Raw genomic sequence first — 114,975 nt, 5'->3', positions numbered from 1 at the left:
ACCGAGGCACACGGGCCCACCCGCGAACAATCCATCGCCACCCAGCGCTTCCTCGACGAATGGCACGACCCCGGCTCCCGCGAGTACGCCGCGAGCCAACTCGCCGACTGGCTGATCGGCGACGACGACTGGTACCGCGACATCTGGACCCGCCGCTGGGTCGCCGACGCCCACAACGGCCTCGACGCCGCCGTGGGCTGCCTGCTGGGGCGTGACTCGGTACTCGACCGGCTGCACGAGATCACCTGCCCGGCGCTGATCATCCACGCCACCCACAGCGGCATCGCCGCTGCCCGGGCCCGCACGCTGGCCGACGGGCTCACCGGCTCCACCTTCGCGCAGGTCGACGGCGCCCGCCTGGCCGTCACGATGACCCACCCGGAACCGGTCAACACCGCGATCAGCCGGTTCCTACGCGAGCGGGTCTCCCTCGCGCACGTGCGTTAGCGGACGCTGAGCCCGACCTTCTGGAATTCCTTGAGGTCGGAGTAGCCGGCCTTGGCCATCGACCGGCGCAGGCCGCCGACCAGGTTGAGCGAACCGAACGGGTCGTCGGACGGGCCGTAGAGCACCCGCTCGAGGCTGGGACGGCTGGTGGCGCCGTCGGGGCCGTCGAGCCAGGACTCGTCGACCGGCAGGAACGACCCGCGCGGCACCGAGGGGTGCGCGGTGGCCGAGGGCCAGTACCAGCCACGACCCGGCGCCTCGGCCGCCGCCGACAGCGGCACACCGAGCATCACGGCATCGGCGCCACAGGCGATGGCCTTGGCGAACTGACCGGAGGTGGCCACGTCGCCGTCGGCGATGACGTGCACGTAGCGGCCGCCGGTCTCGTCGAGGTAGTCGCGGCGCGCGGCGGCGGCATCGGCGATCGCGGTCGCCATCGGCACCCCGATGCCGAGCACCTCACCGGTGGTGGTGGCGCCGGGGAAGGAGCCGTAGCCCACGATGACGCCGGCCGCACCGGTGCGCATCAGGTGCAGCGCGGTGCGGTGATCGCTCACGCCACCGGCCACGACCGGCACGTCGAGTTCGGCGATGAAGGTCTTCAGGTTGAGTGGTTCGCCGCCACCGACGTGCTCGGCGGAGATGATGGTGCCCTGCACCACCAGCAGGTCCACGCCGGCCTGCACCAGCGCGGGAGTGAGCGCGCGGGCGTTCTGCGGGCTCACCCGCACCGAGGTGGTGACGCCGGCCGCCCGCACCTGCGCCACGGCCGCGGCCAGCAGATCGGGCTGCATCGGCGCGGCGTGCAGTTCCTGCAGCAGGGAGATCGCGCGTTCGTAACCCCCCTTGTCGACCAGATCGATCAGCTGATCGATCTTGGCCTGCACATCGGCGTGCCGAGCCCACAGCCCTTCACCGTTGATCACTCCGAGGCCGCCACGGCGACCCAGCTCGATCGCGAACTCCGGCGAGACCAGCGCGTCGGTGGGGTGGGCGAGCACCGGGATCTCGAAACGGTAGGCATCGAGCTGCCAGGCCAGCGACACCTCTTTCGACGACCGCGTCCGCCGCGAGGGGACGATGTCGACGTCGTCGAGTTCGTAGGTACGCCGGGCCACCCGGCCCATCCCGATTTCCACCATGTCACGCACGTTCGCTCTGCTTTCTGAGCGCTGGTGCGCTCGAGTTCGCGGCCCGGTCGGACCGCCGGTCAGGTACCGCGGCTTGCTCCTTCGTCGCCTACGCCGCGGCACCGGCGACCCGGCCGCGAACCGGCCACTTCGTGGGCCGCCGCTCCTCGGGGTCGCGGGTGCGTGGCGCGTCGGTGACGATGGTGGCGTGCTGCGAGCCACTGGGTCTTGCACGCGAGTGCGCCGGGAGTGTATCCCCCGGCGCACAAACGTCCCTATTGTACTCAGCCGCGCCCGGTGTAGTTCGGAGCCTCGACGGTCATCGTGATGTCGTGCGGGTGGCTTTCCTTGAGGCCCGCCGCGGTGATCTGCACGAACTGCGCGTTCTGCAGGTGTTCGATGTTCTGCGAACCCGTGTAGCCCATCGCGGCGCGCAGACCACCGACGAGCTGGTGGATCACCTGGTTGACCGGCCCACGGAACGGCACGCGGCCTTCGATGCCCTCGGGGACGAGCTTGTCCTCGGCGAGCACGTCGTCCTGGAAGTAGCGGTCCTTGGAGTAGGACTTGGCCTGACCACGACCCTGCATGGCGCCGAGGGAACCCATGCCGCGGTAGCTCTTGAACTGCTTGCCGTTGACCAGGATCAGCTCGCCCGGCGACTCGGCGGTGCCCGCGAGCAGCGAGCCCAGCATCACCGTCGAAGCGCCCGCTGCGATGGCCTTGGCGACGTCACCGGAGTACTGCACGCCACCGTCGGCGATCACCGGCACACCCGCGGACTTGCAGGCGGCGACGGCCTCGAGGATGGCGGTGATCTGCGGCGCGCCGACACCGGCGACCACGCGGGTGGTGCAGATGGAGCCGGGGCCCACGCCCACCTTCACCGCGTCCACGCCCGCCTCGACCAGCGCGGCGGCCCCCGCGCGGGTGGCGACATTGCCGCCGACGATCTGGATACGGTCGCCCACCTCGGCCTTGACCTTGGTGACCATCTGCAGCACCTGCGCCTGGTGCCCGTGCGCGGTGTCGACGATCAGCACGTCGACGCCGGCGTCGGCCAGCGACATGGCCCGCGACCAGGAGTCGTCGCCGACCCCGATCGCGGCGCCGACCAGCAGGCGGCCGTCGCGGTCCTTGGTGGCGTCGGGGTACTGGTCGGTCTTGACGAAGTCCTTGACCGTGATCAGCCCGCGCAGCCGGCCGTTGCCGTCCACGATGGGCAGCTTCTCGATCTTGTGGCGGCGCAGCAGCCCGAGGGCGGCCTCGGCGGTGACGCCCTCCTTGGCGGTGATCAGCGGCGCGGGGGTCATCACCTCGTCCACGCGGCGGTCCTGGTCCACCTCGAAGCGCATGTCACGGTTGGTGATGATGCCCACCAGCGCACCGGTCTCGTCCACCACGGGCAGACCCGAGATACGGAACCGGGCGCACATCGCGTCGACCTCGGCGAGCGTGTCGGTGGGGCGGCAGGTCACCGGATCGGTCACCATGCCCGCCTCCGACCGCTTCACCGTCTCGACCTGGGCGGCCTGATCGGCACCCGACAGGTTGCGGTGCAGCACGCCCATACCGCCGGCCCGGGCCATGGCGATGGCCATGCGCGCCTCGGTGACGGTGTCCATCGCCGAGCTCACCAGCGGCGTGCGCAGGGTGATGTCCCTGGTCAGCTTGCTGGAGGTCTCAACGGAGCTGGGGATGAGATCCGAGGCGGCAGGCAGCAACAGCACGTCGTCGAACGTGAGGCCGAGCATGGCGATCTTGGTCGGATCGTCGCCACCCGTAGGAGGGCGCACCGCGATTCGTTCGCCCGACACGGGATTACTCATTCGGATCGACCCCTCCTGGTCGTCGGAGCTACCGACGCCGGAGATACATCGCGTCGGTGCTGAGCGGAATGCTTGGATGGTCGGTGAGAACGTGCTCGCCGACGCCTGAGTTCCATGGTATCGGTCGGGCGAGTGCGGCTGTGCAGTGAGCCCTTCGGCAAAACTTGCCCGGTGCATCGCTGGCGCAGACCGCCTAGTACTGCGTACCGTGGGGTTGTGCGTGACCATCTACCACCTGGCCTGCCGCCGGATCCCTTCGCCGGAGACCCCTCCGACCCGTCTGCCGCGCTCGATGCCATCGAGCCCGGTGAGCCGCTGGATCCTCATGAGCGCCTCGCGGTCGAGGAAGATCTCGCCGACCTCGCCGTCTACGAAGCCCTGCTGGCCCATCGCGGAATCCGCGGGCTCGTCGTCAGCTGTGAGGATTGTCGGCAAGATCACTACCACGACTGGGACATGCTGCGGGCAAACCTACTGCAGCTACTCGTCGACGGCACCGTCCGCCCGCACGAGCCCGCCTACGACCCGACGCCCGAGGCGTACGTCACCTGGGACTACTGCCGCGGCTACGCGGATGCCTCGATGAACGAGGCTTTCCACGGCGACGGATTCGACGGCTTCGACAACTGACCGGCTCCCCCGCGCCCGGTCACGCAGGCGCGGCGATGCGCCAGGCCCGATGACAGCGCGAAAGGCCCCGGACCATTGCGGTTCGGGGCCTTCGTTCGAGACGGTGCGATCAGTTGCTCGGCGCGGGGAGGATCGTGATCGTGTTGGTGGACGGCACCGTCGGAGGCACCGTGGGTGGTAACTGCGCCGACGTCGGAACCACCGTCGGCGCGGTGGTCGGCGGTGGATCGGCGATGGTGGATGTCGGCGGCTTGGTCGGATCACCGGTGGCCGGCGGCGGAGTCGTCGGCGGCGCGGTGGTCTCCGGCGGTGTCGTCGGCTCCACCGGCTCGGTCTCCGGGCCGGGGGTCATCATGATCACCGGCGGCTCGGTCGGCTCGACGGTGCCCGGCGCGGTCGGATCCACCGGGGCCGTGGTGGCCGGGTCGCTCGTCGGCGGCACCGGCGCGGGAGCGTTCGGCTTCGTCGGTTCGGGCGAGGTGGACGTCGAGGGCGGAAGCTTCTCGGCGAGTTGCGGCGCGACCTTCAGCAGTTGATCACGCAGCAGATTCCAGCGGGCGATCAGATCATTGCGCTTGTTCTGGTCGTCGACCTGGTTGGCGCTGGCCGAAGCCTTCTCCAACCGGGCTCGTGCCTGTTCCGGATCACCGGCGGTGAGCAGGTTCTGGGCCGCGACCAGATCGTCGTCGGCGCTGGCCACGACGGTGGACTGGGCCTGTTCGCTGAACACGACCTCCTTGACCCGCCACAGCGGATCGCCGGGGGCGGCGCTGTAGGAGAACGCCGTGACACCGCCGAACACCACGGCCAGTGCCGCGGCGGAGCCCAGTAGCGGCCGGACCAACCGGAGACGTCCGCGCGAGGAAGCACCGACTCGAACCTGCCGGGCGCCTATTTCCTGATTGACCGCCGCGAACACGGTGTCCAGATCAGGACCCGCGGGCATCGGCTCGGCCAACAGATCGGCCCGCCAATCCGCGAGCAGTGACGCCAGCTGGAACTCCTCGGGGCTGTCGGTACGCACCGGCCCGTCGCTCGCGATCGCGTCGATGAGCGCGTCGTCGCCGCGCACCGCCGCAATGTCGATCGGTCCAGAGTCGCCCGCATCCTCGGCGGCGTAGGGACCGCTGTCGTTCGACCCACGCCAGACCTTCCGGTCGCCTCGACCGCGCTCGCCATCCCTAGCCATACATTTCACCTGCCCTCGCCACTTGTGACTTCAGTTTTGCGAGCGCCCTGTGCTGGGCTACCCGTATCGCCCCCGCCGTGCTGCCCACGGCGACTGCGGTTTCCTCTGCTGACAGACCCATGACCAAACGCAAGACCAGGATTTCCCGATGTTTCTCGGGGAGCGTGGCCAGCAGACTGTTCATCTGCCTGCTCGTCTCCGAGTCGAGAGCTCGCTGTTCCGGTCCTTGGTCGGTGGATATGACATCTGGTACTTCGGCCATCGCGTCCGCCTTGTTACGGGCGGCATTGCGGTGGGCGTCGGCGACCTTGTGCGAAGCGATCCCGTATACGAAGGCCATGAAGGGCCGCCCCTGATCCTGATAGCGGGGCAGGGCGGTCATCACGGCCATACAGACCTCTTGTGCAACGTCGTCCGCGGAGAGCTGTCCGCGCTCCGCGGCACCGATCCGAGCCCTGCAGTAGCGAACCACCAAGGGCCGGACCAATTCCAGTACCCGGGCTAAAGCGGTCCTGTCGCCCTGCGCAGCCGCAGCGACGGCGAGGTCCAACTCTTCGCCCATATGCGTCATCGTCAGAGATTTTCCTGGCGTTACGAGTGGCGCGGTCGAATGTGACCGAGCTTCCGCGGATATGGCGGAACGGCACTAACAATAGCGACCCTCCGATCGGCCGCCCGGTGGCCCTGGTGCGTTCTCACAGTCCTCTCAGCAAGATCACCGGCGGGCGTCGGCACCCCAGGCCCGCAGACTCGCGCCATGATCAGCGGCTTTGTCCGCGGCCACCCGCGCGTCGGCGGGTTCGGCGATGCCCGCGCGCAGCATCGCGGTGGCCCATCGCAGCGGCAGCAGGCCGTGCTCGGCGCAGTCGGCGTCAACCCGGGTGGCAAGTTTTCTCGCGGCGGGAAGGTCACCGGTGGCGGCGGTGGCGGCCGCGCGCAGCAGGGCCGATTTCACCTGGTGGCGTACCGAGGACAGGGCCGCGGCACGTTCGACGGCGGTGTCGGCATCGAGTAGCGCCGCGGCGGCTTCGCCCCCGGCGAGTGCGGTCTCGGCGCGGACCCAGTGCCAGCGCACCGCGCACCGGGCCGGTGCGTCGACGAGCAGCGGTTCCACCCGGGAGAGCAGCTTGTGGGCCAGGGTGAGCCGGCCGGTGCCGAGCGCGTCGGCGGCCAGTCCGGTGTAGGCGTCGGCCAGTGCCTCGGACCGCGCGGACCCGGTCGCCGACAGCGCCGTCGTGGCGGCACGGCCGTCGAAGGCCGCGGCGGCGGCGTGTCCGCCCATCTGCCGCAGCAGTGAGCCACGGGTGCTGTCGACGAGGGAGGCCAGGCCCGGGTCCAGCCGGGTGCGGGCCAGTATCCGCAGGTCGGAGCGGGCAGCGGCGTAGCGGCCCTGGCCGCCGAGCGCCACCGCGCGGTGCCACCGCGACCGCGGGTCGGCTGGGGTCGGCAACTCCGCAGCGGCCAGGCCCGGCGTCGGCCCGAAAGCTGTCGAAACGAGTATTTCGGAACCGATATCCGCCGATGAGGCCGTTGTCTGCACGTCGAGACTCTAGCCGCCACCGGTTCCGGCGAGTTCTCGTGATATGCCCCGAGGGCACCATCGCAGCAACCGGCCAGCTTTTCTTTCGGGCCCCGATGTTGCCATCAGGTAAATCTCCGCCACCGGCCACTCCGGCCGCAAAGTCTCGAATTCATATGTGTTTCTCGCAATTAACCTGAGGGCCCTGTTTGCGCCCGGAGAGCACCACCCGCGCGAGCGATCCATTGTGACCCAGCACACTCCGACAGGGAGGTGACATGTCACCGAACCCCGCCGCGACCGGCGCTACCAGCGCAAACATCCCATGCTTCGAGCAGCACGCGGCGCTCGATCCATAGCCAACCGAACAGTATGGACGGATCGAGTGTGAAATGTAAACAGATCGCAGGTTAAATTTCAGCGTTGCCGATTTACTGAACGAATGCGTCGAAGTATTGACGTCAATTCCCGCCTGCACCTAACGTAACTCATCGCCGGGGACACCGCTGTGCGAAATCGCAGCGATCATCCGCCCGGCACCGTCAGGCACCGTCGAGCCGGCCACCTCCTGTGAGGTGACACGTTGACCTGCCGCACCACTCGCTCGACAACGCTGACGAGCTCGCACCACAAGGAGTTCACCATGCCCATGCCCACCCACCTCCCCGGACCGAACGCCGATGTCTGGGATTGGCAGATGCGTGGCTCGTGCCGCGGTCAGGACTCCGCCGTCTTCTTCCACCCCGACGGCGAGCGCGGCCGTGCCCGTACCGCGCGCGAGATGCGCGCCAAAGAGATCTGCCGAGCCTGCCCCGTGCTGATGCAGTGCCGGACCCACGCCCTCAAGGTGAGCGAACCGTACGGCATCTGGGGCGGAATGTCGGAGACCGAACGCGAGATGCACGCCCGCCGTAACCGGCGGCGTATGGCCGTCTGACCAGCTCGGCAAATCCGTTCCCATCCGCCCGGCGTGGCGCGCCGAATCTCTAGCAAACAGCTGGCACCCGACAAAGCCACCCCCCGGAAGGCGGGAGGCCATAGCCGCGGGCTACATTCGTGACTGATGACACAGAATGGGTTCCGAAGCGAAGCCTTCCCACCGAGCGTGGATTCTGCGGTTACCGCACGCGCGGCCGAAGGAGTCGAGCTGGCTGCACTGTTACAACGATGCGGCCTTGCCGACCAGCAAGCCTTTGCCGAACTGTACGACCGGACCTCGGCCCGGGTCTTCGGCCTGATCCTGCGGGTTCTCCACGACCCCGGGTACGCGGAGGAGACCACTCAGGAGGTCTATCTCCAGATCTGGCGCACCGCAACGAGTTTCGACCCCGCCAAGGGGTCGGCGGTGACCTGGCTGATGACGCTGGCACACCGGCGGGCGGTCGACCGGGTTCGTGCCGAGCAAGCCCATACCCAGCGCGAAGTCGCGTACGGAATCAGGGTGCTCGGCAACGAATTCGACGAGGTCACCGAGGAGGTGGAACGCAGACTCGAACAGCAGGCCGTCCGGCGCGGACTCTCGACCTTGACCGAGACCCAGCGCGAGGCGATCTCGCTCGCCTACTACGGCGGGCGCACCTACGCGGAGGTAGCTCAGCACCTCGGCATAGGATTACCGACCGTTAAGTCCCGAATTCGGGACGGTTTGACACGACTGAAGAAAAGTTTGGGGGTGCCGTGAGATGAACGAATCCCAGATCGATCTCGCGCACGCCGTCGCGCTCGGATTGATCGACGACGAAGACCATCACACGATCCAGACCATCATCGATACCGAAGACCCCACCCTGTGCACCGAGCTGCGGCGCGAACTGCGCACCACCCGCGCCACCCTCGCACTGCTCTCGGAGATCACCGCCACGCCACCACCCCCATCCCTGCGCACCCGCCTCTTAGCCGCGATAGAAGCCGAAGATCCCCCGGTAGCCAGCTGAAAGACAGGTAGCCGGCCAAGACACAAAGAAGGGCCCCTGACCGCAATCGCGGTCAGGGGCCTTCCCTATGTCACCTACCAGCCCAACTCAATGCGCGTGGCCGTGGCCGTGGTCGTCTTCTTCTTCGACCGGCTTCTCCACGATGGCGCTCTCGGTGGTCAGGATCATCCGCGCGACCGAGGCGGCGTTCACCACGGCGGAGCGGGTCACCTTGACCGGGTCGACGACGCCTTCGGCGAGCAGGTCACCGTAGGTGAGGGTGGCGGCGTTGAAGCCTTCCTTGCCCTCGGCGACCTTGCTGACCACCACAGCGCCGTCGAGGCCCGCGTTGGTGGCGATCCAGAACAGCGGCGCCTCGAGGCCCTTGCGGACCACGTCGACGCCGACGGCCTTGTCGCCGGTCAGCGAGTCACGCAGCTCGATGAGCGCGGCGGCGGCCTGGACCAGTGCCGAACCGCCACCGGGGACGATGCCCTCCTCGACCGCGGCCTTGGCGGCGGCGACCGCGTCGTCGACGCGGTACTTGCGCTCCTTGAGCGCGGTCTCGGTGGCCGCGCCGACCTTGATCACCGCGACGCCACCGGCCAGCTTGGCCAGGCGCTCTTCGAGCTTCTCGCGGTCCCAGTCGGAGTCGCTGGCTTCGATCTCGCGACGCAGCTGCGCACCGCGGGCGGCGATGTCGGCGTCGGTGCCCGCACCGTCGATCAGGACGGTCTCGTCCTTGGTGACGACGACGCGACGCGCCTGACCGAGCTGCTCGATGGTCGCCTCACGCAGGTTGACGCCGAGATCAGGGTTGATCACGGTGCCACCGGTGACCACGGCGAGGTCGTCGAGGAACGCCTTGCGGCGGTCACCGAAGAACGGCGCCTTCACCGCGACGGCCTTGATGGTCTTGCGGATCGAGTTGACCACCAGGGTCGACAGCGCTTCGCCGTCGACGTCCTCGGCCACGATCAGCACGCTCTTGCCGGATTCGGCGATCTTCTCCAGCAGCGGCAGCAGATCGGGCAGCGAGCTGATCTTGTCGCGGTGCAGCAGGACGTAGGCGTCCTCGAGCACGGCCTGCTGGGTTTCGGGGTCGGTCTGGAAGTAGGGCGAGAGGTAGCCCTTGTCGAACTGCACACCTTCGGTGATGACCAGTTCGGTCTGGGTGGTCGAGGATTCCTCGACGGTGACCACGCCGTCCTTGCCGACGGTGGTGAGGGCCTTGCCGACCATCTCACCGATCTCGGCGTCACGCGAGGAGACGGTGGCGACCTGGGCGATGGCCTGGGCGCCCTCGACCGGGGTGGCCGCGGCCAGCAGCACCTCCGAGACCTTCTCCGAGGCCAGCGCGATGCCCTGGCCGAGCGAGATCGGGTTCGCCCCGGCCGCGACGTTCTTCAGGCCCGCGCGCACGAAGGCCTGGGCCAGCACGGTGGCGGTGGTGGTGCCGTCGCCGGCCACGTCGTTGGTCTTGGTGGCGACGCTCTTGACGAGCTGGGCGCCGAGGTTCTCGAAGGGGTCTTCGAGGTCGATGTCACGCGCGATGGTGACACCGTCGTTGGTCACGGTGGGGCCGCCGAAAGCCTTGGCCAGCACCACGTGGCGGCCGCGCGGGCCGAGGGTCACCTTGACGGCGTCGGCCAGCTTGTCGACGCCGCGTTCCAGAGCCCGGCGAGCCTTCTCGTCGAACTCGATCTGCTTGGGCATGTAAAAGCTCCTGAGTCTGATGGCGACATTCCCCGGCCCCTACGTGGTGACGCGAGCTACCGCCACCGGGGCCTGAGCTCATGCCGCGAGTAGTGAACGCGAGCCGCCCCGGGGTCGGATGTACGACGCCGGGGCGGAACGCTGGTGCGGCGTCAGCCTTACTTGGTGACGACGGCCAGGATGTCGCGCGCCGAGAGGATGAGGTATTCCCCACCCTGGTACTTGATCTCGGTGCCGCCGTACTTGCTGTAGATGACGACGTCGCCTTCCTTGACATCGACGGGGATGCGGTCACCCTTTTCGGTGATCCGGCCCTCGCCGACGGCGATGACGGTGCCCTCCTGCGGCTTTTCCTTGGCCGTGTCCGGGATGACCAGGCCGGAGGCCGTCGTCGTCTCGGCCTCGTTGGCCTGGACGAGGATCTTGTCCTCGAGCGGCTTGATGTTCACGCTCGCCACGTTGAGCCCTCCACTTTCAGGGAATTCGGTCGTCCGGAACTGGTTGTTCCGGACCGGGTTCGGTTCAGCATGCGACCCTGCGGCGCAGGCCCCGTCGTCGCGGGTGCCGGGACTCCGAGCCCAGTGGTCGATGGCACAAGCACAGCTACACCGTGCCGACTAGCACTCTATACGTGAGAGTGCCAGCGCTCAAGGCTGGGTTCTGCCAATGTCGCAATTCGACACGCCCGCACGAGGCAATGATCTTCACATCGTGCGACGAAATCTGTAACGTTCGCATAACAGGCTGTGACAGAGTATGCATATCGTTCCATTCGAGATGGTCGACCTGGCGTAGAACCATCCGCTCGAAGGGAGGTGAACATGCGAACATCCCTCGGCATCTCGGCCGGGAACGAGGTGGTGTGCTCAGCACTGGTCGCCACCGGACCCGCCGGTGCGCAGAACTTCGACTACCGGGTCGTCTCCGCCGACGCCGCCCACTCCGATCTCGGTGACCTCGTTTCGTCCTCGATCGAGTTGATGACCACCCAGTTACCCGTCTCCCAGACCGCGGCACTGGCCGGTGAACCACTCGGACGCTACTCCGGCGGCGCCCACCGCCGCACCGAGACGACCCGTTCCCGACCGCCCACCAGCGTGGCCGTCGCCTACCGCGGCAAGGAGCAGGCGCAGGCCATTCGCGCCGCCTGCGCGCACCACCGCGATCTGCGTCTGGTGCCCGAGGGCACCGCCGCCCTCGCCTATCTGCGCGAGACCGGACTGCTCGACCGCTACGCCACCGTGGCGGTGATCGACCTCGGCGCCACCGGGCTCACGGTCAGTGTCGCCGACTACGTCGAGGACACGATCCTGCACTCCGAACGTACGCCGACGCTGAGCGGCAACGCCATCGACGAGCTGATCTATCACCACCTCATCGACCTGCACTACGCCCGCCGCGGTGCCAGGCCCAACCGCACCACCCTCACCAACCGGGGCCGCGCCGCCAAGGAACACCTGTCCATCGCGCCCGCGGTCACCATCGACCACGTCGCCGGGCAACCGCTCAAGCTCACCCGCGCCGATTTCGAGGAGCTGATCAGCGGCCTGCTGCGCAGCATCGCGCTGTTCGCGAAGTCGGTGTTCGACCGGGCGCCGAAGTATCCCGAGGCGGTCGCGGTGATCGGCGGCTGCGCCAACATCCCGTGCGTCATCGACACGCTCGGCGCTCGTCTCGACCTGCCGGTACTCACCGTGCCCGACCCGGAGGCCGTGATCGCCAAGGGCGCGGCGCTGGTCGCCGACGCCGCCGCGCCCTCGGCCCTGCACGGTGCCACGCTCGGTGACGCGCCGAGCGGCACGTTCGCCAAGGTGGTCGGCACCCTGGCCGGTGCGGTGGTGGTGGTCGGCCTGGTCGTCGGTTACGGCGTGCAGGCCGTGACACCCGACGCCACAGACGTCACGCCGGCGGGTACCAGCAGCACCGTGCGCCAGCCGCCGCCCCCGGTGGTGCCCACGCAAGCGCCGACGCCACCGGTGCGCGAGAGCACCGACCGCACCTCGGCCACCTTCGCCCCGCCGCTCACCGAGGCCCCGGCGCCGCCGAGCACTGTCGCCCCCCCCACCGCACCGCCCACCTCGGCACCGACGAGCACGCCTGCCCCGTCCTCGTCCCCCGCGCCGACCTCGCCGACGGCCCCCACGCTGCGCCCGGACCCGAACCTGCCGGAAATCCCGTACCCGGAATCCCCAGTCGGCCCACTGGACAGCGGTTCGGCCGGTGACCGGCAAGCCCGGCCGTCCACCCCGAACACCTCCCCCACCCAGGCTCCGGCCAGCAGCACCCTGCCCATACCGGCAGACCCGGCCGAGCCCACCGAGGAACCCGCTCACGACGGCGTGCCCGAACCAGCCGCCCCGGCGCAGGCACCTGCCCACGGCAGCTTGCCCATCCCCGCACTTACCGAGGATCCGGCACACGCCGAATTCCCCGCAACGGCTGATGCCACCACGACGCCGAACGAGCCACTGCCGAGGTAGCTCCCCGGTATCGTGGGCGGATCCCGCCGACGCGATGCTCCACACTCGGAGCGATCGACGCATCCAGCCAGCACGATATCCAGCGCGCCGCCACCTTGCGCGCCGGCGGCAAACGGACCACAGCGTCACTTCATTCCACGAGATACCGGCGCAATCCGGCCAGCACGATATCCAACCCGGCCAGGAATTCCCGTTCCGGCGACAGCCCGGCCGCATCGGCCGCCGTGCGCGCGAGCAACGGAAACGCGTCGTCGGGGAGTCGTGCGAGTGCCGCGGTACCCGGTCCCGCCAGCGCCGCGTAGTGGTTGTTCTGCAGGAATCCCAGCAGATGACCCATGAGTGTGCGCTGGGCGAGCGCCCGGTCGGTACCGGTGAGGCCGGCGTCGGTGAGCGTGGCGAGCGTGGCCTCCATCAAAGCCAGTGAGCCGCGCGCCGACTGCCGGTGCCGCAGGATCAGAGGTACCGCAGCGGGATGTTCGGCCGCGGCGCGGCGCGTGCGGTCCAGCAGCAACCGGACCCGTTCGAGCCAGTCGGCTGCCGGCGGCAGCGTCAGGTCGATGTCAGCGAAGATCCGTTCCACGACAAGCACTTCGAGCACCGTGCGGTCGGCGACGTAACGGTACAGCGCCATCGTCGACATCCCGAGTTCGGTGGCGACGGCGCGCATCGTCAGTGCCTGCAGTCCGCCGTCGTCGAGCACCGCGAGCGCGGCGTCGGCCAGATCATCGGAGGTCAGCGAACGTGGGCGCGGCACGGGTTGACAGCCTACCGGGAACGCGCATACTGAACGTAAGCGTATGTTGTACACCTACGGAGGCTCCATGGCAGCACCAACCAAGCGGCCGCGGCTCACCCGGGCCGCGGCGCTGCTGTCCAGCGGCCTGCTGGGTGGTTGCTTCCTCTACGGCGGAGCCAATGTGCTCTACGCGTTCCGGGAAGTACCCCTCGATGTCCGGCTCACCTTCCACACCGCACTCATGTCCGCCAACAGCGTTGTCGTGCAGGCACTCATGGCGCTCACCGCCGCCACCTGCCTGCTGCTCGCTGTCCGGGCAGCCGGGGTCGAGCGCCTGCTCGCCGCCGCCGCGACGGTCGCCACGGTCGCGGTGTTCCTGCTCACCCGGCTCGGCAACGTGCCCATCAACCAGGACATCAAGGTATGGGCGGCCACCGGCCCGCCCACCGACTACGCCGAGCTGCTCGCCCGCTGGGAGGCGTTCCATCTCGCCCGCGTGAGCTGCGCCCTACTTGCCTTCGTTTTGATCGTCGCCACCACCGGGTTGTCCACCAAGGAGATTCAGCCATGATCACCGTCGAACTGTTCGTATCCGGGCCCGCGCTCTCCCCCGAAGCCGAGCACGACCTCGCCCAACGACTGCTGATGGCGCTCAGCACCGAAGATGCCGCACCGGCGGAGGTGATGGACGCGGCACGCGAATTCGTCCACGTGGTGATCCAGCAGCCGCAGACCTGGGCTACGGGCGGGCCGGCGCCCGAGTCGGCGCGCCGCTATCTGGCCCGGGTGACAGTGCCGAGCTCCTGGAGCAACGACCGCCGCTTCGGCGCGCACATCGTGCCGCTGGTCACCGATACGATCGCCGCGACCGAACCCGACCCCGACCGGCTGCGACGCGAACCGCACTGCGTGGTGCAGATCGTGGGACTGCGCGAGCACTGCACCGGGCTGCACGGTCGCGCAATCAGTACCACCGACCTCACCAGGCTGATGACGCAGGGTTACCGCGATTCGGGCGTCACGCCCGAGGCGCCAACCGGTGCGGCGATCGACCCGGTCTGCGGCATGCCGGTGGAGCTCGCCGACGCGGAGTTCACCCTCAACGTAGACGGTGTCGACTACGCGTTCTGCGCCCCGTCGTGTCGCAAGGTGTTCGCCGAGGACACCGCGAGCTAGCCGCGCAGGGCGCTCACCGACACCGGCAGACCGGGATCGGTGGCCACCGTCAGCTCGGCGGGCTGCGCCCCGGCCGCGATCACGTGCGCGCCCAGGGCCGCGATCATCACCCCGTTGTCTGTACACAACCGCGGCTTGGGCACGCGCAGAGTCAGTCCCGCTGCGGCGCAACGTTCTTCGGCCAGCGAGCGGATGCGGGTGTTGGCGGTGGCGCCACCGCCGAGCACGATCGTGTCGACGCCGATATCGGTGGCCGCGCGCACCGCTTTCATGGTCAGTACGTCGGCGACCGCCTCCTGGAACGATGCCGCGATATCCGGAATCGGCAACTGCTCGGGCGTGATGCCCTGGCGCTGGGCGGCCTCGACATAGCGGGCGACCGCGGTCTTGAGGCCGGAGAAGGAGAAGTCGTAGCGCGCGTCACGCGGGCCGGTCATGCCGCGCGGGAACGCGATCGCGCGGGGGTCACCGTCGGCGGCGGCCGCGTCGAGGGCGGGGCCACCGGGGTAGCCGAGGCCGAGCAGCCTGGCCACCTTGTCGAAGGCTTCGCCCGCCGCGTCGTCGACGGTGCTGCCGAGCTCGGTGATCGGGGCGCCCAGGTCGGTGACCTGCAGCAGGTGAGTGTGCCCACCGGAGACCAGCAGGGCCACCGCGGGCGGCATCGGCCCGTGCTCGAGGGTGTCCACCGCGACGTGTCCGCCGAGGTGGTTGAGCGCGTAGAACGGCACGTCCCAGGCCGCGGCGTAGGCCTTCGCCGCGGCCACACCCACCAGCAGCGCACCGGCGAGCCCGGGTCCGATGGTGACGGCGAGCGCGTCGGGTTTGCTGATGCCCGCCGCCGCCAGCGCACGGCGCATCGCGGGCACGATCGCCTCCAGATGGGCGCGTGAGGCGATCTCGGGGACCACGCCACCGAAACGGGCGTGCTGGTCGACGCTCGAGGCCACTTCGTCGGCGAGCAGTTCCACCGAACCGTCCGGGTGCCGGCGCACGACGCCGACTCCGGTTTCGTCGCAAGAGCTTTCGATGCCCATGACGATCACGACAATGCCTCGTTCCGCTGGTCGTCGGTGGGTCCGGCGGCGGTCACGGCATCCACCTCGTCGAGCCTGCCACGGGCGGCCCATTCGTCGGCCGCGGCCGTGAGTTCGGGGCGTCGCATCGTGTAGGCGTCGGCACCGCTGGGGTGGTAGTAGTTCTTGCGCAGCCCGATGATGTGGAAGCCGTGCTTGGCGTAGAGCGCGATGGCGGGGGCGTTGTCGGTGCGCACTTCCAGGAACACCGGGCCGCCGCGTTCGGCTGCGGTCGCCAGCAGTGCCTCCAGCAGCAGGGTGCCGATGCCGCCCCGATGACAGGCCGGGTCGACCCCGATCGTGTGCACTTCGGCCTCGGGATGTTCGATGTCGCCGAGCAGCGCGATACCCGCGTACCCCACCATGGCACCGCGCTCGTCGCGGGCGGTGATGTAGCGGTTGTGCGCCCCGGCCAGTTCGGAACGGAACGACACCGCCTGCCACGGGTCGTCTTCGGGGAAGAGCAGGTGTTCGAGTTCTACGCAGCGGTCGATGTCGTGCAACATCATCGGGGCGATGCGGTAGCCGGTCACACTCACACCCCGGTCCGGTCGAGGGTACGGAAACTGTTCTCCACCGCGTCGGGACGGCGCAGGTACAGCGGCACCAGCGCGTCGGGCGCGGCACCCGACAGCAGGGCTCGTGCGGCGACGGTGACCAGGCCGGCGGGCGAAGGGGTTTCACTCGGCAGCACCGGCAGGTCGAAATCGTCGACGTGGGCGGCCGACCCGGCGATCGCCACCGCCTCGCCGACCGGGACGTCGGCGGGCCTGCGCACCTCGGGACCGGCCACGCGCACCCCGTTCAGGTACCGCGCCCAGTACACCTCGCGCCGGCGCGCGTCGGTGACCACGAGCAGCTCACCGGCCTCGCGCTGCTCGCCGGTGGTGTCGGCGGCGATCGCGTCGAGGCTGCACACCCCGTGCACGGGCAGGCCGAGCGCGTCGCCGAACGCGGCGGCGGTGGCCATTCCCACGCGTAGCCCGGTGAACGGGCCCGGCCCGATCCCGACGACGATCGCGTCCAGGTCGGCGCGGTTCACCTCGGCTTCGGCGAGGCATTCCAGGATCTGCGGGGTGAGGACCTCGGCGTGGGCACGGGCGTCGACCTTCACTCGGCTGGCGAGGGTCGCCACAGCGGGCCGGGCGTCCGCATCGGCGGCCGGTGACAGGTGCACCAATCCCGCTGTAACGGCAGGTGTCGCGGTGTCGACTGCTAGTACGAGCATGATTGTCTCAACAATACCGGGTGGTATCGGCGCCCGGCGCGCACCGGTACACCGCGATCGGCGCGTTATCCGATCCATTCCCAGATGGCCGTGCGCACATCGGATTCCGGTTCCCGGGCGAGTTGCACCCGCAGATGCCGCTCGGCGAGGTGTTCCACCACACCCTTGCCCCATTCCACGACCACCACCGCGTGGTGCAGATCGGTGTCGAGGTCGAGCGCGTCGAGTTCGTCCAGGTCGCCGGCGAGGCGGTACGCGTCCACGTGCACCATCGCCACGCCCGGCGAGCCGTCGGGGCGCTGTCCGGCGCGGTGGGCGCGCGCGATGATGAACGTGGGTGAGCTCACCCGCCCCCGCACACCGAGGCCGGCGGCGATTCCCCTGGTCAGCGCGGTTTTTCCGGCGCCGAGCGGGCCGTCGAGGACCACCAGGTCGCCCGCGCGCAGCTGACCCGCGAGTTCCCGGCCGAAGGCCTCGGTGTCCTCGACCGTGTGCAGGATGCGGGTGCGCGACTCAGCCACCGACGGCCTCCCCGCCGCGGGCGTCGAAGCCGGCGCGGGCCAGCAGCCGATCGAGTGCGTCGAGGGTCACCTCGGGGAACTGCAGGTGCGGCATGTGCGCGCCCTCACCCACTTTCACCAGTTCGCTGCCCGGCAGTTCTTCGGCGAGCAGCACCGAATTGTGGAACGGGATCACCATGTCGTGCGCGCCGCCCAGGACCAGCACCGGCAGCGGCGCCAGCACCGGCAACGCGGCCGACTCGTCGTGGAGCTCAATCGTTTTCAGGAACTTCTCGACCGTCGCGACGGGTGTGCGATCGATCATCATGATGGTGAACCGCGCCAGCGTCGGGCTCACCGGCCCGTGGAACGAGCTCACGTGCAGCAACGGTGTCACCAGCTGCTTGCTCGCCGAGCGGCCCATCTGCACCAGCGCCGGCGCCGACCGCACCGCCAACCGGAAGCCGCCCATCGCGGGATGGCGCAACCACTGCAGCAGCCCGGTGGCGGCCACCTCGGCGGCCGCGGTGTTGAGCAGCGCGACCCCGATCACCCGGCGCGCGAACAGTTCGGGGAACTGGGCAGCCGCGGCGAGCACGGCCATCCCACCGAGCGAGTGCCCCACCAGCACCACCGGCCCCTTCGGTACGCACTCGCGCACCACGGTGGCCACATCGCGGCCGAGCTGGGCGACGGTGCAGCTGTCGGTGGCCGGGATGCCGGAGCGGCCGTGCCCGCGCTGGTCGAACAGCACCATCCGCACCCGTGCGCCCCACCGGCGGGCGAGATCGCGGCGCTGGAAATGGAACGACTCCATGCTGTTGCAGAAGCCGTGCACGAACACGATCGTCACCTCGGCGTCGACGTCACCGTAGGTCCGGGTGGCCAGCGACACCCCGTCATCGGTGAGGACCGAACCGGCGTCGTCCTCGTCGATCAGGGCGAAGTTCTCGTCACGGTATTCGTCGCGTTCGGCCGGCCAGCGCACCCGCGCCCCGATCCGGCGCAGCGTGTGCGCCAGCGCGAGCGCGCCCAGCACGCCCGCGGTGGCCAGGCTGCCGCGCATCACCGTGCGCCTGCTCATCGCCCGGTACCCACGTAGCGGCGGACCGCCCGCCCGCGCGGCGAGCACACGATCTCGTAATCGATGGTGTCGAGCAGTCGCGCCCAGTCCAGCGCGTGCGGGTGACCCGCGCCGCCGCCGAACAGCACCGCCCGATCGCCCGCCCGCACGCCGCCCGCGTTGTCGCCTAGGTCAACCATGAACTGGTCCATGCACACACGACCGACATTACGGTGTAATGCCCCGCCCAACCACACTTCGAAACGCCCACTCAGCGAGCGGAACACACCGTCGGCGTAACCCGCGGGCACCAGGGCGACCGTGGTGTCGCGCGGGGCGATCCAACGATGCCCGTAGGACACACCCTCCCCCGCCGACACCCGCTTCACCAGGGTCACCTCGGCCTGCAGCGTCATCGCGGGGCGCAAGCCGAAGTTACCGAGCTCGGGGACGGGTGAGAGCCCGTACACCGAGATGCCCGGACGGACGAGGTCGAAGTGCAGATCGGGCCTGGTCAGCGTGGCCGCCGAGTTCGACAGGTGCACCAGTTCGGGTTCGAGGCCGTACTCCTTGGCCTGCGCGATCGTCTCGAGGAAACGCTCGCGCTGGCGATCGATCACCGGATGCCCCGGCTCGTCGGCATGCGCGAGGTGGGAGAAGATCGCCCGCAATCGCATCCGCCGCTCGTCGACGAGACCGCGCAGCGACCGCAGCACCTGCGGGTATTCCGCCGCCGAGATGCCGTTGCGATTCAGGCCCGTGTCGACCTTGAGCGACACCGTCGCGGCGCGTCCGCCGGCCCGCACCGCCCGCTCCACCATCCGCAACTGCTCGAGCGAGGACACCCCGATCTCCACGTCGGCGGCGATCGCGGCGGCGTAGTCGGCGTCGATGGTGTTGAGCCAGCACAGGATCGGCGCGGTGATTCCCGCGGCGCGCAGCACCAGGGCCTCGGGGACCGTGGTCACTCCGAGTTCACTGGCTCCGGCGTTCAACGCGGCCCTGGCCACCTCGACCGCGCCGTGGTTGTACCCGTCAGCCTTGACCACCACCATCACCGCCGCGCCCCGCGCGAACTCACGCAGAACCCGCACGTTGTGGCTGATGGCATCCAGGTCGATGACGGTTTCCACTTGCGCATTCACCGGTCCGATCCTGCCAGGGCTGCCCGACCCCGCGGAAGCTGGGTCGCGACGCCACGACCTCGGCCGAGCCTGCCTCATCCGCCGCCGAGCTCCCGCAATACCCGCACCGCAGGCCGGATGTGTTCCAGCAACGGCCATGCCGAAACGGGCGCCCCCGCGGCCTGCCCGGCGTGGGCGGCGAGGTCGGCGGCCAGCGCATGCGCCCGTGCCCCCGCAGCCGCGGACCAGGCGGGTGTCCGCCCGGCGGCCAGCAGTGCCGCGATCACCCCCGACAGCACGTCGCCCGAGCCGGCGGTCGCGGCCCACGAACCACCGGCGTCATTGACCAGCGCCGGTCCGCCGGGCGCGGCGACGACGGTGGTGCGGCCCTTCAGCAGCACCGTGACGTTCCATGACGCGGCCAGCTCGCGCACCGCACCCACCCGGTCGGCGCCCACCGGCGTACCGGTGAGCCGGGCGAATTCCCCGGCGTGCGGTGTCAGGACGGTCGGTGCCGCCCGACCGCGTACCAGCTCCGGTTCGTGCGCCAGGATCGTCAGCCCGTCGGCATCGACGAGTACCGGCAGGTCCGTGGCCAACAACATTTCGAGGCGTTCCCGGGCTTGCGCATCGGTCCCGGCGCCCGGCCCGAACACCCACGCCTGCACCCGCCCGGTCTCCGAAATACTCGGTGCGGCCACCACTTCCGGAAACTTCTCCAGCACCTCGGTATCGCTTCCGGCGTAGCGCACCATCCCCGACGTCGCCGCCACCGCCGCACCGGTACACAGCACGCCCGCCCCCGGATACTTCGCGCTGCCCGCGCACACGCCCGTCACGCCCTGGCTGTATTTGTCGTCGAAGGGTCCCGGTACCGGCCACCCGGCCCCCACTTCCGCGGGATCGAGCTGCACCGAACCGGGTTCGGGCAACCGTAATCCGATCGGCACCAGCACGATCCGGCCGCAGCTCGCCGCAGCGAGCGCGTGCACGGGTTTGTACGCTCCGAACGCCACCGTCACCTGCGCCCGCACCGCGGGCCCATCTATGGCGCCGGTGTCCGGGTCCACCCCGCTGGGTAGATCGGCGGCGACGATCGGGGCGTCCACGGCGGCAACCATTTCCGCCGCAGCGGGCCGCAGCGGCCCTTTACCGGAGATTCCGACGATCCCGTCGATCACCACATCCACCGTGCCGAGCCGGTCGACCACCCGACCACCCGCAGCGCGCAGCGCGGCAAGCCCTTCCGCATGCGCCCGTGCGGGATTCAGCAACACGGCGACCACCGCGACACCACGCCGGCGCAGTATCGCCCCCGCCCACAACACATCTCCGCCGTTGTCCCCGGAACCGACGAGCAACCCCACCGTCCGGCCGACGACACCCCCGGTCCGCGAACGCAATTCGTCGACCACCACCGTAGCCAGCCCGAAAGCCGCCCGCCGCATGGGCATTCCCGCAGGCACCCGGGTGAACAGCTCCGCTTCGGCCGCCCGCACCTCATCGGCGGTGTAATAGCCACGCCGACCCGTCATCGTCGCCTCCGCCTCCTCGGCGCGGGCCACGACCGGCCCGCGATCGATGGCAGACTACGCTCCACAACCATGTCGATGGTTCGTCACCGCGCCGCATCCACCCGTGTCGTCGCCGGGCTCGTCGTAACCGCTGCCCTGCTGGCCGCCGGGTGTTCCAGTGGCGAAGACACCGCCACCCCCACCCGCACACCGCGCCCGGTCGCCACGACGACCAGCCCCACCGAGAACAAACCTTCCCAGCTCACAGTCGTCGTCGACGACATGACCTTCTCCCCCGCCGACGCGACCATCAAGGTCGGCGAAACCGTCACCTGGAAGTTCTCCGACAGTGCCCCCCACAACGTGCAGGGCATCGGCGACAAGGCGATGGGCATCAACAGCCCCATCATCGACAAGGGCGAATGGTCATACACCTTCACCCAGCCCGGCACCTACCGCTACCTGTGCTCGCTGCACCCGCAGATGCGCGGCACCGTCACCGTCGAATAGGACAGCGGCCGATCACTCGACCGTGACGGACTTGGCCAGGTTGCGCGGCTTGTCCACGTCGTAGCCGCGCGCCTGGGCCACCTCGGCGGCGAAGATCTGCAACGGCACCGTCGACAGCAGCGGCTGGAACAGCGTCGGCGCGGCCGGGATCTCGATCAGATCGTCGGCGAACGGGCGCACCGTGTCGTCGCCCTCCTCGGCGATGACGATGGTGCGCGCCCCACGCGCCTGGATCTCGCGAATGTTGCTGAGCAACTTGGAATGCAGCACCGCGCGCCCCTTCGGCGACGGCATCACCACGATCACCGGCAGACCCTCTTCGATCAGCGCGATCGGCCCGTGCTTGAGCTCACCGGCGGCGAAACCCTCGGCGTGCATGTAGGCGAGTTCCTTGAGCTTGAGCGCACCTTCGAGCGCCACCGGGTAACCCACGTGGCGTCCCAGGAACAGCACCGTCGGCACGTGCGCCAGCTCGCGCGCGATGGCCCGTACCTGCGGCGCGGTCTCGAGCACGCGCGAGATCAGCTTCGGCATCGCCTCGAGTTCGGCGAACTCGCGCGCCACCTCGTCGGGGTATTTGGTGCCGCGCGCCTGCGCCAGCGCCAGCCCGACCAGGTAGTTGGCCGCCACCTGCGCCAGGAACGCCTTGGTCGAGGCGACACCGATCTCGGGCCCGGTGCGGGTGTAGATCACCGCGTCGGACTCACGCGGGATCTGCGCGCCGTTGGTGTTGCAGATCGCCAGCACCCGCGCCTTCTGATCCTTGGCGTGCCGCACGGCTTCGAGGGTGTCGGCGGTTTCGCCGGACTGCGAGATCGCCACCACCAGCGTGGAACGGTCCAGCACCGGGTCGCGGTAGCGGAACTCGCTGGCCAGCTCCACCTCCACCGGCACCCTGGTCCAGTGCTCGATGGCGTACTTGGCCAGCAGACCCGCGTGATAGGAGCTGCCGCACGCCACCACGAAAACCTTGTCGAACTCGCGCAGTTCCTGGTCGGCGAGGCGTTGCTCGTCGAGCACGATCCGGCCGCCGTTCTCGTCGACCACGAAATGCCCGATCAGGGTGTCGGCGACCGCGGTCGGCTGCTCCTCGATCTCCTTGAGCATGAAGTAGTCGTGGCCGCCCTTCTCGGCGGCGGCGAGGTCCCAGTCGATGGTGAACGGCCGGCTCACCACGCCCTCGGTCTCACCGGCGAAATCGGTGACGGTGTAACCGTCGGCGGTGATCACGACCGCCTGGTTCTGCCCGAGCTCGACCGCCTCCCGGGTGTGCTCGATGAACGCGGTGACATCCGAGGCGATGAACATCTCGCCCTGCCCGACCCCGACGACCAGCGGCGTCGACTGCCGCGCGGCCACGATCGTGCCCGGATGATCGGCATGAGTGAACACCAAGGTGAACGCACCCTCGAGCCGGCGCAGCACGGCCAGCGCGCTGGCGGTGAAGTCGCCCGCGGTGGGCCCGTCGGCGTAGGCGCGCGACACCAGATGCACCGCCACCTCGGTATCGGTGTCGCTGAGCAACTCCACACCCGCGTCCTCGAGCTCGCGGCGCAGCGGCGCGAAGTTCTCGATGATGCCGTTGTGGACCACGGCGAGCTTGCCGGAGATGTCGCGATGAGGGTGCGCGTTGCGGTCGGTCGGGGCGCCGTGTGTGGCCCAGCGGGTGTGCCCCATGCCGGTCGACCCCGCGAAGCGCTGCGCGCCCGTCTCGTCCAGTTCGGCTTCCAGATTGGCCAGCCGACCGGCCTTCCGTTCGACCGCGATGCCGCCGTTCCCGTCGAGGATCGCCACGCCCGCCGAGTCGTATCCGCGATACTCCATGCGTCGCAGCGCGTCGACGACAACGCCGAGCGCATCCCGGTACCCGACGTAGCCCACGATTCCGCACATGGTCCACCACCCTACTGATCGGCTACGCTTCTGGCCGTGTCGGCGTCTGTGAAATCGCTCCTGAGCACCCTGTCCATCCGCGGCCCCCACCGGGTGCTGCGTGGAAACCTGGGCATCGCGGGCCAGCCGGGCGTGGTGTACACGCCCGAATCCGGGTTGAACCTGCCCGCTGTCGCGTTCGCGCACGGCTGGCTGACCAGCGCCGACAACTACAAGGGCCTACTCGAACACGTCGCATCATGGGGTTTCGTGGTCGCCGCCCCCGACACCGAACGCGGCCCGATCCCGTCACATCTGGACCTCGCCGGCGACCTGCTCACCACGCTCGACATCGTCAGCCAGGTACGCCTGGGCGACGGCACCATCAGCGTGCACCCCGACCGCCTCGCCCTGGCCGGTCACGGCATGGGCGCCGGCGCCGCCGTCATCGCCGCAGCTCAACGCCGCGTAGCCGCCGTCACCGCCCTGTTCCCCTCACCCACGTCCCCCTCGGCCGAACAGATCGCCGCCGACCTCGACACGCCCGGACTGATCCTGGCGGGCGATGACCTCGACTCGGTCAACTCCAACGCCCGCCCCCTCGCCGCCGCCTGGTCGGGCCCCGCCCTGCTGCGCCGCGTCGACGGCGCCTCCCTCACCGGCCTCGCCGAAGGCCGCCGCCTCTTCGCCGCCCTCGGCGCCGGCCGCTACGAACACAAAACCGACAAGACCACCCGCGCCCTGGTCACCGGCTACCTCCTCACCACCCTGCTGAACGAGAAGAAGTACGCACCGTTCGCCGACCCGGAAGCCGAAATCCCGCACACCACAGTCATCGACCCGACCGCCGAAGTGGAAGTCGAGGCACCGAAGCTGTCCATCGGCACGGTCGCCAAACTGATCCGCGGCTAGAGCCGCCCCGCACCCCGACGGCTCCCCTCACTCAGCCGGTTGTCGTACTACCGGGGCCACTTCTTCCTTTTGAACAGCGGTAGTAAATCGTCGGGCATCAGCTGCCGAGGAAGAAGCAAACCGTTGTTGCGCACGTTGATGTAGACAGCATGCCGGTACACCTCCACGCTGCGTACGTCCGTGTAGGCCAGTGTGTTCCACGCTGCCGGCGTGTGCACATCCATCGAAGAGTGGCCATACCGGATCGACAGGTGCGCCTCGGGGTACACGGTGGTCTTGCTGGTTTCGTCTCCCCTGATCGCGAGGACGCAACATCCAATGAAAAACCCGACCAGACACGGCACCAAGAGAACCAGATAGGCCCCGAAAACTACCGACCAATCAGTTTCTTCCGATCCTGTGAGTTCCCGGATGATGCCCGAAGCCATGACGAACAGCGGAAAGGCGAGCGTGAACGCCCAAAACGCGCGAGACAGGGCCAATCTGCGGGCGACGGTCCGTCGCAAATTTTTCGCGGTATCAGCCTCGGCGATGAACTCGACATACCGCGGCAGCATCACGTATCGATAGCCGTACTCAGCTGGCGGAAACTGCTGCCATCCCGGCTGCGGACCATGGCCCTGCCAGTACGGCCCTCCTGGATACTGCTGCTGCACCAGTCACCCCCTCCTCAACTCGCCGGGCCGTAGCCCCACCGTGACGGTACTGGCTGCAAACTATATGGAACCAATCGGCGCCTGCCCCCGTCTAATCAACGTGAAGGCCCGCTTGACCCACTACCCAGAGGATCGAATGAGCACACACGACATCGACGGTATGCGCGCCCGCAACGAAGCGCTGCGCGACCAGGTCGATTCGCTGATGAGGAGCTATACGGAGCAGCGGGACAAGCTGGCCGAGGTGCACAGGCAGCAGGCTGCGGAGCGGGTATCCGCGTGGTCCGGCGACAACCTGGTCGAGGTGGTCACCAACGCGGCGGGGATCCCGATCGAAGTGCGTGTCGAGCCCGAGGCTTTCAAGCGGTCGACCCCTGCCAAACTCGCCCAGTCGATGCTGGAGGCATCCCAGATCTGCGCCCGACTGGCCGCCGAACGTTCCCAGCAGACTCTTGCGCCCTTCCTCAACACGGGCTCCGACCTTCCAGACCTGTCCGACCTCGTCCCCGGCGCCCCGAGCATTCGCGGTCTGGTCGAGTCCATGATCCCGAAGCCGCCGGAGCAGGCGCCGCAACCACAAGCGCCGTCAGATGGATCGCATGATGACGAGGAGGAAGACGACTACTTCCGTAACCAGCGGTACCTGGGAGGCCGCTGATGAGCATCAACTTCTATGCCGATCCCGACAAACTGCGCCAGACCATTTTCGGCATGCGCACACCCACCGACAACGCACATCAACTTCTGCAGAACCTGCAAGCATCTGTTGCAGCCGAAGGCGTGTGCTGGGGCACCGATGATCCAGGCACTACATTCGCGAGCAAATACGTTGAACCCGCAGCGGACGCGTCGGAGCTCCTGGCGAAGGTGGGCCCCGTGCTTGATTACATCATGCAGACTGTCGTTCAGGCCGCCGACACCATCGAAGCGCAGGATACAACGTCTAGCGCCGCCATCCGCGGGGTTGAATCAGGTCTCGGGGGGAACTGATGGGAATCGAACTACCGGGGGTACTGAGATGGGTTGCCGACATGGCCCTGGGGCAGGACTGGCCTGAGGGTGATGAAACGGCGATGCGCCGCCTCGGCGACTCATGGACCACCACCAGCACAAATCTCGACGACATCACCGAAGCCGCTGCCAAGATTGTGCACGATGCGTTGACGAGCATCGAAGGAGACACACATGTTGCGTTGGAAGAGTTCTGGCGCCAGATAGAGGACGCGTTCGTTCAGGTCTCCGCATTGGCCACACAGCTCGGGGAGACCCTGGATGCCGATGCCTTGAATATCGAGTACACCAAGCTGAGCATCATCGCCGCACTCATCATTCTGGCTGCGGAGGTTTCAGCCGCTCTTATTGCCTCGTGTGTCACCTTTGGCGCAGCCACTCCAGGAATAGTGCTAGCGCAAGTTGCAACAAAGGCTGCCATAAAGATGTTACTCAGGCAGCTGCTAGCCAAGATATTGCAGGGAGCAATTGTCGGGGCAGCCGAAGGTGTATTGAAGGGATATTTGACCGATCTTGCAGTGCAGTCGATCCAGATCAATCGCGGCGACCGTACCACGATGGACCTCGGCCTGACGCAGACGGCCGTTACCACGGGTGGTGTGGAAGGGTTATTCGCCGGTGCAATCGGCGGGAGCGTTACCGGAAGTGTCGGGAAAGGCGATGGCTTGGCGGGCGCCCTAAACCCTGGAAGTACCGTCTCCCGTGCAGCGGGAGTCGCCGGCATTGTGAACGACGTGGTTCTCGGCCTGGAAGGCCGAAGACTTGGCAATGAGGTCAACGATGCGACAAAGATGAACGAGGCTTTCCTACCGGACGATACAAAAGATGCCCCAGCCAATGGCGCTAAAACTTCCAGCCTCGACCTGCCCTGACTTCTCAGGCCCGTCGGCAGCTTGGATGGCGAGTATGAACCTCATAGTCGTATCTCCGAAACACAACCAGGTGGTGCTCTACGACAACAGTAGTTCCGATAGCGGACAACTGACGGTCGTCAGAATGGCGCAACTGGCCAGCAACCGGATCGCAGGTGGCCGCCAGCGCGTTGACGCGGCAGTGAATGCTGACTGGCCTGGCTCCCCGAAATGTCTCCGTGTCGCCCGACTACATATGCGGGCAGCCCTGGCTGTCATCGCCCTGATCGCGACCACGTTCGCCGCGACAGCGGTGACGTGGCTCGGGCACCTTGATGAGCAGTTGTTCAGGACACTCACGCTGACTGCGGTTCTCGGCGGGGGTCCCCGCCGGGGCCGTGATCATGATCCTGCTGAGCCGAGGCGAGACCTTCGTCCGCGCCGATCTACCGTATGCAGTGGTATGCGCACACCGAACCTTCGCCGCGGCTATGGACGACAGAGCTGTTCAGCCCCGGGAACTTTGACGCCGACCGCACTGGAAACAGCCGCACTGCAACGCCTACCATGTTGCCGAAGCCAGACCGTACAGCGATAGAGGGAGGGGATGCACGGTGGGGAGCCAGGTAAGGGTCGATCCGACGCAGCTACGCAAGCTCGGGGGGAACCTGATCAGTTCCGGGAGCGCGATCAAGACCTTGAACACGGACATCAGTGGTTGGTCGTTCACCGCGGCGCAGGCGGGGCGGGCGTACGGAGACGAGGGTGCGAAGTTCGGTGCTGAGATCGTGAGCATCGGCGCATGGTTGACGCATTGGGAGACTGCAATAGCCAAGTCGGGCAATGCATACACCACCAGCGCGAATACGTATTCAGCGGTAGATGATGCCAACGTAACCAAGATCACGGCCGCTGGAGTGAGTCTCTGATGAGCTGGAAATCGGACGACACGGGCACTGTCACCGACGGTGAAATAAACTCCGACTGGGAGCACGTGGTTTCAGGCTCCGCCGGAAATGCCGACGCGATCCTCGACGAGGGTGCCGAAGGCCTCAAATATTTTGAGTACTATCTCCCCCTGTACCGACAATGCCTCGAAAAGTACGGACACGGCAACGCGGCGATAGCTGGCCGCGAATACTACACCTTATGTGGACTGTATGATGCTGAGCGAGGCATGGATATCGAGGCGCTCGAGCGAATGTCGAAAACGCTGACGAGCACACTTCCCAAACTATCTACCGAATTGCAGACCCAGCAGACGCAACGCACGTCAATACAAAGCGTTTGGCAAGGCGATGCGGGCGATGCGGCATTCACCATGCTGAATGAACAAGTTCGGCGAGCGGACGCCGATTATAATAATGCCATTGTAGCCGGTCGTGAACTGGGCGAGCTGGCGAATGCGCTACGAAACATCATCGCAGAGAAGGCGACCGATGTCAGGGGATACTGGCGCCCCGCTGGTACCGCGGACTTCGAACTGAAAGGCCGCGACGAACCATTCCTGATCGGAACAATTGAGAACTGCATCGAGTACGCAGACACTGTCGATTACCAGATGACCTTCCTTCGAGATGTATTCGCACCACAGGTCGAATCCACGGTCTTACACTTCGAAGAAGTATGCAAGGAAACTTCGAGGGTGGTCAGAGAGGTATTCAACCAAGCAACGACCGCACTAGCCGCCGTCGAAGCGGCCCCATACCCGGCACCGGAGGACGCACCGACACCGGACACTTCCCAGAAGGGCGATCCGACCACGGATACCTCTTCTGGTGGTGGAACTCCATCTAGCGGTGGTACTACCACTGGCGGCGGTGACTCGGCGGGGGAGACTCCCGAAACGGCAGCCGCTGGAGCGACCAAGACGGCGACTACCGACGACGGCTCGTCGACGAACTCGTCGACGGACCTGAGCGGTTTGCTGTCGACCGTTTCGAGCGGGCTGACGACGTTGAGCTCTGTTGTCAGCGAGTTGTCCAGCCTGACTTCGGGTTCCACCTCGTCGGCCGAAAGCATCGCCGCATCCATCGGCACCGGCCTCAGTTCACTCGGAGCGTCGATCACCAACGGTGTCGAACAGTTGAACGGCCTGTTCAGTGGAAACGGTGCCACCGAGGTCACTATCGCGGGCACCACGCTCAGCTTGGCAACCGACGACAACGGTCAGCTCACCCTCACCACGACCGACTCGGCAGGCACCGCACACGAATACGGTCTCACCCTGAACGAGAACGGCATCCCGGTCATCAGCGATAGCGCCGCAACCCCCGAGCCGGCCCCCGCTGCACCTGGTGGTGCCAACGCCGCTCCGGAACCGGACCCTGCTACGCCCAGCGAGTCCACCACCGAAGTAGTGACCGGCGAGGAAACCGTCGCACCCGAGGTCTCCGCCGTTCAGCCTGGAACTCCGGTCACCAACCACAGCCAGACTCCCGACTCCGAGCACCGGCCGACCACTCCTGAACCGGAGGCGCCGAGCGACACCGGTGCGGAGTTGGCGGAAGCAGGTCCGCTGTGACCCACTCCCCCATCGAAGATCTGGTTGCCGACCACCTCCGTAGAGTGCGCATGCTTCGGGTCGAGTTCGAAGACGAGCGAGCTCGGCTGCAAGCCAAAGGTGACGAACTGCTGGCTGCGGCCCGTGCCGCCGAAGAACGTGCTGCTGCGGAACGTGCTGCCGGGCAGCTTGCCGCCGAGCAGCTTGCGGCCGAGCAGCTTGCGGCCGAGCAGCTTGCGGCCGAGCAGCGTGGATCTGCCGCCGGCCCACAACCTTTCGTCGACATCGACGCCGCCCGTCGTGAAGAACAACTGCGCGAAGCGACTACACGTGCAGCGGCCGAGCAGGCTCGCGCGGTGGCTGCGGAAAACGCGCAGTGGGCTGCAGCCCGCGCCGCGGAGCAGCCGCCTGTTGCTGAGCATGCCGTGGCCGGCTGGCGACCTGTCGGTGACCCGACAGCGCTCCAGGAAGATGAACTGCGTGCAGCTCGCGAGGCGATCGCCCGCTCAGCCGCTGCCCGCCGAGCCGCCGAGCGCGTCGAACCAGTCGACTACGACGGCTATGACCAGGAAAGTGAGTACTTTCGCCGCAAGGATTGGTTCAGTTAGCCATAGTCAATCGCTCACTCGCGGCTCGATGTTGGCATGACCTGCTGCTCACGCGGCGTGTAAGTTCCCCGATGGGGCGGGAGCGGACCGGCCTGTTACCGGTACCGGAACTAGGAGTTGATCGATGGAACGCGCGGCAGTCGCACGGATACTGGTTGTCGGCGGGGCGATCTCGACCTTCCTCGGGGGGTGTAGCGCGGGGAGCCAAGGGGAAGCGCAGCCCAGTTCCTCGGCTACGAGTACGGCCGAGGAATCGGTGTTGCCCACCGGGTTCGACGGGTGTGCTCTGCCGCAGTTCGTGATCGACGCGGAGGAGCTGAAAAACCCGGAGAAGGACGACGGGTGGACGGCCGGTCGGAACAAATGGTTGGGATGTGGCTGGATCCAGCCACGCGGCTACGGCGCGACAATTACTGTCTCAACAATTTCGGTTGAACAAGTAAGGACGAACACAGAACACGTGGTTGGCGAGGAGCTGGAAATCTCCGGGCGGGCGGCTATTACTTCCTATCCGTCAGCCCAGGCCGGAAAATGGTGCACTACCAATGTTGAGATGAAGAACGGAAGCATGGAGATCGCGATTAACGTGCAGCCGAAACCGGAGAGGTCGGTCGGGCGGCACCCATGTGATATTTCGAAAGACCTTGCATCCATGCTAGCGCCAACCATTCAGTCTGGAAGCTGACTGGCCTAACATTCGTAGGGGGGCCGAGTGGCAACACCGCTAGAAAATATCATTCAAGAAGCTAAAAATGGCGCACTAAGTGTGTCATTCAGCACCGATGTACGTGTGAATGCCGACGAATTCGTGTACATGGAGCGAGATTGTGAAGCATTCCTCGATGAGATCGAGAGCCTACAGCGGCGGGCTGCCACCGTTGCCGCTCGCGAGAAATGGGGCTTGGGCGAGGGAACCGAAGGTTTGACGTCAGCGTCTACACTGGTGGACTGGTTTCGCAGCAAGGCAGGGAATGCTGGCATAGCTGCAGACTCTGACAATAATCTCCATGACATACTCCAGCAGCACCACGATATCGTTGTCGATATCCGAAACCTACACCGCGAGATCGCGAACCGCTACATGACTCAGGATCAAGAATTCGCCGCTCGCTACAACGAACTGTCGGCGAATGTCCCACCGTCGGCGATCGGGTCCGTGGAGGGGAAAGCTTGATGACTGGTACCGAAGACCCTCGGATCGGCGAACCGGAGAAGCCCAACAGCTGGGAGCATTGGACGATCTTCAACGCGTTCAATCCGCTCGATACCACCGAAGCCAGCAACGCGAAGTCCGAGTACACGAAGCTGGCATCGGATTGGTCAGCTGCTGTCGAGACATTCGCCGCCCGAATCCGTCGCTCGAGCACCTCCGCGTGGGAGGGCCCGGCGGCGACGGCGTCACAGAACGCCATTGCCGACTATGCGACGAGAGCACTGGCCCTGACTCCTGCGTTGAATGCCTTGGCGCAGCGGGTATCCACCACCGTCGACGGCGTGAACAATACCCGGACCGGCGTGGATGAGCCGCAGAACAGACCCGACAGCATGTGGAACCTGGACGGCTACGATTTCTTCTTCGCCGAGCCGGGAAGCCGCTCGATGACCGCCATCAACAATGCCCGCGATGCTGCACGTGAGGCAATGCAGACGCACTATGTCGACAATTTCGTGGCCGCCGAAAAAGAGATTCCCGTACTGCCGCGACCGGAGAACCCGACCTCGCCGCTCACTACTTGGCAGCCGACAGGGGGCGGCCCAGGGACCAATGGCGGGGCCAACGGCGACGGCTCGAATCCGGCAGGCGTGACCAGCGAGCAACCGGGCTCCGAGGACGGGACAGGTCCCGAGGTTTCGGAGGCTACCGAGGAGCCCACCTCAACCGACGGCACCAGTGACGGCGATACCACCGACGACACCAGCCCGTCGTCGACCCCGGAAGAATCGCCCGACTCGACATCACCTGCGTCCACCCCGACGACGGCCCCGGCTGGACTCGGCCCATCAGGGACTCCGGGTGCCGGCTCTCCTGGTGCTGGTGTACCCGGCGGCGGCGGTCCGGGAAGCAACCTCGGTGGCGGTGCCTCCGGTGGCGGAGTGCCCGGTGCCGGCGTGCCGGGCGCTGCCACACCCGGATCGCCGAGTGCGGCGGCGAAACTTCCGACCGGAGGCGCGGCCGCCGCAGCGGGCGGAAGTGGCACTGGTCGAGCGGGAACCCCTGGTATGGGCGGTGGGCGAGGCGGAGGCCAAGCCAATGACGATGAGAATCATCAGATCCCAGACTGGCTGAAGAACATGGAGAACACCGAGGAGCTGCTCGGTGAGATGCCGCGCGTCATTCAGGGTGGCGTGATCGGCGGCGATATCGATGAGTGAATGGACTTGGGAGCCTGATGATTTCGCTGCCCTCTGGTTGAATGACGCGCACGATCGGTTTCCGAGCCCACTCGGCTATACCAGTGCCATCCCCACCATCAGCGAGGAACGAGCACACCGAGCCGCGGTCCACGCGCGCTATGACGATGATGAGATCGAGCTGATCCAACTCGCCTTCCATACCTTGAGCAACTGCGACTTGCAGATCAGGATCGTGGGCGAGTCCACCCGACTGGGCGGTAATCGACGAAGAACGTACCGCCTGCTCGCCGCCCAGACCGCCCACCATGCGGTCCTGCTGTCGCAGACTGTCACCGACAATGTGGAGGAGCGCATCCGGTGCCGGCTGTTCCGGCCGGACAACCTCCCGGGCCGGATCGCCAAGCTGGTGCCCGAGTTCTCAGCAGGTCGTTCATCGAACCAAACGTTCCACCTCGACGACATCGCACCAGCGCGTCGGGGTGGCCACGTCAGCTATGGAGAATCGCCCGGCAAGCAGTTCGAGCGCTTTCTCGCGCAGTCACGCGACGGCATCGGGATAGCCGAACTCCTACCCGGCCCGTTCGGCACCCGTTCCGGACCCTGGTACAGCGCACAGTGGTTCGACTTCAGCGACGATGGCCGCTACGTGCTGCGGCGCAACCGAGAACAGGTACAGGTCCGTCCGGCCACCGGCGACGACCTGCGAACGCTCTTCGCGAACTGGATCGACCGAACCCTCAGCAGACTCCGCGAGAACGCCAACGAACCTGCTTGGTAGTGAGGGCACCAATCAGGCTCCACCGAGGGGGATCAATGGATGAACTGGCCGCAGGCGGCTTGTATTTCCAAGAGCGGCAACACGGATGGCTCACGTGAGCGACCTACCGGGCCATCTTCAAGTGATCGCACAGCTTGAGCTTCGGAGTCGTCGGCTGGCACATTCTGTCCGCCGCCGTTTTCCTCACCGGCCCGAGGTGCTGGTCAGGACCGAGTACGCTCCGCCGACCGGGATTGCTTTCGACCACCGATTCTCGCGATTCGTGATCGCTGATGAGTTGCCGCCGCTGTGTCTGCAGCACGGCCGGCCGGCTATCGGTACCTACGAGGCATCGATCGGCTTCAGCGGGTCGCACCGATACACCACGGCATACAGCCTGGGAGAAAGGTATCTCGGGGAAGATGGCTTGCTGACCAATGGCATTCAATTGCATCGAGCGCGAATGCCCGACCGGGACTCGGTGCTACACGCCGACTTGCCGGTCTGCCGATTGGTGTCGCCTGCGAACTGCGCTCTACACCTACGGTTTCCTTTCGGTGTGTTCACGGCCATCTGCAATGTGATCGCAGTCCTCGCGTTCTCACAAGCCGACAGAATAGACATTGCCAGACCCTTGGTGATCACCATATTCCCCGGGTGGATTCCACTCGGGATCATAAATCTGGTCACGCTGTTCAACCGGGCCCAGCCGATGACAGCTGCCCGACTCACTCGCGATCACCACGTCGCCATTCGCACCCATCGGCGCTTCGCAGATAGGTTCGCTTCAAAGTGAGCTACCAAAGACAATACACCGCCCAAGGTGACGTAAAAGTAGAAGTTCGTCGGTGCAGGAAACCTCTGCCGTTCACTAAACTTCTCTACATTAAAGATGATAGGCGAACGGTTGAGCCTCTGGAGTTGGAGATTGCCGAGAAACTCCCGGACGTCTGCAGCAAACATGGACGTCCAGCGATATCGCGAAAGCCGGTCAGAGTCGTATTCTATGATACGAAACGCCATGCCCGTTCACCTCACGTAACCTCGGAGGGTCGCCCGCCACGTCCCGCGCCGATTTCTACAATCGTTGCCGGCGAGTGGCCCATCTGTGAGCGGTGCGCAATATCGGGCCGAAGGAGTCGTCAGGTCGGCAAATTTCTCCTGATTGCGATGATTGCGAATTTCGCCGTTCTAGCAGTGTTGATCGCAGCCGCTTGGGCAGGATTCAAGGCTGATTTTTCATTGGTGCAACCGATGATATGGGCCTTCTTTCCGGGCTCGCTTCCACTCGGCATGTTACTGACCGCGTGGCTGTATAAACGAACCTCAGAGCCGGTGAAGTTCCGTCCCATCGACAGCGATGCGTTCGCCTTCGCCTATGCCCACCCCGGATTTCATGCAGCTCTGAACACAGTACGAGCTTCGAATTCTGATAGGTGAATAGCGGCGGATCAGCTGAAGCGCACCTCGCGTACGTCGAGCCCTGGTATCCGTTTGAAGTGGCGTGTGTTCGCGGTGGCCACCTCCCAACAGATGCTCATCGCGGTCGCGGCGATGAGCGCATCGTGGGCGCCGATCTCCTGACCTCGATTGGCCCGGTCTGCCCATACCCCCGCGTGAATACGCGCTGCGAGGAGGTCGAATGGTTGCGGTGGGAACGCAGCGATGGCCACCTCTACGAATGCCTCACGTCGGGCACGGAACTCGGGCCTCGCTCGATGGACGCCATGGAGAAGTGCCGATGCTGTGACCGACGACATCGCCACGCCTTCATCGAAACCGAGCTGCGCCCCGAGTTCGTTGGCGGCTCACCCAACCAGTCTTCGTTCAGTATTGAGCGCCCTACTTGTAGGCCCCGGCCCGTTCCCATGGTCAATGTATCCATACCGACCGGCGGTAGTACTCGGATTCCGGATCGACGTCGCCGTCGGATGGGGTGACGGTCGAGTGGGCTCGCCGGGCGGCTCTGGCGCGGGCTACCGCCGCATGGATCTCAGTTTGCTGCGGCGTCCGATTGGGGTCGATCATCAGTGGAGGCGGTGTCGCCTGCGGGCATGGTGCAGGCTCGTGCCAGTTCTCGCGGATCGGTTGTGCTACCGCAGGTTCGGGTTCTTTCGCTTCCTTCTCGGTGTGCTGCTGTTCGGTCGCCTGCCGGAGTAGTAGTTCCGTGTCGGCGGCGAACCGTTCTGCCCGGTAGGCGGTCTGAAGGTTGATCGCTTGGATTTCGTCTATCAGCAATGCCGTGCGTCGGTGCGCTTCGGCGGTGATCTGTTCGATCTCTGCCACGTAGTTCATGATCGGTCACTCTCCTGTGGTCAGGGGCGATCTGGGATCAGAGTGGGCCTGCCTCGGCGAGGATCGCGCCGGAGTCAGCTGGGTCACTCGCCGGATGGTCTTCGGTGGTCGGTGTGTGTTCACCGTCGTGTTCAGGCTTGGATGGACGTGGTCCGGCCGGGATGCGGCCAGTCGGAGTACCGGAGGTCGAGTTACCGGTGTCGGGCCCGCCGGCGAGCGGCGGGGTGGTCGGCTCTTGGGCTGGAGTTGCTGTAGCTGCACCCGGCTCGGCGGCAGCCGGTCCCGGCACGCCGTTCTCGCTCGCGGAGTCCGGACCCAACGCGTTGTCGCGATCTTCGGGTCCGGGACCGGGATCAGCACTGGGACCGGCACCAACGCCGCAACCAGCGTCAGCACCGCAACCAGCGTCAGCACCACAACCAGCGCCACAACCAGCGTCAGCACCACAACCAGCGCCACAACCAGCGTCAGCACCACAACCAGCGCCACAACCAGCGTCAGCACCACAACCAGCGCCGCACCTGGCTTCAGCACCATCACCAGTGCCGACACCAGCACCTATACCGGCATCTGCATCTGCATCGCCCGGCCCGTGCTCGATGACCGGCAAACCGTTCTCGTCCAGGACCAACCGATACACCTGGGTTTCACCGTTGGCATCCGTAGTCGTCAAGGACAGCCCGTGCTCACCGCTCTCGATGCTCACCTCGGTATCACCGAGCTGAAAGGATGCCTCGTGCTCGCCCGACAGCAGACCATCCGCCTGCTCGGTCATCTGCTCGATGCCGTTACCGATGGCGGTACCCACCGATTCGACTGCCGATGTGAGCGCGTCCCCGAGACCACCTGCCAACGCAGTCGCCACGGCGGTGCCGAACCCGTCGAGTGACGTCGAGAGCGAGCTCAATGCGGCGCTGGTGTCGGTGTCTGCTGCGCCGGCGCCGTTGTCGGGGAAGCCGTCCTGCGACCCAGGCTCCACTCTCCCGGGTGCCGTACCTGAATCCGTAAGCTCGCCGTTCCGAGCGCCGGAAGCAGAACTGCCGCCCCCACTGTCTTGCTCCTGGTTGCCGCCACTGCCTTGCACCTGCCCGCCGCTACTCTGCGATCGGTCACCGCTGCCCGGCACCTGGCCACCACTGCCCTGCACATGGTCACCACTGCCCTGCGCATGGCCACAAATCTCCGGCACCTGACCACTACCGCTCTGCGCGTGCTCACCAGTTCCTGGCACCTGGCCACCACTCACCGGCACCTGACCACCGCCCTGCGCGGGCTCACCAATCTCTGGTACCTGGCCAACACTGGCCTGCACGTGCCCGCCAATCCCCGGCACCTGGCCACCAGTGCCCGGCATCTGGCCACCACGCTGCTCCACCTGGCCGCCGCCCGGCATCTGGCCACTGCCCGGCGCCACCTGGCCACCGCCCGGCATCTGGCCACCGCCCGGCACCTGACCATCACTGCCCAGCTGGTAACCACTCACCGCCGCTTCGCCACCGCGCACCGCAGATGGCCCAACCCCCGTCCCCTCGACCAGCACCTCACCCGACATCTGACAACCGGTACTTGTCCCCAGAGCCTTCGCACCGCTGTAGGACGTGTCCCCCACCGCATTCAGAGCACTGACAATCAGGTCGTATTGCCCTTCGATGGCACTGCGCGCAACCGAACACGCGGAGGTGAAGACCGCAAGCATCTCGCCGTACTTGTACGCGAAGGTCTGCTGCAACCATCCTGAGCAAGCGGCCCTGATCTGTTCGGGGCGTGTCTCCGAAAGGAGAGCCCCGGGAATCATTTTCTGCCATACAGCCTCGTCGAGATCTCCCGTGGCTCGGCTGCCGATCACCTGATCGATCTCTTCCGGCGTCAAGCCCGCGACTTCCACTTCGCCATCCACCGTGATGTCGTCGATGGTTCTCACCTTGTCCTGAACCGTTTGCAGGATTGCGGTGCTCGCGGTGTTCAAAGCGTCGAGGACCTGCCGCACAGCGGTGCAATCGGTGGCCGCGCGACTCGCCAGATTCGCCACCGCCTCGATACCGCTGGTCGCCGCAGCCCCCTGCCAGGCCGTCGGCAGCACCTTGCCGATCTGATGTTGCCGGTCGGACTGTGCTTGTGCCGTGGTCAGCACGAGTTGCAGGCCGACCGCGGTCTGCGCGAGTGTCCGCAGGTCGAGTCCGCGCTCGGCGTCGTAGGTGGCGTAGATGGACTGCAGCGTCGGCGTCGGCGCGGTCGGGAAGGCCCGGAGATACCTGGGTGTCAGGTCTGTGAAGAATTTGAGCCCACGTACCGCGCCGTCATCGAGTACAGCGTCGACTGTCTCAGCCATGAGTGGTCTCACCGCGTCGGCAGCTGTGCTGCCAGCTTGTTCTGGTCGTGCGCGGCGCAGTTGTCGATTCCGGCGAGTTCGATGGTGGCGGCACCGATCGACCCGGCGGTGTATTCGGTGGCGGTGGTCCACCGGTTCAGCCAGCCGCTCACCCGTTCGAAGCCGGTGGCGATCCGCTGCCCCCGATCGACGTAGGCGCGCCCGGCCTCGACACCGCCGCCCCACGCATCGACGTTCGCTGCCGCATTGCGCAGTTCGCGGACAGTGTCTTCCAGTTCGTTCACCGACTGGTCGATCGCGGCCTGGTTCACCACGATCCCGTTCGAGACCGTCGTACTCATCCCCCACCTCCAGTGCTCGACGCGCACCACAGCGGCGCGCTATCTACTTCGACGCACCGAAGTGCCCGCCGGTTCCCTCATCGGCGGGCGGAGTTCACTTCTCCAGATTCCCCTGATCGGTTCGCCGCCACTCCGAGGTCCCGTCGGGGAACCGGTGGTACTCCCAGGCGGCGTAATCGCCGTCGTTCTCGATCACGGTGACGTGGTCGGCCAGGCCGTCGGCGTCGTAGTCGGACCAGATGGTGGTCGAGTCGACGTCGTTGTCGGTGATGGAATCGACCACTCCGTTGCCGTCGAGATCTTGGGACGGGTGCTGCAGTTCGACGGGGCCCAGGCCGCCCAGGGATGACTGGGCGTCGATGTCGGGTAGGCCGAGGCCGGGAATCTCGCCCGAAGTGACCATGACTGCTCCTCACACGGAAAACTCGCGGATGACGGCGCGGCGGGTTGACCACCATCCTGTCATCCGCGAGCGGGTGCGGGGAAGTTCGGGGCTTACTTCTTGGGCATGATCAGCCAGAGCACCAAGTAGAGCAGGAACTGGGGACCGGGCAGCAGGCAGGAGACGACGAAGGCCAGACGCACGAGGTTGGCATTCCAACCGAAGTAGTCGGCGATGCCGCCACAGACGCCTGCGATCCATTTGTCGCTGGTCGAGCGGGTGAAGCGGCGGGCGGGGGCAGTCATGGTGTGTTGCCTTCCTGTCGAGCGGTGATAACTCCACTGTGCCGATCCGCGGCGCCGCCCGCATCGGTCCCCAGACCTATCCGCACCCTGATTTGTGCTGGGCCCGATCTCAGGGTCGCACCCCGAGACAGGCAGACTCTTCCAGGTGAGCACGACATTGCACGCCAGCGGCTTGTCCGCCGGGCACGCCGAACGGACCCTGTTCGCCGACCTCGACTTCACCCTCGCCCCGGGTGACGTGATCGGCCTGGTCGGGGTGAACGGCGCGGGCAAGTCGACGCTGCTGCGGATGCTGGCCGACCGTGACCCGGGGGCGGGGACGATCGCGCTGAGCCCGCCGGATGCCACCGTCGGCTATCTGGCGCAGGAACCCGAGCGCGTCGAGGGCGAGACGGTGCTCGACTTCCTGTCGCGCCGGACCGGTGTCGGGCACGCACAGCGGGTGATGGATGCCGCGGCCGAACGGTTGGGTTCCGGCGGCGAGGACGATTACTCACCGGCACTGGAGCATTGGCTGGCGCTTGGTGGCGCCGATCTGGATCAGCGCGCTGAGGAGGTGGCGGCCGACCTCGGGCTCACCGATGGTCTGGCCGGTGGCCTCGACACCCCGATGACGGGCCTGTCGGGCGGGCAGGCCGCGCGCGCCGGTCTGGCGTCGGTGTTGTTGTCGCGCTTCGACATTCTGCTGCTCGACGAGCCGACCAATGACCTCGACCTCGACGGCCTGGCCCGGCTGGAGCGCTTCGTCACCGGCGTGCGGGTGCCGCTGATGGTGATCAGCCATGATCGGGAGTTCCTGGCGCGCACGGTGAATCGGGTGCTGGAACTGGATCTGGCCCAGCAGCAGTTCGCACTCTACGACGGCGGTTACGACGCCTACCTGGCCGAACGCGAGATCGCTCGCAAGCACGCGCGCGAGGCCTTCGACGAGTTCGCCGACACCAAGGCGGGTTTGGAGGCGCGCGCGCAGATGCAGCGCAACTGGCTCGAGCACGGGGTGCGCAATGCCCGCCGCAAGGGCAAGAACGATTCGGACAAGATGGGCCGCAAGACCCGCGCCGAGTCCACCGAGAAGCAGGCGGCGAAGGCCCGCCAGACCCAGCGGCGCATCGAACGCCTCGATGTGGTGGAGGAACCGCGCAAGGAGTGGGAGTTGCGGATGGAGATCGCGGCCGCCCCACGCAGCGGTGCGGTGGTGGCGACGGCGGTGAACGCGGTGGTGCGTCGCGGCGAGTTCACGCTGGGCCCGGTGACCACCCAGATCGACTGGGCGGACCGGATCGTGCTCACCGGCGCCAACGGGTCGGGCAAATCCACGCTGCTGGCCCTGTTGCTCGGCAAGATCGCTGCCGATTCCGGTTCCGCCGCACTGGGTTCGGGGGTCGAGGTCGGTGAGGTGGACCAAGCGCGCGGGTTGTTCCGTGGGGCGGACCGGCTGGTCGACACCTTCGGCGCGGCCATGCCCGACTGGCCCGATGCCGAGGTCCGCACGTTGCTGGCCAAGTTCGGGCTGCGCGGGCCGCACGTGACCCGCGGCTGCGACACTCTCTCCCCCGGTGAACGCACCCGCGCCGCGCTGGCCCTGTTGCAGGCGCGCGGGGTGAACCTGCTGGTCCTGGACGAACCGACCAACCACCTCGACCTGCCCGCCATCGAACAGCTCGAGCAGGCCGTCGAATCGTTCACCGGCACGATGATTCTGGTGACCCACGACCGGCGGATGCTGGATTCTGTTCGGGCCACCCGCCGTTGGCACCTGGCCGGCGGCCTGCTCACCGAAGAATAGGACGACCCATGGATCTCGCACTGGGGATCGACACCCGCGTCACGCTGCTGATCACCGGGCTGATCTTTCTCGGCGCCCTGCTGCTCGGGGTGTGGAAGTACCACGGCATCCGTACCTCGGCCGAGGGCGCCGCCCACGTCTACGTCGACATCGCCCACCGCGCCGCCCTGATGTACGCGTTCGCGGGTGTGCTGCTGGCGGTGTTCACCGAGCTCAGCGCGTGGCCGACGGTCGTGAATCTGGTCGCCGACCTGGTGGTGCTCGCGTTCTTCGTCGGCGCGATCGGCACCTACGCGCTGCACGGTCTGCGCCGCGACACCACCAATCAGTTCGCCGGCCGGATCCCCGCCGAGCTGCGCCTCACGATGTACGCGCTGATCGCGGGCGAAGTGGGTGGATTCCTGGTGTTGTTCAGCGGTTTCGTCGCCGGTCAGTTCTGATCAGAAGCTCTGCTGCGCAACCTGTTCCGCCGCACCGAACAGATCGATATCGGAGCCGAGTTTGGCACCGATGAGCCCGGCCAGCAAGGTAGCGAGCAGCACGGCGACCACCGCGATCAGCCCACGCGAACGCGGTGGTACCTGCGGCACAGCCACCGCTGCGACTCGTCGCCGTTCGGGTTCGTAGCTCTCGGCACGCTGACCGTAGCCTTCGTCGCGGATCGGCACCGTGTGCGAATACCCCTGCGGCACTTCATAGCAGCCCGGCCGGCCACACGCACCACCACAGCGGTGCGGCTGCTCGGGCTCGCCGTACTCGTAGTACTGATCCTGGTAGTTCCGGGCGGGCAACGGCGGCACCATCATCGACCCCCTTCGAATCGTGCTGCGCGCCAACGTATCCGCCTGCGCCGAGCAGCACACGCGCCACGGGCACAGGTCCTTACGGCGTAGGCCGATAGTAGTGGGGCCGAGCCCGGCCCGCCAAGGGAACTAGACCGCGGCGACCTGTTTGGCCAGATCGTCGGCCAGCTCCCGGGCCTGGACGAGATCGGTGGCCTCCACCATCACCCGCACCAACTGCTCGGTTCCGCTGGGCCGCAACAGCACCCGGCCGGATTCGCCCAGCACACGCTCGGCTTCGGCGACGGCTTCGCGCACCTCGGGGGCGGCGGCGACAGCAGCTTTGTCCGACACCGCGACATTGATCAGCACCTGCGGCACCGTGCTCATCACCGCGGCCAGCTCACCCAGTGAGCGCCCGGTCCGGGCCATCCTGGCCATCAGGCGCAGACCCGTGAGCACGCCGTCGCCGGTGGTGCCGAAGCGCGGGAACACCACATGCCCGGACTGCTCGCCGCCGAGGCTGTAACCACCGCGGCGCAGTTCCTCGAGTACGTAACGGTCGCCGACCGCGGCGGTGAGTACCCGGATCCCGGCCGCGCGCATCGCGATGTGCAGGCCGAGGTTGCTCATCACCGTCGCGACCAGGGTGTCGGCGACCAGTTCGCCCGCATCGCGCATGGCCAGTGCGAGCACGGCCATGATCGCGTCACCGTCGACCACCTCGCCCGCGGCATCCACGGCCAGGCAGCGGTCGGCGTCACCGTCGAGGGCCACGCCCAGGTCGGCGCCGTGTTCGAGGACCGCGCGGCGGACCGCGTCCAGATGCGTCGATCCGCAGCCGTCGTTGATGTTGAGACCGTTGGGTTCGGCGTTGATCGCGATCACCGTGGCGCCCGCCTCCCGGTACACCTGCGGGGCCACCTCGGCGGCCGCGCCGTGCGCGCAGTCGACGACAACAGTGAGCCCCGAAAGGTCCTCACCGGTGGATTCGAGCAGGTGCTCGACATAGCGTTCGTGGGTGCCCTCGACGCTGTAGTCGCCGCGCACGCGGCCGATGCCCGCACCGGTCGGACGCACGGTGACGCCCTCGGTGATCAGGGCTTCGATGCGCTGTTCCACCGCGTCGTCGAGCTTGTGCCCGCCGGCGGCGAAGATCTTGATGCCGTTGTCGGGCATCGGGTTGTGCGAGGCGGAGATCATCACGCCGAAGCACGCGTCGTAGAGACCGGTCAGATAGGCCACGGCGGGGGTGGGCAGCACGCCGACGGAGAGCACATCGACACCGGTCGCTGTCAGACCCGCGGTCACCGCCGCTTCCAGCATCTCACCGCTGGCCCGGGGATCTCGGCCGACGACAGCCACCGCGCGCTTCTTCCCGCGACTGAGCACCTGTGCTGCCGCGGCGGCGACCCGCATCGCCAGTTCTGGACTCAAAGACTCGTTGGCGAGCCCGCGAACGCCGTCTGTCCCGAAAAGCCGTCCCATAAAACCCTCTGCCGGTAGTAGGTCCCCGATACAGCACGAGAGCAGGCGACCAGCCGTGCTGGAAGCCTGCTCTCGCACACGTGCTCCGCCGACCGGGCTCAGCCCCGCTCTCGCGGGGAGCATACCCAGTGGATGCGAGAGGTGGTCGACAGAACGTAAATCAGCGCTTCGAGTACTGCGGCGCCTTACGGGCCTTCTTGAGGCCGTACTTCTTACGCTCGGTGGCACGCGGGTCACGAGTCAGGAAGCCGGCACGCTTGAGGGCGGGACGGTCTTCCGGGGTGACCTCGATCAGCGCGCGAGCGATGGCCAGACGCAGTGCGCCGGCCTGACCCGAGGGGCCGCCGCCGTGCAGCAGGGCGACGATGTCGAAGGACTCGGTCCGCTCGACGGTCACCAGCGGGGACTTCACCAGCTGCTGGTGCACCTTGTTCGGGAAGTAATCCTCGATGGTGCGGCCGTTGAGGGTGAAGTTGCCGGAGCCCGGAACCAGTCGCACGCGGACGACGGCTTCCTTACGGCGGCCGACGGTCTGCACGGGACGATCGATCACGATCGCCGCGAACTCGGTCTCTTCGACGTACTCGGGCTCGTAGCCTTCGCCGTCTTCGACGACCTCGACCACGGTCTCGTCGACCGCGTCGAACTCTTCGGGGGTGAACTCTTCAGGAGCGGTCACTGGGCCACCTGCTTGATCTCGAACGGAACCGGCTGCTGCGCGGCGTGGGGGTGGTTCGGGCCTGCGTAGACCTTCAGCTTGCCCGCGATCGCGTTACCCAGCTTGTTCTTCGGGATCATGCCCTTGACGGCCTTCTCCACGAGACGATCGGGACGGGTCGCCAACACCTCGCCGACAGTGCGCGACTTGAGGCCGCCCGGGTGTCCGCTGTGGTGGTGGATGAGCTTGTCCTGCTTCTTGTTGCCGGAGATGGCAACCTTGTCCGCGTTGATGATGATGACGAAGTCGCCACCATCGACGTGCGGTGCGTAGGTCGGCTTGCCCTTGCCGCGCAGCAGGCCAGCGGCCTGCACGGCAAGACGGCCGAGGACTACGTCAGTGGCGTCGATGACGTACCACTTACGGGTTACGTCACCCGCCTTGGGGCTGTACGTAGGCACAGTCGTTCCCTGTCTGTCGTCGGTGTTGCCGGCCAACGGTCTGGATCTCAGTTGTGGGTAGAGATTGTCCCGGCGGCCGGTGGAGACCCGGGACATCGAGGAAACACCGATCCGCGAACGGTTCGACGTTCCATACGCCAGCGGCCCACGATACCAGCCGCACCGGTGTCCACCACCATCGGGCGAGCGGCTAGATCACCACCGGCGGCCCGGGGTCGGTCGCGCGCGTGGCACCCGGGCTCAGGTAGCGCAGGGTGTCGATGCCCGGGGTGACGCAGCCGTGCTCGTCGATCAGCGTGGTGCGCGCGGTCGCGAGGCCCTCGGGCGGGACGGTGTTCGCGTACGGGGTGAACGCGCAGTGCCCCGGCTCGGCCGTCACGACCGCCTCCGAGGACCACCCGGTCGCGGCCAGCGCCAGCGCGCCGACGAGGGCCGGTGCGCCGAAGAAGCCCTTCTTCACCTTGCCGAGCAGTTTGCCGCCACGCTCGTCCTCGGCGTCGTCGCGGTCGAGTGCGTGCCGGCCCGAACCGCCCGTCTGGGCGGGCGGGCCCGCCACGAAACCGGCCGGTCCCGGCGGCTGCGCGGCGGGTGGGGCGGCAGGGGCCGCACCCCAGCCCACCTGGGCGGCGTAGACCTGTCCGGGATGCTGGGCGTCGGGGTAGTCGTCTTCGTCGAGATCGGGTTCGGTGACCAGCAGGTGCGCGGCGCCGAGCACCAGCGCGTGCATCGGGTGATCGGCCACCTGCAGTCGCTGGCCGAGGTGGTTCTGGAACGCGAACCGCAGGGCGTCGTTGAAGCAGACATTGCCCGCCAGCAGCACCGTGGAGGTGTCGGCGCCGATCGAGCGGGCCGCGGCCATCGCCTCGATCACCACATTGTCGGCGGTGCGGGCATCGCGCAGCGCCTCGGCGCTCACCCCTACCTCCACCGATTCGGTCGGCTGTTCATCGTCACCGTGCACCGCGACCACCAGCAACGTGCGGCCGTCGGAGTAGATGCCGGTGGCGCCGATCCCGGTGCGATGACGCTCGCTCGGCGGCGAGACCAGGCCGAGCGCGCGCAGATAACCCGACAGCGCGACGCTCTCGGGCAGTGGTTCGACGACCACGTCGAGCTGTTCGACCAGCGCGGCGTAGATGTCGACCTTGTCCTCGGGCCAGCTGTCCGGATACGGCAACGCCACCAACTGCGGTTTACCGCGCAGGTACTTGCCGACCGCGGCCAGCGGGTTGTAGAGCCGGGCCCGGAACACCAGCTCAGCGGGCCAGGTCGCCCCGGCGATCACGATCTGCGGATGCCCGAGGATGTCGCGCACATCGGCGATCGCCATCCCCAGGTCGGGTCGTTGTCGGTCGACACCGGCGGTGTGCAACCTGCCCGCCGCATCGGCGAGCAGGTAGGCGGGCGGGGTGTAGGTGCCCTCCACCTGAACCGGGCGGATCGGGGTGTCACCACCACCCGCGGCGACGGACACCACATCCCACCCCAGATGCAGGGCGCCAACTCGAACGGTCACAGGCTCAAGTGTGCCCGGTCGACCGACGACACGCGCAGCGTGCCCTTCGAGATCGCTGTGACCTGCCCGATCATGCCTGGGACTTCTTCAGCCGCAGGCGTGTCCAGGTGAGGAAAGCGAGCACCGAGGTGATCACGACGACCATCACGATGTCGAGAATCCAGATACCCACCGAATGGGCCCAGATGGCGTCGTCCTGCGCGCCCCAGAAGATCTTGGTCAGATCCACCGTCGACGCGCCCGCCGCGTAACCCCAGCGGGCCGGGAACAGATACGACACCTGCTCGAGGCCCACCCGGTCGGTCACCGGGATCAGGCCACCCGCCATCACCAGCTGCACCATGATCATCACCACCAGCATCGGCATGACCTGCTCGTTGGACTTGGCCAGGCTCGACATCAGCAGGCCGAACACCACACAGCACACCGCGGTCATCGCGATGTCGAAATAGAGCTCGATGCTGCCGTTGGGGATCACCGAACCGGCACCGGGCGGGTTCTTGCCGAGTAGGGTGATGCCGATCAGCACCGCCGACTGCAGGAACGCGACCACGCTGAACACCGCGATCTTGGCCAGCAGATACGCCCACGGCAACAGCCCCACCGCGCGTTCGCGATAGAAGATCGACCGCTCCCCCACCAGGTCGCGCACGCTCAGGGTGGCGCCCATGAAGCAGGCGCCCAGAATCAGCACCACCAGCAGCTGCTGGGTCTCACTGCCGCCGGAATTGGCGAACGACCCGTCCGGCTGGGCGACCAGCGGTCCGGCCGCGAACCCGTTGTCACCGGGCACCACCAGCGACAACGCGCCGAGAATGAACGGCAGCACCAGCAGGAACACCAGATAGCCGCGGTCGGCGAAGATCAGCCGCAACTGTCTGCGCACCAGGGTGCTGAACTGCCGCGTGCCGTTGGACTGCGGCGGTGCGCCCATGTTCCCGCGATTCACCGGCGCGGGCGGCGGTGGCGGTGGCACATACGCCTGCCTGGACCGATACGCCGCGAACGCCCGATCCGGGTTGGCCGCGACATCGGCGAAGATCTCGGCCCAGTCGCTCGTGCCCATCGCCGCGCCCACGCCACCGGGATGACCCGCGAAGGCCGTCTTGCCGCCGGGCGCGAGCAGCACCACCTGATCGCACATGTCCAGACAGGCCACCGAGTGCGTCACCACGATCACCACGCGACCGGCGTCGGCCAGTTCGCGCAGCATCTGCATGACCTGCCGGTCCAGCGCCGGGTCCAGGCCGGAGGTCGGTTCGTCCAGGATCAGCAACGAGGGACCGGTGAGCAGCTCCATCGCCACCGATGCGCGCTTGCGCTGACCACCGGAGAGCCGGTCGACGCGGGTATCGGCGTGCTGGGTCAGCGAAAGCTCTTCCAGCACACCGTCGATCACCTGCTGGCGGTCGGCCTTGGTGGTATCGGGCGGCAGTCGCAGTTCGGCGGCGAAACCGAGCGCCTGACGCACGGTGAGCTGCCGGTGCAACACGTCGTCCTGCGGGACCATGCCGATACGGGACCGCAGCGCCTCGTACTCGGCGTGCAAGTTGCGGCCCTCGAAGGTGACCACACCGCCCGAGGGCTGAGTGTTACCCGCGACCAGCTTCGACAACGTCGACTTACCCGCACCCGACGGTCCGATCAGCGCGGTGAGCGTGCCGCGCCCGGCCTGCATGTTCACATCGACGAGCAGTTGCTTGTTGCCCTCGACGGTGAAGCCCACCCCGTGCACCGACAGCCCCAGCTCGGCGACCGGCTTCTGCCGGTGCACCAGCGCGCCCTGGGCCACGACGAAGTCGATGTTGCCGATGGTGACGATGTCGCGTTCGCGCAGCACCGTGCGCTGCTGCCGGTGCCCGTTGACGAAGGTGCCGTTGGCCGACCCGAGGTCCTCGACGACCAACCCCTCCGACGAGGACACCAACCGCGCGTGCTTGCGCGAGGCCAGCGGGTCGTTCACCACGATCTGGTTGTCGGAGGTTCGGCCGATGCTCAGCCCACCGGGCGGAATGCGATCTCCACGCGCGACCGGCTCGGTCGAGGCCGCCTTGCGCACCGGCGGCAGCATCGAGGAATCGGCGCGGCGGGTCATGTTGATGTTGTCCTGCGGCGCCATCGGTTGCGACGGCAGCTGCGAGGTGGGCACGTACTGGGGTTGCGACGGCGCTTGCTGGGCCTGCGGCGGCGTGTGCTGAGCCGGTTGCGGCGCGTGCGGCGCCGGCCGGGACGACGGCGGGAACTGCGGACGTTGCCCAGGGTGCTGTTGCGGTTGGGGCTGCTGGGGCTGGGAGGGCGGTGCGAGCATCGTCGCGGCATGGCGCGAGCCGAGGGCCGAGGGCACCAGGTGCAGCAGCGGGCCGGTGATCGCGTCACCGAGGCGCACTTGGGTGGGCCGATCGATCGACACGGGCTGGTTCAGCCTGCGCGCGTCGACGAAAACACCGTTGGTGCTGCCGTTGTCGGCGAGTATCCAAGCACCGTTGCCGAAACGCAGAGTGGCGTGCACACGCGAGACCAGCGGGCTGTCCACGAACAGCGTCACCTCGGGCGCACGGCCCATGGTGATCTGCTGACTCGCTTCGAAGACTCGTTCGGATCCATCATGGCGCACGGTGATGGTCTGCGCCCCCGGTGAAGACATGGAGCGGATACTATGCCATCGCCCGGACATCGGCGGTGCCCCCGATACGGCTCGAGGCCCGATCCGGCGACCGACCCGCACGTGTATCCGGCCGACCAGGGGGGCCAATGCCGAAAGCCCAAGTGCTCGTTGCGATCACCGTCGTGCTATGCGCCCTGCTCAGCATGGGGTGCACGCGGTCGATCGATGGTCACGGCGTCTCCATCTACCACGATCCCTTCCAGGTGGCAGGTTTGCCGACCACCGGCGGGCCGAACGGTCCACGTTCCGGCGTCGCCGATTCCACCCTCACCGCGACCAACGGCGACGGCGGCGAGGTCGACACCCTGGCCCTCAACGCGATCGACGACATCCAGACCTACTGGCAGGCCGTGTTCGGCGCCGAGTTCAGCGACCAGACCTTCGAGCCGGTACAGAAACTGATCTCCTGGAACGCGCGCGCCTCGCGCAGCTCGGCGATCGACTTCTGTAAGGAAACCACCTACCACCTGGTCAATGCCGCCTACTGCCGCAGCGACAACTCCATCGGCTGGGACCGCGCGATGCTGCTGCCCACGATGAGCGAGACCTTCGGCCCGATGTCGGTGGTGATGGTGCTGGCCCACGAATACGGGCACGCCATCCAGAACATGGCCGGGATGGTCACCAGGAAGACCCCCGTCCTGGTGAAGGAACAGCAGGCCGACTGCTTCGCCGGCGCCTTCATGCGCCACGTCGCCGAGGGCAAGTCGAAACACTTCACCATCAACACCTCCGACGGCCTGAATTCCGTTCTCGCCGCCACGGTCGCGATTCGCGACTCCGACCCCGACGACCCCGAGAGCGTGCACGGTTCGGCCTTCGAACGGGTCACCGCCGTGCAGATCGGCTTCACCGATGGCCCACGCGGCTGCAAGGGCATCGACGAGGACGAGATCGACTCGCGCCGGGGCAACCTCCCGCAGAGCTTCGCCGGCGACAGCGGCCGCGGCGAATACCCCGTCTCCCAGGCCAACCTCGAGGAACTGAGCAAGGCCCTGCAGGCGATCCTGCCAGTCGAGCAGGCCCCGACCTACGACTACGCGGGCTCGGGCATCGACTGCGCGGACGGCGCCGTCACCGGCCCCGTCACCTACTGCCCCGCCAAGAACACCATCGCCACCGACGTGCCCGGCCTGGCCGAACGCGGCGCCATCGACACCGGCGACGACGGCCCGCTGCCGGTGAAGGTCAGCGGCGACTACAACGGCTACGTGGTGTTCATCTCCCGCTACACCCTCGCCGTGCAGCGCAGCCAGGGCAGGCAGCTGACCGGCGCGAAGACCGGTCTGCGCGCGGCCTGCCTGTCCGGGGTGGTCACCGGCCAGCTCGCCCGCACCGACCGCCCCGTCGACCAGGGCGACATCCAACTGGCCGCCGGCGACCTCGACGAAGCGGTCTCCGGCCTGCTCACCGACGGATTGGCCGCCAGCGACACCGAGGGCAACACGGTGCCGAGCGGGTTCTCCCGCGTCGACGCCTTCCGCGCGGGGGTGCTCAACGGCGAGACGACCTGCATGTCGCGCTACAGCTGATCAGCGTATTCGTGCAGTTCGACGTCCTTCGGCCAGATTTCTGCTTCGACAACGGCGGACCGCACCAACACGCCGGTGCGCGTTCAGCTGCGATGCCCGCGCAGGCACGTCGGCGCTCATCGAAACGATTCCGGCACGCGGGTCTCGCGGCTCAGCCGAACGGGGGCGGTGCCGCCGGTTCGTAGCGAAACACCCGGTTCCCGATCATCACCTCGGTGCCCGGAACGAGCACGAGTGGCTGGTTCGGGGTGAGCCTGATCCAGTCGCGATAGCCCGGCGGACGGCTGCGGGTGCCGTTCGTGGAACCGCGATCGATGAGCTGCACATCCCAATTCACCAGGTGCACTTCGGCGTGCGCGCGCGACATCCCGCCGGAGGTGTCGTCGATGCGCAGCGGGATGAGGCCGCGCTGGGCCGCCTCGGAATTCTCCGGGTCGCGCCCGATCACCGCGTCGGCGGCCATCAGGAAGGTCATACCGTCGTCGAGCACCAGCATGCCGAGGGGCGGTCGCACCACTTCGGCCAGCGCCTGGGTCTGATCGACCGGCATCCCGCACACCGTGCAGAACGCCGCCCGTGGATCGCTGGGATGTGCACGCGCGCACTTGAATCCCATCACCTTCACCGTGAGCACGGTCGACCTGGCCGTGGCCTCCAACCTGCGCTGCAGGTCAGGATCGGGTTCGGGCGCGGGATCTGTGCTGCCGCGTGGGTTTTCAACATGAGCGTAGGACTGCTGGTCGGCCGTGCCGTGCGCCGGTCCGGTAGCGCTGGTGACAGCGTCCATCATCGAAGTCGCCGGTTGCATCCCGGTGGCCGGCGGCTCGACCGGGCGCGAATCGGCTTGCGGCGCCTGCGGTTCCCGATCGATTCGCGCGGTGGGCGGTGGCAGCCGGCGCGCCGCCGGATCCGCGGTCCGCACATGGCTGCGCACATCGTTGGACCACACCACGGCCCCACCTGCCTGCGCGATCCCTTCCACCAGCCACCCGACACCCCGTGCGGGCGGCAGATCGGGAATGCGCCCCTTGGCGTCGTCGACGAACAACGCCACCGCCTTCGCCGGCTCGGAAGCCACCCGATCCACGGTGAACGCCGCATCACTGCCCCGGTAGTACTCCGAACCCTGCTCACCGGCGAGCACAGCCGTCACCGCACCGTGCAGGAAGATCGCCACCCCACCATTGTCGGCGGCCGAGAGCACCCCGAAATCGATCGGCACCCCCGGCGAGATCTGCTCGGCGTGCTTCATCAGCCACCGAGTCGCCTGCCGCGCCACCGCGGCCCCCGGCCCCGCAGGCGCCTCCTCGACGGCCGAACACACCAGCTCGGCCAACGATTCCAGCGCCACCGCCGCGGTGTCATCAGGCGTGATCCGCCCGGGCCCACGATGGGCCACCACGATCACAGCCCCCGCGACATGCGCCACCGCATGACCACCCAGCACAACTTCGACCTGCCGATCCCTCACAGGTATCGGCCTCCACCGGAACCGCGCAGCAGGGTCGTCGCCATACCATCCAGACTATGGCAAACCGGCCCGGATAGGTTCCCCTGGGCGGACTTCCGCCGGCAACCTCACAGCCGCGGCGAGACCACTGAGAGAAATCGCTACTGCCACTTGCTCGCCCGACATCGGAACGAGTGGGCATCGACCGCAGCGGACGTGATACAGCGAGCAGATGCGTCGATCCGAATGCTATCTTCTCTCCAGCGCTTGGGGAGCAGGAGCTGTGCGCGCCCGAGACGTTGCGGCCATCAGGCAGGACGCGGGTCGCCTCACCACGGAGGGGAATCACATGAGGAGCACGAGTTCGGCGCTGTTCGCCGTCGGTCTCGCTACGGTAGTCGCGGCGACCGCCGGATGCGGATCCGCATCCGAGGAGGCGCCGACTGCGCAGACAGTCGATCTGAGCAAACTCGATGTGGGCAATCTCCCCACTGAGCCCAAAGTCTACGATAAGCCGACCAGCCCTGACATGGCCGCCATGGTTGAGGCAATGCGTATCGGAAACAATATTCCACTGCCCATGGAAATCGAACCCGAAGCCACGCACGCACCGCCGGCCATGAGTGGCGCGGTTCGAATTTTTATCGACTTCAGCTCAGCTGCCATCAAATCGCGCATGAGCGCCGATCCCGTCAAGCTCAACGAACGCGCACAGGGATTCATTTCCGGATTTGTATCGACGGCGCGATCCAATAGCGAGCCCAGCCTGTCGTACGAGCTCGACAACGTTGTGATGCTGTTCGATACGGAGCAGAATGCGACTGCGGCAGCTGAAGTTCTTGCCACTGAGGAAGCTGCCGCTGCCCCGGGAACGTTCCCGGTTCAGGTCGGGGACGGAACGGGAAATCTGATCGATGTGCACGCTCAAATGCACCCAGAATGGCCGGGCCAGATCAGATCGTGGAAAGCTGTCGGCAAGTTCGTGATCTTCACCTACGTGTACGACAGCGTGATGGGTGTATTGAAGGAATCGGACGAACAGAAGCTGGTCGCCAGGGTGCAGAACAGCATCAACAAGATCGCGCCGGCCCTCCAGCGGTACACACCAACTGCGCCCGACAAAATGATGGACCTCGATGTCGACCCAGATGGCATGCTCGGTCGTGCAATGCACACGATATCCTTGGATTCGAACCAGCGCGGCATTCCCGGAGTTTACGACCGACACGGCGGTCTTCAGCTGATGGGCAATACCGAAAAAATGTCTGAACTATTCGAGGACACCGGTGTCGACCGAGTAGCATGGCAAGGAAATTTCGTATTTCGGGCGAAAGATGATGCGTCGGCCGCAAAGGTCGCGGACTATTTCGGTGACCCGAGCAAGCACTTCCGTTCCGCGCCTGCGCCCGAGCACCTTCCGATGGCACAGTGCCTCGAATACGTCGGCCCCGAAACATTCGCGACAAAATACTACTGCAGTGTGTCGTACTCTCGATACGCCACCCAGGTCGCCGCAACACAGTTGACCGACGTACATCAGCGCATCTCGGCCCAGTACACAATCCTCGCAAAGGCCAAGTGATGCAGAACAGCTTTCACCCGTCGATGTCCTACGCACGAACGCGAGTGCTGGGTTGCCTGGCGATTGCGGCCACGGCGGTTCTGACCGTCTCGGGATGTGGTACCACGAACGGAAGCCCGGTTCCAGGCGAACCAGATGTCCGCACGCTCGACGTCGGTTCGTATGCGAAAGCCACGGCCCCATTGGACATGCGGTACGACTATCACAACGACCTCTCGGGCGCGATGAACCTAGCAGTGGTGCGCCTCTCCGAGCATGTCGTCACCGGAATCGACATCGATCCGAAGATCGAGTTCGGCACCGGCTCGATTGCCATCCTGGATGCGGACAAGGCCACGGAAGCTCTCGCGAATGCGAACAAACCGACACTCGAGCGCAATCAAATGATGTTCGGCTTCGCCAGCAGCTCCACCGACAAAGAGCCTGATGAGCCCGGCAAGGTTCCGCCTGGAGCCACCTTCGCCACCGTCACAGTGATGCAATTCCCTGATGACGAGACAGCGAAACGCGCCGCTGCCGAGATCGAGGAAACCGACTTCGCCGTTGCCGCCGACCAGAACGAGCGCGTATCCGTACCGAAGTATTCTGCGGCACATTCGCATTGGCGACCGGGCGTCGCGACCATCGGGTCAACACTCGCGTACGGCCAGTACGTCGTCAACCTCTACCTGGGCACGCCGGAGGCGGAACTCGGGGCTCTCACCGCACTGGCGGAGAAGGCCTATGACGCGCAGCTACCCCTCCTGGATCGGATACCTGCCCTCAGTCCAGCCGAGATGCTGTTCCTGCCGAACGACCCGGACGAGATGTTGCGCCGCACACTCAATCCTGATGGCCTCGGTGCGCCCGACCTCGGCCGGCAAGCTTCGATGACTCTACGAGGGTTTCTGCACAAGGTCCGGCCGAGGGGCTACTGGGACTCGGTGATGACCGAAGCAGGGGTGGACCGGTTTTCGCTGTCCATGTCGATGTCCAGCGCGACCATGTTGTTCCGCTCTCGTGACGACGAGTCAGCAGAAAAACTCCTGTCGCAGATTCTCGAACGCGTCTACCCCACCGAGGCTCCCCCGCCCTCCGGCTTGCCCGGCGCACGATGCGGCGAAGATCCCGACGACGACTATAAGACCGACCGTTTTCGGTGTGCTGTCATGTATCGCCAGTACGTCGCCACCGTCGAAAGCGACCAGCTCACCGACGCACATCAGCGCGCTGCGGCGCAGTACGCGCTGCTCGCGAACAGCCAGTAGCACATTCCGGACTGCGACATGAACGAGAAGACCTCACCGATGCGTGACAGGAGACGATCAGGGTGGCAATGACTCCCGGAACCGTCATCGGCGGTTACCGAATCGAGCGGATCCTCGGTGCCGGCGGAATGGGTTCGGTCTACCTGGCTAAGCACCCGAGCCTGCCGCGTATGGATGCGATCAAAGTCCTGAGCCCCGAACTGTCCCGCGACGCCGAGTTTCGGGCCCGATTCGAGCGCGAAGCCAATCTTGCGGCGGGCCTGGATCATCCAAACATCGTCTCGGTCTACAACCGCGGCGAAGAGGCCGGTCGGCTGTGGATCGCAATGCAGTACGTCGACGGCACAGATGCCTCCGCGGAGATGGCTCGTGACCCATACGCGGTGAATCCACTTCGAGCACTCCGCATTGTCAGCGAAGTCGGTAAAGGTCTGGACTATGCGCACAGGAAGGGTCTGCTCCACCGCGACGTCAAGCCGGCCAACTTCCTGCTCTCCAACGTCGATGGCGAGGACGAGCGCATTCTGCTCACGGATTTCGGTGTTGCCAAGTCGAATGACGACGCTTCCGAACTCACGCAGACCGGAAGCTTCTTGGCGACAATTGCTTACGCGCCGCCCGAGCAACTGGCCGGTGGCGCACTGGATCATCGCGCGGACATCTACAGCCTGGCCTGCTCGTTCTTCAAGCTCTTGACGGGCCGCAACCCTTACCCGGCGACGCAACCGGCAATGGTCATGATGGGCCATCTGCACGAGCCGCCGCCCAGCGCGACCTCGGTCAACCCAGGTCTCCCTCCGGCCATCGATGGTGTCTTCGCCCGCGCCATGGCGAAGAACTCCGCGGAACGGTTCGCCACCTGCCGCGAATTCACCGATGCCGCAGCCTCGGTACTGGTCCCGGGACACAACCCGATTTCCACGAACACATCGCCCACCTATCCCATCCAGGTGTTCGATCAAGCACCACAAAACCGGTTCCACCCCGTCGCCACAACGGGGCCAGTGCCTCCCATGCCGGTCCAGCAGGCTCCTGGGACGCATGCCCCCGCACCGCGTGGTCGGTCCCGGCTTCTCGTCTCAGGTGCCGCCATCGCAGCGGTAGCGGTGGCAGCCGCTGTCGGGATATTCGCACTGTCGGGTGGCGACGAGGCAACCGGCGGCTCGGCCAATTCCAGCGCCACGGCAGCCGATGGCGTCAAATCTGTGGAAAGCGCCCGCGCAGCCAACCCGGCGTTCGCCGGAAAAGCTGTTGTCATGGTCGACATCACCGACAGCGGCCAACTCGACCCGGGCATCTCGGTGTACTTGTCGCCCACTCTCCAGACAACCTTCTTGAGCGACTTGGGTCTCGCCTACAATCCCTCGTTCGAGAAAGCGGCTGACGAACCCTCGCCCCGTGCCGTTTCGAGTGATGAACGGTACACAGTGTTTTCGAGATTCAAGAGCAGCGACTACATCCTCGCTGTTCGAAGCGACAAGAAAGCCGGCGGCGGTGGGCTCCTCGGCCTACCAGGTGCCATCTCGTCCTCCGAGGCCACTGTTATCGTCGTCGACGATCCTGCGACGGTGAATGCGATCAGGAATTGGACCGACAAGTCCGAACAGGCACTGGTGAGCAAACTGGTTCCACTGCTCAGCGAACGGATCAAGTAGTCCTGAGCTTCGTCGTCACCATAAATTGCTGACGCGCCGGAAACAGCGTGCTGATCAGCTCCTGGAAACGTCGAAAGCCGGTGTCGGGCCTCCGCATTCAAAGGCCTGACACCGGCTCCGACACATCATACGAGCCGACTCGACGGCTCAGCCGCCAATATCCGCGGCCAGCTTCCTGTCGAGAGCACGGAAGTCCGTGTGGCATTCCTTCGCCATCTGCGTGGCTTGCTGCAAGATGGCGGTGATCTCGTTGGAAAGAGCAGACCACTCCGCCTGACGGGCGATTGCCGCGCCCGACATGTCGCCGTCCTGGGTGTTGAAGAAGCCGTCGAAGTCGGCCTTGAAGTCGATGAGATCAGCTTCGATAGCCCTGGCTTTGTTCAAAATCTGGTCGGATGAATCGTCCGCACCCGGCAGAACCTTTTTTACGCTCATATCGATACCTCCTAAGTCGTTGAGTTATTGCGCGTCAGGGCAGGTCCAGCGAACTACCAACCGACGAAAGCTTGGAAGAACCGTCTTCGTCATTCGCGCTGAACTGCTTCGACGACGAGTTCAACAGCCCCGAAGCCTCCATCAGCAGCGCCTGCTGACGTGCTGCCTTCTCCTGGTACCGACCCATCAGTCCGACAAAGGCGTTCGCGGCATCACCTTCCCACAGGGAGGGAACCAGCGTACGGACCTCGTCATCGATGTTATTGATCGCAGCCTGCAGAACGCCGTGCACCTGCTCGAAGTTCTGGGACTGCTTATCGATTCCAAGGACATCGATGTTTGTTCCGGTCACCTACGTCTCCTCACGTTCCCACGAGGACGCGCTCTGCGTCCTCCTACTTACTTAGACGTCGCCCATGCCGAATCGGTTCCATTGGACTGCAATGATCTTTCGATCAACAAGAACAAGCGGGACCAGTCCAGATCAGCAGACAAACTCGAGTCGCAACACAGCGTCACCCCCCGTGTGCGGCTGGACTGCCTCAACTGCGGTCGATGCCAACCCCTTCCCCCGCCCCTCCCCAGCCGTCCACCGCGGCATGAGCTAACGCCTTGGAGGATACCGAACCCCCATCAGTTCCGCCAGCCTCGGTGTTTCCACTGGCCTGATTGCTTTCGTATGGTGTTATGGTCGCAGGTTCCCGGAACACCGGAGAGTCCTTCAATTTGTGAAACCGTCGAAATCAGCGGTCGGCACCAGGATGGTGAGCCGACCACAGCGGGGCACTGCGCGTCTCAGTATCCGATCCGGGCCGCTCCGACCACCTGTTCACACGCGGACAGCACACTCTCCCAACCACCTTCGACGTACTGACACCCCACGCTCATCTGCACTCCTCGCTCGACGAGCACCTGCCAGCGGACAGTTGAGCCGTCGGCGGGGTGTTCTTCGTAGGACAGCCCTGGGCGGCCCGCGAAAGTGACGTCCCGGCGTACTTGTGACACGGTTCCGGTCGGTTTGCTCTCGATCTGTGCTTCGAGATCGGCGGCTACCTCGTCGTAGCCGGCGCCTGCGGAAAGGAGCTTCTGGATAACGGTGATGCGTTGCCGGGCACCGCCGTCGGGGACCAGAACGGCTCGGGTCGTGGGGTCGGTGGCGGCGGCGCGGCTCCAGCCGACCGGAACCGCCAGGACGACGCTGCCAACGGTTTCCTGAGTGGGAAGAGGTGCGCGTATCGAGGTCGAGGGCGGCGGCGTTGCGGGGCTGAGCGGTGCGATGGAAGTGGTGGGGGCCGAAGTCGCGGCAGCTTGTTGATCGCCGGAGGCCCCGACCAGGAAGAAGCCGCCGATGGACGCTGCCGCGACGACGGCGGCCAGCGCCGCTGCGCCGAGGTACAGCGGGCGGTGGTCGACCGGGTTGGTGGCGGCGGCTCGCGCGCGCAGCGGCTGCATCCACTCGGCGGCCGGATCCGGCGGGATCGACGGGGTGTAGGTGGGTCCGGTCGCGGGCGGCCGAGCCAGATCGGCGCCCGACAACGGACTGACGGCTACCCCTGTGCCACAAGCTCTTTCGGCCGCCAGAGCAACAGCCTCGAGCAGCGCTGGGTCGGCGGTGCCGAAGACTTGGACGACGTCGGCCGGGCGGTCGTCGAGCAACCGGGTGAGCAGGTCGGTGAGCAGGCGACAACCGCTGTCGTTGCCGAGTTCGGCCGCGGCGAGGCCGGGTTCGGCCTCTACCGCTTCGACGTGGGTGCCGTACGCGTCGTAGACCACCGATGAGGCTGTGGTGGAGAGCATTCCGAACTCGACCACCACGGTCCGGCGGCTGCGCCGGGTTGCGTCATCGACCGCCGAGGCTCGCACGGCGCAGGCTTCGAACACCACCTCGTGGGTGAATTGTTGTGCAGCGGTCGCGAACAACTCGAGTGGGCGTGCACCCCACGCGGTGGGGTGCACGACGACGATCCGCTCGCAGGGCACCGCGACGCCCAATGTGTCGATGATCGCGGTGAGCACCGCCGACAGCGCCTGCCCGGCCGTCGGCACGCGTGGTGGCAGTGCGATCCGGTCGCAGGCGAGGTACTGCACCGCTGACACCACCTGGGTGGGTGGAGTCAGTGGCTCTCCGACGACGAGATCGGAACCGTTGCTGCCCAGCACGACCGAGGGCACCACGTCCCAGTGTGTGGTGGCACCGCGCGCCCAGATCTTGGCTTCACTGACGACGAGCTCGACGATGCTCATTCCGGCTGCGGCATCCAGGCGGTCTGGATCAGCCCCTCGCTGTTGCGGGTGACGTACATGCCACGGCCCGGCGGCTTGGGGCCGGGGCGAGTGGTGCCAACCAACACACCCTCGTCGCGGCTGCAGCTCATCACCAGGGCGGCCGAACCGAGGTCCTTCATCCGCGCCAGGGTCGCCTCGTACATGGCCCGGCCGGCACCACCGGAGCGGCGAGCGATGATCAGATGGAACCCGAGATCGCGCGCGTGCGGCAGGTGTTCGACGAGCGCGGATACAGGGTTGCCCTGCGAGGTGGCCACCAGGTCGTAGTCGTCGATGAGTACATACAGTTCCGGGCCCGTCCACCACGACCGCTCGCGCAACTGCTGCGGTGTCACGTCGGGGCCGGGAGTGCGCTTGGCGACGTAGGCGGCGAGGTCGGCCATGTTCTTGGTGAATTGTGGTGCGGTGGAACCGTATCCGGCCTGGTAGCCCTCGGGAATCAGACCGAGCAGCGAGCGGCGGTAGTCACCGACGATGAACCGGGCCTCGTTGGGCGTGTTCGATGCGGCGATGCCATCGATGATCGACCGCAGCAGCGTGGTCTTGCCGGACTCGGAGTCACCGATGATGACGAAGTGCGGGCTCTCGGCGAAATCGATGTAGACCGGGGCGAGCTCGGCCTCGTTGATACCGATCGGGATGCGCATGCACTTGGTCGACGGGTCGACGCGAGAGGGCCAGTTGCCTGCCAGGTACAGCAGCTGGTCGCGAGGCAGTTCCTCGGGCAGCATGCGAACCTGCGGCGCCGGACGGCCCGGGGTCGCTCGGGCGATCGACTCGACCGCCGCGGAGACCGCCTGGCCGAGGTCCGACGGGTCGGTTGACCCGTCGATGCGAGGCAGGGCGGTGAGCATGTGCAGGCATTCGGCGGTCATACCGCGACCGGGACGCCCCTGCGGAACGAGCGAGGCGAACTTGCGGCCGAGGTCGGAATCCATTGGGTCACCGAGGCGGAGCTCGATGCGGGTGCCGATCTGGTCCTTGAGCGCGGGCCGGGCTTCGGCCCAGCGCGCGAGCGCGATCACCACGTGCACGCCGTACGAAAGGCCCTGCACCGCAAGGTTCATGATGGTCTGCTCGAGCGCGTCGAAGTCCTGGCGGATCGAACCGTAGCCATCGATCACCAGGAACACATCGCCGAACGGATCCTCGTGTGCGCCCGCGGCGGCGGGGCTGGACGCGGGGTCCATCGAACGCAGTCGACGGAATTCGACCATTGATTCGATGCCCAGCTGCCGGAACTTGGCTTCACGGGTGCGCACGATCGTGGTCATCTCGGAGACGGTGCGGCGCACCATGTTCTCGTCGAGGCGGCTGGCCACCGAACCGACGTGCGGCAGCCCCTGCAGGCTCGACATCGTGCCGCCACCGAAGTCGAGGCAATAGAACTGCACCTGCTCGGCGGTGTGGGTCAGGGCCATCGCCATGATCATCGAACGCAGTGCGGTCGACTTGCCCGACTGCGGACCGCCGACGATCGCGACGTTACCTCGCGAACCCGACAGGTCGACGACGAACGGGTCGCGGCGCTGGTCGTAGGGGCGGTCGACGAGGCCCATGGGGGCGCGCAGTGGGGCGATCGCGGAGTATTCGCCGGTGAGGATCGAGCGCGGGACCAACTGGTCCATGGTCGGCGCTTCGTCCAACGGCGGCAACCAGATCTCATGGGCGGGCCGGCCGTAACCCTGGATGCGCGAGACCAGCATGTTCAGGTCCGACATCTGCTCGTTCTCGTCGCTGACCGGTTCCGGTTCGAGCGCGGCTTCCACCGGGAGCGGAACCCGGTCGGAGGTGCGGAAGTCGACGTGGGTGGCGTTGAACGGGCGGGCGTTGACGTCGATCTCGCCGCCGACGATGCCCGCGCTGGTGACCTCGCGGGCCGCACCACCGCCGACGTAGGGGCCCGAGACGTAGGAGGCCTGGAAACGCTGGATCTCGCCCGAATCGGACTTGAGGTAGCCGCCACCGGGGGTGCTCGGCAGGTTGTAGGCGTCGGGGACGCCGAGGACCTGACGGGATTCGTTGGCGGAGAAGGTTTTCAGGCCGATGCGGTAGGACAGGTGCGATTCCAGGCCCTTGAGCTTGCCCTCTTCCAGACGCTGGGAGGCGAGCAGCAGGTGGACCTGCAGTGAGCGGCCGAGGCGGCCGATCATCACGAACAGTTCGGCGAAGTCGGGGTGCTGGGTGAGCAGTTCGGAGAACTCGTCGAGCACCACGAACAGGGCGGGCAACGGGTCGAGGTCGGCGCCTGCCGCGCGGGCCTTCTCGTATTCGGAGACGTTGGCGAAGTTGCCCGCCTGGCGCAGGACTTCCTGGCGGCGGTTCATCTCGCCGGCCAGGGCGTCTTTCATACGGTCGACGAGGTCGGCTTCGTCTTCGAGGTTGGTGATGACCGCGGCGACATGCGGGACGCCGTCGAGGCCGAGGAAGGTGGCACCACCCTTGAAGTCGACCAGCACCAGGTTGAGCTGGTCGGGCGAGTGGGTGGCCAGCAGGCTGAGCACCAGGGTGCGCAGGAATTCCGATTTACCGGAGCCGGTGGCGCCGATGCACAGGCCGTGCGGGCCCATGCCGTTCTCGGCGGCTTCCTTGATGTCGAGTTCGACGGGGGCGCCGTCGGCGCCGATGCCGAACGGGACCCGCAGGCGCTCACGGCCGTAGCGGGGGCGCCACGCGCTGGCGGGGTTGAAGTGGCCGATGTCGCCGAGACTCATCAACTGCGACCAGGTGGAGATCACTTCGGAGTCGTCGGTCTCGATGTCGCTGCTGCGCTGGGTGGCGGCCCGATAGGGCGCGAGGCGCCGCGCCAGCTGCTGGGCCTGCTCGGCGCTGACGCGGTCGATGGTGGCGAAGCGTTCCTGGTTGCCCGTCGCGCCGCGGCCGAGGCATTCGCCGTCTTCGACGATCATCTTGATGCCGCGCGAAACAGCAAGGCGGGGTGCGTAATTGCACAGGTCGATGATGGTGACGCCTTCGAAGCCGGACTCGCGCAGCTGGTCGTCCTCGGCCTCGAGCAAGCCACCGTCGACGACGATGACCACGTGCACCATGTTGGGGTTGTTCGGCTGGTTACGCGAGTAGCGGACCCGGTTGCCCAGCAGGGGGTGCAGGCCGGTCATTGCCTCACGGATGGAGCCGTAGAACATGCGCTGGGTGCCGACGCCGTCGGTCACCTCCGGGTGCTGGGTGTGGGGCAGCCACTTGGTCCACTCCCATTCGCGGGCGGTGTCGGGGCCGCACACCACCGCGACCAGCACCTGGTCGGGAGCCTGGAACATGCACAGCTGCAACAGCATTGCGCGCGTCATGTCACGGGCCTGCACACGGTCGCCCTCCAGGGCGACAGTGCCGAAGCCCTTCACCGCGATGGCGGTGGGCAGGTCGGGAACGGTGGAGTGGGCGCGGACGAAGCGGCGCAGCGAGACGGCGGCGATCGGCTCGAGTTCTTCGACCGGACCGGTTTCGGGGGCGACCAGCCTGGTGGCCAGGCGCTGCCCGCCCAGGCCGATGCGGGCGTGGCAGAAGTCCTTGTCGCCGGAGCGGCGTTCCCACATGCGGCTGGTGCCGGCGAGCATCCAGATCAGGCCGGGCTCGGGGTGGCTCCACTCGACGGCCGCGCGCTGCTGCGCGGCGGTCTCGTCGACGTCTTTGCGGACCTGATCGAGGTAGCGCAAGTAGTCTTTACGGTCTTCGTTGGTCTCGGCGGCCTTGGCGCCCTTGCCACCACCCTGTCCGAACATGGTGACCATCGACATGATCATCATCATCGGGAACATCATCGACATCGGGTTCGACATCATGTTCTTGCCGCCCGTGGTGAACATCAGCGCCATCATGCCGACCATGCCGACCACCATGACCACGGGCATCAGCTTCATCAGCAGACTGCCCGGGGTGACGCGTGGGATCTCCGGCGGCGGCTGCAGGGTGACTTCGCCACCGGGGGTGCGCGGCATCTCGCGCCGGGCACGGCGCTGGAACCGTACTGTGCTCATGGTCGAAGACTCCCCCTGCTTGACTACTTGCTGTCCGCCCTCGCGACGGGCTCAGTGTAGAGGTCGCGGCCGACATGTCGTATGGTTCGTCAGGCATTCTGCTGTCCGAGCGGTGGGTTCCGCAAACTGTCGACCATCTCCAGGGGTCGAGCGGAAACACGAGGTAGAGACGGAGTTGGGGGAGTTTTGACGCACGCGCGACTCGATCATGTGGAAGAAGATTCCGCGCGCGGAATCGTTCGCGCACCGGACCTTGCCCGGGTGACGATTCTGGCCAAGCACACGCAGGTCGACATGGCGATTCCGGTGGATGTGCCGGTGGCGCTGGTCATTCCGAGTGTGGTCGACATGGTCGCCCAGCACAGCCGGTCCAATGATTTCGACAACGACGGTGAGCGCTACGAGCCCGCCGAGTGGGTGCTCGCGCGCATCGGCCATCCCCCGTTCTCGAATTCCCTCAGCCTGGGCGAACACGGTGTGCGCGACGGCGAACTGCTGATGCTCGAGAGCGCGTCGAACACCGCGCCGACTCCGCTGTTCGACGACATCATGTACAACGTCGCGATCGCCGACGCCGAGCATTACCGCAGCTGGACGCCGAAGACCGCCCGCATCACCGGTTCGGTGCTCGCCGCGATCACCATGCTGGTGGGCTGCTTCGGTCTGCTGTCCGCGCCCGACGCGGTGCCGTTCTGGGTGAGCGGCTCGCTGGCGATGTTCGTCGCGATTCTGTGCGTGGTGGCGGGCACCGTACTCAGCCGCATGTACGGCGACACCTCCGCCGCGCTGGTGCTGGGCGGCTGCGCGCTGCCGACCTCGTTCACCGCGGGCATGCTGCTGGTTCCCGATCACTACAGCTGGGCGCACCTGCTTCTCGGCGCCGCACTGACCGGGGCGATAGCGGTGCTGGCCTGGCGCGTCACCGGGGTGGGGCTGGCCCTGTTCATCGGGGCCGCGACGGTCTCGGTGTTCGTGGTGCCCGCCGCGCTGGTCGGGCTGCTCACCGAGCAGCCGGTGAAGGCCATCGGCGCGGTCGTCGCCGCGGCCGGTCTCGCGGCACTGTCGCTGTCGCCGCGTATCTCGATGCTGCTGGCCAAGCTGCCGCTGCCCCCGGTCCCCTCCCCCGGCACGCCGATCGACCCGACCGAGGACGACCCGGACGATCACCGCGCCCTGCCCACCCTCGACGCCCTGCGCGCCAGGTCGGAGCGGGCCCGCAACTACCTCGCCGGGCTGGTCACCGCCACCACGCTGGTCGCCGTGGTCGGGGCGCTGCTCGCCACCGATGCGGGCGCCGACGACCCGTACTGGCCCGGTATCGCGCTGGCGCTGGTGTGCGCGGCGGTGCTGATGTTCCGCAGCCGCACCTACGCCGGCGCCGAGCAGGCCATCGTGCTCATCGCGGGCGGTTCGGCGATCGTGCTGCTCATGCTGATCGGGGTGGCCGTCGAAATGCGCCAGCCCCTGGTGGTTTTCGGGGTCGCGCTGGCGATCTTGGTGGCCGCCTTGGTGATCGGCCTGATCGTGCCCAACCAGTCGGCCACCCCGCCGATGCGCCGGGCCGCCGAACTGATCGAATACGCGTTCGTCGCCGCGGTGCTGCCGCTGGTGTTCTGGGTCGCCGGTCTCTACTCGCTGGTCCGCGGGCTGTGAGGCTCGGCTTTCGTCTGACGGCAGTCGCGTTGGCCGTCAGCCTGAACGCCGGATTCGGTCTCTGCGGCACCGCCTACGGTGAGCGGCCGCCACCGATCAACCCGGGGCTGTTGCCAGCGGGTGATCCGGCGGCGCCGCCGGACAAGACCGAGCGTGGCAGTGGTGTGAACGGCTTGTGCTTCCGCACGCAGGCGAGTTCCGAGGTGGCCGTGCCGACCAGCCAGCGTTCGCTCGATCTCGAGCGGGCGTGGGAGTTCTCCCGGGGCGCGGGGCAACTCGTGGCCGTCATCGACACCGGTGTGCAACCGCATCCGCGCCTGCCCGATCTGTGGGCCGCCGGTGACTATGTGGCCGCCGGTGGTGACGGTACCGAGGACTGCGATGTGCACGGCACCGTCGTCGCGGGCATCATCGCCGCGACCAAGGTCGAGGGCCAGGGCTTCGCCGGTGTCGCACCGGAGGCCCGGATCCTCACCATTCGGCAGACCAGTTCGCTCTACCAGGCCGAAGGCGCGGGGCAGAACAAGTCGCCGGAGGACTTCCCCGACGGCTACGGCAAGGTGTCCTCGCTCGCCTCGGCGATTCGACGGGCCGCCGACATGGGCGCGCGCGTCATCAACATCTCCCTGGTCGCCTGCAACCCCAGCTCGCCTGCCGCCGAAGTCGCGTTCGGCGCGCTCGGTGCGGCGGTGCGGTACGCGGCCGTGGAGAAGGACGTGGTGATCGTCAGTTCGGCGGGCAATGCCGACAACAACTGCAAGTCCGGTAACCCGAGTCCCGATCCACTGAAGCCGGCCCAGAGCCTGTGGGACACGGTCCGCACCTATGTGAATCCCGCCTGGTACGACGAGTACGTGCTCTCGGTCGGCTCGGTGGACAGCAACGGCGCGCCCTCGTCGTTCACCGTGCCCGGTCCCTGGGTGGGCATCGCCGCACCGGGTGAGGGCATCACCTCGCTCGACGCGCGCACCACGGGCATCTCCGACGGAAAGTACGACAACCAGGGCAAATACATGCCCTACAGCGGTACCAGTTTCGCCGCACCCTACGTCTCCGGCGTGGCCGCACTGGTTCGATCCAGGTTCCCCGAACTGTCGTCGAAGCAGGTCATCGAGCGGCTCCAGGCCACCGCGCACGCACCGGCCGAGGGCTGGAATCCCTACATCGGTTACGGCGCGGTGGACCCGATCGCGGCACTGACCAACGAGGTGCCCGACGAACTGCCGCCCAAGGAGTCCTCACCGGCGCGCAGTCAGCAACTCGCGGTGCCCGCCGCGGCTCCCCCGCCGGACAACACCGCCCGCAATGTCGCGCTGATCGGCACGGGTGCGATCGCGCTCATCCTCACGTTGGGACTGCTCGCCTCGTTCCCGATCCGCCGTAAGTTCGGGATGTCCGAAGACGACATCTGAGTCGCCGCTGTCATCGGCGACGGCGGTGCGGCCCGTACCGTGCGGCACGGTACGGTCGGTCCCTGACCCGTCACCGTCGATCCAGGTTGCAGCATGAATTCGACCATCGCCCGCCCGAGAACACGCAGACAGCGCTGGGAGCGCGTCACCAACCTGCCGTTGATGGTGCTCGCGGTGCTGTTCGTGATCCTGTACGCCTGGCGCGTGCTCGACACCGCGCCCTCCCCGCGCCTCGACGCCAGCCTGTTGTGGGCCGACGTCGCGATCTGGGTGCTGTTCGCCGGCGACTTCGCGGTGCGGCTGTGGTTGTCCACCGATCGCCGTGGATTCGTCCGCAAGCACCCACTCGACCTGCTGGTTGTGCTGGTGCCGCCGTTTCGGCCGTTGCGGTTGCTGCGTGCGGCGCTGCTGATGCTCGATGCCCTCAACCGCGCGACACGGCCGCGCACCCGCCTGGTCACCCTCGTGTTCACCAGCTCACTGCTGATCCTGCTGCTGTCGAGTCTGGCCTTCTTCGACGCCGAATACGGGGTCGAAGACAGCAAGATCACGAACTTCGCCGACGCGCTGTGGTGGGCGACGGTCACGGTGACCACGGTCGGCTACGGCGACGTCTACCCGGTGACCCCCGAGGGCCGGTTGGTGTCGCTGGTCCTGATGACACTGGGGATCGGCCTGATCTCCTTCGCCATCGGCACCATGACGAGCTGGATCGTCGAGAAGCTCAAGACCGTCGACGAAGCCGCCGACCGCACCGAACGGCTGCTGCTCGAACTGGTCGAGGAAGTGGCGGCCTTGCGGACGCAGGTGAACGACCTGACCGCCGCGCGCGAAGCCCCGCCCGGCGACCGGTGATCGAACTCAGTTGGCCGCGGCCACCGGTTCTTTGGCGGGCGAGGGGTCCGGTGCGATGCCGTCATGGGCGACCATGGCGTCCTCGCGGCTGAGTCCGGGCCCGCCGGCCAGCAGCCCGATGATCGGCCACGGCGCCGGCTCGGCCTTCGCGCTGTCGAGCCCGAGGGCCTTGACCGCATCAGCGTTCTCGATGCCGAAGCGCACACCGGTGTCGGCGATGTAGAACAGGCTGTCCTTGCGGCGGCTGTCCGGTTCGATGCCGGTGGCCTGCACGTAGGCGCCGGTGGCGGGCGGAATGTGCACCGAGTCGACGTTGGGGCCCGCGCCGTCGGCCTGGGCGAGGTCGACGAGCTTGCCGTCGTCCGCGAGGGGCAGGTCGATACCGCTGAGCAGCGACAGTTCGGCGCGCGCCACGCTGTCGGCGGCTTCGGCGGCCTCGGCGATCGGCTGCCACGACATACAGCTCACCGGCTGTTCCCCGGCAGTGATCAAGGTCGGCCGCTCAGCCGGGTAGTCCTGCACCTTCAGCGTCTGCACGTGCGGGGCGTAGGTGGAGTCGGTCGACTGAATGGTGGTGCCGTTCATGACCGTCGGGTAGAAGTTGCGGATGATCCGCGCGGTGAGCACCGAGATCGCTTGCAGCCCGTCCTGGAGCACCACGTAGTTCTGATTGGGCTCGTTGAAGACCTGGACCACGTCGCCGATCCGGTGGCCGCTCACCTTGTACGGCGGCGTGCCACCGGGGTTGTCGATCACCGGCGTGATGATCGGCAGCACCTCGGGAATCGCGTTGAGCAGGCCCTCCCCGATCGGGCGCGGAGTCGCACCGCCCACGCCGAGCGCCATGGTCACCGCGGGGTCGTCCATGTTCACGCGGGCACGCTTGTTGTCGTACACCAGGTAGACCGCGTCCTTGCCCTGCACGAGCAATGCCTTGCCGGGATCCACCTTGGTGGCCTTCGCCCCGAGTTCAGGTGCACCGGCCAGCACCGAGGTGGTCAGCGCGGAGCTGCCGTCGGCCTTGAGCCGATCGCACACCGTCCACGGCCTGCCCTTGCCGTCCTTGTCATAGAGCAGCGATGAAGGAGCACCCGGAATGCCGATCAGCTGACCACGCGGCCGCTTGCCGAGCTCGGATTCCTTGACGATCGACGCCTTGGACGCCTCACCGGCCGCCAGCCGGGCCGAGGCCAGGTTCAGCGCGGGGTGCACCACATTGTCGAGCACCACGTAGACGCCACCGGACTCCTTGGCGATCAGGATCTTGCTGTCGCCGATCTTGTCCTGCGGCTTGAGCAGCGCCAGGACACCACAACCGGCCAGCACGACGATGCCGAGCACCAATCCGACCACGTAGGCGCGGGTCTGAGCGCGCATGGGGTCGTGCAGCATGCGCACGTCCCGGCGCACCAGGGCGTGCTCCATTCGCCGCACCAGGAAGCGGTAGCCGCTGACCTGCCAGCGCGTAGTGGGTTTTGAAGGCATGGTTCCTCCCCCGAACAGTGCTCTCGTCCGGGCAACACAGTACAGTTCCCGGCAGCACTTGTTCGCATTCGGCCATCGGCCGATCGACAATCGGGTACTTGGGGGAGGAACGAATGGCCGAGTTCACCGGTACGGGACCGCGTCCGCTGTTCGGTCGGATTTCGTTGCAGCACCTGCTGATCGCGCAGGTCCTCGGCCTGATCGCGGGGCTCGCCGCGCTGGTCTTCGGACTGGCCGCACTGCCGTCGCTCGGCATCGCGGTCGCGGTGGTGCTGATCCCGCTGATCCCGATCGGGAAGCGCACCCTGCTCGACTGGGTCGCCACCGGCCGTGGCTTCTTCGCCAAGCGGGAGTACACCCTCGGCGACACCGTAGATTTCCGTGGCGCCGACGGTCGTTCGCTCGGCCTGTACTGGGACGGCAGCCGAGTGGTCACCGTGGTCGAGGTGCTCGCGCCCAAGGGCGGGCTCACCCGGATCGCCCGTACCGCCGTGCACGCCTCCCACCTGCTGCCCCTGCCCGAGCTGGCCGCCTGCCTCAACCAGCACGACATCCTGCTCAACGGCATCGACATCATCAGCCACGGCCACCGAAGCCGCTCCGGCACACCGGCCGGCGCGATCTACGAGTCGCTGCTGGGTCCGCTGCCCGCCACCGCGCACCGCACGGTGTGGCTGGCGATCAGCTTCGACGCGGTGCGGTGCCCGGACGCGGCGGCGCGACGCGGCGGCGGCACCGAAGGCGCCTCGCGCGCGGTCACCGTCGCCACCCAGCGGATCATGCGCACCCTCGAGGACGCCGACTGCAACGCACGCATCCTGACCGCGCCCGAGATCCGGAAAGCCGTGCAGCAGATCACCTCCGGCATCGATCCGCGCGCGCTCACCCAGCGCTGGAAGTACGCCGAGATCGGCAATGCGGTGAACATCGGCAGCGCGGTCGACCCCAAACAGCTCGGTTCCGATCTGCTCGCACAGCTGTGGGTGGCGCCCTCGCGCGGCACCACGGTGGCCGTGCGGCTGCGGCCGGGCAGTGACGCCGAATCGGTGCACGTCGGTGCCGCCTGGCGGCTCACCGCGCGTGAGCTGCCGGAGAAGGCCAAGACCAAGGGCATGGTGTCGATGAACGGACGCCACCGCGACGCCCTGCTGGCGCACCTGCCGATCGCGGTACCCGGCGTGGACGACACCGTCCCGACCAGCGAGTACCCGATCGAGGTCATCGGGGCGCTGCACCTGCCCTCGGCCGGGTGCGGGCAGTTGCTCGGCTCCGACGACGAGGGCAACGGTGTCGCCACCAGGATCATCGGTGCCGGTATCTCCACCGTCTACGTCGCCGGTGAGCTGTATCTGGCCCAGCAGTTGGTGTTCCGCGCACTCGCCGTCGGTGAGCGTGTGCTGATCCGCACCGACCGGGCCCACGCCTGGGAGCAGTTGGTGACCACCGTCGGTAACCCGGAGCGCCTCACCATCGCGGTCGAAACCCACCAGTCCGACGCGGCTTTCACAGCCACCGTCGTCGACGGGGTCCTCGCGCCCGCCCCGCACGCGGGTGTCACCACGATCTATCTCACCGCCGACCCGAACGGCTGGCCCGCCTCACGCCCCGACCTGGAGATCTTCCAGCCGGGCGCGCTCGGCAACCGGGTCGTGCTGCGCACCGGAACCACCAGGGTGAACCTGACCCTGGTGTCGATTCCGCGCGAGTCCACCTACATCGGTCAGCCGCGCGGGCAGCGCGCGATGGCGTCTCAGCCGGGATAGGGATCGACCGCGCGCGCGGTCCGTAGAGTCCGTCCCCACCAGGCCAATTGGTTCAGCATCCGTTCGCATGCGTCGATCGCGGCGCCGTCGGTGGTGGCACCGCTCGCCTCGAACCGGCGTTTGGCCTGCGCGAAACTCACCGATTCACGCACCGAGACCATGTGCAGTTCGGCGACCACCTGACGCAGCTGCTCGACCGCGCGCAATCCGCCCGACAGGCCACCGTAGGAGACGAAACCGATCGGCTTGGCCCGCCATTCGTGTTTGGCGCTGTCGAGCGCGGTCTTCAGCGACGCCGGGTAGCCGTGGTTGTACTCGGAGGTGATCACCGCGAACGCGTCGGCGGCGGCCAGTCTGGTACGGAAGGCGTCGACCTGCGGTGTTTCGGTGAGCTCCACGGGCAGCGGGAGCTCGCGCAGGTCCAGTACGCCGGTGTCGAACTCCGGCCGGGACGCGAGGGCCCCGAGAAACCAGTCGGCCACCACGGGCGCGAACCGCTCGGGGCGGGTACTGGCGACGATGACCTCCAACCGCAACGGTGTGTCCATGCGTCGAGCCTATCGACGCACCCCCGACACGGGCGCGGCCCGGCGGATCGGGCACGATAGACACAGTCATGTTCGTTCAGGCCTGGGGCGAGGGGAACACATGATCATCGGCCGCTGGCAACTCGTGGAGACTCTCGGCAGTGCGAATACCTGGTCGATGCTGACCGCGGGCACCACCCCGCGGGAGTGGACCTCGTATCAGCGTGCGATCCCGGCCCGGCTGCAGCCGCTGATCAGCAGAGCCTACGAGTCGGGCAACACGGTGGAGACAAACCTGCCGCGGTCGCGGAACCCGTGGTCGGAATTGCGTTTCCGAGCGGTGCCGGTGGTATGGCCCGATGGGCGTACGCACGCGGTGAAGGTGTGGGTGGGCGATCACGCACCGAGCGAGGAGTTGCCGGTGGCGACCTTCCGGGTGGACGCGCGCACCAGGCTGGTGCACTCGCGCCCCCAGGGACTCGGCCCGCATTTCGGTTCCGAGCCGGTCGAATTCCGGGGAGCCGAATCGTTCCAGCGCGTCGACCGGTTCGATGGTGCGCTGGAAATCGTTGCCACCCTGAGTCGTTCGGATCCGCAAAGCCGGTGGTCGGGCATCGCCACCGTGCCCTCGGCGATCGGACCACGATCGCTGCTGGTGGCCGCCCGCAACGACGCCGAGCGACGGCTCGACTGGCGCGGAGTGTCCGTGGACGTCACCGAAAGCGTCCCGCCGCAACCGAAGTCGTTCGAGGCCACCACCTTGGAACTGCTGCGCGACACTCAGCCGGGTCTGTATCTGGCGATCATCGACACCGCGCAGGTGCGGGCGGTGCGGTGGGTGTCGGAACCGGTGCCCGGATTGCGCTGGCGCGGGGTCGACGAACGCACCGTTCCGCACCCGGACGACCGGGCCCGGATCGGTGCGGCGCGGGCGCGGATCCTGGCCGGAGCCGCCGGTGTGGCACTCACCGGGCTGCGCTTGGCCGCCGAGGCGGGCGGCTGGCTGGTGGTCGACGTCGAAGTGTCACCGCTGCCCGGAGGTACCGGTGCGCCCGCGTTCGTGCTGGCGCAGTTACAGCTGTCAGGGCAGTTCGAACGGCAGTGACACCCCGGCGTGCACGCGGCAGCTCTCGCAGGTGTCGGTGCCGCCGACGGCCGTGACGGCCCGGCGCATGAGTTCCTTGAAGGGGCCCAGATTCTTCTTGAACTCGGCGAACACGTCCACCGCGTGCACACCCGCGCCCTCCTCGAGGCCCGCGTCCAGGTCGGTGACCAGAGCCACTGCGGCGTAGCACATCTCGAGTTCGCGGGCGAGCACAGCTTCGGGGTGGCCGGTCATGTTGACCAGGTCCCAGCCCTGCCCGGCGAACCAGCGGCTCTCGGCACGGGTGGAGAAGCGCGGGCCCTGCACCACGACCATCGTGCCCGAATCCTCGAGTCGCAGGTCCTCGGCCGAGGACGCCACTCCCCCGCGCACGTCATCGGCCGAGGGCGCAGCGGCGTCAGCCCCGGCTGTCCCGGCGCGCACCGCGGTGGTGCGCAGGTCGTCGCAGTAGGGGTCGGCGAAGGAGACGTGGATGCCGCCGCCGTCGAAGTAGGTCTGTGGACGCCCCGAGGTTCGATCCACGAGCTGATCGGGCACGACGACAGTGCCCGGCCCCCAGTCCGCGCGCAGACTACCGACCGCGCACGGTGCGAAGACCCGCCGTACGCCGAGCGAGCGCAGCGCCCACATATTGGCCCGGTAGGGCAAGGTGTGCGGCGCGAATTCGTGCTGCTTGCCGTGGCGCGGCAGGAACGCGACGGGCCGGCCGTCGACCTCGCCGATCGCGACGGGCGCACTGGGTGCGCCGTAGGGTGTGTCGACCTCGACGTGGACGGCAGCGCTGTCGAAGAAGTCGTAGAAGCCGCTGCCGCCGATGACGGCGAGTGCGGGCCGGGGAAGCGAACTCATACCGGTGATTGTCCCGTCCGGGACGGTCGAAACCGTCACCGGGACCTGCTCGACCGGCGTATCTGACATTTCCGGCCGGAAACTGTACCCTAGGGGGGTATTAGCTCGCCAGTTGCGAGCCACCCGCCACGCGAGGAGAACTTCGGTGACCACACCCACCCCTGACACCGCGACCGGCGACGAGCACACCGGCCACGCCGGTCACACCGGCCACGGCTACATCACCGCCAAAGAGGACTACCTCAAGCGCCTGCGCCGCATCGAAGGCCAGTCGCGCGGCCTGCAGCGCATGGTCGAAGAGGAAAAGTACTGCATCGACATCCTCACCCAGGTCTCGGCGATGACCAAAGCACTGCAAGCCGTGGCCATGGGTTTGCTCGAGGACCACATCTCGCACTGCGTGGTGGACGCCGCCGTGGCCGGCGGCCCCGATGCCGAAGCGAAGATCAAAGAGGCCACCGACGCGATCGCCCGCCTCGTCCGTTCCTGAACGTCCCTCGCCGATCAGCAGCGGTCGGCCACCGAGGGTCGGGCGATGTCGCGGGTCGAGGTCAGTCGCCGCAGCAACCGCCCTCGGCCCGGGCAGGAACCGTGCGGGTCTCCCGGGTCTGCACGTTGCGGGCAGCCAGCTCGGCATCGGGCGGGTAGTCGACGGCGATCAGGCTCAGGCCGTGCGCCGGGGCGACCGCCACGGAGCTGGCACGTTCGGTCTCGGCCAGCAGACCCGCCACCCAGTCCGGTGTGCGGCGGCCCTCACCGACGGCGAGCACCGCGCCGACCAGGCTGCGCACCATCGACCAGCAGAACGCGTCGGCACTGACGTACGCGGTGAGCAGATCACCCTCGCGGACCCAGTCGAAACGCTGTAGTTCGCGCACGGTGGTTGCGCCTTCACGACGGCGGCAGAAGGCGGCGAAGTTGTGCAGGCCCAACAGGTTTCGGGAAGCGGCGCGCATGGCCTCGACATCCACGCCGGGTTTGCACGCCACCACACTGCGCGCCTGCAACGGCTCCGCACCGTAGGGCGCGGTGGTGAGGCGGTAGGCGTAGTGGCGGCGCATCGCGGAGAAACGGGCGTCGAACTCCGGTGGGGCCGTGCGTATGCCGGTGATCCGCACATCCTTGGGGAGGAAGCGGGCCATCCGGTGCATCAGCTTGTCCGGCTCGAGTTCACCTGCGGTGTCGAAGTGCGCGACCTGCCCCTCGGCGTGCACGCCCGCGTCGGTGCGCCCGGCGACCGTGAGCTGGATCGGCGCACGGAACACCTTCGACAGCGACTCCTCGAGCACACCCTGCACGGTCCGCAACCCCGGCTGACGTGCCCAGCCGGTGAAGTCGGTGCCGTCGTAGCTGACTCCGAGCCGCACCCGGGTCAGCTCGGGCGACGGCATGGGGTGCGCCGGATCCGCGGCGGCGTCCTCCGGTGCCTGGGCGGTGTCGTCCATCGAATCCTCCACGCTCGTGCGTTCGGCAAAACAACGAGCCCGTCACCCACGAAGGGTGACGGGCTCGCGGGACGCCTGAGATCAGGCTTCCTTCTTGTCCTCGGTGGCCTCGTCGGCGGCCGGGGCGTCAGCCACGGTCTCCTCGGCAGCCGGGGCCGCTTCGGTCTTCTGCGAAGCGGCGACGCGACGGGCACGATCGGCCTCGTTGCTCACGGTCTTCTCGCGAACGAGCTCGATGATGGCCATCGGCGCGTTGTCACCCTTGCGCGGCAGCGCCTTGGTGATGCGGGTGTAGCCACCCTCGCGACCCTCGAACGAGGGACCGATCTCCGCGAACAGGGCATGCACGATGTCCTTGTTGCGGATGTCCTTCATCACCTCGCGACGGTCGGCGAGAGTGCCGCCCTTCGCCTTGGTGATGATCTTCTCGGCGTAGGGGCGAACCGCCTTGGCCTTGGACTCGGTGGTCGTGATGCGACCGTGCTCGAAAAGCGCCGTGGCCAGATTGGCGAAGATCGCCTTCTGGTGCGACGCCGAGCCGCCGAACCGGCGGCCCTTCTTGGGCTTGGGCATTGGATTCTCCTTGTGAAAGGCGACCGGGTCAGTCCGGCGACCTTAAAGCTGTTCGGTCTCGGCGTAGTCCTGCTCGCCGCCGTCGGTATCACTGAAGGTGCCGGAATCGCTCCAGGTGCCGGTGCTCGCGTCGTAACCCACCACGGAGGACGGGTCGAACGAGGCGGGCGAGTCCTTCAGCGAGAGGCCCAGCGCGTGCAGCTTGACCTTCACCTCGTCGATGGACTTCTGGCCGAAGTTACGAATGTCGAGCAGGTCCGACTCGGTGCGGGCGACGAGCTCGCCCACCGTGTGCACACCCTCGCGCTTGAGGCAGTTGTAGGACCGGACGGTGAGGTCCAGATCCTCGATCGGCAGCCCGAAGGAGGCGATGTGATCCGCCTCGGCCGGGCTGGGGCCGATCTCGATGCCCTCGGCTTCGACGTTGAGCTCACGGGCCAGCCCGAAGAGCTCGACCAGGGTCTTACCGGCCGAAGCCAGCGCGTCCCGGGCCGTGATGGAGTTCTTGGTCTCCACGTCGAGGATGAGACGGTCGAAGTCGGTGCGCTGCTCGACACGGGTGGCCTCGACCTTGTAGGTCACCTTGAGCACCGGGGAGTAGATCGAATCCACCGGGATCCGGCCGATTTCCGCGCCGGTCGCCTTGTTCTGCACGGCGGGCACGTAACCGCGGCCCCGCTCGACGACGAGCTCGATCTCGAGCTTGCCCTTGTCGTTCAGGGTGGCGATGTGCATGTCCGGGTTGTGCACGACCACGCCGGCAGGCGGGACGATGTCACCGGCGGTGACGGTGCCCGGGCCCTGCTTGCGCACGTACATGGTGACCGGCTCGTCCTCTTCGGAGGACACGACCAGGCCCTTGAGGTTCAGGATGATGTCGGTGACATCTTCCTTCACGCCGGGAACGGTGGTGAACTCGTGCAGAACGCCGTCGATGCGGATGCTCGTGACCGCGGCCCCCGGGATGGAGGACAGCAGGGTACGCCGCAGCGAGTTGCCGAGGGTGTAACCGAAGCCCGGCTCGAGGGGTTCGATGGTGAACTTCGAGCGGTTCTCCGCCACAACCTCTTCGGTCAGTGTCGGACGCTGGGAAATCAGCATGTGGATCTACTTCCTGTTCAGGGCGTCCGCTATTTGACGCCTAATCAGTGATTGCGGGGGCCGCCATCCGAGCGGCCCCCACCAAGCGCTTACTTCGAGTAGTACTCGACGATGAGCTGTTCGTTCAGCGGCACATCGATCTGGGCACGCTCGGGGAGCTGGTGCACCAGGATGCGCAGGCGGCCGGGGACGACCTGCAGCCAGCCCGGAACCTGACGATCGCCGACGGTCTCCCGTGCGACCTGGAACGGCAGGGTCGGCAGCGACTTCTCCTTGACATCGATGATGTCGTACTGAGAAACCTGGTAGCTGGGCACGTTCACCTTGACACCGTTGACGATGAAGTGACCGTGGCTGACCAGCTGGCGAGCCTGACGACGGGTACGAGCCAGACCGGCGCGGTACACGACGTTGTCCAGCCGCGACTCGAGCAGACGGAGCAGGTTGTCGCCCGTCTTGCCCTTGAGGCGGTTGGCCTCTTCGTAGTAACGACGGAACTGCTTTTCCATGACGCCGTAGGAGAAGCGAGCCTTCTGCTTCTCCTGCAGCTGCATGAGGTACTCGGATTCCTTGATCCGCGCGCGGCCGTGCTGGCCGGGCGGGTAAGGACGACGCTCGAACGCCTGGTCGCCTCCGACGAGGTCAACGCGCAGACGACGCGACTTGCGGGTGATGGGGCCTGTATAACGTGCCATTTCAGCTGTTCCTTTCCCGCTTAGACGCGACGCCGCTTGGGCGGACGGCAGCCGTTGTGCGGCTGCGGGGTGACATCGGAGATCGAGCCCACTTCCAGGCCGGCGGCCTGCAGCGAACGGATCGCGGTCTCGCGGCCCGAACCCGGGCCCTTCACGAACACGTCGACCTTCTTGACACCGTTCTCCTGCGCCTTGCGGGCAGCATTCTCGGCGGCGAGCTGCGCGGCGAACGGGGTGCTCTTACGCGAACCCTTGAAGCCGACGTGGCCCGACGACGCCCACGAGATGACATTGCCCTCGGGGTCGGTGATCGAGACGATGGTGTTGTTGAACGTGGACTTGATGTGGGCGTGGCCGTGCGGGATGTTCTTCTTATCCCGGCGACGCGCTTTCTGAGACTTCTTCGGGCCAGCGGCCCGGCTCTTCGGAGGCATACGCTATCCCTACTTCTTCTTGCCGGCGACGGTCTTCTTCGGACCCTTGCGCGTACGCGCGTTGGTCTTGGTGCGCTGACCACGAACAGGCAGGCCACGACGGTGGCGGATGCCCTGGTAGCAGCCGATCTCGATCTTGCGGCGAATATCGGCCTGGACCTCGCGGCGCAGGTCACCTTCGACCTTGTAGTCCGTGCCCTCGATGAAGTCGCGGAGCTTCGACAGGTCGTCGTCGCTGAGATCCTTCGAGCGCAGGTCCGGGCTGACGCCGGTCTGAGCCAGGATCTCCGAGGCGCGGGTGCGCCCGATTCCGAAAATGTAGGTCAGCGCGATCTCCATGCGCTTTTCGCGCGGGAGATCAACGCCCATCAGACGTGCCATGTGGCAGGTTCCTTAATGGTTGCGGAGGTCTGCTCCCTGTCCGTCCCCCCGTCTTTGCAGTGGGGGCACCGGCCTCCGTACCGGTGGTTGGTTCGCGCGAATCCTCGTGCGCGAACTGGAGCTGGGAGTTCTTCTTTTCGGTCAGTCCGATCAGACGATCGGTGCCCGGTGGTGAGGCTCGATCAGCCCTGACGCTGCTTGTGGCGCAGGTTGTCGCAGATCACCATGACCCGACCGTTACGGCGGATCACCTTGCACTTCTCGCAGATCTTCTTGACGCTCGGCTGAACCTTCACGTCCGTCCAATCTTTTGTGGGTTCACAAGGGTCTGTGAACACAGTTTTTCCCCAGCCGACGACTGGGGAAGTCTTGTTGCGCGCTCCGGCCGGGGCCGGAACACCGTGCGACGCCGCGTGCCGGTGCGGGCTCGCGGCGTCAGGCAGGCATCACTTGTAGCGGTAGACAATCCGGCCGCGAGACAGGTCGTACGGCGAGAGCTCGACGACCACGCGGTCTTCCGGAAGGATGCGAATGTAGTGCTGCCGCATCTTTCCGCTGATGTGCGCGAGAACCTTGTGCCCGTTCTCGAGCTCGATCCGGAACATCGCATTGGGCAGCGGCTCGACAACTCGACCCTCGACCTCGATGGCCCCGTCTTTCTTCGCCATATCCTCCGCGATCCCGGTTATGCTCAACCTGAGTTGGAATACCTCGTAGCTGCTCACCTACAGGGCACCGACGTTACGTCGGCATGCATGCGAACAGTCGGCGCCTAGGTGCACCGCCGCTCAAGACTACCGGTACGGGTGCCCGGAGGCAAAAACGCCCCGAACCGTACACCCCGAACGGGCGCCACGCCGCACCAACCGCCGGGCGCTCATCGGCCGATCGAGGCGCCCGTCACGTCGCCGGGGTTGTCGCGTAAACTCTGCGACGTCGCAAGTAGTGGGTCGATCAGATCGGGGGACCCTGGTGAGCGGAGCGCACCGGTGAGCCGCAACAACGACAGCCTCCCCATGTTGCCGCCGTGGCTGTCGGAAAGCGAAGTCACCCAGGTCGGATACGAGGCGCCGGTAGAGAACCTGCCGCAGGCGGACCTGATCGACGAAGCACCCAAGCGCCGCCGCTTCATGAGCCGGGGCGAGGACGGCCCGCGCAAAGAGAAGAAGGGCGGGCGCCGGCGTAAGGACCGCGAGTCCGCCGAACCCGATCACGCCGCGAACGAACAGCCGAGTCCGCAGCCGCCCACCGACGCGCCCCGTCGGCCCGCGCCCGAGTCGTCGAGCCCACTGGGCCCCGGCCACCAGCAGGCCGAACGCCCGAGCAGCGGATGGCAGGCCACGCCCGAAAATCAGGGCGGCGGATGGCAGAGCTCCGGCCGACCGCCTGCACCCAACGATGCCGCACCGTGGAACACCGGTAGCAACGATGCCGCGCCGTGGAACGCCGGTAGCGGAGCGTCGCCGGTCGGATACGCGTCCACACCGGCCGGCCCGGGGCCATCGAGCGGCACGGCCGCGCCGTGGCCCATGAACCCGGGCCCGTCGCCGAGCAACCCGGCCCCGCCGACCGGTGGTCATGGCCCATCGCAGTCGGCTCCGGCGCCCTCGACCGGTGGACAGCATTCGGGTCCCGGTGCGGCACCACACACCGGCTCACCCACCGCGCAGGCCGGTCCGCCCGCGCAGGCTCCGAACAGCGCGGAGTCGACCGGTACGGCACTTCCGGTACGCACTCCCGGCCCCCCGTCGAACGGTTTCACGCCCCTGCGTCCCACGCAGCAGCGCCCCGACCTACCTCCCCCGCCGCCCCTCCCGGACCCGCCTGCCCCGAGCGAGGCTCCACCCGCTCCGCCCGCTCCCCCGCGCCAGGCCCCGCCCCGCCTGTCCACGCCGCCGGCCACCGCCCCGCAGTCGAGCAGCGAGGCGCGGCCACATGCGAATCCGGCCGGGCAGTCCGCCGCTGTGGACCGGGAACCGGGAGCAGTGCGCGACGGTTCCGAACCCGCTGCCGGTGCTCCGCAATCGGCTCGGCTCGAGGCGGAACAGGCAACCCCCGGTGAGCCGCCGCTGCGCGACCAGGGCGCGGGACTTTCACACGACGCGTCGGCAGCGGACCCGTCGGTCGGCGCAGCGGAGCTGCCCGACGCTCAGTCGCGCCATTCGGCCCCCTGGTCGATGCCGAGCGAGGCGAACACTTCTGGTGACGCGGCCGTGGCGTCCGACTCGTCCGCGCCTGCCCCGATCCGCCCTCCACACGCGGCGCCGGACGACGGCTCCGCGCCGACTCCCCCTGCGACCGACCCGGCTCCGAACGCGCAGCCGGTCGCAGGCGCGGCGGGCTCCGGCGCCACGCACGGCACCGGCGAATCCACCGCACAGCCGGTCGCAGACGCGGCGGGCTCCGGCGCCACGCACGGGACCGGCGAATCCACCGCACAGCCGGTCGCCGCGCAGGTTCCGCCGAGCCCGTCGGATCGCAGTGGACCGGCCACCGGGCCGCAAGGACCGGCGCGCCCTGCCGAGGGAATCGCGTCGCGCACCGGGCAGAGGTCGCCGTACAGCTCCGGTGAGTTCGTTGCTCCGCAGAGTGCCCCCGGGCCGGACCAGCGTTCGCCGTACGCGTCCGACGCGATCGCCCAGGCTCCGGTTCACCCCACGTCGCAATACGATTCGATGCCGGGCGACCCGACGCACGGCGCGGCTTCGCATGCCCCCGATGCGCAGACGGAGATTTCGCGAACCGATGACCCGCGGCTCGCGGGCGGCGCGAACCCAGCGCACAGTGCGGATCACGCGCTCCCGGGTCGCCACAGTGGCGCGCATCCGGTCAGCGGTGCACCGATGCAGGCTCCGCGAACTGGTTACGGCTCAGGGGAATTCGATTACGCTCCCGCGCCGCAGTATCTGCGCTCGGAAGGCACCCACGCGCAGCATCATCAGCTGCCGGATGATGCGTCACAAGCGAATCTCGGCTCCAGCGCACCACAGCGTCAACAAGCCGACGGGTCCAGCGCACCGCTACATCAGCAAGCCGGCGGCGCCAGCGCACCGCAAAATCAGCAAGCCGGCGGCGCCAGCGCGCAGCAAACTCACCAGGCCGGCGGCACGAGTGCACAGCAGTATCAGCAGGCCGGTGGCACCGACGCGCAACCGTACCCGGGACCCAACAGCGGTTACCCACAACAGCCCCCGCAGGTGGGCGGACCTCCGGCCCAGCAATACCTGGGTCCGGACGGGCTCCCGGTGCGTCAGCAGTTCGATGGTGCCGCGCCGCAGCAGTTCCATCCCGACGGCACCCCGCAGCACGCGCAGTTCAACAGCGCACCTGCCGCACAGCCACCCAACGGCACCGCGCCGCAACACCTACAGCAGCCCGATGGTCCGCAGGCGCCGCAGTTCCAACAGCCCGGCGGCCAGGCACCACACTTCCAGCCGCCCGATGGCCCGCTAGCGCCGCAGTTCCAGCAGCCCGGTGTGCCGCCCGCCCAGTTCCAGCAGCCCGCACCCGCCTACGGGCAACCGGGTTGGGGTGGGCAGGGGTACCAGCCGCCCTCGTTGGACAACGTTCCGGTCAAGCGGGCCAAGAAGGCGCCGGGTAGTGGTTGGCGCAAGGCCGTGCACCATGTTTCGGGTGGGGCGATCAATCCGGGGATGTCCGCGGAGGAGCGGCGCCTGCAGGAGCTGGTGGCGCGGATCCGGCAGCCGGTGCGCGGTGACTACCGGATCGCGGTGCTCTCGCTCAAGGGCGGGGTCGGCAAGACGACCACCACCACCGGGCTGGGTTCGATCTTCGCCTCGATCCGTGGCGACCGGGTGATCGCGGTCGACGCCAATCCCGACTTCGGCACCCTGTCGCAGCGTGTCGCGATCCAAACCCGTTCGACGGTGCGTGACCTGCTGCTCGACCCATCGATCGAGCGCTACTCCGATGTGCGCAGGCACACCTCGCAGAGTTCGAGCCGGCTGGAAGTGCTTGCCAGCGAACGCGATCCGGCGGCCTCCGAGTCGTTCAACGACGAGGAGTACCGAGCGGTCGCCCGGATCCTGCAGCGGTTCTACAACATCATCCTCACCGACTGCGGTACCGGCCTGATGCATTCGGCGATGAGCGGTGTGCTGGATCTGGCGCACTCGCTGGTGCTGATCTCCTCGGCCGCGATCGACGGCGCCCGCAGCGCCGCGGCCACCCTGGACTGGTTGTCGCTGCACGGCCACGATCACCTGGTCCGCAATGCGGTGGTGGTGATCAACCTGCCGCGGGAGGGCTCACCGAACGTGGGTGTCCAGCAGTTGCGTGAGTACTTCCTGTCGCGCTGTCGCGCCGTGCACATCATCCCGTTCGACGAGCACCTGTCCGAGGGTGCCGAGATCGACCTGCACCGCCTGCACAAGACCACCAAGCGCGCCTACGTGGAGTTGGCGGCCACGGTCGCCGACGAGTTCGGGGCCGAGCACCAGCGTTTCCGCTGAGCGCCGATTCCCGCTGAACGCCGGAGACGCCACGCCCGCACGGACAGTGCGGGCGTGGCGCGTTCACCACTCCGGCAGCCGACGCCGGCCCGCGAGTACGTCACGCACCAGATCGTCGTAGGCGTCGGCCAGTTCGGCCAGGTGGTGCCAGGCGCAGTGCAGCATTTCGTCGTGGGCCGCCAGGGTCATCAGCGCGTGGTGTGCGCGCACCGACGACTCGGCGAGCCGGTCGATGATGGCGCCGATGGTCTCGGTGTGCAGGGTGGCGCCGATGCGGTGCTGGGGCACCCCGCGCAGCACCCAGTCGTCGATGGCCAGCACCAATTCGCTTCGGCGGCTGTCGATCTCGCGGAGTACCACCGGGTCGGTGTCGACGCGGCCGCCGCGCCCGACCACCCGTTTCTCATGCAGGACCGCCAGGTCACGGGCGAACCACAGCAGCGGCCCGCCGACCACCCGATGTCCGCGACACGCCCGGACGAGTAGATCGGAGTAGGGCAGCAGACCGGTACTCGCCGGCGGCCCGGCAGGGTCGACACACCGCAATGTGTCGGGGAAGGCCATTACGACCGTAGAACTCTCCGAACCAGCCACGTTGCCTCGCCGTCGTCGCCGCACAGCACCGGATCAGGACGTTCATTACAATAAACCTCGCAAGCTCTCTGTCAAGCATTACTCGGCCGTAGGTAACCCAGACGAGTACACTTCGTTACCTGCACGACCTACCGAGGAGCATGATGGCGGACGGTCCGACCTATCTGCGGATCGCGAACCTTCTCCGCGAGGAGATCCGCGCGGGCACGTGGAAACCAGGCGACCGGCTGCCCAGCCATTCCGAGCTGGCCGAGCAGATGCAGGTCTCGATCACGACCGCACGCAACGCCATCCAGGTGCTGGTGGCCGAAAATCTGGTCTACACAGCGACTTCCCGCGGGACCATCGTCCGAAACCAGGAAGTGCTGGAATCGGTGGTCACCGATCACATCCGCCGGGACCGACCGAAATCGGCGCACGACATCTTCGAAGAGATCGCGCGCGCCGCCAACCGGGAACCGTCGAAGGAATTCAGCGCCAGAATGGAACCCGCCGACGATCGAGTGGCCCAGTGGCTCGGCGTTCCGGTGGACTCGTGGGTGCTGGCCCGCACCGTGGTGCAGTACCTGGACAACGAACCGTGGTCGTGGGAGGTGAGCTTCTACCCCCGTGACCTCGCCGAGGCGGCGGGCATCGACTCACCCCACGACATTCCCGAAGGCACCACCCGCCGGCTGGCCGATCGCGGTTACGGCGAGACCGCGCACCGCGACACCGTGCTCGCCCGCGCCGCCACCGCGGCCGAGGCCGAAGTGCTCGGCGTGGCCACCGGCACCGTGCTGCTCGACCACCTGCGCATCGGCGCCAATCACGAGCGGGTCACCCGAGCCACCCGGCACCGATCCCTCGCGGGCCGTAACCGGCTGGCCTACCAATTCGGCGACGCGACGGGCACCGACGTCATCGCCCGCACCCTCGGCATCTCACCCGGGCCTGCCGTACCCCTGCCATGACAGTGGGCATGCGCCCGGCGACCCTGGGCGATCTGCCGCTGATCTGCCGTCTGCGTGTGCAGCGCACCGCCTGGCTCACCGCCCGTGGCTCCGACCAGTGGTCCGTCGCCGGCCAGGGCCGCCCGATCGAGGTCTTCGCCGGTGCGGTCGGACGTGCGCTGGACCGTGGCGAGACCTGGATCGCCGAAGTGGAGGGCGAGCCGGCGGGCACCATCACCGTCAACCATCGCTCCGATCCCGGGCTGTGGACACCACGGGAACTGTCGGAATCGATGATCGTGCACTTCATGATCGTCGACCTGCATTTCGCGGGCTTGCGGATCGGCGACCGGATGCTCGCCCACGCCGCCCGCCTCGCCGACCAGAATCACCGCGACTGGGTGCGCCTCGACGCCTGGACCGCCAACCGCCATCTGCACGACTACTACCGTCGCGCGGGCTTCGTTCTCGCCCGCATCGCGGCTCCGCGGGCGGCCGGCCCGTCCTGCGCGCTGTTCGAACGTCGTACCGACAGCTGGTTCGGCCCGGCCGTGCGCAGGCAGACCCATCGCCGTTCCGGCACACCAGCGCTGCCCTGAGCTGTGCGTGGCCTTCGCCTACAGCGGTGGCAGTTCGGCGATGTGGACCAGTTCGATGCCCTTGCTGCGCGAGACCAGCGTGCCCCGACCGGGTGGCATCTTGCTCGGGCGGACATCGCCGATCAGCTTTCCTTCGTCACGGGAGCCGCTCATGATCAGCGTCTGCACCGACAGGTTCTTCATCGCGCCGAGAATCGGGTCGTAGAGCGCGCGCGAGACACCGCCGATGCGGCGGGTGACGACCAGGTGCAGACCGATGTCGCGAGCCTGCGGCAGGTACTCCAGCAGCGGGGCGAACGGGTTTCCCGAACCGGTGACCACCATGTCGTAGTCGTCGACGACGACATAGATCTCCGGACCCGACCACCAGCTGCGTTCCCGCAACTGCTGCTGGGTGATGTCGGAGCCGGGGATCCGTTTGGCGAGGTAAGCGGCAACTTCCTGGATCATCGGCGCGCAGGTCTGCGACGACGTCGAATACCCGGCCAGCTGGTCGCCTTCGAGCACGCCGAGCATGGTGCGCCGGTAGTCGATCAGAATCACCCTGGCCTCGTCGGCGGTGGACTGTTCGGCGATGCTCATCACGATGTTGCGCAACACCGTGGTCTTGCCGCATTCCACGTCGGCGAAGGCCATGAAGTGCGGTTCGACACCGAAATCCAGAACCAGCGGCTGCAATTCGGACTCACCGAGCCCGACCACGACCTTGGTCCGGTCGAGCGTGACGCCCTGTTCCCTGGCGGTGGCGATCACCGGTTCGCGCGGGAAGCTCAACGGCAACATGCGTACCTCGGGCGCCCGGCGGCCCGGGTAGAGCGCGACGAGTTCCTCCCGTGCCCGGGTGACGCCGTCGGCGACGGTTTCCGGATTCGAGTCCGAGTCCAGGCGTGGCAACGCGATCAGCATGTGTAGTTGTTCGCGGGTGAGACCGCGGCCCGGCCTGCCGACCGGAACCTGATGGGCGGTGCGGCGATTCATCTCCGAATCGCCGGGGTCGCCGAGTCGCAGCTCGAGCCTGGTGCCGATCTGGTCCTTGACCACCGGCCGGATCTCGGCCCAGCGGGATGCGCCGATCATCAGGTGGACGCCGAAGGAAAGACCCTGGGTGGCGATGGCGTTGATCAACGGCTCGAGCAGATCGAACTCCTCGCGGATGGCGCCCCAGCCATCGATCACCAGGAACACGTCACCGAACTGGTCGGCGGCCAACGGGTCGCCGGGTGCGGCGGTGGTGCCGTTGATCTGGCGCGCTTCCAGCGCGGAGAACTTGCGCCTGCGGAACTCGGCCATCGACTCGATGCCGAGTTCGGCGAACCGTTCCTCGCGCTGTCGCATCAGGCTGGTGAGTTCGGCGATGGTGCGCCGCACCCGGTCGCCGTCCAACCGGCCCGCGACCGAGCCGACATGCGGGATGCCGACCAGACCGGCCATGCTGCCGCCACCGAAGTCCAGGCAGTAGAACTGCACCTGTTCGGGGGTGTGGGTGGCGGCCGCGGCCAGGATGATCGTGCGCAACGTGGTGGATTTACCCGACTGTGGGCCGCCGACCACGGCGACATTGCCCTGTGCGCCCGCGAGATTGATGGTGAGCACATCGCGGCGCTGCTCGTAGGGCTTGTCGATCACGCCGATCGGCATCCACAGTTGTCCGTGCCGGTTCACCGGCGAACGCCAGTCCGGGTCGGGCAGCAACATGTCGGCGGTCGGTGATTCGTCCAGCGGCGGGAGCCACACCTCATGGGCGGGTCGGCCGTGCCCGGTCAGCCGTTTGACCACCACGTCGAGTAGCGAGTCCGGGATGCCTTCCTCTGCGACGGGACCGCTCGGCGGTGGCGGCGGCAATTCGGGCCTGCCGCGCAGGATCGGGTCGTCGTCGGCCTGTTCGCGCTGCGGCTCGGCGTCGATCTCGACCGGCGCGGCGGTGAACACCACCGGGCGCTGTCCGCCCATCGGCGCACCGTCGTCGTCGACGACCGTGCCGACCGGTGCCACATAGGAACCGGAGACGTAGCTGGCGTTGAATCGAAGTGGCTCGGAAGCATCGCTTTTCAGGTAGCCGGCACCCGGCACGCTGGGCAGGTGGTAGGCGTCGGTGATGCCGAGCACCGCGCGCGACTCGTTGGCCGAGAAGGTGCGTAGACCGATCCGGTAGGACAGGTGCGATTCCAGGCCGCGCAGCTTGTTCTCCTCGAGGCGCTGGGAGGCCAGCAGCAGGTGCACGTGCAACGAGCGGCCCAGGCGCCCGATCATCACGAACAACTCGGCGAAGTCGGGCTTCTGCGAGAGCAATTCGGAGAACTCGTCGACGACCACGAACAGCGCGGGCAGCGGATCCAGTGGTACGCCTGCCGCCCTGGCCTTCTCGTAGTCGTTGACGTTGGCGTAGTTGCCCGCCGAGCGCAACAGCTCCTGGCGGCGGTTCATCTCACCGGCCAGCGCGTCCTTCATGCGGTCTACCAGCGAGAGCTCGTCTTCGAGGTTGGTGATCACGGCCGCGACGTGCGGCAGCGAGTCGAGTCCGAGGAAGGTCGCGCCGCCCTTGAAGTCGACGAGCACCAGGTTGAGTGCGTCCGGTGAGTGCGTGGTGACCAGCGAAAGCACCAGCGTGCGCAAGAATTCCGACTTGCCGGAGCCGGTGGCGCCGATGCACAGCCCGTGCGGGCCCATGCCGTTCTCGGCCGATTCCTTGATGTCGATCTCGACCGGCGTGCCGTCGGGGGTGACCCCGATCGGCACACGTAGCCGCTCGCGCGCGGTACGGGGCCGCCACACTCTCGCCGGGTCGATCTGGGCCGCGTCGGAGATGCGCAGCAACGCCATCAGGCCGGGGTCGCTGGCAGTCCCCTCCCCCAGGCTCACGATCTGCGCGGCGGTGGCGAGCCGGTAACGGGCCAGGGCACGGGCGAAGGCCTCCGCCTCGGCGACGCTGACCTCGTCGGCGGTCGCGAACCGTTCCACCCCGGCCGCGCTGCGCGCCGATACCGCGCCGTCACCGACGACGAGCTGTAAGCCGCGCCTGGCCGCGAGCCCGTTCTCGGGCGCGGTCAGGTCGAGCACGGTCACCGAGTCGAGACCGGATTCGCTGATGGTGCGTTCGTTGCCGCTGATGTAGCCGTCATCGATCACCACCACCAGGTGCAATCTGCCCTGGGTGGGTTGCGGGTTGCGCATGAACCGGCCGCGTTCCATCAGCTCGGCCTGCAGCGCGGATTCGAGCTCGCCGAGCGAGGTGTAGAGCATCCGGGCCGAGCCCAGGCCGTCGCGTACCGAGGGATGCTGGACGTGCGGAAGCCATTTCGCCCAGGCCCAGTGCGTGTCCGGGTCGGCGCAGACGATGGCGATCACGAGGTTGTCGGGGCCGTGGAAGGTGGTGAGCTCCATCAGCATGGCCCGCACCAGCTCGCGGCCCTCATCGACGTCGCCACCGATATTGATCGCCGGGAAGGCCCGCAGCGAGACCGCGGTCGGCAGTTCGTGCACCACCGAATGGGTGCGCACGAAACGGCGCAGCGCGACCGTCGAGACCGGTTCGAGGTCTTCGAGCGGACCGGTCTCGGGCCGGGCCAGTTTGGTGGCGAGGCGATGGCTGCCGACGCCCACGCGCACGTGCCCGAAATCGGGGTCGTTGGGCCGGCGTTCCCACATCCGCCTGCTGCCGATCAGCGAGGGCAGATCGGCTGGTTCGGGATGGCTCCAGCCGAGTGTCTCCAGCTGTTTGACGCCGGTGCCGCGCACGTCTTTGCGCACCTGGTCGAGGTAGCGGAAGTAGTCCTTGCGTTCCTCGTTGAGCTCGACGGCGCGTTTGGGGCCGCCGCCACGCATGCCCGCCATCATGCCGACCATCGACATGAGCATCATCATCGGGAACATCATCATCATCGGATTGGCCAGCAGATTGCGGCCCATCGAGACCATCATCGCGATCATGCCGACCACCGCCACCACCATGATGACGGGCATCAGCTTCATCATCAGCGGCGACGGGATGGCGCGCTGGATCTCCGGCGGCGGGGTGAGCGCGACTTCACCGCCCGGTGCGCGCGGTGGCGCGATCCGGGGGCGACGGACGAAACCTTCGGTAGCCATCGATCCCTCTTACTCGAATTCCTGATTGAGGTCGGCCTTGCGCCTGCGGAACGGAAAACCGAACGCGGCACCGATCCCCAACGCGGCCAACAGGGTCAGTGCGCCCGCGATCGCGATCCGGCGCGGCCGCGGATCCGGCTCCGGCGCCACGTACGGTGCCGCGATGGCGTGGCCGGCATCGGCGCCCGCGCTGGGCGGTTCGGCAGCCAGTGGGGCGGTGAGCGCGGCCAGCGGGTCGATCAGACCCGCGCCGATGGCGTCGTCGCGACCGCGGCCCGGCGCGTGCGCGGTGCGGGTGATGCGTTCGATCACCTGCTGCGCCGACAGCTCCGGATAGCGCGACCGGATCAGCGCGGCCAGCCCGGACACATATGGTGCGGCGAAGCTGGTCCCGTTGACGGGCTGGATCCCCTGCATGGTCTGCACACCGTCGACGAGCCCGGTGCCGCCGGGCTTGCTGTCCAGCGACACGATATTGCGGCCGATCGCCGCGGCTCCGACCCATGGTCCGCGCAGTGACAGCGCCGAGGGCTGCCCGTCGGCGTCGACCGAGGCGACCGAGAGCACGTACGGGGTGAACCACGCCGGGGACGGGACGGTGGTGACCGAACCCCATCCCGAGCCTTCGTTCTGGTTCTCACACGGCCCGCCCTGTTCCACATTGCCCGCCGCCGCGACGACCACCACATTGCGGTCGTAGGCGTACTTCACGGCCGCACCGAGCGAACCGTCGGCGGTATCGGAGCCCGCTGCGGTGCAGGCCACTTCGGAGATGTTGATCACGGTCGCGCCCATGTCGACCGCGCGGACGACGGCGGCGGCGAGGGTGAGCACACTGCCGTAGCCGTCACTGCGCAGCGCGCCCGGCGGCTTGTCCGCGCCCTGGCGGTCCTTGGGTTCGTAGGCGAGGCTGAGCTGGCGGATGCTGAGGATCTCCGCGTCGGGTGCGACCCCGGCGAACGCGTCGTCGGGAGAAGGCCGGGCGGCGATGATGCCCGCCACCAGGGTGCCGTGCCCGTCGCAGTCGACAGTGCCGTCGGAATCGCTCACGTAGTCGCCGCCGGCCTGGAGCGCGGGCAACCGAGGGTGCCTGTTCACCCCGGTGTCGATCACCGCCACCTTCTGCCCGGCGCCGCGGCTGAACTGCCAGGCCGACGGCAGGTCGAGCACGCGCTGTGACATCGGGGGCTCGCTCGGCGCGCTGCCACGCAACACCGGTTCGGCGCACAGTTCTCGCTGTTCGGTAGGTTCCAGCGGGGCCGGCCTGCCGCTGAGCGCGAGCGCCGCGCCGAGCGCACCCTCGTCGATGCTCGGCGGCGAGATGGCACCGGCCGGTGCCGGGAACCCGGCGACCGCGCCGAGCACGGTCACCGCGCAGGTGAGCCGCAGCAGAGTGCGCCGCACCGGTGCGCGGGTCATCGGTTTCGGGCGGTCGAGTACACGTCCATGACCCACAGTGCGAGCGGGACCATCGAGATGATCAGCAGGTACTCGAATATCTCGATCATCCGCCTGGTCACCGGAGTCACCTCCACATGCGGACCGACGACGCCGAAACCGATCGCGCCGCCCGCGGTCACCAACAGCAATGCCACCGCGGCGAATTCGAACGAGTCGTGGCCGAGGCCGAGGCCGGCGAACAGCCCGAGCACGATGAGCGCGCCCGCGGTGATGAGTGTGGCGGCTTGAACAAGATCAGCGTAGGAACGGCCACGCAGGCACAACACGATCGCCGTGACCACGGCGAGGGCGACTCCGCCGGAATGGAAAGGGCCGAACGGGTCGGCCGCACCGACGCCGCCGAGCAGCGCGGCCACCGCACAGGCGACGACGAGTCCGGTCTGGACCTGGTTGGCGACCCGGGCGCGTTCACCCAGACCGGCCGCCGAGGGCAGCGCGATCGCGCCGACCGCGCCGATGCCCTCGATGGTCGGACGCTGTTCGTGATCGGCCGGGTCGATCGCCCCGCCCGCGGTGGGCACCGGTGGGATCGGGAGCCGGGCCGTCAGCGCGGCCAGGCGCGGCACCGACGACAGCAGGATCACGGCCGCGACGAGCACCCCGGCGAACAGCTTGGCCAGCCCCGGATGCCAGAGCAGATAGATGATCCCGGCCACCGCGCCGAACACGCTCATGGTGATCGCGGCGGCGAACAATCCGGCCCCGGCACCAGTGACCCGGTAGCCGATCACCGCGGCGACGAGCAGCACGACGCTGCCGAGCAACACTTGTCCCGCGCCGAGCGGGCCGGGCACCACCAGGGCGCCGCCGCCGAACAGCAGCAGCAGTGCGTGCAGTGAAAGCCCATGGGCGGTCACCGGATCCGCGAACTTGCGGGCGGCGATACCGGCCGCCGCCGACGCCGCGATACCGGTGCCGAGCAGCGCTAACGCGGGGATCAGTGGATCGCTGCCGGCACGCGAGACAGCCAGCAGACCGAGCGCGGCGATGATCGCGATCGTGGCGATCACCAGTCCCGCCCAGCGCGCCGCCACACCGGACCAACCACGGAATTCGCCTGCGGTGAGGCGGGATACAGCGTCGATGACGTCGTCGAACAGCGCCGGCGACTCCTTGCGGGTGACCGGGCTCAGTACCAGCAGTTCGCCGTCGTAGACCTCGGCCTCGGTGAGAGTGCGGCTGGGGGCGAGCGGGTCCTGACCCAACCGGGCCAGCGTCCAATGCTGGGCACGGACCGGGGCGGCGTCCTCGTCGCCGTCGGGCAGACGCGGATTCCGCGAACGGATCAGGGCCACCAGGTCGCCGATGAATCCGGCGATCGGCACTGTCGCAGGCAGTCCGATGTCGAGCTGCGTATCACCCCCGATCACTGAAACTCGGCATAGTTCGGGCTCATTGCCTAACAACGTCGACACCAGTGATGAACTCTCAGTCGTAGCTGACTACTTCCGTTGCGACCACACGGCAGCGTTACCTAATCTAACGGACAGGGCAAACCGGCGCGATCGATGTTGTGCCGCCGGATTGAACACCAGCTGTCCACCAGACGAAGATTTCGGGGTTCGACACCATATGCCAGACATCCGCCAGGCTCAGCGCGCCTTCGACGCGGGCGTTCTCTCGCTCGGTCTGTCCATCGACGGTCAAGAGTCCGTGCGCGACGACGAGTACGCGAAGCTGGCCTTCCAGCGCGCGACCGAATGGGATTCGTCGATGTGTGACGCGTGGCTCGGCCGGGCCGCCGCGGGCGAGGTGACCAAAGAGGTTCTGTTCAATCTGCACCGCACCAGCCTGGATTCACTCGGTCGCGAGCAGCGCCGGATCGGCCTCGCGCCGCGGACGATGGCGGGCCGCTTCCTGCCCGGCCTGTACATCGACTACCCGCTGGCGGGGCTCACCGAGATCTGGCTGGCGTGGGCGTCTCAGTTGATCGCCGACAAGGACTACGACCAGGCCGAGCAGGTACTCGACCAGCTCGCCGAACTACGCGCCCACCGCGCCGACGACCCGGACAAGCAGATCGATGACCGGATCAGCGCCTACATCCGCGGCATCCTGCACTACAACACCCAGCGCTGGTCCGACGTGATGACCGTGCTGGCCGGCTCAGCGGAGTGGAAGGACCCCTACCTCGCTACCGGGGCGAATGTGATGGTCGGGACCGCCTGCGCGCAGCTGGGTCTGTTCGGTGAGGCGATCCGGCGGATGGAACAGGCCGAGGCCGGCCCGATCCCGTCGGCCAAGTTCACCGCCATGTACAACCGGGGCCTGTGCCTGCGGGAATCGGGTGAGGAGGCCGAGGCCCAGAAGCTTTTCGAGCAGGTCTATTCGCAGCTGCCCGACTTCACCGCCAACACCACCGCCATGCGCGACCGCACCTTCCGGATCGTGATCACCAGCCGCGAGGTGATCGACGCGCGCACCGACAAGTGGGATCCCGCCTCGGCGCCGTCGCTGGCCGCGATGAACGATGCCGCCGCCGAAGACCGCGCCAAGACCGTGCTCGCCGAGGCAAGGGCACAGCTCGACAAGCAGGTCGGGCTGGCATCGGTGAAGAATCAGGTGGCCAAGCTGCAGTCCTCGGCGCAGCTGGCCAAGATCCGGGCGAACAAGGGCCTGTCGAGCCAATCCAGGGGCCAGCACCTGGCTTTCACGGGCCCGCCCGGCACCGGCAAGACCACCATCGCGCGCGTTGTCGCCAAGATCTACTGCGGTGTGGGCTTGTTGAAGACCGACAAGGTGGTCGAGGCCAAGCGCGTCGATTTCGTCAGCCAGAACCTCGGTGGCACCGCTATCAAGACCGAGAAGCTGATCGACAGCGCGATGGACGGTGTGCTGTTCATCGATGAGGCCTACACCCTGATCCAGACCGGGCTCTCCGGCGGTGACGCGTTCGGCCGGGAAGCGGTGGACACGCTGCTGGCGCGCATGGAGAACGACCGGGACCGGCTGGTGGTGATCATCGCCGGCTACGACGGCGAGATCGACCGGTTGCTGGCCGCCAACGACGGTCTGGCCTCCCGCTTCGCCAAGCGCCTGCAATTCCCGTCCTACACCGCCGAGGAACTGGGGCGCATCGGTGAGATCGTCGCGGGCGGACGTGATTCGCAGTTGTCGCCGGAGGCACTGGCCGCGCTGATCGAGACCTGCCGGCACCTCTACGAACTGGAGAGCACCGACCAGAGCGGGCAGCCGCGCCGCGGCGTCGACCTGGCCGGTAACGGCCGCTTCATCCGCAACGTGATCGAGGCGGCCGAGGAGGAACGCGAGTTCCGGCTGGCCAACACCGAGGGGATCGACCTGTCCGAGCTCGACGACGATGTGCTGATGCGCATCGAGGAGCCGGATATGCGCACCGCGCTGGCCGCGATCGTCGCCACCCTCAACGTGGGTCACATTCCGAATCTCGACTGAACCCGGACGAGCCGTGGCGCGCTGCGCACATCGCGCCCGGTTCGGCTATCCGGTCGCCGACGGCAACGAATCGTAGCTGGTGAGCGCATCTTTCGCGGACAGGGTCGGGCCGGGCACGAGCTGGCCGATGATCGACCACGGCGCCAGGCGCGGCTTGCCACCGAGACCGAGCACCCCGGCGGTGGCGGCGTCGGGGATGCCGTAGCGAATCCCGTTGTCGGCCACATAGAACAACGATTCGCGCCGCATACTGCCCGGCTCGGCACCGGTGACCTGCACGAACTCACCGGTGTTCGGTGGCAGGTACACCGCGTCCATCCGGTCGCCGGTGCCGTCGGCGGTGGCGAGCTGCACCGGCTCGGCCGACTCGGCCAGCGGTAGTTCGGTTCCGGCGAGCAGGGTCACAGTGGCTCGCTCGCTCGGCCCGTCGACCGATGCGCCCTGTGGTGTGGCCGCGCCCGGGTCCTTGGCCCAGTTCACGCAGGCGACGGGGGCATCCTCAGCGGACAGGATCCGTGGCTTGCGTTCCGGGAAACCGTCCACCGGCAGGGTGTGCAGCATCGGCATCCGGTCGAGCACATCGGGCGCCAGGACGGCGATTTCGCGCATACCCCGCGAATCGGCGTTACGCAGCAGGGCGGCGGTGAATTCCGAGACCTGCTGCACACCGTCGGCCAGCACCACGTACAGTGTCTCCTGGTCTTCGGTCTGTACCCCGGTGACCGAGATGATGCCGCCCACCGGCACATCCGACAGTTTGCCCGGACCCGGTTCGCCTGCGCGATCGATGGCCGGGACCGACAGCGGCGGGGCCTGCGTGGTCGCGCCGAGCACGGCGCTGCCGATCGGGCGGATCTGCTCGGCGCTCATGCCGAGCGTGCGGGTGACCACCGAGTCGTTCGGGTCGACCTCGGCTCTGGTCCCCCGGTACACCAGATAGGTTTTGTCGTCACGGCGCGCGAGCAGGGCGTCGTCGGGGTCGGTGGCACCGATCCGGTCACCGGTTCGGGGTGTGCCGACGATCGCGGTGGTGCGGCCACCGGTGGCGCCGGAGGCGCTACCCGAGGCCGAGAGCTGCGTGGTTTCGCACAGCGTCCAGTTCGAGCTCGACCCCTGGCCGGAGCCGGGCAGTGCCGTCGGCGCGCCGGGGATGCCGAGCAGCGGCCCGCGCGGTAGCGCACCGAGTTTGTCGTCCTTCACCGACTTCGGCTCCTGCGCGTCGCCCGCGATGAGCCGGGCCGAGGCGAGATTGAGCACCGGGTGCAGGGTCTGCCCGGCGCCTTCGGTCTCCACGACCACGTACATGGCGCCGCTCTGCTTGCCGGTCACGATCAGCGCGTCACCGATCGAGCCCTGCGGTTTGAGGAAACTGAGGATCGCCGCGCCCGCCACGATGATCAGGCCGAGGACCACCCCGACAATCATCGATCGGCTCTGCGAGCGCATCGGATCGTGCAGCATGCGCACGTCACGCCGGACAAGGGCGTGGTCCAGCCTGCGCAGCAGAAAACGATAACCATTGACCTGGGCTTTGGTTGTCAGCTGGGCCGGCACAGAGACTCCATCGCTGCGTTGATCACCATCTCGTCGGACACGGTACCGTAAATCCGGAATTGTCCTTCACCATGATTCGACGTATGCCAAGCAGGGACAACGATTTTGAACCACAATGTGAACGCCGGGCGAACCGGCGGCGACAACGCCTACGACACCCTGCGTGATCCGGAGTTCTGGTTGTTCCGGATGTATCCGCTGCGGGCGTGTGTACCGGTCGCGGTCCTCGCGGCGCTCGCGGCCTGGGTGATCCTGGCCACGTCGAATTCGGGTTATGGGGCGATCGGCGGGGCCGCGGTGGTGCTGTTGATCGGACTGGCGCCGATCCGGCGGCGGCCGCCCGCCGTGCGATTCGGTGACTGGTTGGAGCGGCGTCTGCGTGCTCGCACCGACACCCTCGAACGGGCACCCGCGTTCGATGTGCCGTTGGCGGAGGGCGGTGCGTGCGGCGTTCGCTGGGACGGCGATCTGCTGCTGACCATGCTGCGCATCGATCCGCCGCCGGACACCCTCACCCTGCTGCGCGGCGGCAGCCTCAGCGCCGACCAACTGCTGCCGCTCACCGAGGTCGCGCGCTGCCTGGACCAGTTCGACGTGGAGCTGGTGAGCATCGACGTGATCGCCACCGGCGCGCGCACCGCGGGCACCGGTGCGGCCGCGCATCTCTACGACCGAATCCTCGGACCGCTGCCCGCCATCGCGCATCGCACCTGCTGGCTGGTGTTGCGGCTGGACCCGGTGGCCAACGCGGCGGCGGTGGACAAACGCGGCGGCGGTGCCACCGGCGCCCTGCGCACCATGATCATCGCCACCCGCCGGGTCGCCAATCGTTTCGCCACCCAGGGCATCGATGCCGCGGTACTCACCGCCACCGAGATGAACAGCGCGGTCCGCGAACTGTCGCACGGTTTCGACCCGCTGCGTCTCACCGAGTCGGCGCACGGCCTCGAGTCCGAGTTCGGCAGGCACCTGACCCACTACCAGCTCACCGCGCCGATGATCGGCACCAACGGCCTCGCCGAGATCTGGTCGCTACCGACCCTGTCGACCACCGTCACCCTGCGCTTGCATCCCGGCGCTCGCCGTGTCGGGCGCGCGGACGACAGGGCCGGCACCGTCGTGCTCAACGCGGTCGTGCGATTCGACTCGGCGGCTCCCTACGAGCAGGCGCCGATCGCCGGTCTGCGCGAGCTGCCCGGCAGCCAGCGCCGAATTCTGCTGGACACCTTGCCGATCGGTGCCGCCGATGCCCTCGGCGGCCGCGACGGTTACCGCGGCACCCTCACCGCCCTGACCGACATCGCCGTGCCCACCACCGGCTGCGGCCAGTTGATCGGCGCCGACGAACGCGGCCAGGGCATCGCGGTCCCCCTGATCGGTGCGGGGACCCGCCATGTGGACGTGATCGGCAACCTCGACCTCGCCCAGCAGGTCATCCTGCGCGCCACCGCGCTCGGCGCCCACGCCGTCGTGCACACCACCCGCCCCCAGGCGTGGCATTCGATGGTCGCCAACCTGGCCACCCCGCAACTGCTTTCGATCGCGCCACGCGCCGCGGGCGCGACCCCGCAAACCCCACCGGGCCCGCCGCCGGTGCCCGCCGCCCCCTACCCCACCACGACAGTGCTGGTGTTCGACGGCATGGCCCCCACCACCCACCTGGGCGGCGCCACCATCGTCGAAGTCCGCACCGCCGAACGCGACCCCGAAGCGGTGCCCCCCGATGTCACCCTCGTCCAGAACCCGCACGCCCCCAACCGGATTACCGTACGCACCAGCACCGGCAGCGCCACCGTCTCGATGGTGACCACCCCCGACGAAATGCACTACATCGGCGAATCACTGGCAGCCCGCTGATCAACAAGAGGCAACGCGGCCACTGAAACTCCCGCTACCGCAGCGGCCCCCACCGCTCCCGCATCACTGCATCCCCGACCCCGCACGGGCCGACCTCGAGGAGGCCCCGCCCGCGCAGCGGGCGTAGCGGCCCGGCCCGACGAAAAGCGGGGCGAGACAAAGTGCCGAAGGCACCAGTCTCGCCCCGCTTTTCGTCGGGCCCCACAGGGGCCGCGCTCGAGCGCGCCAGCGCTCCGACAACTCAGAAGTCGGCGAACCCGTCGCCGACTTTGCCGTCGGCCTCGAGCGCCCGGTTCAGCGCGGACTCGACCTGGGCGGCGAGCCGGTCGAGCTTGTCGAGGGTGTCGGTCAGCTCGGTGGTGACGTTCTTGTGCGCGGTGTCGAAGTTCCCGATCGCCTGCTCACCCTGCAGGTTCGCCCGGAAGTCCGTGGCGGCGCCTTCGAGTTCGTCGATCTCGCCCTTCATTTTCCCGCCGTAGGTCTGCAGGTCGCTGAACAGCTCGTTCATCGCCGCGGGATCGTAAAGAATGGTCATGAGCTCAGTTCCTGTTCGTTGCTGATGCGCGGTCAGAGGTTGGTGAGGCCGCCGCCACCGGTGCTGCCACCGCCGGACAGGCCGCCCTGGTCCATGTTCACCAGGGTGGACTTGCCACCGTTGACGGCTTCGGTGAGCCGGTCGAACTTCTTGTTCAGGGCGTCGGCCTCTTCGTGCCAGGCCTGGGCGACCTTGACGAATTCGGAGGAGGCGTCACCTTTCCAGCCGCGCAGGACGGCCTGGGCCGCGTCGTCGATCTGGCCGACCGATGTGCGCAGGTTGTTGATCGTGCCTTCGAGCTTGGAGACGACGCCGTCTACGCCGCCGGCTTCTACACCTACTGGTCCCTGAGGGGGCATGTGCCGAACCTTTCCTAACTTGATGGTTGAAACAAGGGATGGCTAATCGGGCCGCCACCCCCCACCGGGGAGCCCCTCGAGGAGCGCACCGACCGCCTGTGTGAGGCGATGGTCGGTGCCCGGCGTGATGGTCGACCACACCTGCCCGTCGGGCGCCGTCATCGGCGCGACGACGATCCGGCCGCGCGCGGTGTCGTACACCGCGACCGCGCCAGGGGCTCGGGTGGTCAGCCCGTTGTGGTGGACGGCGGCCACGATCTCGGTGTAGCCATGGCAGGTGCCGAAGGCCGCGCCGAGAACGGTTGCCTGGTGCGCGTCGATGCCGAGCGCGTACATCGCGTCCACGTATTGGGAGGTTGTTTCGGCGGCGTCCAGCCGCGCGGCCAGGTCGTCGGCCGCGACGCTCACCGCGGCTACCTCGGCGGGCGCGCAGGTGGGCAGCGCGGCGAGGAGCAGGCGGGCGAGTTCACGGTCGGAGCCGTCGATGGCGGTGGTGCTGATGTCGAAGGTGGTTCCGGTACGCACGGCACCCGCGTGGGCCGCGCCGCGGCGCGCCAAGCAGATTCGCCGTCGGTCGTCGTCACCGTAGCTGCGGGCGACGAGTTCGGCGTCGGGCTGGGTGAGGATGTGCAGTGCGCCCGCCAGGTCGGGCTCGACGTCACCGTAGGCGTCGAAGACGCCGGTGGCGGTGAGTTCGGCGACGGCGGCGTCTCTGGCCGCTCGCCACGCGTCGAAATCGTCCTGTTGGGGACCCACGCCCAGAACCAGGGGCAGAGTTTGCACGCCGAGCCGGTCGGCGACGGCGAGCAACGAGTCGTTGGTGAGGGTGGTCATCGGCTCCCCTCCGTGGTGGCGGCACCGGTCTGCGGGGCGGCGCGTTCGGCCACGCCGAGCACGGCGGGCGCTGCCCGGATTTCACCTTCGGTGACCAGTTGGTCGGATTCCTCGTAGGCGATTCCGGCGCGGGGGAAGCGGGCTGCGGAGTCCTGGGCGCCCGCACCGGCGGCCATGGCGCCGGGGACGAGCGGTGCGTGACCGGTGGGGGTGCTGACCTGCGTCGGCTGTGGCGTGGTGGAGGTGACCGCTGCGGTGGACTGCGCGAACGTCGGTGCGCGGTAGGCCGTTTGCACCGGCGCGGGCATCGGCATCGCACCGAGTCCGGCCGCGCCGACGCGCGGCACGGCCGCGATCCCGGGTGTGGCAGGGTTGGCGCTCGGCCTCGCCGACTGTTCGCCCGACAGCGCGGTTTCCGGTGCGATCGGCGGTGGTGGCGGGTGCACCCACGGTGTCGCCAACGGCTCGGTGGCGGCCTCGTAGCTGCGCATCACCCGCGAGGCGACAGCCTTGGCGACATCGGCGTCGGCGTCGGTCTGCGCCGCGATAGCTTTGACCGGCGCCCCGAGCGCCGAGCCGACTTGTTCCAGCGCCTGCTGCATCGCGGTGATGGCGGCGATGTCGGCGGTGTTGGGCATGGCCATGGCGGCCACTTCGTAGGCGAGGACCTGGGCTTGCCAGCGGGCCGCGTTGGCGCTCGCGGCCGTTGCGGTGTCGAGCAGCCATTCGCGCAGAGTCGAGATCCGTTGCCAGACTTGCTCGCTGGCCCCGGACGTCCAGGATGCGCGCAAGGTGTGCAGCACCTGCTCGTAGTCGAGCACGGCCGCGCCGAAGGCCGCGGCGAGCCGCGTCCAGGCGGCGGCCGCGTCGGCCATCGGCATCGGTCCGGCACCGGTGGTGAGATCGGTGGCGAGCTTGTGTGGCTCGCGCGCCTCCCACACCACACCGGTGAAGCCGGGCTGCGGTGGTTCGATCATCGCTGACGGATGCCTTACGCCGCGGGCCCGTGGAAGCCGCTGGTGTTGTCGGTTTCCATCTGATCGAACTCGGCGACTTGCGCGCGCAGCGTGGCGGCGAGCTTGCTCATCTCGTGCGCGCCCGCCTCGGCGCCGGCCAGGTAGTCCCCGGCCACGTCGTTGGCGGTCGTCGCGGCGCGCGCGGAGACCTCGTCCGCGCCCGCGGGCGCCACCCGCAGCATCGGGGCGACGGCGGTCAGCTCGGTGGTGAGCCGCTCGGCGATACCGTCCAGCGCCGCCGCGGCTCTGCTCGCCGCGGCCTCATCGAATTCGAAGGTGTTGCTCATCTGCCACTCCTGTCGTCGTGCCCCGTCACAGTGAGAGTTCTTTGTCCGGCGGTGTTTCGGTGGACACCGGCTCGGCGGCACCGACTACCGGGGTCGCCACTCCCTCGATCCGGCCGACGACTTCGTCGCCGTGATTTCCGGTCACCAGTTGCGAGTGCACGGCCTCGTTGCCGCCGCCCTCCGCCGCGCGTGCCATGCCCATGCCCGCACCGCCCGCGGCGCCGCCCATCGGCATGTATCCCGGCGCGGCACCGCTTGCCGCCGCGGTCGTGTGCGTGCCACCGGAGGTGGTGGCGCCGGAGCCGCCGACAGCACCGGCGCTGCCGAGGCCCGACAACCCACCGGCCCGACTGCCCTGCCAGGGACTCAGCGGCGAGGCCGCCGCCGCGGCGCCGCCGATCATGGCGCCACCACCGATCGCGCCACCGCCACCGCCCGCGCCGGTCAGGCCGTCGCCGGTTTCCGCGCCGGTCCCGGTGATCTCGGTGCCGCCGGTCGTGTCGGTACCGGCGGTGGCGGTGGACAGCGAGTGCGCTTGTTCGGCCAGCGAACCGATCGACGACATCGCGGTGCCCGCGGTGCTGATCAGCGGCGTGATCAGACTCATCAGCTGGCTCAGCGACTCGCTGCCGGCGTCGACGCCGGTCGGAGCGTTGGTCACCGCGACCTTCTGCCCCGCCTGGGTCATCTCGCCGCTGCGCGCCATCATCTCGGCTTTCGTCTCCGCCGTGATGGCGAGGCCCTCGGCCATCGCTTCCATGGTCGCCGCGATGAGCACCGCTTGCCCGCCCGGTGTCGCGGCGTAGAGCGGGGCCAGCGCCAAAGTGGCCGAGTAGCGCGCGATCACCGCGGCCAGTTTGGCGCCACCGACGGCGACATTGCCCGCCGCGTGGGTGAGCACCGCCTTCTCCTGAGTGCTCTGCGCGGCGAGCTCGGCGCCGTCGGCCTGGGCGGCGGTCGCCTTGTTCGTCGCCTCGGTCGCCGCGGCGCTCTGCCACAGCTGCATCACCGTCTGCAACGCGGTCGAACCGAGCGACATCGCGGTCTCGAGCACCGAACTGATGTTGGACAACGCGTCGACCGGATTGGCCGGTGGGCCGGACTCGGACGCGGGACCGCCCGCGCCGAGCGCGCCGGTGCCGAACGCGGCGGCCAGCTCGGTGAGCGGTTGCATCAGCGCGGTCAGGTCGATCGTTGGCAGCGCGGGCATCTCCGGCAGCTGGATGAACTCCGGCAGGGGTGGCAACTGCGGCAGCCCCATCGAGCTGAGCACCTGGCTCACCGGCTGGTCGAGCATCGGCGCCAGGGAACTACCGCGCAACAGATCCAGCACGGTCGGGTCCACCGGCACCGCCGCGCCGTTCACACTTCCCCCGGGGTAGGTCATGGCTACTGATCGACCGACGCGATGCCCAGTTTGGCCGCACCGTCGGCACCCTCGTAGGTGGCGGCCGCTTGGGCGGCGGTCAGCGCGGTGCCCGCGTGGACCGCGGCCAATTCGGTTACCGAGGTGAGGTGATTGGCCTGCGCGTAGGCGAACGACAGCAGGAATTCCTGCCCGATCAGGCCGAATACCGGCACCGCGACGGCCATCGTGGCAGCTTGGTCGACCGCGCCGGCCTGAGCGACCCCCGCCGCCATGGTGGCCGAAGCACCCGCGTACGCACGAACTGCCTCGGGAACTACCGCAACATGATTCATCGCTCTCGTCCAATCTCGAAACAGCCCAAAGTGTTTCGCTACTTTATCTACTCGCTGGAAACTTGCGCCAGGCATACCGGCGGTGAAGAACAGTTGAACCTCACATACCGGTTCGGTTGTAGGCGCTCACCAGCTCGCCACGCTCCCCGAAAGCGCGGTGGGCCGCGGCTCGCGCGGTCTGCACCAGCGTGCGCTCGAAGTCGGCGGGCGAGAGCTTGCCGATCGCCGCGGTGAACTCCAGCCCCACCAGGGCGCCCGCACCGTCGACGGTCACCGTCACCGCACCGTCGGGCGAGGTCTCCTGCGCCCTGATGCCGTTGGTCGCCTCGTTCAGGTCCTGCAGCCGATAGAGCTGGCCCTGTACCTTCGCGATCAGCTCGTCCATGGTTTCGACCATCGCCGGTCCTCTCTCCGCTTCGCCGAACCGATATCCCCGCTAGACCGATCGCAGCCAGCTCGACGGCTCGTTCTCGTATTCCTGTTCCTCGACGATCTCCGCCGCCGCCACCTCGGCTTCGGTCGGCAGCCCGGTCGCCGCGAGCAAGGCCGGGTCGAATCCCGCCTCCGCCAGCTGGTTTCGCCGTGCCAGCCCCGCGCGCTTCGCCGACTTCTGACACAGCCGCAAGATCTCGGCGGCCAGATCCGCCGGATCACGGCGCAACTGGTCGGCGTCGACGGTCACTCCCACCGGCAGCCCCTGCTCGGTGGTACGCACCGCGATCGCACCCGTCAATGATGCCGCGGTGAACTCGGCCGGAAATTCCTCCATCAGCCCTCCCTAGACCCGATCGTCCTTGATGGCTCTGACAACTTCGGCGATCTGGGTGTTGATCAGCTGCGCCAAGCGCTTGCGGTCGGCGGGCACGGCCCGCATCGGCGACCCGGGGACGATGACGTACCGGCCGTCGTCGACCACGTCCCGCCACACCAGATACAGCCGCAGCACCCCGCGCGGACCGAATCGCGACCAGCCCTGCTCGATCTCGATGGTGCCGGTCAGGTCTTCGGGCTCGGCCAGAAATTCCTTGCCGAGCGTGCTCGACCGGTCGCCGTCGTCGTGCACGAGGGAACGCTCGAAGGTGAAGTCGAGATCGGCGCGCGCGGTGTCGATGATCTCGAACTCGCGTCGGCTGCCCGCTGCCGCCACGGGGAACACCGAGGCGACAGCGTCGCCGAGCGAGAGCGCGTCGTGTGCGGTCACCGTGAAACCGGCCGCTTCACCCATCGTTTCGCCGGGTCGCTGTGTGACGACATAGCCGATGTCGCCTCTGCGCACCGCCAGTACACGCAAGGAGCGCGCGGCGTTCGACGGATCGCGACCGTCGATCCCGCGCACCACCACCCGGATGTCGGGCCGGGTCAATGCGGCGGTGACCGCGTCGAGATCCGGGCCGCTACGTTGCCTGAGTGCCTGCCAGGCTTGTCTTTTGACGCGGACGCTCTCGGCGTAGGTCCGTGGCTCGGCACGATAGGTGAGCGGCTCCGGGAGTCCTTCTTCCTTCAGCTCGTCCCACATGGCGGCGAACTCCACGGTCGTGAATTCCATCGTCGCCGGGGTCATTGTTCGACCACCGGTCTCGCCACGATCGGTGCGTCACCGAGCGCCTCGTCGAGATGTTCCACGGAATCGAGGTAGTCGGCGCGCTTGTGTTCCTTCTGCTGCTGTCCGCCCGCGCCCGCGCCCGCGCCGCCCATCGGCATTCCACCCATCGGCATCCCGCCCATCGGCATTCCGGCACCCGAGGCGGCGATACCGGTCCGGAACCCCGCCTCGGCCCCCGTCGCGATCGAAGCACGCGGGAACAGTCTCGACGAGCTGTCCAAGGCCTGCGGTAGTCCGGCGCCGCTGCCACCGGCCCCGGCGCCGCCTCCGCCACTACCGCCGCCACCCTGAGACGCCGCGCTCATCGCCTTCTTCGCCTGATCCAGCGCGGAATTCATCCCGGCCAGCCCGGGAACAGCGGACAGCGCGCTCTGCTCGGCGGCCGCCTGCTGCAGTGCCGACTCAGCAGCCGAGCTCGCCTGTTCCAGACCTGATTGCAGTGCGGAGCCCGCCTGCTCGAGTCCCGATTGGGCGGCCGAATTCGCCTGCTCGGCCGGGGCTGCGGCCCGCTCGGCCGCGGCCTGCTCGGCCGCTCGAGCAGCGGTTTGCGCGGCTTTGCTCGCCGCGACCTGCGCGGCGTTCTGGGCCGCGGTCTGCAAACCGGCCATCCCGCTCTGGAACGCCGAGGACAACCCCGCGCTCTGCGAACCGGACCCCGAACCCGAACCCGAGCCCGAACCGGAACCGCCGCCGGGACCGACCTCGCCCGGCGGTCTACCGGTGGTCGGCGGAATCGGATCGGGCAGCACTGCGATCACACCCGCGGTGTGATCCACACCCGGCACGTACACGTTGTTCATCGCGCGGACGTAGGCCTTCTGGTACACGTCTTCCTTGCGGGCCTCATAGGCGGCGATCGACTCCGGTGGGCGTAGCGGCACCTCGTTGGCACGTACGTTGAGCAACTCGACGCCGGTGGTGTAGAGCCACTCCGAGACGTATTCGAGGGCGTCCCCCACGGCGTTCATGCCGGCGACGAGATTGTCGTTGCCCGTGCCGTAGGCGGTGATCGCGGTGCGGGCTCTGTCCGCACCGCCGGCCGCGCCCGGACTGCGCCAGCTGTCGGCACTGGAAACCATCTTGTTCGACAGCGCGTTGAAGGCCGTTTTCAATTCGCCGGCCAGCCAACGCCAATCCGCGGCGGCCTGTGCGACCTTGATCGGCATCGCGGGGCTGCCGATCACGATCGAGCGAAGGATCTGTTGATACTGGGAGTAACTGAACTGCGCGGGGTCCTCGGAATGCACGATCATCGGATCGAATTCCAGCCCGGCGGGATTGACCAAGCTGGCGGGCAGACCCCAGTTCTGCTCACCCAGCGTGCCAACTTCTTTCCAGTCGGGTTGCGCTGTCTTGCTGCCCTGCGGACTGTGGAAGTCGTTGCTGACATCGAGCCCGGCCGGTTCAGGACGCGGGCTGAGCGAATCGGACAGATTCTCGTGGAACTCGATCTTCGATCGCAGCGTCTCCAGATCGACCCGGCCACCCTCGTCGGTTCCGGTGTAGGCCTTGCCCGCTGCGAGGAAGGTGTCGCCCATGTCATCGAGGATGGTGCCGTGATCGTCGAGAATGCCACGCAGATCGCGGCCCTTCGCCGAGAATCGGCTCGCCAGCGCCTCGGCGGACGGGACAACCACGGCGAACGGGTCGAGCTGGTCGACCTTGCCGAGTTCCTTCTTCACCGCGTTCACCCGGACGCGCACGTCGATCGCCGCGTTGACCAGCCCTTCGATCACGCCCGGCTGCAACTCCAGTGCGCCGCTGAGCGAGTCGCTTCGCAGCCCACTCCACGGATTGGGTGTGTCACCCATACGCGACGTCCCTCCTCATCCTCACCGCATGTTCACACCCCGCGGCGAGATCTCCCTGCGATCGATCTTTCGGCGTAGCAACGATTCTAATGGCGCGGGCATGAATCGCGCATGTACAGAACCGATCCCGCCGATGGCGAGACGTCGACCATCCGTCACCGCTTCCCGCAGGTGGGCAACATGTTCGGCCCTGTGCCGACCGACACCTGCGTGGCTCGACCGTCACCCGGGGGTATGACGCCGAGCGTCACCGCCCCGTGGTGATCACCAACTGGAATCGGTCGCGGTGCGCGAACGGCTACCGTCCGGCTCGGCCTCGGCGGGCGCGTTCGGCTCCCGCTCCGGAGAGTTGGGTGGGGCCAGAGAGGCTTCCACCGGTTCCGGGATGGCGAAATCGTCCATCCCGTCGACCAATTCGGTGATCTTCGGTAGGCGGGCGCGTTCGCTTTGGATCGGCGCCATCAATTCCTGCGTCTTGCGGGCGACCTCGGTCGCGGCGTTCTGCGCGGCCTCGGTGACGGCCTTGGCGATCTCGGTGTAGGTGAGGTCATCGATGTCGGGGGTGAACTTGGTCTCGATCACCTTGTAGTCGGCGTTGACGGTGACGGTGACCCGTTTGCGCACGGTGGCGCTTGCGGTGATCTGCGCGCGGTCCTGCTGCACCTGCGCGATCGCGCGCATCTGGGATTGGACCGTCTCGAGAATGTCCGCCATCTGCGCCTTGGCATGCTCGTTGGTCATACCCGATTCCCTCCAGCTCCGGGGCCGACCCGAGCAGCCCGTCGGTGCGCGAGCACATCACACCTACCCCGCTCCCGCAACAGCACGAGCCGACTCCTCACGGCGCCGATCCGGCGGTGTGGGCCCCGACGAGTCCGGCCAGATTCAGCTGGAACCAGGCGGAATCGACATCGTGCGCATCGGCGGGGAAGACACGTGTGAACGTTTCCTTGGCGAGGGCCGCCCGCTCGGCGGCCGCGACGAGGCCGGCCACCGCAGCTCCGCGCGACTCGGTGGCCTCCTTGCCGAGCAGGCCGGTCACGACCTCGACGACGGTCCTGGTGTCCCACATGCCGGGGACCGCCGGGGCCAGCGCGTCGGCGCCCGCGGAGGCGCCGCGATACCAGCGGCCACCCTCCCACCAGTAGCAGAACGTCAGCAGTCCGTTCTCGGCGCGACGGTTGATCACCGGGTCGGCGACCCAGTCCGGGGCACCCTGGTAGAACTCGGGCATGGGCAGGTCTTTGTTGTAGACGGCGTCGAGTTCGGGTGCGTCCCAAACTCCGCCGGACAGCACCGCCCGGTCGCCCGGTAGCAGGCACAGGGTGGAACCGCTGTGCTTGGCGCCCTCGAAGACAAGCGAGGCCGGGGTCACTCGCGGACCCCACTTCGAACCGACCGCGACGAACGCGGCGGCGATCAGCGCCCAGCGACGGGCCATGAGGTCGAGGGCGGGGAATTCCACGTCCGGTGCCGAACCACGGGCGTTGCGGCCTGCCGCGGCGTCGGCACGGGCCTGCTCGGCGGCGGCCACCGGACCGCGGATCTGCCGGTTGCCGTGACCGAGGTAGGCGGCCAGCCAGATCGGCAGCCGGTTACGCGGATAGATCTCGATGTCGGTGCGGTACACCGTCGGCGGGAAGAGCTGGTCGTCGGGGAACGGGTCGTCTCCGTAGTCGTAATCGACATCCATGCGGCCCGTGTTGGTCAATGTGACCAGGTAACGCCACCACGGCCCGTCCCCCATGGACGCGGACAGATGCCGGTGCTCACGGAGCAAGCCCAGCAGCTCCGGGCTCGGGAACACCCGGGCGAACCGCTCCTGATCGTCGCGGAAGACCACCATCGACACCTCGGCCGCCGCTGTCATCGCGAAGGAAGCCTCGACCTCGGTCCAGCCCGGCGGGCCCAGTGCCGCGAGGGTTTTCGCGATCTTGTGGCTCAACTCGGCGGCTCGTTCCGGTGTCGAGCCGTCCTCGGCGACCACTGTGGTGAGGGTGAATCCGACATCGGGATTCCCGGTCAGCTCGTCAGCCACTGCGTACTCCTTCTGCCTGATTCCGGCTGCCTAATCCCGGTGCTCGCCGTATCGCGCGATCACGGCCCCGGTTTCGTCCCATACCGTTCGGGACAGCAGCGCGCCATCGTCGCCGAACACGGTTTCTTCTTCGAGCGTTCCGGCCGGGAACCATCGACGCCACCGGCCCACTTCGTGCCGGTGGGCGTATTCGCCGGTGTAGCGCGGGGTTCCGTCGAGGTACCAGCCGCGCGTCGGTCCGTCCCGGTAGCCGTCGACGTAGGTGGACAGGTCGGTGATCGGGCTCCTGGTGGCCGGTCGACGGAACTGCTGGCCGGTGAACGGCTCCGCACGGTAGTACATGCGGTTCTGCTCGTCGTCCCAGCGCAATTCGGGGTCCTCGGAGGGGACCGCGTCGGCGGCGACGCCCTTACGGGTGCGCTCGTCCTCGAACTCGATCAGCTCGCCCGCCTCGTTCCAGCGCGAGTGGGTGAGCAGGGCGCCCTCGATGTCGTAGGTGTCCTCGAGCCGCCGGGAGCCGTCGGGATACCACTCCTGCCACGTGCCGACCGGCCGGTTGCGGTAGAACTCGCCGTTGTAGCGCATGGTGCCGTCGGGATACCAGCCCGTCCAGTCACCCTCGCGGTCGCCCGCGTCGTAACTCCAGTACTCGCGCCACGTGCCGTCGGGGCGCGTCTGGGTCACCGCCCCGCTGTAGGGCTCGCCCCGATACGACAACCTGCCGGTCGCCGCGTCGAGCACCACATCCGGATCGTTCAGTTCGATCGGATCCTCGATCACCTGGAAACCTCTCCGATCGGTCAGGCTCTGTCGCTGAAGATTGTCATCCGGCCCGCCGGATCGGCAACCACGTTACGGATCAGCAGGCCGAGGTCCATTTCCGGTGGGAGCGCACGGTAGATCAGCTCGGTCATCGGCCGACCGTCGACGGCGATGCTGAACCTTGTCATGCGCTGCGGTGAACGCTCCCAGCTCACGTGCGCACCGTCGGTCAGGTCGATCGACCCGTTGCCCACCTGCACCATCAGCCGGCCGGCGAGCCGGTAGAAGACCACCGTCACCCCGCCGAGGTCCGCATACAACCCGTCGGCACCGAGTTGTCCCGGCGCCGCGGGCCGCAACGACCCCGACCGCGGATCGAACTGCGCGGGCACACCACTGGCATACGGACGCACGAGCAACACGACGTGTTCGACCGGCGCCTGATACGCCGGGCGATACGGCGCGCGGTCACCACCCTGCCCACCGGTGGGCGGCGTCACCGGTGGCGGATACATCGGACCACCCGCCGGATAGCCGGTGCCCGGGGGCTGCCCACCGGGTTGCGGAGTGCCCGGTGTGGTGTTCCCAGGTGCGTACGACGGGTTGTGGCCCGGCGGGTAGTACGGGTTGCCGTTGCTCGGCGGATACGGCTGACCGCTGCCCGGCGGATACGAATCACCGCTCCCCGGCGGATACAGCTGGCCGCTCCCCGGCGGATACGACTCACCGCTGCCCGGCGCGTACGGCTGACCACCGATCGGAGGGATGGGTCGGCCCGTTGGCTCGGTTCCCCACGGTGGGAGCGGTGGCATGTTGGGGGCGCCGGCCGGCGGTGTCGGCTGTACCGGCCACGACGGCACTGTTGGCTCGGTCGGCGACGGTGGCGTCACCAGCTCCGGCGGCGACGGCGACGGCGGCGACGGCGTAGGCGTCGGAACCGGCTCCGACGGCACCGGCGGCTGCGGCTGGTCCGGCGAGACAGGCGGAAGAGGCAGCACAGGCGGTTCCGACGGCTGCGGCTGACCTGGCGGAGTCGACGGCTGCGGCGGCACCGGGGGCTGCGACGGTACCGGGGGCTGCGGCGGCACTGGCGGCACCGGGGACACCGGGGGCTCAGGCGGGAGCGGCGGCAGCACAGGCGGTTCCGGGGGTTGCGGCTGACCTGGCGGAGTCGACGGCTGCGGCGGCACCGGGGGTTGCGGCGGGACCGGGGGCACCGGGGGTACCGGGGGCTGCGACGGTACCGGGGGCTGCGACGGTACCGGGGGCTGCGACGGTACCGGGGGCTCGGGCGGAAGCGGGGGCTCGGGCGGAAGCGGCGGCAGCACAGGCGGTTCCGACGGCTGCGGCTGACCTGGCGGAGTCGACGGCTGCGGCGGCACCGGGGGCTGCGGCGGCACTGGCGGCACCGGGGACGCCGGGGGCACCGAGGGCTCAGGCGGAAGCGGCGGCAGCACAGGCGGTTCCGACGGCTGCGGCGGCACCGGGGGTGGCGGCTGCCGCGGTTGGTCCGGCGGGCACGGCGGTTCCTGAATGCCGGGCGGGTCTGTCTGATCCGGCGGGGTCGGCGGCTGTGGGTCCGTGGGGCCCGGAGTCGATTCCAGTGGGGGCACCGGCCATTCGACAGGATCGAACACCGGCACCTCCAGCTCTACCTCGTACTCATGCGGTGGATGCGGGATATGCGACCGCAATGCCGATCCCGGCAACGGCCGCCCGTCACCCGGCCGCTCCTCCTCCGGCGTCCGCCGCTGCGGCCCTTCTCCATCCGGATCGAAGCCCTTGTCCGGATCCGCATCCGAGTCGACACGCTTGCTCGGATCCGCACTATCGGCACCCGCCTCCGCATCATCACGCCGACCCGAAACACCACCATCGGCACCCGCCTCCGAGTCGCCGGTCGGGGGTAGCGTGCCTCGCCGTGATCGGGCGTCATCGCGTCGGCCGTGTGCGTCGGGCTCGCGCGGGTCACTCTCACCGATGACCGCATCAGGTTCAGCGGAATCGCGAGCTCGTGATCCGGGCTCCGAGTCCTTCGGCTCGGAGGAGCCGGTTCCGTCGGCGGCGAGTTCGGTCGGGGGCCGGCGGGCCGTGTCGTTCTTCAGGCCGGGGTCGCCGGGGTCGGTGACCGGGCCGAGCGACGAGGGTCCGGGCTGGTCACCGACAGGCGTCGGGGAGGCGTCGGGTCGGTGTGGTGCGCGCGGGTCGGCTTCGGCAGCGGAATCGTCCGGGCGGCCGGGGGAAGAGTTCGCTGCCGGCGGAGTTTCATTGTTGCCGTTCGTTTCCGGGCCGGAGGGCAACTGCGGGCGCGGCGGCGTGTCGGCGCCGGACGGCAGACCGGGTGGTGAACGGTGTGGGTCGGCCCCGGGCAAGCCCTCGGGCGAACGGTGCGGGCCCGGCCCGGGCAAGCCCTCGGGCGAACGGTGCGGGCCCGGCCCGGGCGTGCCATCGGCGGGCCCACTGTCGAGCGCGGAAGCGTCCGAACCGCCGATCTCGGGATCGGTGACGAACGGTTCATCGAGCAAATCTCGCAGGCGGGCGATATCGGCAGCCCGCTGCCGGATCTCGTCCCTGATCTGCTCGTGCACCTCGGCGAGCTTGTCCAGGGCGAGGCGCTCGTGTTTGTCGATGCGACCGTCACGGAACCATTCGTAGACCTGGGCGACCTTCTCGTCGTCGGCGTCGGTCAGGTCGACGCCGAGCAGACGGGCGTGGTCGCGACTGGGTGCGGGAACAGCGTCTTCCGGGTCGGCGGGCATCGGCGAGCGGTCACCGAGGTCGTCGGCGCCCACTTCGCGCAGGAAGTCGAGACCGTCACGCGGATGCACCGGCGGGTCGTCGCCGACCGCGCGCGGGTCGGTGGCCGGGTCGTAGACGAGGTCGTCGGCGTACGGGTCGGCCTTCGCCAAGGCTCGCACGTAGTCGGTGAGCGGACCAGTGAGGTCGTCGAGACGCCCGCGTGCGATCCGATTCGACAGCGCTTCGGCCAGCGCGGTGGCGTCCAGTGGCAACCCGCCGCGTGGCAGTCCGAGGTGCGGGGCGAGCGCGTCGCGGGCGGCGTCGACAGCGGCCGAGTCGAAGGCGCGTAGCAGCTTCGCGTATTCGGTGAGGTTCTTGGCGCGCTGGCGATGCAGTTCCACGCGGGTCGAGGGATCGGCGAGTCGATCGGCGACGAGCCGTGGGCTGAGATCGTCGGCGTCGACACCGAAGCGCAGCGCCAGCGCACTGCGCACATTGTGCAACGCGTTGAAATTGTCGATCGCGTCGACGCTGCGCGCGTAGTCGACCAGACCCTCCACCTGCCTGGCCCGCACGATGTTGGCCCGTTCCGACTCAGCGGCGAGATCGGCGAGCCGCTCCCCCGACAGGTTCGACACATCACCGAACCCGAGCCGGCCCGCCACCTCCGCGATATCGGCCCTGACCGCACCGAACGAACGCGGCTGCGAGACCGGTCGATGCACCTCATCGGCGACGACAGGCAGGTTCGGCTCCGGCTCCGATGCGGTGTGCCTGGCGGGTACCTCGACCATCCGCCACGGGCCCGTTTCGTCGCGAATCATGGTCGCGTCGACGGTGCGCCCGTCCAGTTCGCCACGCAGGTGCCGGATCTCCGGCGCGTCGACTTCCGCGACACGTACCCGGCCCTGCTCGTCGACCCCTACGATCCTGATCTGGATGTCGACCTCGCCGCGCTCGAGCCGATCGAGGAAGTCCGGATCGGCGTCGGCGAGAGCACGCGCCAGCGCCGTTTCGTGCCCGGCCCCGGTATCGACGATCGCGATCGTGGCGTTCTCGATATCGACGACGAGCCGGTCCCCGGTATCGCTGTCGTTGAAATCGGCTACGCGCCGGGCCAAGTCGCCGAGTACGCCGATATCGGTGTCGAGCTGCGTGCGCAATCGCGTGATCTCGGCATCGAGGTTGCCGACCAGCGATTCCAGGTCGGCTCCGGCCAGATGCGCCCAGGTGGAGCGCTCGTCACGCAATCCGGCGCGGCGCAGGGCGTCATCGAAGATCTTGCGCGCGTCCTCGGCGTGAATGGTCTGCGAGCCGCCGTCGTCGCTCAGCACGGGCCAGATGTCGACCCATTCGCCACCGTTGTTCACCCCGCGCCAGTTCAGCATGTCGAAGCCGAACGCATCGCCCCTGGCCGCGACGACTTCCTTGAGGTAGGCGCCCAGCGGGTCCTTGCTGAAAATGTTGGCGGGCCGGAACGGGATGTCGGCGTTTTCGATGTTGAAGAACCGTGCGGCGGCCTGCAGCGCCTGGATCACCCCGTCGCGGCGCAGCAACCGGTATTCCGCCTCGGCGAGCGCATCACGCAGCCCGGCTTCGGTGAAGTCGGTGATCCGCACTCCGAGTTCCCCCGCGAGCCCATCGAGCACGGTGGCGGCGGCAAGGCGCTGGTCGACCGCGTCGACCACCTCCCGCAGCCACGGCGGCAGCGGTTCAGTCGGCTCGGGCATCTGTCCCGGTGCGGCCGGGAGCTGTTGTGGGTCCGCGTTTTCCGGGACACCCTCGGCCTGGCGCGCAGACAGTTCCTCGGGTGTCAGGCTTTCCGGTTCGAGCAGATGCTCGAGCCCCGCGTCACGCAGTTCCTGCTCGATCTGACGACGCAGCACCGGGTCGGCGTCGGAAATCCACGGCTTGTACTCGCTGCCGTCCAGATTGCGCAGCGGCAGGAACTCACCGGCCTGATCGGCGATGCGCGAGGACAGGTGCCGCAGAATCGGCACCAGCTCGCGCTTACGCCACATCTCGATGCTCTCCTTGAGGATGCGCACCGGGCTGAACTTGGTCTGGAGCTGGTCGTATTCCCCACCGGGCACGCCGGGCGTCGAATCCTTCACCGAGGTCAACGGCAACCCAGCACTGTGCCCGAGCATCGACTGACCGGCACTGTCGATACTCGACCCCGACGGATACTTCGGATTCTCGCCGTAATAGCCACGGTTGACGATCCGGTCCCAGAGCCTGCGCAACCAGTTCTTCGTCGGCTTCTCGACTGCTTTCTCGGGCACCGGTGCCCGGGCCGGCGGTTCGGGGCGTGCCACCGGTTCCAGATGCCAGGCGTCGGGCCCGTCCTCGACCCGACGCACCAGCGTCTTGTCCCCGTCGACCTCGACCGACAGCATCCGGTCGTCGAGCTCGGTGCGTGCCAGTCGGTCCAGATAGGCGAGGTCGGTGGCGTCGCGGGCCAGCGAGGCGCGCAACCGGTCGACGTCGTCGGCGGCACGGGCGAAGCCGGGATCAGGGGCAAGTCCCAGCCGGGCAGCCCACCGGCGCGCGACGGCCGCACGCACCGCCCGCTGCTGTGGCTCGGTGGCGGCCTCGGCATGGCGAACCGCCGAGGCGAACGCCTCCACCGCGCCCGCCCGCAACAGCTGACGGTAACGAGCGGCATCGAGAGAACCCGAATCGGCCGGATCGACCCCGAACTTGGCCGCCAACCGGTCCAGTGCCCGCTGTGCGGGTTCCATCCGCGGGCCACCCGGCGATGTCCCGTCGTCCGACGGCAACACCGCGGACGGGCGAAGCGGGCGCGCCGGCGAATCCGGCTCGGGCTCGGTGCCGAGCGCGGGCCGCGAGCCGTCATCCAGACCGGCCCGGCGCAGGTCTTCGGCGATGCCGGCGCGTGTCTCGGGGTCGCCTTCGACCCGCCACTGATCGAGCCCGTCCTGTAGCTGGTCGAGATCGAGCGGCCCGTAATCGTCCGGATACCGCATGGGCGCGCCCAGTTCGGCGTCGGGATCCAGGGCGCTGTCGAGGAATCCACGGGCCCGAGCCATATCGGCGATCTCGGCCAACGCACCCAGCGGATCGCGCTGCCCCGTGAGCGCGTCACCGAGACCGAGCGCCTCGGCGAGCCCGCCGAGCTGCTCGGCCTGCTGGGAGGTCAGCGGCGGCGCGTCGGCATGCGCCGAGGGTGGAAGGTCGGCGAGGTCGTGCAGGAAACGGCGCACATCGTCGATGGGGGCGCGGCGTTGCTGGGTGCGGGCCGATGCGTCATCGGGTCCGTCGCTGTCCGGCTGATCCAGGTCGACGTCGCGGGCCGGGATCGAATCGACCGACGATTCACCGGTGCCCTGGTCCCGTGGCGCCGGACTCTTCGACGGCTCTTCGGGTTCGGGGCTGATCGCAGTCGGCGGCCGCCCGGGCGGCTCGGAAGGCGGACCACCGGGCGCGGCGCTCAGGGCGGGTGGCTCGCCCGAATCGTCGGCATCGCCGATCTCGGGATCGGTGACGAACGGTTCGTCGAGCAAATCGCGCAGGCGGGCGATATCGGCGGCCCGCTGCCGGATCTCGTCCCTGATCTGCTGGTGGACCTGCGCGAGCTGTTCGAGGGTGAGGCGTTCGTGTTTGTCGATGCGACCGTCGCGGAACCATTCGTAGACCTGGGCGACGCGCTGGTCGTCGGCGTCGGTCAGGTCGACGCCGAGCAGGCGGGCGTGGTCGCGACTCGGTGCGGGCACAGCGTCTGCTGGGTCGGCGGGCATCGGCGAGCGGTCGCTGAGGTCATCGGCGCCGATGTCGCGCAGGAAGTCGAGGGCGTCGCGCTGGTGCACCGGCGGGTCGTCACCGAGTGCGCGCGGGTCGGTCTCCGGTTTGTAGACGAGGCCATCGGTGTACGGGTCGATCTTCGCCAAGGCTCGCACGTAGTCGGTGAGCGGACCGGTGAGGTCGGCGAGATCGACGCGTGCGGCCCGATTCGACACGGCTTCGGCCAGCGCGGTGGCGTCGAGTGGCAACCCGCCGCGTGGCAGTCCGAGGTGCGGGGCGAGCGCGTCGCGCGCGGCGTCGACAGCGACCGGGCGGAGGGCGTGCAGGAGCTTCGCGTACTCGGTGAGGTTCGTCGAACGCTGCCGATGCAGTTCCACCCGGGTCGAGGGATCGGCGAGCCCGCGGGCGATCACCGCCGGTGTGAGGTTTTCCGGGGTGACGCCGAACCGCAGGGCCAGCGCACTGCGCACATTGTGCAACGCGTTGAAATTGTCGATCGCGTCAGCGCTGCGCGCGTAGTCGACCAAACCCTCCACCTGCCTGGCCCGGACCTGATTTGCCCGGTCCAGCTCAGCGGCGAGTTCAGCGAGCCGCTCCCCCGACAGGTTCGACACATCACCGAACCCGAGCCGGCTCGCCACCTCCGCGATATCGGCCCTGACCGCACCGAAGGAACGCGGCTGCGAGACCGGTCGATGCACCTCATCGGCGACAACGGGCAGGTTCGGCTCCGCAGCGGCGGGCGTGGGCGGCACCTCGAGCAGCCGCCACGGCCCCACGCCGTCGCGCACCATCGTCGCGTCAACGATGCGCCCGTCCACCTCGGTGCGCAACTGCCGTACCTCCGGCGGGTCGACCTCGAGAATGTGCACCCGGCCGTTCTCATCGATGCCGACCATCCGGATCTCGATGTCGACCTCGCCGCGCTCGAGCCGATCGAGGAACCCTTGATCGGCTTCAGCGAGGGCGCGGGCGAGGGCGGTTTCGTACCCGGCCCCGGTGTCGACGATCGTGATCGTGCCGCGCTCGGTGTCGACGACGAGCCGGTCGCCGGTATCGCCGCGGGCGAAGTCGGCTATCCGCTCACCGAATTCGCCGAGCAGCCCGATGTTGTCGTCGAGTCGGCCGCGCAGCGTCGAGATCTCGGCATCGAGGTCGGCGACCAGCGACTCCAGGTCGGCCCCGGCCAGGTGCGCCCAGGTCGACCGTTCGTCACGCAACCCCGCCCGGCGCAGGGCGTCGTCGAAGATCTTACGGGCGTCCTCGGCGTGGACGGTCGGATCGTTGCCGTCGTCGGCGAGGTCGACCCACAGATTGACCGGCTCGCCGCCGTTGTTCACCCCGCGCCAGTTCAGCAACTGGAAGCTGAACTCGTCGCCCCTGGCCGCGACGACTTCCTTCAGATAAGCGCCGAGCGGGTCCTTGCTGTGGAAATTGGCCGGCCGGAACGGGATGTTGGCGTGTTCTTCGTTGAAGAACCGGGCGGCCGCCTCCAGTGCCTGGATCACACCGTCGCGACGCAGCAACCGGTATTCGGCCTCGGCGAGAGCGTCACGCAGCCCTTGTGCACTGAAATCGGTGAGCCGCACACCGAGTTCACGGGCCAGCGCCTCGAGGACGGTGGCGTCGGCGATGCGGCTGTTGACGGCGTCGGCCACCTCACGCAGCCAGGGCGGCAGCGGCTCGGCGGTCTCGGGAGACTGTGCGCCCTTGTTCGAGATCTGCACCGGCTCACCGGAATCCGGCAGCTCTCTCGGATTCGCCGCATCCAGTTCGGCAGGGGTGC

Annotated in this window: 104 protein-coding genes (1 of these 104 cut by a window edge); 39 read left to right on the top strand and 65 right to left on the bottom strand. The window is 67.8% G+C overall.

Going from position 1 to position 114,975, the window contains the following annotated elements; all coding sequences use genetic code 11:
* On the top strand, positions 1-447 hold the 3' portion of the coding sequence (locus tag ACFO5K_RS26025) for an alpha/beta fold hydrolase (RefSeq protein ID WP_378568271.1). Its footprint begins 354 nt before the window's first position; only the last 447 of its 801 coding nucleotides appear in the window; its start codon lies off the left edge, out of view; it ends in the stop codon at positions 445-447.
* On the opposite strand, the gene ACFO5K_RS26020 is transcribed toward ACFO5K_RS26025, so the two are convergent.
* Positions 444-1,598, bottom strand: coding sequence for a GuaB3 family IMP dehydrogenase-related protein (locus tag ACFO5K_RS26020; protein WP_378568269.1), 1,155 nt, complete (start codon positions 1,596-1,598; stop codon positions 444-446). The genes ACFO5K_RS26025 and ACFO5K_RS26020 overlap by 4 nt on opposite strands.
* 263 nt (positions 1,599-1,861) lie before the next feature.
* Positions 1,862-3,406 (bottom strand): IMP dehydrogenase, encoded by a 1,545-nt coding sequence (gene guaB, locus ACFO5K_RS26015; RefSeq protein WP_378568267.1) that lies wholly within the window; start codon positions 3,404-3,406, stop codon positions 1,862-1,864.
* Between the two features lie 216 nt (positions 3,407-3,622).
* Here guaB and ACFO5K_RS26010 point away from each other — a divergent pair, with 216 nt between their 5' ends.
* Positions 3,623-4,036: a DUF5319 domain-containing protein gene (locus tag ACFO5K_RS26010; protein WP_022567296.1), complete on the top strand. Its 414-nt coding sequence runs from the start codon at positions 3,623-3,625 to the stop codon at positions 4,034-4,036.
* A gap of 109 nt (positions 4,037-4,145) precedes the next feature.
* Here the strand turns inward: ACFO5K_RS26010 and ACFO5K_RS26005 are convergent, their stop codons facing one another.
* From ACFO5K_RS26005 to ACFO5K_RS25995, 3 genes are all read right to left on the bottom strand, one after another.
* Positions 4,146-5,225: an anti-sigma-D factor RsdA gene (locus ACFO5K_RS26005; protein ID WP_378568265.1), complete on the bottom strand. Its 1,080-nt coding sequence runs from the start codon at positions 5,223-5,225 to the stop codon at positions 4,146-4,148.
* Positions 5,218-5,796 carry a sigma-70 family RNA polymerase sigma factor gene (locus ACFO5K_RS26000; RefSeq protein ID WP_378568263.1) on the bottom strand — a complete coding sequence of 193 codons (579 nt, stop codon included), beginning with the start codon at positions 5,794-5,796 and terminating at the stop codon, positions 5,218-5,220. The genes ACFO5K_RS26005 and ACFO5K_RS26000 overlap by 8 nt, the downstream gene beginning before the upstream one ends.
* Before the next feature lie 144 nt (positions 5,797-5,940).
* Positions 5,941-6,765: a hypothetical protein gene (locus tag ACFO5K_RS25995; RefSeq protein WP_378568261.1), complete on the bottom strand. Its 825-nt coding sequence runs from the start codon at positions 6,763-6,765 to the stop codon at positions 5,941-5,943.
* Positions 6,766-7,387: 622 nt separating this feature from the next.
* Here ACFO5K_RS25995 and ACFO5K_RS25990 point away from each other — a divergent pair.
* The 3 genes from ACFO5K_RS25990 to ACFO5K_RS25980 all read left to right on the top strand — a co-directional run bounded on the left by ACFO5K_RS25990 (position 7,388) and on the right by ACFO5K_RS25980 (position 8,678).
* Complete coding sequence (locus ACFO5K_RS25990; protein ID WP_022567299.1) at positions 7,388-7,681, top strand: WhiB family transcriptional regulator; 294 nt, start codon at positions 7,388-7,390, stop codon at positions 7,679-7,681.
* 126 nt (positions 7,682-7,807) lie between these two features.
* Entirely contained in the window at positions 7,808-8,425 is a 618-nt protein-coding gene (locus tag ACFO5K_RS25985; RefSeq protein ID WP_378568259.1) for a sigma-70 family RNA polymerase sigma factor, read from the top strand.
* 1 nt (position 8,426) lies between these two features.
* Positions 8,427-8,678 carry a hypothetical protein gene (locus ACFO5K_RS25980; protein WP_378568257.1) on the top strand — a complete coding sequence of 84 codons (252 nt, stop codon included), beginning with the start codon at positions 8,427-8,429 and terminating at the stop codon, positions 8,676-8,678.
* Between the two features lie 87 nt (positions 8,679-8,765).
* Here ACFO5K_RS25980 and groL read toward each other — a convergent pair whose 3' ends face one another.
* Both groL and groES read right to left on the bottom strand, forming a co-directional pair.
* Positions 8,766-10,373 (bottom strand): chaperonin GroEL, encoded by a 1,608-nt coding sequence (gene groL, locus ACFO5K_RS25975; protein WP_378568255.1) that lies wholly within the window; start codon positions 10,371-10,373, stop codon positions 8,766-8,768.
* Between the two features lie 158 nt (positions 10,374-10,531).
* A complete protein-coding gene (gene groES / locus ACFO5K_RS25970; RefSeq protein WP_019045169.1) occupies positions 10,532-10,831 on the bottom strand; it encodes a co-chaperone GroES in 300 nt (99 codons plus the stop codon).
* 363 nt (positions 10,832-11,194) lie between these two features.
* Here groES and ACFO5K_RS25965 point away from each other — a divergent pair, with 363 nt between their 5' ends.
* Positions 11,195-12,853, top strand: a complete 1,659-nt coding sequence (locus tag ACFO5K_RS25965; protein ID WP_378568252.1) for an Hsp70 family protein — start codon at positions 11,195-11,197, stop codon at positions 12,851-12,853.
* Positions 12,854-12,983: 130 nt separating this feature from the next.
* On the opposite strand, the gene ACFO5K_RS25960 is transcribed toward ACFO5K_RS25965, so the two are convergent.
* Complete coding sequence (locus ACFO5K_RS25960; protein ID WP_378568250.1) at positions 12,984-13,607, bottom strand: TetR/AcrR family transcriptional regulator; 624 nt, start codon at positions 13,605-13,607, stop codon at positions 12,984-12,986.
* A 67-nt stretch (positions 13,608-13,674) separates the two neighbouring features.
* Here ACFO5K_RS25960 and ACFO5K_RS25955 point away from each other — a divergent pair, with 67 nt between their 5' ends.
* Together ACFO5K_RS25955 and ACFO5K_RS25950 are read left to right on the top strand one after the other, a co-directional pair.
* A complete protein-coding gene (locus ACFO5K_RS25955) occupies positions 13,675-14,160 on the top strand; it encodes an anthrone oxygenase family protein (protein ID WP_378568248.1) in 486 nt (161 codons plus the stop codon).
* The gene (locus tag ACFO5K_RS25950; RefSeq protein ID WP_378568246.1) at positions 14,157-14,765 is read left to right on the top strand and encodes an ATPase; all 609 of its coding nucleotides are present in this window, start codon (positions 14,157-14,159) and stop codon (positions 14,763-14,765) included. Before ACFO5K_RS25955 ends, ACFO5K_RS25950 begins: the two co-directional genes overlap by 4 nt.
* Here the strand turns inward: ACFO5K_RS25950 and tsaD are convergent.
* The 7 genes from tsaD to ACFO5K_RS25915 all read right to left on the bottom strand — a co-directional run bounded on the left by tsaD (position 14,762) and on the right by ACFO5K_RS25915 (position 21,288).
* The gene (gene tsaD, locus ACFO5K_RS25945; RefSeq protein ID WP_378568244.1) at positions 14,762-15,808 is read right to left on the bottom strand and encodes a tRNA (adenosine(37)-N6)-threonylcarbamoyltransferase complex transferase subunit TsaD; all 1,047 of its coding nucleotides are present in this window, start codon (positions 15,806-15,808) and stop codon (positions 14,762-14,764) included. The genes ACFO5K_RS25950 and tsaD overlap by 4 nt on opposite strands.
* Positions 15,805-16,347: a ribosomal protein S18-alanine N-acetyltransferase gene (gene rimI, locus ACFO5K_RS25940; protein ID WP_378568339.1), complete on the bottom strand. Its 543-nt coding sequence runs from the start codon at positions 16,345-16,347 to the stop codon at positions 15,805-15,807. Before rimI ends, tsaD begins: the two co-directional genes overlap by 4 nt.
* A gap of 26 nt (positions 16,348-16,373) precedes the next feature.
* Entirely contained in the window at positions 16,374-17,066 is a 693-nt protein-coding gene (tsaB, locus tag ACFO5K_RS25935) for a tRNA (adenosine(37)-N6)-threonylcarbamoyltransferase complex dimerization subunit type 1 TsaB (RefSeq protein WP_378568242.1), read from the bottom strand.
* A gap of 65 nt (positions 17,067-17,131) precedes the next feature.
* On the bottom strand, positions 17,132-17,587 hold the full coding sequence (gene tsaE, locus ACFO5K_RS25930; RefSeq protein WP_378568240.1) for a tRNA (adenosine(37)-N6)-threonylcarbamoyltransferase complex ATPase subunit type 1 TsaE: 456 nt from the start codon (positions 17,585-17,587) through the stop codon (positions 17,132-17,134).
* Entirely contained in the window at positions 17,580-18,650 is a 1,071-nt protein-coding gene (locus ACFO5K_RS25925; protein ID WP_378568238.1) for an alpha/beta fold hydrolase, read from the bottom strand. Before ACFO5K_RS25925 ends, tsaE begins: the two co-directional genes overlap by 8 nt.
* On the bottom strand, positions 18,647-19,852 hold the full coding sequence (gene alr / locus ACFO5K_RS25920; RefSeq protein WP_378568236.1) for an alanine racemase: 1,206 nt from the start codon (positions 19,850-19,852) through the stop codon (positions 18,647-18,649). The genes ACFO5K_RS25925 and alr overlap by 4 nt, the downstream gene beginning before the upstream one ends.
* Complete coding sequence (locus ACFO5K_RS25915; protein ID WP_378568234.1) at positions 19,849-21,288, bottom strand: NAD(P)H-hydrate dehydratase; 1,440 nt, start codon at positions 21,286-21,288, stop codon at positions 19,849-19,851. Before ACFO5K_RS25915 ends, alr begins: the two co-directional genes overlap by 4 nt.
* A 69-nt stretch (positions 21,289-21,357) precedes the next feature.
* On the opposite strand from ACFO5K_RS25915, the gene ACFO5K_RS25910 reads away from it, so the two are divergent.
* Positions 21,358-21,777 (top strand): cupredoxin domain-containing protein, encoded by a 420-nt coding sequence (locus ACFO5K_RS25910; RefSeq protein WP_378568232.1) that lies wholly within the window; start codon positions 21,358-21,360, stop codon positions 21,775-21,777.
* Between the two features lie 12 nt (positions 21,778-21,789).
* Here the strand turns inward: ACFO5K_RS25910 and glmS are convergent, their stop codons facing one another.
* Positions 21,790-23,670 carry a glutamine--fructose-6-phosphate transaminase (isomerizing) gene (gene glmS, locus ACFO5K_RS25905; protein ID WP_378568230.1) on the bottom strand — a complete coding sequence of 627 codons (1,881 nt, stop codon included), beginning with the start codon at positions 23,668-23,670 and terminating at the stop codon, positions 21,790-21,792.
* 36 nt (positions 23,671-23,706) lie between these two features.
* Here glmS and ACFO5K_RS25900 point away from each other — a divergent pair, with 36 nt between their 5' ends.
* Positions 23,707-24,561, top strand: a complete 855-nt coding sequence (locus ACFO5K_RS25900) for an alpha/beta hydrolase (RefSeq protein WP_378568228.1) — start codon at positions 23,707-23,709, stop codon at positions 24,559-24,561.
* A 47-nt stretch (positions 24,562-24,608) separates the two neighbouring features.
* Here ACFO5K_RS25900 and ACFO5K_RS25895 read toward each other — a convergent pair whose 3' ends face one another.
* Complete coding sequence (locus tag ACFO5K_RS25895; RefSeq protein WP_378568226.1) at positions 24,609-25,217, bottom strand: hypothetical protein; 609 nt, start codon at positions 25,215-25,217, stop codon at positions 24,609-24,611.
* A 136-nt stretch (positions 25,218-25,353) separates the two neighbouring features.
* Here ACFO5K_RS25895 and ACFO5K_RS25890 point away from each other — a divergent pair, with 136 nt between their 5' ends.
* The 12 genes from ACFO5K_RS25890 (at position 25,354) to ACFO5K_RS25835 (ending at position 34,742) form a co-directional block, all read left to right on the top strand.
* The gene (locus ACFO5K_RS25890) at positions 25,354-25,875 is read left to right on the top strand and encodes a YbaB/EbfC family nucleoid-associated protein (protein ID WP_378568224.1); all 522 of its coding nucleotides are present in this window, start codon (positions 25,354-25,356) and stop codon (positions 25,873-25,875) included.
* The gene (locus tag ACFO5K_RS25885) at positions 25,875-26,207 is read left to right on the top strand and encodes a WXG100 family type VII secretion target (protein ID WP_378568222.1); all 333 of its coding nucleotides are present in this window, start codon (positions 25,875-25,877) and stop codon (positions 26,205-26,207) included. Before ACFO5K_RS25890 ends, ACFO5K_RS25885 begins: the two co-directional genes overlap by 1 nt.
* Complete coding sequence (locus ACFO5K_RS25880) at positions 26,207-27,100, top strand: WXG100-like domain-containing protein (protein ID WP_378568220.1); 894 nt, start codon at positions 26,207-26,209, stop codon at positions 27,098-27,100. The genes ACFO5K_RS25885 and ACFO5K_RS25880 overlap by 1 nt, the downstream gene beginning before the upstream one ends.
* Positions 27,101-27,693: 593 nt before the next feature.
* Positions 27,694-28,008 carry a hypothetical protein gene (locus ACFO5K_RS25875; protein WP_378568218.1) on the top strand — a complete coding sequence of 105 codons (315 nt, stop codon included), beginning with the start codon at positions 27,694-27,696 and terminating at the stop codon, positions 28,006-28,008.
* Positions 28,008-29,603 carry a hypothetical protein gene (locus ACFO5K_RS25870; protein WP_378568216.1) on the top strand — a complete coding sequence of 532 codons (1,596 nt, stop codon included), beginning with the start codon at positions 28,008-28,010 and terminating at the stop codon, positions 29,601-29,603. Before ACFO5K_RS25875 ends, ACFO5K_RS25870 begins: the two co-directional genes overlap by 1 nt.
* Positions 29,600-30,190, top strand: coding sequence for a hypothetical protein (locus ACFO5K_RS25865; RefSeq protein WP_378568214.1), 591 nt, complete (start codon positions 29,600-29,602; stop codon positions 30,188-30,190). Before ACFO5K_RS25870 ends, ACFO5K_RS25865 begins: the two co-directional genes overlap by 4 nt.
* Positions 30,191-30,314: 124 nt before the next feature.
* Positions 30,315-30,875 carry a DUF3558 domain-containing protein gene (locus tag ACFO5K_RS25860; RefSeq protein ID WP_378568212.1) on the top strand — a complete coding sequence of 187 codons (561 nt, stop codon included), beginning with the start codon at positions 30,315-30,317 and terminating at the stop codon, positions 30,873-30,875.
* Positions 30,876-30,902: 27 nt separating this feature from the next.
* Positions 30,903-31,364 (top strand): hypothetical protein, encoded by a 462-nt coding sequence (locus ACFO5K_RS25855; RefSeq protein WP_378568210.1) that lies wholly within the window; start codon positions 30,903-30,905, stop codon positions 31,362-31,364.
* Positions 31,364-32,563: a hypothetical protein gene (locus ACFO5K_RS25850; protein WP_378568208.1), complete on the top strand. Its 1,200-nt coding sequence runs from the start codon at positions 31,364-31,366 to the stop codon at positions 32,561-32,563. The genes ACFO5K_RS25855 and ACFO5K_RS25850 overlap by 1 nt, the downstream gene beginning before the upstream one ends.
* Positions 32,556-33,323 carry an ESX secretion-associated protein EspG gene (locus ACFO5K_RS25845; protein WP_378568206.1) on the top strand — a complete coding sequence of 256 codons (768 nt, stop codon included), beginning with the start codon at positions 32,556-32,558 and terminating at the stop codon, positions 33,321-33,323. Before ACFO5K_RS25850 ends, ACFO5K_RS25845 begins: the two co-directional genes overlap by 8 nt.
* Positions 33,324-33,417: 94 nt before the next feature.
* Positions 33,418-34,098 (top strand): hypothetical protein, encoded by a 681-nt coding sequence (locus ACFO5K_RS25840; RefSeq protein ID WP_378568204.1) that lies wholly within the window; start codon positions 33,418-33,420, stop codon positions 34,096-34,098.
* Between the two features lie 374 nt (positions 34,099-34,472).
* Positions 34,473-34,742 carry a hypothetical protein gene (locus tag ACFO5K_RS25835; protein ID WP_378568202.1) on the top strand — a complete coding sequence of 90 codons (270 nt, stop codon included), beginning with the start codon at positions 34,473-34,475 and terminating at the stop codon, positions 34,740-34,742.
* An 11-nt stretch (positions 34,743-34,753) separates the two neighbouring features.
* Here the strand turns inward: ACFO5K_RS25835 and ACFO5K_RS25830 are convergent, their stop codons facing one another.
* The 6 genes from ACFO5K_RS25830 to ACFO5K_RS25805 form a co-directional block, all read right to left on the bottom strand.
* The gene (locus ACFO5K_RS25830) at positions 34,754-35,062 is read right to left on the bottom strand and encodes a PIN domain-containing protein (protein ID WP_378568200.1); all 309 of its coding nucleotides are present in this window, start codon (positions 35,060-35,062) and stop codon (positions 34,754-34,756) included.
* A gap of 112 nt (positions 35,063-35,174) precedes the next feature.
* The gene (locus tag ACFO5K_RS25825) at positions 35,175-35,588 is read right to left on the bottom strand and encodes a hypothetical protein (protein ID WP_378568198.1); all 414 of its coding nucleotides are present in this window, start codon (positions 35,586-35,588) and stop codon (positions 35,175-35,177) included.
* Positions 35,589-35,634: 46 nt separating this feature from the next.
* Positions 35,635-37,926 (bottom strand): hypothetical protein, encoded by a 2,292-nt coding sequence (locus tag ACFO5K_RS25820; RefSeq protein ID WP_378568196.1) that lies wholly within the window; start codon positions 37,924-37,926, stop codon positions 35,635-35,637.
* A gap of 8 nt (positions 37,927-37,934) precedes the next feature.
* Positions 37,935-38,267 carry a hypothetical protein gene (locus ACFO5K_RS25815; RefSeq protein WP_378568194.1) on the bottom strand — a complete coding sequence of 111 codons (333 nt, stop codon included), beginning with the start codon at positions 38,265-38,267 and terminating at the stop codon, positions 37,935-37,937.
* Positions 38,268-38,361: 94 nt separating this feature from the next.
* A complete protein-coding gene (locus tag ACFO5K_RS25810; RefSeq protein ID WP_378568192.1) occupies positions 38,362-38,670 on the bottom strand; it encodes a DUF6802 family protein in 309 nt (102 codons plus the stop codon).
* 92 nt (positions 38,671-38,762) lie between these two features.
* Positions 38,763-38,954: a PspC domain-containing protein gene (locus ACFO5K_RS25805; RefSeq protein ID WP_378568190.1), complete on the bottom strand. Its 192-nt coding sequence runs from the start codon at positions 38,952-38,954 to the stop codon at positions 38,763-38,765.
* A 145-nt stretch (positions 38,955-39,099) separates the two neighbouring features.
* On the opposite strand from ACFO5K_RS25805, the gene ACFO5K_RS25800 reads away from it, so the two are divergent.
* Entirely contained in the window at positions 39,100-40,740 is a 1,641-nt protein-coding gene (locus ACFO5K_RS25800) for an ABC-F family ATP-binding cassette domain-containing protein (RefSeq protein ID WP_378568188.1), read from the top strand.
* Positions 40,741-40,748: 8 nt separating this feature from the next.
* Positions 40,749-41,180 (top strand): hypothetical protein, encoded by a 432-nt coding sequence (locus tag ACFO5K_RS25795; RefSeq protein WP_378568186.1) that lies wholly within the window; start codon positions 40,749-40,751, stop codon positions 41,178-41,180.
* On the opposite strand, the gene ACFO5K_RS25790 is transcribed toward ACFO5K_RS25795, so the two are convergent.
* From ACFO5K_RS25790 to ACFO5K_RS25765, 6 genes are all read right to left on the bottom strand, one after another.
* On the bottom strand, positions 41,181-41,543 hold the full coding sequence (locus ACFO5K_RS25790; protein ID WP_378568184.1) for a hypothetical protein: 363 nt from the start codon (positions 41,541-41,543) through the stop codon (positions 41,181-41,183).
* A 129-nt stretch (positions 41,544-41,672) separates the two neighbouring features.
* Entirely contained in the window at positions 41,673-43,010 is a 1,338-nt protein-coding gene (glmM, locus tag ACFO5K_RS25785) for a phosphoglucosamine mutase (RefSeq protein ID WP_378568182.1), read from the bottom strand.
* Positions 43,011-43,170: 160 nt separating this feature from the next.
* Positions 43,171-43,689 carry a 30S ribosomal protein S9 gene (rpsI, locus tag ACFO5K_RS25780; RefSeq protein WP_378568180.1) on the bottom strand — a complete coding sequence of 173 codons (519 nt, stop codon included), beginning with the start codon at positions 43,687-43,689 and terminating at the stop codon, positions 43,171-43,173.
* Positions 43,686-44,129, bottom strand: a complete 444-nt coding sequence (gene rplM, locus ACFO5K_RS25775) for a 50S ribosomal protein L13 (RefSeq protein ID WP_022567307.1) — start codon at positions 44,127-44,129, stop codon at positions 43,686-43,688. Before rplM ends, rpsI begins: the two co-directional genes overlap by 4 nt.
* A gap of 190 nt (positions 44,130-44,319) precedes the next feature.
* Complete coding sequence (locus ACFO5K_RS25770; protein ID WP_378568178.1) at positions 44,320-45,645, bottom strand: hypothetical protein; 1,326 nt, start codon at positions 45,643-45,645, stop codon at positions 44,320-44,322.
* A 70-nt stretch (positions 45,646-45,715) separates the two neighbouring features.
* Positions 45,716-48,289 carry an FHA domain-containing protein gene (locus ACFO5K_RS25765; protein ID WP_378568176.1) on the bottom strand — a complete coding sequence of 858 codons (2,574 nt, stop codon included), beginning with the start codon at positions 48,287-48,289 and terminating at the stop codon, positions 45,716-45,718.
* A 107-nt stretch (positions 48,290-48,396) separates the two neighbouring features.
* On the opposite strand from ACFO5K_RS25765, the gene ACFO5K_RS25760 reads away from it, so the two are divergent.
* Positions 48,397-49,842: a neutral zinc metallopeptidase gene (locus ACFO5K_RS25760; protein ID WP_378568174.1), complete on the top strand. Its 1,446-nt coding sequence runs from the start codon at positions 48,397-48,399 to the stop codon at positions 49,840-49,842.
* A 151-nt stretch (positions 49,843-49,993) separates the two neighbouring features.
* Here ACFO5K_RS25760 and ACFO5K_RS25755 read toward each other — a convergent pair whose 3' ends face one another.
* Positions 49,994-51,313 (bottom strand): FHA domain-containing protein, encoded by a 1,320-nt coding sequence (locus ACFO5K_RS25755; protein ID WP_378568172.1) that lies wholly within the window; start codon positions 51,311-51,313, stop codon positions 49,994-49,996.
* A gap of 328 nt (positions 51,314-51,641) precedes the next feature.
* On the opposite strand from ACFO5K_RS25755, the gene ACFO5K_RS25750 reads away from it, so the two are divergent.
* The 3 genes from ACFO5K_RS25750 (at position 51,642) to ACFO5K_RS25740 (ending at position 55,776) form a co-directional block, all read left to right on the top strand.
* Positions 51,642-52,874, top strand: coding sequence for a DUF7373 family lipoprotein (locus ACFO5K_RS25750; protein ID WP_378568170.1), 1,233 nt, complete (start codon positions 51,642-51,644; stop codon positions 52,872-52,874).
* Complete coding sequence (locus ACFO5K_RS25745; RefSeq protein ID WP_378568168.1) at positions 52,874-54,121, top strand: DUF7373 family lipoprotein; 1,248 nt, start codon at positions 52,874-52,876, stop codon at positions 54,119-54,121. The genes ACFO5K_RS25750 and ACFO5K_RS25745 overlap by 1 nt, the downstream gene beginning before the upstream one ends.
* A gap of 68 nt (positions 54,122-54,189) precedes the next feature.
* On the top strand, positions 54,190-55,776 hold the full coding sequence (locus ACFO5K_RS25740; RefSeq protein ID WP_378568166.1) for a serine/threonine-protein kinase: 1,587 nt from the start codon (positions 54,190-54,192) through the stop codon (positions 55,774-55,776).
* Between the two features lie 147 nt (positions 55,777-55,923).
* Here ACFO5K_RS25740 and ACFO5K_RS25735 read toward each other — a convergent pair whose 3' ends face one another.
* From ACFO5K_RS25735 to eccCa (ACFO5K_RS25720), 4 genes are all read right to left on the bottom strand, one after another.
* Positions 55,924-56,211, bottom strand: a complete 288-nt coding sequence (locus tag ACFO5K_RS25735; protein WP_378568164.1) for a hypothetical protein — start codon at positions 56,209-56,211, stop codon at positions 55,924-55,926.
* A 34-nt stretch (positions 56,212-56,245) separates the two neighbouring features.
* Entirely contained in the window at positions 56,246-56,563 is a 318-nt protein-coding gene (locus tag ACFO5K_RS25730; protein ID WP_378568162.1) for a WXG100 family type VII secretion target, read from the bottom strand.
* A 443-nt stretch (positions 56,564-57,006) separates the two neighbouring features.
* A complete protein-coding gene (locus ACFO5K_RS25725; RefSeq protein ID WP_378568160.1) occupies positions 57,007-58,455 on the bottom strand; it encodes a type VII secretion-associated protein in 1,449 nt (482 codons plus the stop codon).
* Positions 58,452-62,492, bottom strand: coding sequence for a type VII secretion protein EccCa (gene eccCa, locus ACFO5K_RS25720; RefSeq protein ID WP_378568158.1), 4,041 nt, complete (start codon positions 62,490-62,492; stop codon positions 58,452-58,454). Before eccCa (ACFO5K_RS25720) ends, ACFO5K_RS25725 begins: the two co-directional genes overlap by 4 nt.
* A gap of 186 nt (positions 62,493-62,678) precedes the next feature.
* Between eccCa (ACFO5K_RS25720) and eccD (ACFO5K_RS25715) the strand changes: the two genes are divergently transcribed.
* The 3 genes from eccD (ACFO5K_RS25715) (at position 62,679) to ACFO5K_RS25705 (ending at position 66,412) form a co-directional block, all read left to right on the top strand.
* Positions 62,679-64,145, top strand: coding sequence for a type VII secretion integral membrane protein EccD (gene eccD / locus ACFO5K_RS25715; RefSeq protein ID WP_378568156.1), 1,467 nt, complete (start codon positions 62,679-62,681; stop codon positions 64,143-64,145).
* 29 nt (positions 64,146-64,174) lie between these two features.
* A complete protein-coding gene (gene mycP, locus ACFO5K_RS25710) occupies positions 64,175-65,557 on the top strand; it encodes a type VII secretion-associated serine protease mycosin (RefSeq protein ID WP_378568154.1) in 1,383 nt (460 codons plus the stop codon).
* Positions 65,558-65,650: 93 nt separating this feature from the next.
* Positions 65,651-66,412 (top strand): potassium channel family protein, encoded by a 762-nt coding sequence (locus ACFO5K_RS25705; protein WP_378568152.1) that lies wholly within the window; start codon positions 65,651-65,653, stop codon positions 66,410-66,412.
* Positions 66,413-66,418: 6 nt separating this feature from the next.
* Here the strand turns inward: ACFO5K_RS25705 and eccB (ACFO5K_RS25700) are convergent, their stop codons facing one another.
* Positions 66,419-67,897, bottom strand: a complete 1,479-nt coding sequence (eccB, locus tag ACFO5K_RS25700) for a type VII secretion protein EccB (RefSeq protein ID WP_378568150.1) — start codon at positions 67,895-67,897, stop codon at positions 66,419-66,421.
* 113 nt (positions 67,898-68,010) lie between these two features.
* Between eccB (ACFO5K_RS25700) and eccE (ACFO5K_RS25695) the strand changes: the two genes are divergently transcribed.
* The gene (gene eccE, locus ACFO5K_RS25695) at positions 68,011-69,660 is read left to right on the top strand and encodes a type VII secretion protein EccE (protein ID WP_378568148.1); all 1,650 of its coding nucleotides are present in this window, start codon (positions 68,011-68,013) and stop codon (positions 69,658-69,660) included.
* On the opposite strand, the gene ACFO5K_RS25690 is transcribed toward eccE (ACFO5K_RS25695), so the two are convergent.
* Positions 69,648-70,208, bottom strand: a complete 561-nt coding sequence (locus ACFO5K_RS25690) for an NADPH-dependent FMN reductase (protein ID WP_378568146.1) — start codon at positions 70,206-70,208, stop codon at positions 69,648-69,650. The genes eccE (ACFO5K_RS25695) and ACFO5K_RS25690 overlap by 13 nt on opposite strands.
* A 100-nt stretch (positions 70,209-70,308) precedes the next feature.
* Here ACFO5K_RS25690 and ACFO5K_RS25685 point away from each other — a divergent pair, with 100 nt between their 5' ends.
* Positions 70,309-71,292, top strand: coding sequence for a GAF domain-containing protein (locus ACFO5K_RS25685; protein WP_378568144.1), 984 nt, complete (start codon positions 70,309-70,311; stop codon positions 71,290-71,292).
* Here ACFO5K_RS25685 and mtnP read toward each other — a convergent pair.
* On the bottom strand, positions 71,269-72,141 hold the full coding sequence (mtnP, locus tag ACFO5K_RS25680; RefSeq protein ID WP_378568142.1) for an S-methyl-5'-thioadenosine phosphorylase: 873 nt from the start codon (positions 72,139-72,141) through the stop codon (positions 71,269-71,271). The two genes, ACFO5K_RS25685 and mtnP, sit on opposite strands and share 24 nt — an antisense overlap.
* 145 nt (positions 72,142-72,286) lie before the next feature.
* On the opposite strand from mtnP, the gene ACFO5K_RS25675 reads away from it, so the two are divergent.
* Positions 72,287-72,631 (top strand): metal-sensitive transcriptional regulator, encoded by a 345-nt coding sequence (locus ACFO5K_RS25675; RefSeq protein ID WP_378568140.1) that lies wholly within the window; start codon positions 72,287-72,289, stop codon positions 72,629-72,631.
* Between the two features lie 61 nt (positions 72,632-72,692).
* Here the strand turns inward: ACFO5K_RS25675 and truA are convergent, their stop codons facing one another.
* The 8 genes from truA to infA form a co-directional block, all read right to left on the bottom strand.
* Positions 72,693-73,532, bottom strand: coding sequence for a tRNA pseudouridine(38-40) synthase TruA (gene truA, locus ACFO5K_RS25670; protein WP_378568337.1), 840 nt, complete (start codon positions 73,530-73,532; stop codon positions 72,693-72,695).
* A gap of 135 nt (positions 73,533-73,667) precedes the next feature.
* The gene (gene rplQ, locus ACFO5K_RS25665; protein WP_378568138.1) at positions 73,668-74,159 is read right to left on the bottom strand and encodes a 50S ribosomal protein L17; all 492 of its coding nucleotides are present in this window, start codon (positions 74,157-74,159) and stop codon (positions 73,668-73,670) included.
* A 42-nt stretch (positions 74,160-74,201) separates the two neighbouring features.
* Positions 74,202-75,260 carry a DNA-directed RNA polymerase subunit alpha gene (locus ACFO5K_RS25660; RefSeq protein ID WP_022567324.1) on the bottom strand — a complete coding sequence of 353 codons (1,059 nt, stop codon included), beginning with the start codon at positions 75,258-75,260 and terminating at the stop codon, positions 74,202-74,204.
* 89 nt (positions 75,261-75,349) lie between these two features.
* Entirely contained in the window at positions 75,350-75,955 is a 606-nt protein-coding gene (gene rpsD, locus ACFO5K_RS25655; protein WP_378568136.1) for a 30S ribosomal protein S4, read from the bottom strand.
* Between the two features lie 20 nt (positions 75,956-75,975).
* The gene (gene rpsK, locus ACFO5K_RS25650) at positions 75,976-76,389 is read right to left on the bottom strand and encodes a 30S ribosomal protein S11 (RefSeq protein WP_364697296.1); all 414 of its coding nucleotides are present in this window, start codon (positions 76,387-76,389) and stop codon (positions 75,976-75,978) included.
* A 9-nt stretch (positions 76,390-76,398) separates the two neighbouring features.
* Positions 76,399-76,770 carry a 30S ribosomal protein S13 gene (gene rpsM / locus ACFO5K_RS25645; protein WP_378568133.1) on the bottom strand — a complete coding sequence of 124 codons (372 nt, stop codon included), beginning with the start codon at positions 76,768-76,770 and terminating at the stop codon, positions 76,399-76,401.
* Between the two features lie 182 nt (positions 76,771-76,952).
* Complete coding sequence (rpmJ, locus tag ACFO5K_RS25640) at positions 76,953-77,066, bottom strand: 50S ribosomal protein L36 (RefSeq protein ID WP_025347279.1); 114 nt, start codon at positions 77,064-77,066, stop codon at positions 76,953-76,955.
* A gap of 150 nt (positions 77,067-77,216) precedes the next feature.
* Complete coding sequence (infA, locus tag ACFO5K_RS25635; RefSeq protein WP_003418601.1) at positions 77,217-77,438, bottom strand: translation initiation factor IF-1; 222 nt, start codon at positions 77,436-77,438, stop codon at positions 77,217-77,219.
* A gap of 2,274 nt (positions 77,439-79,712) precedes the next feature.
* On the opposite strand from infA, the gene ACFO5K_RS27505 reads away from it, so the two are divergent.
* Positions 79,713-81,242, top strand: coding sequence for a nucleotide-binding protein (locus tag ACFO5K_RS27505; protein WP_449289697.1), 1,530 nt, complete (start codon positions 79,713-79,715; stop codon positions 81,240-81,242).
* Between the two features lie 63 nt (positions 81,243-81,305).
* Here the strand turns inward: ACFO5K_RS27505 and ACFO5K_RS25625 are convergent, their stop codons facing one another.
* Positions 81,306-81,806, bottom strand: a complete 501-nt coding sequence (locus ACFO5K_RS25625) for a DUF4254 domain-containing protein (RefSeq protein ID WP_378568129.1) — start codon at positions 81,804-81,806, stop codon at positions 81,306-81,308.
* A gap of 173 nt (positions 81,807-81,979) precedes the next feature.
* Between ACFO5K_RS25625 and ACFO5K_RS25620 the strand changes: the two genes are divergently transcribed.
* A complete protein-coding gene (locus ACFO5K_RS25620) occupies positions 81,980-82,789 on the top strand; it encodes a GntR family transcriptional regulator (protein ID WP_378568127.1) in 810 nt (269 codons plus the stop codon).
* Positions 82,786-83,367 (top strand): GNAT family N-acetyltransferase, encoded by a 582-nt coding sequence (locus ACFO5K_RS25615; protein WP_378568125.1) that lies wholly within the window; start codon positions 82,786-82,788, stop codon positions 83,365-83,367. The genes ACFO5K_RS25620 and ACFO5K_RS25615 overlap by 4 nt, the downstream gene beginning before the upstream one ends.
* A gap of 18 nt (positions 83,368-83,385) precedes the next feature.
* Here the strand turns inward: ACFO5K_RS25615 and eccCa (ACFO5K_RS25610) are convergent, their stop codons facing one another.
* The 3 genes from eccCa (ACFO5K_RS25610) to eccD (ACFO5K_RS25600) are packed head-to-tail and all read right to left on the bottom strand — an operon-like array spanning position 83,386 to position 90,329.
* Positions 83,386-87,453 carry a type VII secretion protein EccCa gene (eccCa, locus tag ACFO5K_RS25610; protein ID WP_378568123.1) on the bottom strand — a complete coding sequence of 1,356 codons (4,068 nt, stop codon included), beginning with the start codon at positions 87,451-87,453 and terminating at the stop codon, positions 83,386-83,388.
* A gap of 9 nt (positions 87,454-87,462) precedes the next feature.
* Complete coding sequence (gene mycP / locus ACFO5K_RS25605; protein WP_378568121.1) at positions 87,463-88,872, bottom strand: type VII secretion-associated serine protease mycosin; 1,410 nt, start codon at positions 88,870-88,872, stop codon at positions 87,463-87,465.
* Positions 88,869-90,329: a type VII secretion integral membrane protein EccD gene (gene eccD, locus ACFO5K_RS25600; protein WP_378568119.1), complete on the bottom strand. Its 1,461-nt coding sequence runs from the start codon at positions 90,327-90,329 to the stop codon at positions 88,869-88,871. Before eccD (ACFO5K_RS25600) ends, mycP (ACFO5K_RS25605) begins: the two co-directional genes overlap by 4 nt.
* A 157-nt stretch (positions 90,330-90,486) precedes the next feature.
* Between eccD (ACFO5K_RS25600) and eccA the strand changes: the two genes are divergently transcribed.
* Positions 90,487-92,328 (top strand): type VII secretion AAA-ATPase EccA, encoded by a 1,842-nt coding sequence (gene eccA / locus ACFO5K_RS25595; RefSeq protein WP_378568117.1) that lies wholly within the window; start codon positions 90,487-90,489, stop codon positions 92,326-92,328.
* A 45-nt stretch (positions 92,329-92,373) separates the two neighbouring features.
* Here the strand turns inward: eccA and eccB (ACFO5K_RS25590) are convergent, their stop codons facing one another.
* Entirely contained in the window at positions 92,374-93,882 is a 1,509-nt protein-coding gene (gene eccB, locus ACFO5K_RS25590; protein WP_378568115.1) for a type VII secretion protein EccB, read from the bottom strand.
* Between the two features lie 105 nt (positions 93,883-93,987).
* Between eccB (ACFO5K_RS25590) and eccE (ACFO5K_RS25585) the strand changes: the two genes are divergently transcribed.
* Positions 93,988-95,739 carry a type VII secretion protein EccE gene (gene eccE / locus ACFO5K_RS25585; RefSeq protein WP_378568113.1) on the top strand — a complete coding sequence of 584 codons (1,752 nt, stop codon included), beginning with the start codon at positions 93,988-93,990 and terminating at the stop codon, positions 95,737-95,739.
* Positions 95,740-95,980: 241 nt separating this feature from the next.
* Here the strand turns inward: eccE (ACFO5K_RS25585) and ACFO5K_RS25580 are convergent, their stop codons facing one another.
* The 15 genes from ACFO5K_RS25580 to ACFO5K_RS25510 form a co-directional block, all read right to left on the bottom strand.
* Positions 95,981-96,274, bottom strand: coding sequence for a WXG100 family type VII secretion target (locus ACFO5K_RS25580; protein WP_378568111.1), 294 nt, complete (start codon positions 96,272-96,274; stop codon positions 95,981-95,983).
* A 32-nt stretch (positions 96,275-96,306) separates the two neighbouring features.
* Positions 96,307-96,633 (bottom strand): WXG100 family type VII secretion target, encoded by a 327-nt coding sequence (locus ACFO5K_RS25575; protein WP_378568109.1) that lies wholly within the window; start codon positions 96,631-96,633, stop codon positions 96,307-96,309.
* A 42-nt stretch (positions 96,634-96,675) separates the two neighbouring features.
* Positions 96,676-97,467, bottom strand: coding sequence for an ESX secretion-associated protein EspG (locus ACFO5K_RS25570; RefSeq protein WP_378568107.1), 792 nt, complete (start codon positions 97,465-97,467; stop codon positions 96,676-96,678).
* Positions 97,464-98,444 carry a PPE domain-containing protein gene (locus tag ACFO5K_RS25565; RefSeq protein WP_378568105.1) on the bottom strand — a complete coding sequence of 327 codons (981 nt, stop codon included), beginning with the start codon at positions 98,442-98,444 and terminating at the stop codon, positions 97,464-97,466. Before ACFO5K_RS25565 ends, ACFO5K_RS25570 begins: the two co-directional genes overlap by 4 nt.
* Positions 98,445-98,458: 14 nt before the next feature.
* Positions 98,459-98,770 (bottom strand): PE family protein, encoded by a 312-nt coding sequence (locus ACFO5K_RS25560; protein ID WP_378568103.1) that lies wholly within the window; start codon positions 98,768-98,770, stop codon positions 98,459-98,461.
* 25 nt (positions 98,771-98,795) lie between these two features.
* Entirely contained in the window at positions 98,796-100,157 is a 1,362-nt protein-coding gene (locus tag ACFO5K_RS25555) for a hypothetical protein (protein ID WP_378568101.1), read from the bottom strand.
* A 2-nt stretch (positions 100,158-100,159) separates the two neighbouring features.
* Positions 100,160-100,471, bottom strand: a complete 312-nt coding sequence (locus ACFO5K_RS25550; RefSeq protein ID WP_378568099.1) for a type VII secretion target — start codon at positions 100,469-100,471, stop codon at positions 100,160-100,162.
* A 100-nt stretch (positions 100,472-100,571) separates the two neighbouring features.
* A complete protein-coding gene (locus ACFO5K_RS25545) occupies positions 100,572-100,868 on the bottom strand; it encodes a YbaB/EbfC family nucleoid-associated protein (RefSeq protein WP_378568097.1) in 297 nt (98 codons plus the stop codon).
* A 39-nt stretch (positions 100,869-100,907) separates the two neighbouring features.
* The gene (locus tag ACFO5K_RS25540) at positions 100,908-101,240 is read right to left on the bottom strand and encodes a hypothetical protein (protein ID WP_378568095.1); all 333 of its coding nucleotides are present in this window, start codon (positions 101,238-101,240) and stop codon (positions 100,908-100,910) included.
* A 9-nt stretch (positions 101,241-101,249) separates the two neighbouring features.
* On the bottom strand, positions 101,250-102,017 hold the full coding sequence (locus ACFO5K_RS25535) for an ESX secretion-associated protein EspG (protein ID WP_378568093.1): 768 nt from the start codon (positions 102,015-102,017) through the stop codon (positions 101,250-101,252).
* An 11-nt stretch (positions 102,018-102,028) separates the two neighbouring features.
* Positions 102,029-103,885 carry a hypothetical protein gene (locus tag ACFO5K_RS25530; protein ID WP_378568091.1) on the bottom strand — a complete coding sequence of 619 codons (1,857 nt, stop codon included), beginning with the start codon at positions 103,883-103,885 and terminating at the stop codon, positions 102,029-102,031.
* 264 nt (positions 103,886-104,149) lie between these two features.
* A complete protein-coding gene (locus ACFO5K_RS25525) occupies positions 104,150-104,626 on the bottom strand; it encodes a YbaB/EbfC family nucleoid-associated protein (RefSeq protein ID WP_378568089.1) in 477 nt (158 codons plus the stop codon).
* Positions 104,627-104,723: 97 nt separating this feature from the next.
* Positions 104,724-105,923, bottom strand: coding sequence for a hypothetical protein (locus ACFO5K_RS25520; protein ID WP_378568087.1), 1,200 nt, complete (start codon positions 105,921-105,923; stop codon positions 104,724-104,726).
* 30 nt (positions 105,924-105,953) lie between these two features.
* Positions 105,954-106,703, bottom strand: a complete 750-nt coding sequence (locus ACFO5K_RS25515) for a toxin-antitoxin system YwqK family antitoxin (protein WP_378568085.1) — start codon at positions 106,701-106,703, stop codon at positions 105,954-105,956.
* Positions 106,704-106,723: 20 nt separating this feature from the next.
* Complete coding sequence (locus tag ACFO5K_RS25510; RefSeq protein ID WP_378568083.1) at positions 106,724-114,916, bottom strand: hypothetical protein; 8,193 nt, start codon at positions 114,914-114,916, stop codon at positions 106,724-106,726.
* Positions 114,917-114,975: the final 59 nt, after the last annotated feature.

Source organism: Nocardia halotolerans (genome assembly GCF_042650145.1).
Lineage (GTDB): Bacteria > Actinomycetota > Actinomycetes > Mycobacteriales > Mycobacteriaceae > Nocardia > Nocardia halotolerans.
Note: the sequence above shows the minus strand (reverse complement) of the source record. Positions and strands in the feature narration are given on the sequence as shown.

What these genes read in the sequence shown, in the direction of transcription:
- ACFO5K_RS25525 (WP_378568089.1), bottom strand. Translation starts at nt 104,626, where the DNA reads ATGACCAACGAGCATGCCAAGGCGCAGATGGCGGACATTCTCGAGACG.
- ACFO5K_RS25810 (WP_378568192.1), bottom strand. Translation starts at nt 38,670, where the DNA reads ATGGTCACTTCGGGCGAGATTCCCGGCCTCGGCCTACCCGACATCGAC.
- eccA (WP_378568117.1), top strand. Translation starts at nt 90,487, where the DNA reads ATGCCAGACATCCGCCAGGCTCAGCGCGCCTTCGACGCGGGCGTTCTC.
- ACFO5K_RS25530 (WP_378568091.1), bottom strand. Translation starts at nt 103,885, where the DNA reads ATGGGTGACACACCCAATCCGTGGAGTGGGCTGCGAAGCGACTCGCTC.
- ACFO5K_RS25555 (WP_378568101.1), bottom strand. Translation starts at nt 100,157, where the DNA reads ATGACCTACCCCGGGGGAAGTGTGAACGGCGCGGCGGTGCCGGTGGAC.
- ACFO5K_RS26005 (WP_378568265.1), bottom strand. Translation starts at nt 5,225, where the DNA reads ATGGCTAGGGATGGCGAGCGCGGTCGAGGCGACCGGAAGGTCTGGCGT.
- ACFO5K_RS25745 (WP_378568168.1), top strand. Translation starts at nt 52,874, where the DNA reads ATGCAGAACAGCTTTCACCCGTCGATGTCCTACGCACGAACGCGAGTG.
- ACFO5K_RS25850 (WP_378568208.1), top strand. Translation starts at nt 31,364, where the DNA reads ATGACTGGTACCGAAGACCCTCGGATCGGCGAACCGGAGAAGCCCAAC.
- ACFO5K_RS26000 (WP_378568263.1), bottom strand. Translation starts at nt 5,796, where the DNA reads ATGACGCATATGGGCGAAGAGTTGGACCTCGCCGTCGCTGCGGCTGCG.
- ACFO5K_RS25925 (WP_378568238.1), bottom strand. Translation starts at nt 18,650, where the DNA reads ATGAGCAGGCGCACGGTGATGCGCGGCAGCCTGGCCACCGCGGGCGTG.
- ACFO5K_RS25725 (WP_378568160.1), bottom strand. Translation starts at nt 58,455, where the DNA reads ATGAGCATCGTCGAGCTCGTCGTCAGTGAAGCCAAGATCTGGGCGCGC.
- ACFO5K_RS25980 (WP_378568257.1), top strand. Translation starts at nt 8,427, where the DNA reads ATGAACGAATCCCAGATCGATCTCGCGCACGCCGTCGCGCTCGGATTG.
- ACFO5K_RS25550 (WP_378568099.1), bottom strand. Translation starts at nt 100,471, where the DNA reads ATGAATCATGTTGCGGTAGTTCCCGAGGCAGTTCGTGCGTACGCGGGT.
- eccB (WP_378568150.1), bottom strand. Translation starts at nt 67,897, where the DNA reads ATGCCTTCAAAACCCACTACGCGCTGGCAGGTCAGCGGCTACCGCTTC.
- ACFO5K_RS25750 (WP_378568170.1), top strand. Translation starts at nt 51,642, where the DNA reads ATGAGGAGCACGAGTTCGGCGCTGTTCGCCGTCGGTCTCGCTACGGTA.
- ACFO5K_RS25815 (WP_378568194.1), bottom strand. Translation starts at nt 38,267, where the DNA reads ATGAGTACGACGGTCTCGAACGGGATCGTGGTGAACCAGGCCGCGATC.
- ACFO5K_RS25690 (WP_378568146.1), bottom strand. Translation starts at nt 70,208, where the DNA reads ATGGACACACCGTTGCGGTTGGAGGTCATCGTCGCCAGTACCCGCCCC.
- ACFO5K_RS25885 (WP_378568222.1), top strand. Translation starts at nt 25,875, where the DNA reads ATGAGCATCAACTTCTATGCCGATCCCGACAAACTGCGCCAGACCATT.
- ACFO5K_RS25535 (WP_378568093.1), bottom strand. Translation starts at nt 102,017, where the DNA reads ATGGAATTCACGACCGTGGAGTTCGCCGCCATGTGGGACGAGCTGAAG.
- ACFO5K_RS25795 (WP_378568186.1), top strand. Translation starts at nt 40,749, where the DNA reads ATGGATCTCGCACTGGGGATCGACACCCGCGTCACGCTGCTGATCACC.
- ACFO5K_RS25740 (WP_378568166.1), top strand. Translation starts at nt 54,190, where the DNA reads ATGACTCCCGGAACCGTCATCGGCGGTTACCGAATCGAGCGGATCCTC.
- mtnP (WP_378568142.1), bottom strand. Translation starts at nt 72,141, where the DNA reads ATGAGTTCGCTTCCCCGGCCCGCACTCGCCGTCATCGGCGGCAGCGGC.
- ACFO5K_RS25870 (WP_378568216.1), top strand. Translation starts at nt 28,008, where the DNA reads ATGAGCTGGAAATCGGACGACACGGGCACTGTCACCGACGGTGAAATA.
- rpsK (WP_364697296.1), bottom strand. Translation starts at nt 76,389, where the DNA reads ATGCCTCCGAAGAGCCGGGCCGCTGGCCCGAAGAAGTCTCAGAAAGCG.
- ACFO5K_RS25820 (WP_378568196.1), bottom strand. Translation starts at nt 37,926, where the DNA reads ATGGCTGAGACAGTCGACGCTGTACTCGATGACGGCGCGGTACGTGGG.
- eccE (WP_378568148.1), top strand. Translation starts at nt 68,011, where the DNA reads ATGGCCGAGTTCACCGGTACGGGACCGCGTCCGCTGTTCGGTCGGATT.
- ACFO5K_RS25790 (WP_378568184.1), bottom strand. Translation starts at nt 41,543, where the DNA reads ATGGTGCCGCCGTTGCCCGCCCGGAACTACCAGGATCAGTACTACGAG.
- rpsD (WP_378568136.1), bottom strand. Translation starts at nt 75,955, where the DNA reads ATGGCACGTTATACAGGCCCCATCACCCGCAAGTCGCGTCGTCTGCGC.
- ACFO5K_RS25860 (WP_378568212.1), top strand. Translation starts at nt 30,315, where the DNA reads ATGGAACGCGCGGCAGTCGCACGGATACTGGTTGTCGGCGGGGCGATC.
- ACFO5K_RS25950 (WP_378568246.1), top strand. Translation starts at nt 14,157, where the DNA reads ATGATCACCGTCGAACTGTTCGTATCCGGGCCCGCGCTCTCCCCCGAA.
- ACFO5K_RS25760 (WP_378568174.1), top strand. Translation starts at nt 48,397, where the DNA reads ATGCCGAAAGCCCAAGTGCTCGTTGCGATCACCGTCGTGCTATGCGCC.
- groL (WP_378568255.1), bottom strand. Translation starts at nt 10,373, where the DNA reads ATGCCCAAGCAGATCGAGTTCGACGAGAAGGCTCGCCGGGCTCTGGAA.
- truA (WP_378568337.1), bottom strand. Translation starts at nt 73,532, where the DNA reads ATGCCGTCGCCCGAGCTGACCCGGGTGCGGCTCGGAGTCAGCTACGAC.
- glmM (WP_378568182.1), bottom strand. Translation starts at nt 43,010, where the DNA reads ATGGGACGGCTTTTCGGGACAGACGGCGTTCGCGGGCTCGCCAACGAG.
- ACFO5K_RS25660 (WP_022567324.1), bottom strand. Translation starts at nt 75,260, where the DNA reads ATGCTGATTTCCCAGCGTCCGACACTGACCGAAGAGGTTGTGGCGGAG.
- ACFO5K_RS25620 (WP_378568127.1), top strand. Translation starts at nt 81,980, where the DNA reads ATGGCGGACGGTCCGACCTATCTGCGGATCGCGAACCTTCTCCGCGAG.
- alr (WP_378568236.1), bottom strand. Translation starts at nt 19,852, where the DNA reads ATGAGGCAGGCTCGGCCGAGGTCGTGGCGTCGCGACCCAGCTTCCGCG.
- ACFO5K_RS25705 (WP_378568152.1), top strand. Translation starts at nt 65,651, where the DNA reads ATGAATTCGACCATCGCCCGCCCGAGAACACGCAGACAGCGCTGGGAG.
- ACFO5K_RS25575 (WP_378568109.1), bottom strand. Translation starts at nt 96,633, where the DNA reads ATGCCCCCTCAGGGACCAGTAGGTGTAGAAGCCGGCGGCGTAGACGGC.
- eccCa (WP_378568123.1), bottom strand. Translation starts at nt 87,453, where the DNA reads ATGGCTACCGAAGGTTTCGTCCGTCGCCCCCGGATCGCGCCACCGCGC.
- ACFO5K_RS25570 (WP_378568107.1), bottom strand. Translation starts at nt 97,467, where the DNA reads ATGACCACCCTCACCAACGACTCGTTGCTCGCCGTCGCCGACCGGCTC.
- ACFO5K_RS25845 (WP_378568206.1), top strand. Translation starts at nt 32,556, where the DNA reads ATGAGTGAATGGACTTGGGAGCCTGATGATTTCGCTGCCCTCTGGTTG.
- ACFO5K_RS25615 (WP_378568125.1), top strand. Translation starts at nt 82,786, where the DNA reads ATGACAGTGGGCATGCGCCCGGCGACCCTGGGCGATCTGCCGCTGATC.
- ACFO5K_RS25915 (WP_378568234.1), bottom strand. Translation starts at nt 21,288, where the DNA reads ATGACGGGTCGGCGTGGCTATTACACCGCCGATGAGGTGCGGGCGGCC.
- infA (WP_003418601.1), bottom strand. Translation starts at nt 77,438, where the DNA reads ATGGCGAAGAAAGACGGGGCCATCGAGGTCGAGGGTCGAGTTGTCGAG.
- ACFO5K_RS25565 (WP_378568105.1), bottom strand. Translation starts at nt 98,444, where the DNA reads ATGATCGAACCACCGCAGCCCGGCTTCACCGGTGTGGTGTGGGAGGCG.
- ACFO5K_RS25765 (WP_378568176.1), bottom strand. Translation starts at nt 48,289, where the DNA reads ATGTCTTCACCGGGGGCGCAGACCATCACCGTGCGCCATGATGGATCC.
- ACFO5K_RS25990 (WP_022567299.1), top strand. Translation starts at nt 7,388, where the DNA reads ATGCCCATGCCCACCCACCTCCCCGGACCGAACGCCGATGTCTGGGAT.
- eccCa (WP_378568158.1), bottom strand. Translation starts at nt 62,492, where the DNA reads ATGAGCACAGTACGGTTCCAGCGCCGTGCCCGGCGCGAGATGCCGCGC.
- tsaB (WP_378568242.1), bottom strand. Translation starts at nt 17,066, where the DNA reads ATGCTCGTACTAGCAGTCGACACCGCGACACCTGCCGTTACAGCGGGA.
- ACFO5K_RS25685 (WP_378568144.1), top strand. Translation starts at nt 70,309, where the DNA reads ATGATCATCGGCCGCTGGCAACTCGTGGAGACTCTCGGCAGTGCGAAT.
- ACFO5K_RS25540 (WP_378568095.1), bottom strand. Translation starts at nt 101,240, where the DNA reads ATGGAGGAATTTCCGGCCGAGTTCACCGCGGCATCATTGACGGGTGCG.
- ACFO5K_RS25955 (WP_378568248.1), top strand. Translation starts at nt 13,675, where the DNA reads ATGGCAGCACCAACCAAGCGGCCGCGGCTCACCCGGGCCGCGGCGCTG.
- ACFO5K_RS25985 (WP_378568259.1), top strand. Translation starts at nt 7,808, where the DNA reads ATGACACAGAATGGGTTCCGAAGCGAAGCCTTCCCACCGAGCGTGGAT.
- ACFO5K_RS25735 (WP_378568164.1), bottom strand. Translation starts at nt 56,211, where the DNA reads ATGAGCGTAAAAAAGGTTCTGCCGGGTGCGGACGATTCATCCGACCAG.
- ACFO5K_RS25805 (WP_378568190.1), bottom strand. Translation starts at nt 38,954, where the DNA reads ATGACTGCCCCCGCCCGCCGCTTCACCCGCTCGACCAGCGACAAATGG.
- ACFO5K_RS25560 (WP_378568103.1), bottom strand. Translation starts at nt 98,770, where the DNA reads ATGAGCAACACCTTCGAATTCGATGAGGCCGCGGCGAGCAGAGCCGCG.
- glmS (WP_378568230.1), bottom strand. Translation starts at nt 23,670, where the DNA reads ATGTGCGGAATCGTGGGCTACGTCGGGTACCGGGATGCGCTCGGCGTT.
- ACFO5K_RS25830 (WP_378568200.1), bottom strand. Translation starts at nt 35,062, where the DNA reads ATGTCGTCGGTCACAGCATCGGCACTTCTCCATGGCGTCCATCGAGCG.
- rpsM (WP_378568133.1), bottom strand. Translation starts at nt 76,770, where the DNA reads ATGGCACGTCTGATGGGCGTTGATCTCCCGCGCGAAAAGCGCATGGAG.
- rimI (WP_378568339.1), bottom strand. Translation starts at nt 16,347, where the DNA reads ATGATGTTGCACGACATCGACCGCTGCGTAGAACTCGAACACCTGCTC.
- ACFO5K_RS25910 (WP_378568232.1), top strand. Translation starts at nt 21,358, where the DNA reads ATGTCGATGGTTCGTCACCGCGCCGCATCCACCCGTGTCGTCGCCGGG.
- guaB (WP_378568267.1), bottom strand. Translation starts at nt 3,406, where the DNA reads ATGAGTAATCCCGTGTCGGGCGAACGAATCGCGGTGCGCCCTCCTACG.
- mycP (WP_378568121.1), bottom strand. Translation starts at nt 88,872, where the DNA reads ATGACCCGCGCACCGGTGCGGCGCACTCTGCTGCGGCTCACCTGCGCG.
- ACFO5K_RS25835 (WP_378568202.1), top strand. Translation starts at nt 34,473, where the DNA reads ATGATTGCGAATTTCGCCGTTCTAGCAGTGTTGATCGCAGCCGCTTGG.
- ACFO5K_RS25965 (WP_378568252.1), top strand. Translation starts at nt 11,195, where the DNA reads ATGCGAACATCCCTCGGCATCTCGGCCGGGAACGAGGTGGTGTGCTCA.
- ACFO5K_RS25880 (WP_378568220.1), top strand. Translation starts at nt 26,207, where the DNA reads ATGGGAATCGAACTACCGGGGGTACTGAGATGGGTTGCCGACATGGCC.
- ACFO5K_RS25580 (WP_378568111.1), bottom strand. Translation starts at nt 96,274, where the DNA reads ATGACCATTCTTTACGATCCCGCGGCGATGAACGAGCTGTTCAGCGAC.
- ACFO5K_RS25890 (WP_378568224.1), top strand. Translation starts at nt 25,354, where the DNA reads ATGAGCACACACGACATCGACGGTATGCGCGCCCGCAACGAAGCGCTG.
- rplQ (WP_378568138.1), bottom strand. Translation starts at nt 74,159, where the DNA reads ATGCCCAAGCCCAAGAAGGGCCGCCGGTTCGGCGGCTCGGCGTCGCAC.
- ACFO5K_RS25545 (WP_378568097.1), bottom strand. Translation starts at nt 100,868, where the DNA reads ATGGTCGAAACCATGGACGAGCTGATCGCGAAGGTACAGGGCCAGCTC.
- ACFO5K_RS25625 (WP_378568129.1), bottom strand. Translation starts at nt 81,806, where the DNA reads ATGGCCTTCCCCGACACATTGCGGTGTGTCGACCCTGCCGGGCCGCCG.